Raw genomic sequence first — 115,343 nt, 5'->3', positions numbered from 1 at the left:
ACGAAAATCATTCTAATATAAAAATAGCAAAATTATAATAGACAAGAACCTGAACAACAGCCTAATAAGCCTTTGTTTTAATACACAATCAAAAATAACTTAGAGAACCTTAAATTTTATATAATCAAATGACTCTTCCGTTAATTTTCTAAATATTTGATAGGGTCGACAGGCACAGTGTCCTTACGGACTTCAAAATAAACGCGCGGCGTTGTAGCATCTCCTGAAACACCAGACTTGGCAATCTCATCACCACGCCGTACCTTTTGCCCTCTACCAACAACAAGTTTATTATTATGTCCATAAATAGTAATAATATTGTCTTCATGCCGAATCATGACAACATTGCCAAGTTCTTTTAATCCATCACTTGCATAAATAACGACACCATTTTCTGCTGCCTTTACTGATGAACCCTCAGGTACAGTAATTTCTATTCCTCGACTAACTACTGTTCCTTTCTTTTGACCAAAGTGACTTAACAAACGTCCTCGTACCGGCCAACGCATTTTAGAAATCCCTGTTGCTTGTGGAGCAACAACATCATCTGAATCAACCACTGTATCTGATAAAGCAGTTACAGGCTTTTGCAGAGAAGAATCCTGCTTAACATTTGAGGAATCAGTCTTTGTCACAGATGTAGCTGTTACAGAAGTCCCATACACAGATGATGGATCCTTTCTACTTTCAACAGAAGATATAGTTTTAGATGGAGTTTGTGATGTTACTTGAGTATTATTGGGAGCATTCGAAGATACACTTGTGCGTTCATCTGGGATAATGAGCACCTGACCAACATGAATAGAATGATTATTCATACCATTTGCTAATTTTAACGCCTCAACACTAACTCCTATTTGCCGTGCAATACTTAACAGGGTATCACCACTTTGTACAATATAAGATCCCCGCCTAGAAGTAGGAGGATTATTCACTTGTGAACGAGAAAGTGTTCCAAGATTTTGCGGTGGAGAACCCATAATTCGCCCATCAGACGAGAACTCTCTGTGCTTATCAGAATAAGATGTGGCTTCCTGTTCTAGAGAATCATACGAACTATCATTAACTCCTGAATCATAAGGTGACTCCACGGGTGGTAGCTCACTGCTTTGTATTACTCCACCTTCTGATAACATTTGTGAATCATCAGACATTGTTGTGACCGTAGTCGATTGAACAGGACCTTTATAAAAACCATCATAAAAACGCTGTGTACCAGAACTACAACCTGTTATTATCGTTACTATCAAAAGAACTATCCCCTGAAGACTATACCGCATAATGTTACTCAAAAATTCAAATATATAGTTTACTTATTGGCCAATACCCAACTTATTCTATTAAATCTTGCTAATATTACCTAAGAGTTAAAGATTGAATACTTTACCTATAAAAATTTCACCCAAAAACCAAAATGAATTTGTTATAAATAGAGCACATAGGCTACTTCACAACCTCTTAACTTTAAAAATCACAGTATTTCTGCAACGTTTTCAATAAAGGGTTGATAACGCACTTGAAACATTTCTGAACGTTCAAATTGGCTACCAATTTTCGTATAACGCATAACAGTTTGCACTCCCTCATCTGGCCCAATAGCTTGAATGAGAATTCCATTCCCGGCTAAAATTTCTAAAAATTCTTCTGGTTCATCAGAGCGTGATGGCCAAATAAGAATACGATCAAACGATCCAAAATTCGTAATACCTTTACTTGCGTCAATCTGCTGTACAACAATATTGTCAAGCCCTAAAGTCTGAAATCTTTGCCGTGCTAATTCAACAAGTGTTTTATAACGGTCAATCGTTATCACTCGATCACTAAGACATGCCATAAGAGCAGTACAAAAACCAGAACCTGTACCAATTTCTAAAACACGGTGTTTTTTTTTCAATGATAACGCAGCGAGAATTAAAAGCTGTTCTTCTAAACGCTCAATATATTCACCACACTCAATTGGAATAATTTTATTATCATATGCACCCTTAATCCAAGGAACAGCGACAAAATGATGACGTGGAATTTTCTCAAACGCAGCAAAAAAGCGTAAATCATCGACCCCCTTACCACGCATTTTCAGTACAAGACTTGCTAATTCCTCACGAAATTGTAAATTTTTCTTCTGCTCCATAATATCATTCGATTTTTAAGGTAACGATTACTCTGTTTACACGTGCATTACTTTTAAAAAGCATTAAAATTTTTCTGATAAACGCTATTATCATTTATTGATAATAAACGTGTATTGGTACTTATTTCATACAAGTTAAATAGTAAGACGACTTATTCCCTTCATATAAGGCTGCAAAACATCTGGAACAATAACTGATCCATCAGCCTGCTGATAATTTTCAAGAATAGCAATAAGACAACGACCAACAGCTGTGCCAGAACCATTCAGAGTATGCACAAAGTGTAATGTTTTTTCACCTTTTATACGATATCGAGCATTCATACGTCGCCCCTGAAAATCTCCACAAACTGAACAACTTGAAATTTCACGATAACACCCCTGACCTGGAAGCCAAACTTCAATATCATAGGTCTTACGGGCAGCAAACCCCATATCACCAGTAGAAAGAAGTACAGTACGAAAAGGCAAGCCAAGTCGCTTTAATACACTTTCTGCACACTCTGTCATACGCTCTAATTCAATTAAGGATTGTTCCTCAGTGGTAATCGATACCATTTCTACCTTCCAAAACTGGTGCTGACGCAACATCCCACGTGTATCACGCCCAGCCGCCCCTGCTTCTGAACGAAAACAAGGTGTAAGAGAAGAAAACCGCAGAGGTAAATCTGATATATCAAGAACTTCATTATTTACTAAATTAACTAATGGCACTTCCGCTGTGGAAATAAGCCATTTGCCATCTGTAGTCTGAAAAAGATCGTCAGAAAATTTTGGTAATTGTCCTGCTCCATAAACAATTTCATCGCGTACAAGAAGAGGTACTGAAACCTCTGTATAACCATGTTCATCCACATGCATATCAAGCATAAATTGACCTAATGCACGTTCAAGACGCGCCAATGCCCCTGAAAGTACTGTAAAGCGTGCACCAGACAAACGACTTGCCTGCTCAAAATCCATCTGTTGAAGATTCTGACCAAGATCAAAATGTTCCTTCGGTGTAAAATCAAATATCGTAGGTGTAGCAAAATGCCGAACAACAACGTTAGCGCTTTCATCTTTGCCTTTTGGAACATCATTTAATGGAATATTTGGTATAGCTGAAAGAGTCTTTTCAAGATTTTCAGTCAATTGCTTTTCTTCCATTGAAGCAGAAGAAAGAAAATCTTTAATTTCTTCAACCTCAGCTTTAATACGTTCAGCATTTTTCTGATCACCCACAGCTAATGCTTGCCCTATTTCTTTTGAAGCCACGTTGCGACGTTCTTGTGCGCATTGTATTTTTGCAACGTGTGATCGACGTTCAAGATCAAGCTCTATCAATCTTTGAGCTTGTGGTTCAATCCCCCTATTTTTTAGAGCTGCATCTAATTTTTCAGGATTTTCACGGATCCATTTAATATCGAGCATTAGAACTCCTTATTTGCATCGTTTCTATTTGATTGCTTATCATACAAAATATAAACTTCTATTAAGAGGATTTCTTTTTTTCTATCCAGCAAGCAATTAAAATTGATATTTCATAAAGAATTATCGTCGGTAAAGCTACTGCAAACATAGAAAAAAATCAGACAGTGTTATCTATAACCGTAATTATAAAAGAAATCAGGATGACCCACTCTCATTTGGACGGCAACATATGAGATGTCAACAATCCAACTTTTGTTAACAAGCTAGCGATAAGAGGCAATTGAAAAATCAAACCAAAAATCCAGATAAATGATGTTATAAAGCTCAGATAACTAGAGATACGCGTTATAAATTTTATTCTTCAATGAAGATTCAGAGAGAGACTAAACCGAAGTATTATAAGGCGCTAATAAACCGTAAACAAATGCACCACAATTAAAAATAAAACAGCGCACTAAAAGAAATGGTAAAAAAGCCATACGCTTATTTTATTAAAGCCCTGGAGCTATAAAACTATAAAGCTGAAACCACATAGGGAAATGATAAAATGGTTATCCCAAAAACGGAAAGTTTTATCTGCGTTAAAAAAGTTTCCTATATCTGCTCTGATTGAAGACAAATATTTTTAGGATCACCATTTGATATCTTTATCACCCATTGATAAGGCTATATCAAAAAATACAAAAAAAATCCTTAATAGAGAAAACACATTATAAAATGTGATAAAAATGCAATTAGAGATGCAATAACTCGCTGACATAATTTAACTTAAGTGCTCTAAAACGGTGCTACATTGGTGTTAATTGCACCTTTTTAAAATTCACGACGCGTTTTCACTATTTTTCCTATCTTTAGAAGTCACACCTATAACTCATGACTATGAACAATAGATACTCTCAACTCTTTATCTCAATGCTTTTTATCGCATGTGTAAAAAACGTCTTTATCTTTTTCCAATTTATGAAATATCGTATTTACATAAAGATTATCTTGGATATTCTTCACTACATCATGAATTGAATCAAAAACTTTCGTTAATTTTTTGTAAGAACTAAGGATTTTTGCTATCTGATAATGTCTTTTGCAAATCATTCAATTCAGTTTGTTTTATTGTATCATCAAACTGATATCGAGGTTTATTGGCTGTCGAACGTATATATAGCCTTTATGATTACCTTAAAATGTTAGGCCAATCTTTTAATTCAACTACAATAATGAAAACAAATGAGATAATTAAAAACTCTGCTCTATTAATCCTACATCCCACACAGTGTTTACACTCGACTTCCTCACTTAAAATGATTGATGCTAAAATTATAATTTCATATTACTTTTTAGAAACAGGCTTTTTCCTCTTTTAACGGAAGAAGAATTTCTTTTGGCACTTAACTTGCAAATTTTACTGATAGCAATTGAAATTGTTGAGACCAACATCAATTTCATAGCATGAATGTTCAATATAAGTGATATTTCAAATATAATTATATCTTATTTGTATATTTCTTTTCTGAATGAAAGGTAACAAAATATCGATTGTCTCAAACTAATATTGTTACGCCATTTTCACTCTTATTCAGCATATTTAATAAATCAAGCTAACTCAAAATTACGCATTTATTTAACAAAAGCTAAGAGACTTGAAAATTCTTCTCTTAAAGCAACCTCATCTGATATATCAGGCTTCCCAACTCTAGCATGGGCATTACAAGCACGCTCTAATGCTTTTCCTGATAAAAACGGGGTAGCATGAGCAATGATAAGCATTTCTTCCAAATTACCATTACAATGAAGAACAATATCACAACCAGCTGCAAAAATTTTACGTGTTAAATCTGAAAGATCGTTCGAACATGCACTCTCTGAAAGAGCTTTCATTGACACATCATCTGTCATTAAAAGGCCATCAAAACCAATCTTTTTACGAATAATATCCTCTACAACTTTTTTAGACAGTGTTGCAGGTACTTTATCGTCAATTGCCTCATAAACAATATGAGCAGTCATTGCAGCTGGAAAATCCGCTAAATTTCTAAAAGGCATAAAATCATACTGTTCTAAAATATCAAGGGTTGCATCTACGCGTGCCATCTTTAAGTGCGTATCGCACAATGCCCGACCATGTCCGGGGATATGTTTCATTACTGGTAAAACACCACCATCTAAAAGCCCCCTAGCAGCTGTACACCCCAAAGCAGTAACCGTTTCTGGTTTTTGAGCATAAGCGCGCGTTCCAATAACATCATGAGCCCCTATCACTGGCACATCTAACAGTGGAAGACAATTTGCATTAATGCCAAGTTTCATCAAATCAAAAGCATGAAGCCGTGACATAATCCAAGCAGCACGAAGCCCTGCTTCCTGATTTCTTTTATAAATAGCTCCTAAAGTTGCAGCCATTGGATAATTAGGTGCCAAAGGTGGGCGCAAGCGTTGCACCCTTCCCCCTTCCTGATCAATGAAAATAAAAATATCATCGCGTTCACTAACTTCACATAAAGATGCAGTAAGTGCTTTGATATCGTCTGCGGTACTAATATTACGCGCAAATAAAATAAAAGCCCAAGGCTTATGCTCAATAATAAATGCCTTTTCATCATTTGTTAGAACCGGACCTGAAATACCGGTAATCATGGCTTTCATTTCTAACATTATTATGAAGCCTTAATGTCTATTTGATAATGATTCATCAATAAATTTTGAGTGAATTGAAATGCTTTCAAACCCATGCCAATTTATAAATAGCTATCATGTACAATCATCTTATTATTTTAGCACAAGATAATCATATTAATAAAAGATAGAGATTCTTTTTCCCAATATGATTTCATAATTTTAAAAAACATTCTAACAAAATAATTCTATTTTTGTTTTACAAGCATTAATATTTTTCTATTGGAAAACCAAACTTGCTTGTAATTATTTATTTGTATTCATCATTAGATATTCTCTAACACTCTAAATTTTAAAAACAACTAAAAAACTCCGAATATTTTTTGCTATTAAAGTCTCTATTATAGAAAAGTGAATTCAAGAAATTGTAAATTACAGCTGATGAAAGAAAAAAGGAGGTAATTATTTTTAAAAACATTTCACCAATCTGACATGGTTGAAATTTAATGATAAAGTTTAAGAGAGAGTATTCCCTTGGAAAAACAATTTTAATTTAAAAATCTTATTCATTCAAATATTTATAAAATAACTCATAAATAGAACCATCTTTATCACCCATAATAATTCACTATCTTTTGCTATAACTTTAAGCTTAGTGATAATAAAATTACTTGCCCCTATAAATTAACGCCTCAATTGGAATGACTGAGCTTATACTACTTAATTTTTCATTGGGTCGGCAAATGATCTCAATATAATAATAAATCTTGTTTATATAAATAGCATTGATATAAAGAATAATATAATGGATAAATGCCAATACATAGTAGCATTGAAGTTTTCCAGATGCATTAGCCTTTTTAATCAATATATGGTTTATAATAGGGCTCTCATTGATACATAAATTTGTTATTTTACATCAAAAAAAGATTAAAAAAGAAATAAAAGGATCTTGGTCAGTCAATTACATATATGATAAAATTTGATTATGAATTATCGGCATATTTATCATGCTGGCAATTTTGCTGATGTTTTTAAACACATTATTGTCACACGCATTGTAGAGTACCTCAAACGTAAAGAAAAAGCTTTTCGTGTTATAGATACGCATGCAGGAACTGGACTTTATAATCTCTCTTCCCTAGAAGCACATAAAACAGGAGAATGGCACAATGGCGTGGGAAGGCTTTTGTCAACACCCATTCCGGAAGATGTGAAAACACTCTTATATCCATGGTGTAATGTTATCTATACAATGAATAAAGGAAACAAAGAGCTTATATTCTACCCTGGATCACCTATTTTTATCCGTCAACTATTGCGTAAGCAAGACCGGCTCACTGCAATTGAATTACACAAGGAAGATTACCAAACCTTAGCAGAAAACTTTGCCGGCGATTATCAAACAAAAGTTTTGCATTTAAATGGTTGGCTCTCTTTAAATTCTCACTTACCACCAAAAGAAAAACGTGGATTTATTCTTGTTGACCCACCTTTTGAAAGACCTGGTGAATTTTCTCGTCTCATTGATGGAGTAGTGAAAGCATATCGACGTTTTTCTGGAGGTACTTACGCTTTATGGTATCCTGTTAAATACAATAAAGAAATTGAGAATTTTCTTCACGCTTTACATAACACGGAAATTCCAAAAATTCTCCACCTTGAAATGCGTATTAGAAAAAAATTAACACCAACTACAATGAATGGGAGCGGTATGATTCTTATCAACCCTCCTTATCTTCTTGAAGAAGAAATGCAAAAACTTAGTCCTTTTCTTATCAACCGCCTTGGACAAGATAAGAGTGCACAAATTACCTACAAATGGCTCCATAAATAATAGTTATAATATGAAAACATCTTACTTTAAAATAGAGTACTCTTCACAATAAAGATAAATTTATCAAACTGATTAGATAGAGAACTCACTCCACTACAGATTCTTCAACTTCTGAAGATGACCAAAACAGAAATGGATATGACGGAATAATAGTATAAATTTGATTTTCTTTTTTACAAAACCATTCTAAAAATCTCTAGTAATTAGATCGTAATTAGACTTACTCTTTCAATCAATTTATAGGTAAGATAGGCCAGCTCATAAATTGCCTTATGGAATTAGCTTGCTGATCTTTTGTCTAAAATGATAACTAAAAATCATAGAATTTATACTATAACGCGTCTATTTATCGGGAAATAAAACTTCAAACAAATAAATAATAATACTTGACAGAAAACAACATTTCACGTGGCAAACGCAAAATCTTGTTGGAAAAATTGAATGACCCTGAAAAACGATACATCCTGTCTTCCAAATAAAGAAAAAAAACTATCTTTTCTGTCTAACATCATATGGGACAATGCTCACCAAAGAAATAATAACCATCAACTCAAAGGAGCTGCACTTATACAAGAATTTGTTAAACACCTTCCTCATAAACCAGGGGTTTATAGAATGTTTAATGAAAATGGTGACGTTCTCTATGTTGGTAAAGCACGGAATTTAAAAAAACGCGTTTCAAGCTATACCCGTGAACAAGGGCATAATAACCGTATTATCCGTATGATTAGTGCGACATGTCATATGGAATTTGTTGTTACCCATACAGAGACAGAAGCATTACTTTTAGAAGCTAACCTCATCAAAAGATTACACCCACGTTTTAATGTATTACTGCGCGATGACAAAAGCTTTCCCTATATCATTATCACTGATGATCACCGAGCACCTGCACTTTACAAACATCGTGGTGCTCGAACACGAAAAGCCCATTATTTTGGTCCTTTTGCCTCTTCCGGTGCTGTTACACAAACAATCAACGCTTTGCAACGTGCTTTTTTATTAAGAACTTGTGCTGATTCAGTTTTTAACAATCGCACACGACCTTGTTTGCTTTATCAAATCAAGCGATGTTCAGCCCCTTGTACACATGAAATCAATGATAGCGATTATATAAAACTGGTTCAAAAAGCAAAAGCTTTCCTTTCTGGAAAAAGCCAATCGGTAAAAAAAGATATGGCTCAAGCTATGCATAAAGCCTCAGAAAATCTTGATTTTGAACAAGCTATTGCTTATCGCAACCGTTTATCAGCCCTTTCTCATATACAAAGCCATCAAGGCATTAATCCTCAAACGGTAAAAGAAGCGGATGTATTTGCAATTGCACAACAAGGAGGAATGACTTGTATTCAAGTGTTTTTTTTCCGCATGGGGCAAAATTGGGGAAATCGAGCTTATTTTCCAAAAGCAGATTCATCTTTCTCTAATGCTGAGATTTTAACGAGTTTTATCACTCAATTTTATGATGATAAACCAATTCCAAAACTCATCCTTTTATCGGAAAAAATTGAAGAAGAAGCCCTTCTTACAGAAGCATTAAATCTAAAATCAAATCACAAAATATCTTTATCTTTACCGCAAAAAGGTGAACGCAAATCTCTTGTTAATCACGCTTATACCAATGCTTACGAAGCGCTGGGACGCAAACTTGCTGAAACAGCAACACATATAAAACTCCTTCAAGGTGTTGCTGAAACATTTCAACTACCCCATACTCCACGCCGCATAGAAATCTATGACAATTCACATATCATGGGTACCAATGCGGTAGGTGCGATGGTTGTTTTTGATCAAACAGGATTTATCAAAAATCAATATCGCAAATTCAACATTCGTTCGACCGATATTACGCCTGGTGATGATTTTGGCATGATGAAAGAAGTTATTGAACGAAGATTTTCACGCCTTATTAAAGAACATGGCTTGCCCAATAGGAACAAAGATACAAAAAATGATAGTGATAATTCTTTTCCAACTTGGCCTGATCTTATCTTAATTGATGGTGGTGAAGGACAAATAAATGTCGTTCGTACATTATTATCTCAATTGGGATTAGATAATCTTGTCACAGCAATCGGTATGGCAAAAGGTGCTAACCGTAACGCCGGTCGTGAACGATTTTTTATAAAAGGAAAACCACCCTTCACACTGTCCCCACACGATCCTATTCTTTATTTTTTGCAACGTTTACGTGATGAAGCACATCGTTTTGCGATCGAAACCCATAGAACAAAACGAAAAAAAGAAACATTTAAAAATCTACTTGATGAAGTCGAAAATATAGGCCCCACAAGAAAATACGCTTTGCTTAACCATTTTGGAAGCACCAAAGCCATTGCCAACGCTTCTGTCGAAGATTTAAACAAAGTGGCAGGTATTTCCACCGCAATGGCACAAAAAATTCATAATCATTTTAATGAAAAATAAGGACTTGCTTCATATTCATTGCCTTGTTACGTTTATAAAACATGCTGTACTTCACAAAGGATTGAAAACGGCTCAATGGAAAATCATACTTTTTCTTTTCCAAATATTCTGACTTATGCACGAATTGTTGCGGTTCCATTAGTTGTTGCGTGTTTTTTTTTAGAAGGACGGTTACAATCAAGTGATATTGGGCGTTGGATTGCTGTTTTTATTTTTGTGATTGCATCTATTACAGATTTTTTGGATGGTTATCTTGCCCGTATTTGGAGACAAACATCCAACATCGGTCGTATGTTAGATCCAATCGCAGATAAACTGCTTGTCTCATCATGTTTGCTCTTGCTTGCTGCAGATAGCACTATTGCTGGGTGGACACTTTGGGCAGCCATTATCATTCTTTGTAGGGAAATTCTTGTATCAGGATTACGTGAATATTTGGTTGAATTAAAAGTTAGTGTTCCTGTCTCTCGTCTTGCAAAATGGAAAACTTCTGTACAAATGGTAGCTATTGTCTTTCTCTTAGCGGGCCCAGCTGGTAATAAAATTTTCCCTTATACAATGGAATTTGGCATAATTATGCTATGGATTGCAGCTCTTCTCACATTGTGGACAGGATGGGATTATTTTCGTGCAGGCTTAAAACACGTTATTACATAAAAGATAAATGATAAAATTATGACTTAATTAGCAGTTAGAAAAATATCCAACACTATGTACTGAAATGTAATGTTTTTTATCTCAATGGTAAAATCGAAAAATATGCAAATAATAAAGCCATTGATTACAATTATGCATTTCTGAGCTTTTGTCGTGATAAAATACTCCATTGCATATATTTGAAATGGAGTATTGTCTTAAAACAATCGAAAAGTTTATATGATATTTATGAACTTTTGAATAGAGATCTATAGCTTAGCAGAAAAAAAATCTTGAACACTATTTCAGGATTTTCTGCTTTTCGCACATGCTTTCATTAACCAACGATTTCAATATAGGAAAACCAATAAGCTATTTCTATTTTTGCAGATTCAGCACTATCTGAACCATGAACAGAATTTTCACCAATCGACAAGGCATATACTTTACGAATTGTCCCTTCCTGTGCATCAGCAGGATTTGTAGCCCCCATAACTTCACGGTTTTTCGCGATTGCATCTTCACCTTCCAACACCTGAACAACAGTTGGACCAGAAGACATAAATTGTACTAACTCTCCAAAGAAAGGGCGTTCTTTATGAACCGCATAAAACCCTTCAGCTTCATGTTGACTCATCCACACACGCTTAGATGCAATAACACGTAAACCTGAATCTTCAAGCATTTTAGTAATTGCTCCTGTTAAATTACGACGCGTTGCATCGGGTTTAATCATCGAAAAAGTACGTTCTACAGCCATTTGATTACCTTTAATTTCATAAAAAATTATCTTGTTATTCTATAAGGAGCCTTTTGCCAAGTAACCGTTAGTGAATTTATATCAATTTTAAAACTGCATATTGTTACAAAGCTTATCTCTAAAATAGAAATGCTATCAGTCAATAACTTCATACCTATAAAATCATCTTCCATTTTCTATAGGTCAAATCTAATCGTGTTGATTTAAAATCCATACAAAAAGGAAAATTCTCATTTCATTTAATATCTAATGATATTGCAATACATATGGCTAGATATTTTTGATTGGCCACTGCTCCAAATCACTTTCCCATCCCATCGGTTCAAAAGCTAGATCTACCATCATAGTAATTGGAAATTAATCTTTCTCACGCTATCACAGGTGACCTCCCACCATAAAGTGGTAATATCATCATGTCTTAAAATAATGAATTGAGCAAGTTATCTAAGAAATACAAAAAACTAAACAATCTTTGCTTGAAATTGTTCTAGCTACGACAAAAAATATGCTAATCTTTTCCTTAAAGTATAAATAGAAATTAAGCTTATACGTATTATTGCTATTCATACATTGTTAATAGAAGTTCTTAACTTCTCCAAGAAACAAAGTTGCTTTTGTAAAAACAGCCAACAAAACAACATCGTTAAAAACATTTCAATCTTGTATTATCACACACATAAATAGCCAGAACTAAAGCATTAATAAGTATTTTCAATAAACGAACTGTCCATTTCAATGAAGAATGAGCTTTTACCTATTTTCATAACCCTACTTCTTAAAAAAATTATAAAATATGCACAAGCATAAAAAAAAATAAAAGAATTTCAAATGCATTAATTTACATTGTTTTATCAACACAAAATACAAATAAACGTAAGAATTAAAGCTACTACTCTACTTTCTTTTTATTCTCTTTTATAAAAGAGATACTTTTTTACATCCTCTCTTGATCAATTAATTAGGTCAAATCATTCATATATTTCAAAAGCAGGCAAAACAAAGACTCTTTTTTCATTCCATGAGATTTTATTTAACTTAAAAATACCTCGTTTGTTCTAAAATATGCCTCTAAGATCTAAGGATTAAATAAGAGGACAAAATACAAAAAACACAACACACAACAATACATTAAGGCCTAAATACCTTAAAGCTTATTATGACAAAGTACATTTTTTCAAAATAGGTTTTACATTGAAGAATTTATTTGCAATAAGCAAATACATATCTAAAGTTAATCAAAGAACAAATAATCGCATACTTAAAAACTATAGCGTATACCCAAAATTCCCTGAAGTGACTGCGTCATTTTATGACCTTTAAGATATTGAGCTTCTGTATAAAATGTTAAGTTTTTGCTGACAAAACTATTCAAACCTATTGCCAATTTACCTGCATTGTCAGACAAGTCAGTGATAAATTTATGCCGTTTATTAATTATTGTATGATTATTATCTATATACTCACGCAACCAAGCGGCCGTTACATAACCTATTAACGAAGCATTTGTATTAAAGTTAAATGTATGCCTGATAGATAATCCAATTTCACTACGTAATGAAGTAGATAGAGTTATATCACCTGTCATACCATTGGAAAGCTGTATTTCTTTACCTTTAACCTGTAACCATGTGAATTGACTATAAGGTCGCACCCAAGTGCTCTGCCCTGTTTGAAAACGATAACCTCCTTCCAAGGATGTACCTATCGCCCATTGATTATAGTCTCCTTGGATAGCTAAGCCACTTGTAGAAACTGCTTTAAGATGATTTTGGTAACGATTATATTTCACAATATTATCCAAATACCAACCATATTCATTTAAATAGGCTGCATAAGTTCCAAAGCTATAAGTATCCATACCACTGACACCACGACGAGCATGGTTAATACGTGCTTGATCATAACTGCCAAAACCACCAATATAGAGCTTTCCATATAGTAATTGTGTTACCCAATCAGTACCCAACATTATCCCTGTTTGATCCAACTTAAAGTGTGTATGACCTGTAGCAATTCGTTCTTTGTTCTTGATCGTATATGTCCAGAAAGTTGCATTCTCCCTATTTCTCTCTAAAATATCCCTTCCACCACGCAAACTTTGTAATTCATTGTTAAAAACAAGCTCAGGAGCAACTGCTAGAGACAGTACTGCATCAGTCGAGGGAGTGGTTAAAAAATCAGAAGCTTGAGTTTTCTCTAAATCAAACTCCGAAGAGTTTGGTTGATGCTGACTCAAATACCGATGAGAATGTTTTCGAGATTTAAGATCATCAGCCTGATCTTCTGCAAATGAAGCAGTTGACAAATCAATAACCTGCGGGGTTTCTGAGCTAAGCACTAAAATATCAGACTTATGCTGACTCACATGCCGAGGAGGACGCCTTCGAGATCTAGATTCAGCAGCCTGATCTTCCATAAATGGAGCAGTTAATACATCAGAAACCTGCGGACTTTCTGAACTGAGCACTGAAGTATCGAAATCATGCTGATTCGCGTACCGACGAGATCGACTCTGCGTTTTAGGAATGTTTGCACCCAAATACCAAATTTTTTCATTTTTTCCATTTTTCTTTCTGTAATACAAACCATACATGTAGGTTCCACCATCAATAGTCCCAATATTTCGCCCAGATCGATCTGTCAAAGAAAAATTAGCTCCACCACTTTCATCAGTAATTAAATTACGCTCGGTAACTCTGTTATTCTTTTGCAGAAAAGAATTTGTAATCTCAACACCAGAATCAAGGACGCTTATTCTATGATCACCTTTACCATTTTTAATAAAGAGATAATCATTATGACTCCCTGTATTACTTAAATTAAACTGGAAATGTAAACCACCTGAAAGATTTGCAACATGAAGATGTAAGTGGTGAGGGTCATACTTAACAGAAGTAAAATTAACAGTTCCATTCCCACTTAAATTTTCAATACTAACCTGAGAGCTATTTTTAACGTTCCATGTATCAACAAAAAACAACGGTATACTTTTTTGTTCACTTATAATAACGTTTTCTTTTGTAATATGGTTTTTAGGATCAGCAGCATAAAGGTGAAGATAACCACCACTATTAACTATTGTTTTTCCTTTTAATGTTGCGCCAGTATGCACCCATGAATTGCCAAAACTATTAATTGTTAAATCTTTTACAACCCCACCCCAATATACTATTTGAATAGCTTGCTCTTTTAAAGTGACACCGTCAGCCTCGCCTCCTGCTAAAACATTCTGTCTACCATTTTCAGAAACTTCAGTATTTGACGCAATGCCACCTTTTTCTGTTTGTACTTTATAAATATTTTGCTCCCCTCCTTGCATAACTTTTGTATTCCAAGTTCTACCACCATCATACACATTCTGCTGCCCTAGAATTCCATCTTTACCTGAAATTACAGCATCATACACACTACTATTTCTACTTTGGTAATCACTAGTCCCTAAAACAAATTGCTTACCACCTTTGACTTTAGTATTCATTGCAGTTGCCCCACCCATAACTACCTGTTTTCCACCTTCGGTAATGGTAGCATTTATTGAATTTCCGTGCTTAACAATCTCAATATCACCTCTTCTAATTGTAATATTCTGACTGACACCCCAAGTAGTATGTGTGTTTCTCTGTACCCTCCCATTATTAATTACTAAACTTTTCAACAACTCATCTCCATTTTCAGTAATTTTTTCACGTGCATCTGCATTTTGTATGAGAAGACTACTCATTAATAATATCGAAACATTTAGTCTGTATTTGTGCTGCACAATCTACACTCCATTATCAATAATTAAATAAACACTCCTCCTTCTTAACAGAGTGTTCCTATTTATATCATAATGTGTTTTATTTATGTCGTAATGTGTTTTATTTACAGTGATAATAAATTTTAATCAGAAATTGCTAAAGTGCTTTTCATTGGTTTTCTTGATCTTGTAAAAACAAATTTGTGTAGAAAAATGAAAACAATATTCTTCAATAAAAATACAAAATGAAATAATTGAGAGATTAAGCCGTTTATGCAGAATGATATATCTCTCTCCCCCTGCTGCTTTTAAAAAAGATTTTTTATTACATTTAACCTAACGCTAATTTAATAAATAGCATGATTAGTAGTAATAATACATATTCCCTCACTCTTATCATGCCCTATTATTATTCTTATACAATTAAATCGTAACAATACTGACTCGACACTAATATGAAATTCTTATAACTATTAAAATTTTATCTTAATATTTTAATTATCTATATTAAAAGGAATATCCTATTCATGTCTATAAGCGTAGAAAGACAGCGCGTAAATCAAACAAATTCACCTATTCGAATTTTGTTAGCAAGCCTTGTTGGCACAACAATTGAATATTTCGACTTTTACATTTTTGCAACCGCTGCAGCTCTTATATTTCCTTATTTGTTTTTTCCACCGCAAAACAATCAACTGGCTATTCTACAATCTTTCCTTGTTTTTGGTGTTGCTTTTTTTGCCCGTCCTCTCGGATCTATTATTTTTGGACATTTTGGTGATAAAATCGGACGGAAAGCAACACTTGTCGCTGCTCTTCTCACAATGGGTATTTCAACAGTTATCATTGGCATTCTTCCCACTTATGAAACAGTCGGTTGGTGGGCGCCTTTTCTTTTAACTATGTGCCGTCTTGGTCAAGGAATTGGATTAGGAGGAGAATGGGGTGGAGCTGTCCTACTTGCAACAGAAAATGCTCCACCAGAAAAACGTGGTTGGTATGCAATGTTTCCTCAATTAGGATCTCCAGCTGGTTTACTTTTATCTATTGCAGTTTATTTTGGGCTGTGGAACACACTTGACTCTGACCAACTTTTCACGTGGGGATGGCGTATTCCATTCATTGCTTCAGCTTTTCTCGTCATCTTAGGATTATGGGTGCGTACTTCAATTGGTGAAACACTTGAATTTAAAAAAACGCTTGATCATGAAGAGCGTGTCAAAGTACCTGTTATCAATGTGTTCTTCAAATATCCACGGATTGTACTTCTTGGTACATTTGCCAGCATGACAGCATTTGTCTTATTTTATTTAGTCACTGCCTATTTATTAAGTTATTCAAAAAATTATCTGCAATTACCATTTAATCAAACACTGCAAATAGAGATGATTGGAGCTATTGTTTTTGGCCTTTCTATTGCCCTTACTGGAAAATTCGCTGATCGTATTAAGCGCAGAACTTTGATGATTTGGGTAACAATAAGTACTGGCATTTACTCTTTTGCAATTCCTTACTTTCTACATTCTGGAATTGTAGGCGTTCTTGCAATGTCTATCATTGGCTTAATGCTTCTAGGGATTACATATAGCCCATTGGGTACCATTCTTGCATCACCATTCCCAACAGCCATTCGGTACACTGGTGTATCCTTAACATTCAACTTAGCTGGTATTGTTGGCGGATCTTTTGCACCTTATATTGCAGAATCTTTGGTGCAGTATTTTGATGTGACTTACGTCGGCTATTATCTCCTCTTTTCTGCTTTTATTTCACTTATTTGCTTTATTTGCTTTACAGATAAAGAGATATCTTACTAAGATACAATGAAATATAATAAAATTAACGCTGGCGGCAGAAATGCTGCCAATTTTATTTTTAAAGACATTGGTCGAGGTACACTCCACCACAATATCCCCGCAAACAATACACAAAGAAAAAAGAATAAAATATCTGCAATATAATCAATATGAATGATAGAAAATATTTGTGATAGAATATGCGTTGTACCCAACCATGAAACACAAAAAAAAGCCAGCATTACTGACCATAAAACAAGTAAAATCCGATCAACCACCGCTATTATTCCATTTGAATATTGTGATTACAGGCAATATTTTTATCGCTCCCCAAAAGAAAAATAACAATAAAACCCAATGACTTTCCTTCTAATTTTTTCCTAATAAAGAGTTCTTTATTAATTATCCTGACAATACCAATAAATTAGAATAGAATAATAAATGCTATGCATATCAAATTTGTTTTTCCCAACCGCGACTTTCAGTCTGCTTCCAGTAAGTTAAATTATGGTTTTCTGTTCCATATTCTTTCCACTGTGCACGAGCAAGATTCAATTGTTTGTCATTACGACCATCAAATATCACTACAAGCCGTTGATAAATATTAATATCCGGACAAACTGCTCCCTCCACAAGAAAGCGTATTTTTGAATCATTCGGGTTCTCATAGCCCGTAGTGAGAAATACAGGCTGAAAATTTGGATATTTATCGCATTCAGTTCCATGCCCAATAAATGATCCTTCAGCGTAAACCCATAAACGAGTATCTATGGCATCGCGCTGTTCTTCACTTATACATTGTATTGTTACTCTTTCAAAACGTGCAACTGCACGTTCTACCAAAACTGGTAAAATATCTTCTAATGTTGACTGTGTTAAATGATAGAACAGAATATCCATCTCTTAATCCTCATCACTCTTTATCGAAAAAGTGTAGCACTTTTTTTGAAACATTTCTGTATTTCTAAAAAGAGAAGGAACGGCTCGGAAACACCATATTTTTTCTTATTATGTGTGTATTGTCTTTTTATAAAATATTAAACAATAGCAAAGAGAAATAAGAAGAATTATATTTTTTTTACAATAAATGAAAAAATTTATTCTGTGTTATTTTCTCAGCTTTTCTTGATACCACACTTGAAAAAACATGGCAAAATGAATTAAGATTATTTAATTATCTCCTGTTGCTTACTAGAAAAAAGAGCACAAAAAGGTCGTTTTTAAGTTTTTGACTACCATATCTTATTAATTTGGCACATTATATAGTATCTTCTTTAAATTAAAACTAAGGATGTTACCCAATTTATGCGTATTATTGAGTTATACATCCTAAAACGTGTTTTTATTTTATTTAGCGCTGTGATGGTCGCAGCAATCGGTATTAGCTTGACAGTGCAAGTCCTTGCACGAATTGATTTTCTTACAACAAGTGGGCAAACATTCCTAACAGTTTTATACTTTTCATCCTTATTAGTTCCTCCTGTTATTTCCCTTATCATCCCATTTGCACTAGTGATTGCAATTACGACTATCCTTTCAACAATGAATCAAGACTCAGAGTTAGCTATTATCAGCGCCTCTGGCTTTTCCAAAAACACTGTTTTAAAACCAATTCTTCTTTTAGCTATTTTTACTGCATGTACATCTTTTTCAACCGCTAATTTTGTTGCTCCTCAAGCGCGCCTTAATATGCGACAAATGCTGGCAAACACTCATTCAGATCTCATTAATCTTTTTATTCGCGAAGGCAGCTTTCAAGCACTAACAAACAATCTTTATATAGAAATTGGCGAACGGTACCCAGATGGAACCATTGGACATCTTTTCATTGCCGACCAGCGCGATTCTAAGATTGATCTTCTCTATTACGCAAAAAAAGGTACAATTGTTAGTAATAAAAATGGAAATTTTCTTGTCCTCAATAACGGTGAAATTGAAAGAGTGAATTATCAAAATGATAGTGTTTCGATTGTTAAATTTAACTCCTATACTTTTAGCTTAAGTGAATTCATTCCCAACAATGGAGTACCAACTATTTATCCTAAAGACAGGCCTCTTTCTTATTTATTGCATCCTGACCCATATGATCCTTATTATCAGCGTAACCCGCTTCAATACAAAGCTGAATTTCACCGTCGACTCACAGAGTGGCTCTACCCAATTGTTTTTGCTTTAATTGCAGTAGCTGCAGTAGGAGATGCACGTTCACATCGACAAGCACGTACATCAGCAATTGTTTTCACGATTACTTTCTCCTTGCTGATTTATTGGATAGAATATTTTTTTGCTGAAAAAACAAAGAATGATCTCACTTACGTCCCTCTGCTCTATATTACGCCCTTAGGAGTAAGCATATTAATCTTTTTTATGCTACTGACAAACCGTAAAATTAGTATGCCTGCAAAACTCAATGATACTATTCAAATACTTTTTCAAAAAATGACGGATAAATCTGAATATCGAAAATCTAACTATTCTTCGGACAAAACATCATGATTGGATGGACGCTTGGACGATATTTTTTTGCACGTTATATTAAAACAACCTGTTATTTTGTATTGAGTATTTTTATACTTGCTCTTTTAATTGATTTTACAGAAAATTCTGGTCGATTAGCCTCTCTTCCTCATTATACAGCAAAAGGTGCACTTCTCATTTCAGCGTTGCGTATTCCTTTTATTATGCAGAAACTCTTTCCTTTTATTGCGCTATTTTCTGCAATGACCATGCTAATATCACTTAATAAAAAATTTGAATTTGTTGTTGCTCGCTCAATCGGTGTTTCTGCGTGGCAATTTCTCATACCTGCTTGTCTTGGAGCTTTTCTTTTTGGATTATTTTCGATTCTTTTTATAAATCCACTTGCCGCATGGGGATCTTCTCAAGCAGAAAAAATGATTGCTGAATGGCATAGTAATAATGTTCAAACATCTATCAATAAAAATCGTATCCCATGGTTAACGCAACACACAAATTTAGGGACAACAACTATTGGAGCCAGATCAATAACACAGCAAGGTCTCTCTCTTATTGATGCGATCTTTGTGCAATATAATGATAACGCAACAGTTAAGAACTGGATCCACGCAAAACAAGCAACATTAACAAATGACGCTTGGCTGCTAACGAATGGAACGATCTATAAAACAGGTTATGTTCCTGAAAAATTTACTGAATTTCGGATAAAAACAAATCTAAAACCCGAGTTTTTAACTGAATATTTAGCCGATCCTGCAACTATTCCATTTTACAAATTACCAAGAAAAATTTCAGCTGCACGATCATTCGGTTATTCTGCAAATAAGTTCGATATGTATTTGCAATCATTGATTGCATTACCAGCATTACTTGTAGCAATGACTCTTATTGCAGCAACAGTATCACTAAAATTCACACGCCTTGGACAATCTAAAGCATTAATTCTTGGTGGTGTAATCGCTGGATTCATGCTTTATGTCATTTCCGTACTCGTTCAAGCCTTCGGTAATGCTGGATACATTCCTCCAGTTATTGCTGCTTGGACACCAGTTGTTATTGCGTTGTTTTTTGGAGTTTCCTTTTTACTTCATAAAGAGGATGGCTAAGTGAAATTGCTTACAAGTAAGAGGATAATTTTGACAAAACTGAGCACATTATTTTTTAAAAGTGTTATTAGTTTTGTTTTAGGCATAACCTTATCTTATTCTGCAATAGCACAAAATTTTAATCTTTCCCCTCAAAACCACATTCAATCCCTAACATCCCCCCTTTTACTTTCTGCTGACAAACTCACTTACAACCATGACGCAGCCACTGTCTCTGCTGAAGGAAATGTTCAAATTGAATATGATAACAATAAAGTTATTGCCCAAAAAGTCACTTACAATCAAAAAACAGGACGTATTATAGCACAAGGAAATGTTGAAATTGTTCAAAAGGATGGTAATAAAGTCTATTCTGATTATATTGACATGACTCAAGACCTTGGTGAAGGATTTGTAAATTTTTTACGCGTTGAAGCTGTTAACAACACTCATTTTTTAGCTGAAAATGCTGAACGCAAGGGCAGTCAGCTTACAATCTTCAATAATGCTGTCTATACAGCGTGTGAACCTCATCATTACAAATCAGATAGTGAAGTCTTTTGGCAAATTAAAGCAAAAAAGATTATATGGAATAGCACCACTAAAACAATTCAATTTGAAGACGGTCTTTTTGAAGTTTTTGGTGTACCAATTGTCCGGCTTCCTATTTTTGAACTTCCTGATCCAAATATAAAACGTATCAGCGGTTTACTTGCTCCTCATCTTTCTTATACTGATCATCTTGGTATCGGTATTAAGAATTCTTATTTCTGGAATCTCTCACCTCATTATGATTTTACACTTTCCCCCACTTTCTATACAAAACAAGGACTTTTAACTGAAGGAGAATGGCGTCAGCGTTTAAAAACAGGAAATTATAACATCCGTTTTGCTCATATATATCAAATTAATCCTCATAAGTTCGATAATAACACAATTGATGCGCAAAAAAATAACCGTTATATGGTGGCAACAAAAGGCGATTTCCGTATTAATTCACGTTGGACTTATGGTTGGGATATTTTTGCCCAGTCAGATAGGCATTTTAGCCGTACATATAAACTTGAAAACTATAGTAATCCTGTACAACTTTCTCAGTTTTATTTGAACGGCCTTGGAGAAAAAAATTACTTTGATACGCGTTTTTACCATTTCACAGTCCAAGATTTGATACCTATAAATACCATCAACAAACGTCATTCTCAGCAAGCATGGGTTTTACCCCGTATCGATTATTTTTTCACACCAGACAAAGAAGTTTACACTGGGGAACTTACTTTTCATGGCAATATGCAATCAATTTATCGTAATCACTCTGACTTCAACTATACCGATTGGCAAGAACATCCCCCTTATGTCTCTCGGCCTTCTGATATACCTGGAAATAGTTTTCGGTTAACAGGTGAAATAGAATGGAAAAAGCGTTTTAATACACAAAACGGATTACTAATAACCCCTATTCTCGCATTACGTACTGATACAATAACAAATGCCCAGGAAAGTTATATTGACCATTTCATAAATGACTCGTCGATAAAATTTAACATTGCCTCACCAACTATTCGCGGCATGGCAACAGCAGGTTTAGAATTACGTTACCCTCTCCTTGTAACTTCTGACATTTCTACACATGTCTTAGAACCAACAGCACAACTCTTTATACGCAATAATGAACAATATGCCGGACTATTACCAAATGAAGATGCACAAAGCTTCGTATTTGATGCAACAACTCTATTTCAACGTGACAAATTCTCTGGTTATGACCGTATCGAAGGTGGAACAAGAGCAAATATAGGCCTAAGATATTCCGGAAGTTTCAACAATGATTGGTCACTTTATGGTCTTGTTGGACAATCTTTTCATCTTGCAGGAAAAAATTCTTTCGCAGAAAAAGACTTTGTCAATGTAAGTGCTAATTCTGGTCTTGAAACATCTCGTTCAGACTATGTTGCAATGTTTAATGCAAACCATGACAGTGGTTTTGCTTTAGAATCTCGTGGACGTTTTGATAAAAAAACAGGTCAAATCCGCCGTGGTGAAGTAGAAGCATCTCAAAAATGGGAAAATTTTAGAGCATCCTTACAATATGCTTATATCCAAAGCCAACCCAATTATGAATATACACAAGATCGTCAAGAAATTTCTCTTCAAATTGGTATTAAATTTTCTAAATATTGGTCTATATATAACAATATCAGCTATAACTTAGTATCTAGTACATTTGTAAAGCGGGAAATAAATTTAAATTATAAAGATGAATGTTTTGAAATAAAAATCGGCTATCAGCAAATAATTAATCCAGGAAAAAATGCACCTTTACAGAATTTTAATTTCTCTCTTTCATTACGTACAATCACAGATATTGGGCAAAAGATAAAATTAGATTTATAATGAATGTAGCAATAATGTAGAAATACTTTAACTTGTCATTGTTTTTATGTAGGAAAACATATATTTTGATTTGCCAATGAAAATTAATAAACAATACGAAATTTTACTTATATGAACAGATTTAAAAATAGTTCTTTTGTTTTATTTTACACTTCTATTTTGACCTTTTGCATTGCTGTTTTGGGTGTAAGTAGCTTTACAGGCGCATTTTTTATATCATCAGTATTTGCGCAAACAACAGTTGCTATCACAGTAAATGGTAATCCTATTACAAATTACGATATTCAAAGACGCATCGCTTTTCTCAAATTACAACAAAAACAGGGCGATCTTTCTGCACAAGCTAGAAATGAACTCATTGATGAGATGCTTAAAAATATTGAAATAAAGCGTCTTAATATTGATGTTAGTGATAATGAGATTAATAGCGCTTTTGAAAATTTTGCAGAACAAAATAATATGACCGTTGAACAGCTTAGTGAAATGTTGAATCAAACTGAGGTCACAGAAGAGCACTTTAAAGCATATATTAGCGGACAAATGGGATGGGGGCGTCTTGTTAATGCGCGTTATCAATCTGAAGATGGGTACCTTAGTGAACAAGAAGCCGCACATAGAATATTAAAAAATGGTGGTATAAAACCTTCAACAAATGAATATACATTACAGCAAATTATTTTTGTTATTCCTGCCCACCGTCGTGCAGAACTTTTCACAAAACGTATACAAGAAATAAACAATTTCCGTGCACATTTCCGAGGATGCAATAACACCAAAAAACAAACACGAGGCATTCTAGATGTTACTGTTCGTAATTTAGGTAAATTTTTGGAACCTCAACTTCCTACAGATTGGGAACAAGCTATCCGTGCAACACCTGCTGGAAAAATGACCCAACCGCATGAAACTCCATATGGTATCGAAGCGCTTGCTGTCTGCCAAATAAAAAAAATTTCTGATGATCGTGTTGCCCAACTTATGTTTTCTATTCAAGACAGTCAAAAAAGGACTCCTCAAAAACTTGAAGCTTTAAGTGAGAAATATTTGAAAGAATTGCGACAAAGAGCGCATATTCAAAATCATCATGGTTCCACTAGTCGTTAGTAGTGGTGATCCAGCCGGTATTGGCCCTGAAATAGTTTTAAAAGCGTGGAGTATGCGTAATATACGGCATATTCCACCCTTTGTTCTTTTAGCTGATCCTGAAGTTATTCGTTCACGTGCTCATTTTTTACAACTCAATGTTAATATAGAAACTGTTTTTGTAAATAATCTTGTAAAAAATTTCCAAATGGCTCTTCCTGTAATGCCATTAAAAAATCGGCAAAATGACCAATTAGGAATCCCCTCATCAAGCAATATCGTTGGAATAGTTGAAGCTATCACACGCGGCGTTCAATTGATTCAAGATGGTTATGCGTGTGCAATAATTACGTGCCCTATTGCAAAAAAAAGCCTTTATGATGCTGGATTTAAATTTCCAGGCCATACTGAATTTCTTGCTTATCTTGCCTATAAAGCTTCAAATAAACATTACCACCCAGTTATGATGTTATCCGGACCGCAATTAAAAACAGTGCCTATTACTGTTCATATTCCACTTAATGAAATTCCCTTACACCTCACGTATAACTTAATCATTCAAACTGCATTAATTGTTGAAAATGATTTAAAAAAACGATTTGCTATCAATACACCTCGTTTAGCTGTAGCCGGTCTTAACCCGCATGCGGGAGAAGATGGTACGATGGGAAAAGAAGATATCGAAATTATTGCTCCTGCAATTAAATACCTTAAGAAAAAGGGGCTTAATATCATAGGCCCTCTACCTCCTGATACAATGTTCCATCAACGTGCGAGACAAACATATGACATTGCTCTTTGCATGTATCACGATCAAGCCCTTATTCCCGTTAAAACTTTGGACTTTGATGCCACTGTTAATATTACCTTAGGATTGCCCTTTATTCGAACATCTCCAGATCATGGAACTGCTTTTGACATTGCCAACAAGGGAATAGCCTCTCCTGAAAGCTTTATTGCTGCTCTTACACTCGCAAATCAACTTGCTAAAAATAGTTTTACAACATGCCAATAGATAACCTCCCCCCTCTGCGTGAAGTAATTAATACATACGGACTGCAAGCTAATAAATCTCTTGGTCAAAATTTCCTTTTTGATCTTAATTTAACATCCAAAATCGCTCAACAAGCAGGAAATATAGCAGGAAAACCTGTCATTGAGGTTGGTCCAGGCCCTGGAGGTTTAACACGTGCCTTGCTCGCAAAAGGTGCCATTGTAACAGTAATAGAACGTGATAAACGTTGTCTACAGGCGCTATTAGATATAGAAAAACACTATCCGCAGAAATTAAAGGTTATTTGTAATGATGCACTAAAGCAAAATTTTTCAAAAATTTTTGAAGCATATCCAGAGAAACCACATATCATTGCAAATCTTCCATACAATATTGGAACACAGCTCTTATTAAACTGGATTTTAACTGAACCATGGCCTCCTTTTTATAAATCAATGACACTGATGTTTCAACGTGAAGTAGCCAAACGTATTACCGCTATTCCTCATTCCCCTCACTATGGCCGCCTTAGTGTATTAATTGGCTGGCGCGCTATTGCAAAAATTGCTTTTGACGTTTCTCCAAAAGCCTTCACACCAATACCTAAAGTTACTTCTTCCGTTGTTCACATTATTCCGCGTTCACAACCTCTCCCCTGTTCAACACAAAAATTAAGCCTTGTAACAAAAGCTGCCTTTGGACAAAAGCGGAAAATGCTTCGTCAAAGTCTTAAAACTATTGGAGGCGAAATGCTTTTAGAAAAATCTGGAATTGACGGAGCACGTCGAGCTGAAACACTCTCTATTTCTGAATTTGTATCTTTAGCAAATTTGGTTATTTAAAAGTTTAAAATTTTTACTCATGTAAAGGCTTTCTAAAATAATAAGTGCCTCAATCAATTCTTTCGGTAACAAGTGTATTAACGAAAGATTCAAGAAAACTGCAACGCTTACGTTTCACTGTTTCTCCTAGATAAATTGATTTAATAAGTAATAAGGACTGATTTAAATCTTCATTAATCACAACATAATCGTAAGAACGCCATTGTTGTATCTCTGTTCGTGCATTATTCAACCGTAGATCAATAATACTCTGACTATCTTCTGCTCGACGATGTAAACGGGAAACTAACTCTTTCATCGATGGGGGGAGGATAAAAACAGATACAGTATCTCCTGGCATTTTTTGTTGAAGCTGTTCGGTCCCTTGATAATCAATATCAAACAACATATCTTGGCCATTTATCAGCGCATTTTCAACGTTTTTACGTAAAGTCCCATAATAATTTCCATGAACTTCAGCCCATTCTATAAATTCATCTTTATCACGCTTATGTTCAAATTCTTCCTTTGAAATAAAGTGATAATGGAAACCATCTACTTCACTAGGACGTTTTTGTCGTGTTGTCACACTTATAGATAGTTTTAATTGTTCATCTTTCAGCATTAACCGAGAAAGGGTTGATTTACCAGCGCCTGAAGGTGAAGAGAGAATAAATAGAAAACCACGACGTCTATTTGTTGTTTGAGCGCTTAATTTACTATCTGGTAATGCCATCATGTCACTCTTTTTTTAGTTTTTTCTAAAACCGTATATTAAAATTTAAGTTATGAATTTTCAGATTCTAAAGAGATCTAACGTATTTTCTCTAATGCACGCCACTTACGGACATTCTTATGATGTTCATCTAAAGTTTTAGAAAAAATATGCCCGCCCGAACCATCAGCTACAAAATAGAGTGCATCACTTTTCGGTGCATGTGCTACTGCTTTTAAAGAATCACGACTTGGATTCGCAATAGCTGTTGGCGGTAACCCATTAATTTTATAAGTATTATATGGAGTTTCCTTCTCAAGATCCGAGCGATAAATTGGGCGATCTGAAGGTTTACCTTTTCCACCAAAAATACCATAAATTACTGTTGGATCGGATTGAAGGCGCATACCTTTAGAAAGGCGGTTATAAAATACTGCAGCAATTTGAGGTCTTTCTGACGCAATTCCCGTTTCCTTTTCAACAATTGATGCCAATATAACAAATTCATCAACGGTCTTGATTGGTAAATTGGATGAACGAGATTCCCATATCTCACTAATCAATTTTGTTTGTTCTTCACGCAATCTCTTTATAATCTCTGCACGTGTTGTACCACGAATGAAATGAACAGTATCAGTCATTAAACTCCCTTCTGGAGGTAAAACCTCAGGAAGATCACCAACCAAAACTTCATTAGCAGCTAATCGATCAAAAACCTGTTGAACCGTTAAACCTTCTGGTACTGTAAATGTATGCTCAATAGACTTTCCCTTTACAAGAATATCCATAATATCCTTCATCGAAGCGTGAACTGGTATCAAATACTCACCCGCTTTAAGACGTGTCGTACTCTGATGATAACCAACTCCATAAACAAAAACATCAGATGATCGAATAAGACTACGTTGTTCAAGCAATGATGCAATTTCACGAATTCCTATTCCAGGACGGATTAAAATAATTTCTTCTTTCTCAGCCGTTCCCTTTCCTTCAAATACACTTTTTCCAATATAAAGAGGAATGCTGACAGCCAAAATAATAACCACTATCAACATTAGAAAAAAATTACCGAGAATGACAAATGGATTACGAGAAATAGACGATCTCTTCCGCTTTTTATACGGTAACACATCATTATTATGTAGCAAATGATTCAATAAAGAATCATTTACATCCTTTGGCAGTACTTCATTTTTCGCATCGGACATGATTTATCAATTTTGGTAACTTTTAAATATTATACTATCACTTTTTACCCTAAATTTATTATAAAGAAAAAAGCTCAAGAAGCGATAATAATAAATAAAAATGTTTACTATTCTCCAAAGCGTCGCATCACCAAAGATGCATTTGTTCCCCCAAAACCAAATGAATTAGAAAGAATCGTATCAATTTTTCGTTCACGTGGTTTATGTGGCACAAGATCAATTTTTGTTTCAATCGATGGATTATCAAGATTAAGGGTAGCTGGCGCTATATTATCTCGTATTGCTAAAATACAAAAAATAGCCTCAGCCGCACCAGCCGCACCAAGCAAATGCCCAATAGACGATTTTGTTGATGACATTGATACCTGCGACGCATGGCTACCTAAAACACGCTCAACAGCTGTTAATTCTATAACGTCAGCCATTGTTGATGTACCGTGAGCATTAATATAATCAATATCACATACATTCACTTGTGCACGTTTAAGAGCAGCTACCATACTGCGCTGAGCGCCTTCGCCACTTTCTGAAGGAGCTGTAATATGATAAGCATCGCCAGATAAACCATAACCAATAACCTCAGCATAAATACGAGCACCTCGCTTTTTTGCATGCTCAAGCTCTTCTAAAATGACAACTGCAGCTCCCTCTCCCATAACAAAACCATCGCGATCTGCATCATAAGGGCGTGATGCACGCTCAGGATCATCATTACGGCCAGTAGAAAGAGCTTTACAAGCAGCAAAACCAGCAAGAGATATCCGATTGATTGGGGATTCAGCACCACCTGCCGCCATCACATCCGCATCACCCAGCGCAATCAAACGAGCTGCATCACCAATCGCATGCGCACCCGTTGAACAAGCTGTTACAACTGAATGATTAGGACCACGTAAACCATATTTAATAGAAACATAACCAGATGCAAGGTTAATCAAACGTCCTGGAATAAAAAAAGGAGAAACCCTCCTTGGCCCTTTATCACGAAGTGTATAACCAGCTTCAACAATGCCTTCAATACCGCCAACACCAGAACCAATCATCACACCCGTACGAATTTGGTCTTCATCATTTTTGGGACACCATTCAGCATCTGCAAATGCTTGATCGGCAGCAGCTACCGCATAAGTAATAAATGCATCCACTTTGCGCTGTTCCCTAGGCTCCATATGCAAATCAGCATTATATGTACCGTTTGTTCCATCCCCCAAGGGGATACGTGCAGCAATTTGACACGGTAAATCAACTACATCAAATTCAGTAATACGTCGAACACCACTTTTCCCTTCAAGAAGCCGCTTCCAGCTATATTCGACATTACCAGCTAATGGAGATACTAATCCCAAACCAGTAACAACAACCCGTCTCATATTTTAAACCTTGAATCAACCCTTCACCCCCTCAAAGCCATATGTTCAAATTCAAATGGCTTTAAGTAAAGAATAAAGGCAAAAGCATTCTACCACTTTTACCCTTTACATCAAATTACACAGAAGCTTTATCAATAAATTTTACAGCATCACCAACTGTGAAAATCGTTTCAGCAGCATCATCTGGGATCTCTACACCAAACTCTTCTTCAAAAGCCATAACGAGCTCAACCGTATCAAGGCTATCTGCACCTAGATCATCAATAAAGCTTGCATTTTCTACAACTTTATCTGCGTCAACTCCAAGATGCTCTACGATAATCTTCTTAACGCGCTCTTCTGTATTACTCATATTATCCTCACAATTCTATATTGTTTCCCTGTTTGGTTAGCGATATAGGTTCACCTAATCAAGCAATAGATGCATTGCTCCAAAATTTTAACGATGATTTTTAGAACATTCTGTGGATATCCTTTAAAAATGAACTAATTTTGCATCGTAGATATAAGATTGAGCAATCACCCCGTCAAAGAAATAAATGCATCGCTTTATTTCACTTGTTATTATCTAAAATAATAAAGCTTATAAATCAATGTAGAATAAAATAAATAGTCAGATCATTGCCATACCACCATTAACATGGATCGTCTGACCTGTGACATACGCTGCTTCATCACTCGCTAAATAAACAGCTGCAGAAGCTATATCTTCACCTATGCCCATACGCTTCATAGGAATAGCAGCCATAATTGCATCTTTCTGCTTTTCATTAAGTTTATCAGTCATCGCAGATTTAATAAATCCTGGAGCAATGCAATTAACAGTTATATTTCGTGATGCAATTTCCTGTGCCAATGATTTAGAAAAACCTATCACACCAGCTTTCGCAGCACAATAATTTGTTTGCCCAGGATTACCAACAACACCGACAATAGATGTTATATTAATAATACGTCCGTAGCGACGCCGCATCATAGCATGTATCAATTCACGCGTTAGAGTAAAAGTAGCTGTCAAATTGACAGCTAATACATCATCCCAATGTTGGTCTTGCATGCGCACAAAAAGGCCATCTTGAGTGATACCAGCATTATTAACAAGAATGTCGACATCACCCATCTCTTTTTCTACCGTTTCAGCCAATTGTTTAATGCTTTCACGCTCAAAAAAGTTAGCAGGAAAAACAAAAACATTCCGACCAAGATCTGCAGCAATTTCCTTGAGCTTTTCCTCACGTGTTCCATGAAGCCCAACAATTGCTCCTTGCGCATGAAAAAAACGCGCAATTGCCTCACCAATATCCCCTGACGCTCCCGTTACGAGAGCTTTACGACCTGTTAATTTAAACATCTTTCAAACTTTCTAAAATTAAATACCTAGTACCTGTAATGCACTTTCAATTTCTTTAGCAGTACCAATTGTTAACCCCTTAATATCTTTATTAATACGTCGAGCTAAACCTGTTAACACTTTTCCAGAACCAACTTCAAAAAGTGTATCAACTCCATTGGATCCAAACCACTCAACCGTTTCACGCCATCGCACTCGCCCAGTCACTTGTTCAACAAGTAGCATAAAAATGCGCTCTGGATTACTTTCTGGTGCAACAGAAATATTTGCAACAACCGGAACAATAGGTGCTACTTTGTTAACAGCGAAAAGAGCATCTTTCATTACATCAGCAGCAGGTTGCATTAAAGCCGAATGGAACGGCGCTGAAACCGGTAGAAGAAGCGCACGCTTAGCACCTTTTTCTAAAGCAGTTTTCATTGCCATTTCAACTGCTTTTGCTTCACCTGAAATAACAATTTGTCCACCACCATTGTCATTAGCAATCTGACATAAACCTTCTCCTAAAACGGTGTTGCAAATTTCTTCAACATTCTGTTCATCCAAACCGATAAGTGCTGCCATTAAACCTTCACCAACAGCGACAGCCCTCTGCATAGCATTACCACGAATTCGTAAAAGCCTTGCTGTATCAGCCAAACTCAATGTACGAACCGCACAAAGTGCTGAATATTCCCCTAAAGAATGTCCTGCAACAAATTTTACCTTTGATTCTATATCTAATCCCAACTTTTCCATCACACGAATAATTGCTAGCGATACAGCCATCAAAGCTGGTTGTGCATTTGCTGTTAATGCAAGAACATGCTCTGGCCCTTCAAAAATAATATGTGATAATTTTTCACCTAAAGCATCATCAACTTCCTCAAAGACCATACGTGCTTCAACAAATTGCTCTGCAAGCATTTTGCCCATACCAACAACTTGGCTTCCCTGGCCTGGAAAAGTAAATGCTGCTACCATTAGTTTAACTCCCCAATCGAGCATTAATATTTGTTATTGCCCCAACACATAAGCATAAATCAAAACAAAGCAACCTATTTAGAACAGATATTTGTCTTAAAATTATATTTTAAGGGTGGAATTTGATATAAAAACTCAGGAAAATAAGGTGCAATCAATCGAATAACACCCCAACTTGTTAGACTTCCCAAAACTGCACCACTTAAAACATCAAAAGGATAATGCACACCAGTAAAAATACGCCCCCAACAGATCAAAAATAACAGCACTAACGCAAACTTAGAGGCAAGTTTGTACTGATAGAAATAAAGGCAAATAGTGTAAGATGCAATAACTAGAGCATGATGGCTAGGAAAAGAAGCTGTTGCTCTATGTTCAATCAGTGACTGTGTTAAACCCGCAACAAACGGACGTGGACGAAAATAAACAAGAGAAATAAGATAACTAAAAAAAAGAGCAGCACAAATGCTAACACAAATACTTAGCGCTACACGTCGTTCCATATATCCACTGCAAAACCACAGCACACAAAGATGTACAGGAATCACATAAATTAAAAACTTTGCGCAAATAATAGCAATCCAAACCAACACCATCCCCATTTGATGATTGCCAGAAAGTATCTCAAAAAGCGCTACATCAATCTGGTCTAAAAAAACCATTTTTACCTCTTTTATTCCTACAGCCCACAGAATGTTATTTTATATATTTAAAGGCAATAGATATATAAAAATATATCAAAACTTAATTAAGTCACATTTTTTGTAATCATCAACTTGCTATTTTTTGAGATAAGCTATAAATATCAGCTACTCATTTACCAGCATTTGGCTGGAGGTTGAACGGAGGACTGGAAAATACCAGCAGGAAATACAATAATTCCGACCTCCTGTATCTCCACTCTCGGATGTCTCGAATTATAAATGCGTCCTTTCTTCTTTTTGGGTTTCCTAAAAAGACAAGTCGCAGAGGCTTTGCGCCAAAACTGGTGAAGTTTAATTGAAGAAAGGCAAAATTAATGGCTCTTTATGAACACGTGTTTCTTGCCCGACAGGGTGTCACGCCACAGCAGATTGATGAACTTTTAAAAATTTATAAAAATGTCATTGAAGCGCACGGAGGAACAATCGAGCGTATTGAAGATTGGGGTCTTTGCGCTCTTGCTTACCGTATCCGCAAAAACCGCAAAGCTCACTATATATTGCTTAATATCGATGCCCCAGCTGCAGCAATTGCTGAAATTGAGCGTCAAATGCGCATTAACGAAGACGTTTTGCGTTATATGACAATCCGCGTAGAAAAGCATGAAAAAGAACAATCTGCCATGCTTTCACGATCTAATCAGGAAGACTCCTTTAGCAAAGATGAGGAGCGGTCTCGCCCTACGCGCCATCAACATGAAGACACCACAGAAGGAATAGAATAATGATTGAAATTAATCAAACCCCTGTACGTCGTCCTTTTCATCGTCGTCGTAAAACGTGTCCGTTTTCAGGTGCAAATGCTCCGAAGATTGATTATAAAGACATTAAGCTGTTACAGCGTTACATTTCAGAACGTGGTAAAATTGTTCCTTCACGTATTACCGCCGTCAGTCAGAAAAAACAGCGTGAATTAGCTAATGCTATCAAACGTGCCCGTTTTCTTGGGTTGCTTCCATATGTTGTTAAATAGACTGTTATATATTCAAAATAGAATCAGAATATTTTTAAACTATTTTATTGGTATGTCAGAAGTACACTAATTACTCCACATACAAGTACAAGTACGCAAACGTTAAAATACCTAAAGTTGGGGCATTGCCCCTAACTGCAAAAGGCAGGACAGCGATAAATGGAACATTTTCATTTTTATAAAATAATGATTGGTATTTTAGCGGGATTATTTGCTGCTGTTATAGGAATGGCAATTATTAGTGTTGCTAGTGTTGCGCCTTATTTTTCTCTCCTTCTTGGTTTCTTTATTTCACTTCCAATTTTTATTGTAGCCTTCGGCTTTGGAACGTTATCTAGCCTTATTGCTTTAACAAGTGTCACTTTTATCTTTAGCATAGCTAACAATATTTATATCGGTTTTGGCTTTATGTTGCTGTTTTTTCTTCCAGCCGTCTATACCTCTTGGCTCTTTGGGCTTGCTCGATCAACACAAAAGGAAAATGAACTAATATGGTATCCATTATCATCAGTTATTTTCCTTTCAACCAATTTTATTGCTCTTACATTAACCTTTATTGGAATCTATGTGCAAATGCACCCAATAACTCCTATCATTGCACAAGAGGTTACCGCAAATATAGTGCAAGTTATACGTCAATCGCAGTCTATAAATGAAGATGATATTCTTGCCTTTAGCGAACTTCTAACGACACATGCAGCCACCTTAACAGCTATTGCATTTACTGGTTACAGTTTGATTTTTCTCATTGGCAATCTTTATTTTTCAATGATAACAGCACGACATATGAAGTGGTTGACAAGACCTCGTGATGATTGGAGGCAAACTTTCCGTCTTCCACTTTCTGGACTCATTATTTTTATCGTCGCTTGTATAGCATCAATGCTTGAACTCGGTTCTATTCTTAATTTAGGTACACGCGTTTTTACCGCTGCATATACTGTCGTCATATCAATCAGTGGTTTAGCGTATCTCCATCATATTACAAAAGGGGTAAGTGGACGGGTAATTATATTATTGCTCGTTTATATAGCCGCTTTGACTGTTGTTTTTACAACACCTATTGTTTTCATGACCATGCTGATGGGCATTTGGGCAACTATTCAATACAACTTTCAATCATACAACAAACTTCATTAATTTATTTATTCGAAAGGAATAAACTATGGATATTATTTTACTTGAACGCATTCCTCATCTTGGTCAAATAGGTGATATTGTTTCAGTTAAAAATGGTTATGCACGTAATTTTTTGTTGCCTCAAGGTAAAGCTTTACGAGCTAATGAAGTTAATAAAAAATATTTTGAAACACAACGTGTACAGCTTGAAGCCCGTAATCTTGAGCGAAAAAACGAAGCTCAAAAAGTGGCTGAAAAACTTGATGGTCAATCGTTTATTGTTGTCCGCTCTGCTGGTGAAACAGGTCAACTTTATGGTTCTGTGTCAACACGTGATATTTCAGAAATTATAACAGAAGAAGGCTTTTCTGTTGGGCGCAATCAGATTGAGCTTAATCACCCAATCAAAACAATCGGTCTTCATACCATCACAATTAGTCTACATCCTGAAGTTCAAATTTCTGTGACAATTAATATTGCACGTTCGACTAATGAAGCACAACGTCAAGCAGAAGGTGAAAACCTCACTTCAATCGAAGCAATATATGGTATTCAAGAACAGCCATTAGCAGAAAAAATTGATGACAATGATGAAAAAAGCGTGAACGAAAAAGCTTAATTGATATTTTTCCTATCTGCTCGACTTTTTGCTCTTATTTTTTACTATTTAACATATTGATATCTTAAAAAAATACCCTGCTTTTAACAGGGTATTTTATAATGGTATCATAATATTATATCCCAACTAGAAAAATTATACCGGGGGGAAAACGAGTATATCTCCACTTTATCTGGAGTTATCCTTATTAAGGAGATTATAGAGAAAAGTAACCTTATTATCATTGATAATAGTTTTGAGACTATACTAAAAATATTTAAAACATAGCTCCATACTTTTAAAACATTCTGGGAGAAAAAAGTTCTTTAAAAGAGTCCGTTTGTATTTTATGTAACGCCTTTTTATAATCTCTAAAAATGCTCTTTTTCTCTGATAAAAATGCATTTTTTCAAATTCAAATAATTTGTATACAAATTGCAATCTTTCTTACCCATATTATATTATATAAAAAACAGTTTCTGATATTTTGCCTGAAATAATTGCAATTATAAACCATAAAACACAAAAAATATAAGTTTCATATTATAAACAATTGATTTGTTGAAAAAAGTATCATTAAAAATTAAAAATATGGTTTTAATTGAAAGTAGAAATTTGCAATTTTGCTCTTTTAATGTACAGCATTTAATCCGTTGTCTAAGATGACTAAACTTAAAATCTTAGTGGAAAAAACTTAATGGAAGAAACAAGCATCCTTAATTTCAACCCTTTACATAAAGAAGAGACTTCTTCTTTCCGGCAACTACCACATAATATTGAAGCCGAACAAGCACTTCTTGGTGCTATTCTCATTAATAATGATGCACTTGATCGTGTTTCAGATTTTTTAAAACCAGAACATTTTTTCGAAATATTGCATCAAAAAATTTTTGATATTTTATCACAAATTATTAAAAAAGGAAAACTTGCAAATCCTGTTACCATTAAACCTTTTATTCCAGCTGAAGAGAAAATTGGGGATATCACTGTATTCAATTATGTTATTCGCTTAGCCAAAGAAGCAGTTACCATTATTAATGCTGAAGATTATGGTCGAGTAATTTATGATCTTTTTATCCGACGATCCTTAATTGATATTGGCAATCAAGTTGTAAATACAGCTTTTGATGCTCCTGTTGAACTTACGCCAACCCAACAAATTGAGATTATCGAACGTAATTTATTTCAATTGGCAGAAACGGGAAAATATGGTGGTGGATTTGAAAGTTTTAATGACGCTATCCAAAAAGCTATTGATATGGCATCCGCTGCAAAAAAACGGTCCTCGCATCTATCAGGTATAGCTACCCACTTGAAAAAACTTGATGAAAAAATGGGAGGATTACAGCCTTCCGATTTGATTATCCTGGCTGGGCGCCCCGGTATGGGAAAAACCTCCCTTGCAACCAATATAGCCTTTAATATTGCCGATGCTTATAATCATGATGCTAAAATGAATAATTCATCACAAGAAAATGAGGGAGGAATCGTTGGATTTTTCTCACTTGAAATGTCATCAGAACAACTTGCAACGCGTATTATTTCTGAACAAACAGAAATATCTTCTTCTGAAATTCGGCGTGGTAATATTTCAGAAGAACAATTTGAAAAACTAGTGAATGCAACGCGTCGCCTCCAAAAAGCGCCACTTTACATCGACCAAACTGGTGGTATATCGCTTTCTCAACTGGCTGCACGCGCACGTCGACTAAAGCGACAACACGGTTTAGACGTATTGATTATTGATTATATACAGCTAATGACAAGCAATTCAAAACGTTCATCTGAAAATCGCGTTCAAGAAATTACAGAAATTACTACAGGGCTCAAAGCTTTAGCTAAAGAGCTTAATGTTCCTATCATCGCCCTCTCACAACTTTCACGCCAAGTTGAAAACCGAACTGATAAACGCCCACAATTATCAGATTTACGTGAATCTGGCTCAATTGAACAAGATGCGGATGTTGTTCTTTTTGTATATCGTGAAGAATATTATCTCAAAAATGAAGAGCCTAAAGAAGGAACTCCTGAATATGTAAAATGGCAAACTGAGATGGAAAAAGTTTTCGGAATAGCTGATATTCTTATAGCAAAACAACGACACGGACCAACAGGAACAGCTCATCTTGCTTTTCAGTCAGAATTTACACGCTTTAGCGACTTGGCAGAAAGTGATTATCTTCCAGAACAACGTAATTAACCACTATGGCACGTAATCGCACTCAATTTATCTGTCAAAATTGTAATACCCTCTACTCACGCTGGGCTGGAAAATGTGATTCTTGTGGGGAATGGAACTCCCTTGTCGAAGAAGGTACGAACAGTGGCATTGGAAGTGGCCCAACGCAAAATATTCGTCAAGGCCGTATTATAACATTGACTTCTCTTTCTGGAAATCTTGAAAATGCTCCACGTATCCATTCTGGTATTTCTGAACTTGATCGTGTGACCGGTGGTGGCTTTGTTCGTGGATCAGCATTACTTGTTGGTGGTGATCCAGGTATTGGCAAATCAACTTTGCTTACACAAACGGCAGCTGCATTATCGCGAAAAGGGTATAATATTATTTATGTTTCAGGTGAAGAGGCTGTTGCACAAATCCGTCTACGAGCACAAAGGCTTGGTGCAGATGATACAACAGTTAAACTTGCTGCAGAAACCAATGTTGAAGATATTTTAACAACTTTAAATGCGCATAAAAAACTTGATCTAGTTATTATCGATTCAATTCAAACTCTATGGTCAGATGCAGCCGATTCAGCTCCTGGAAGTGTAACACAAGTACGCATTAGCGCCCAAGCGATCATACGTTTTGCTAAAAAAACAGGGGCAGCTGTTGTTCTTGTTGGGCATGTTACAAAAGATGGGCAAATTGCTGGTCCCCGTGTTGTTGAACACATGGTTGATGGTGTTCTCTATTTTGAAGGCGAGAATAGTCATTGTTATCGAATTCTTAGAACTGTGAAAAATCGCTTTGGACCAACTGATGAAATTGGTGTTTTTGAAATGTCCGACAAAGGCCTAAAAGAAGTTACCAATCCATCCGAACTATTTTTAGGTGAACGTAATGAAAAAGCTCCAGGAGCTGCTGTCTTTGCAGGAATGGAGGGAACACGCCCTATATTGGTGGAAATTCAAGCTCTTGTTGCACCTTCTTCGCTTGGTACACCACGGCGTGCTGTTTTAGGGTGGGATGGAAATCGTCTTTCAATGATTCTCGCCGTATTAGAAGCTCACTGTGGTATTCGCTTTGGACAACATGATGTCTACCTTAATGTTGCAGGTGGTTACAAAATATCAGAACCAGCAGCTGACTTAGCCGTTGCAGCAGCTTTGGTATCCTCCCTTGTAAACATTCCTCTTCCAACTCATTATGTATATTTTGGTGAAGTTAGCCTTTCAGGAACAATCCGCGCTGTTACTCATTCAGGACAACGTGTCAAAGAAGCTCAAAAACTTGGCTTTCAAGGTGCTGTTCAGCCCGCAACAACAACCGAAATGATAAAATCAACAGCCTTTCAACAAAAAATATTTTCCGACCTTTCTGAATTTGTTGCCACTATTGTTGCAAGTAAAAAATGACTGTCATACAAATAATAATATAGAATCATCTCTATAAAATAATAAAAGAGCCTTGCTATAAAATAGAAACTGGCATAACAGGAAATGTTCTTACGCACTTTTATACTGATTAAAATAGAACACAATTTTACATAACCTATATAAGGAGCAAACAAATGAGTGTAACAGTTCTTGATGGCATTGTCATTGCAATCATCCTGTTTTCTTCTTTTCTAGCCATGCTCCGAGGTTTTTCCCGCGAAGTTTTATCATTGCTTTCTTGGGTAATTTCAGCTGTTATCACACTGTTGTTATTTAAACCTGTATTGCCTTTTGTTGAACAATATCTCTCTAACGAAACAGTCGCATTAATAGCTACATTAGTTACGATTTTTATTATTGCTCTAATTATTATTTCTATCATTACAATGAAAATTTCTGATTTTATCATTGATAGTCGAATCGGCAGACTTGATCGCACTATTGGTTTTATCTTTGGAGCATTTCGTGGTTTATTAATCACAGTTATTGGCATTTTACTTATTAATGCGCTTATTAAACCTGAACAACAATCTCATTGGCTGAAAGATGCAAAAACAAAACCTATGTTGGATTCATTAAGCCAACAAATTTGGGAATTGTTGCCTAAAAATCCCGATTATGCCCTTGAAAAACTGGAAAAGCTCTTTAACAAAGATGACTTTTCCGCAAGATTTTGAAAATACTAACCAAAACATATCTCTACAAAATAAATTATAGTTTTTATTTGAAAACTGGTCTTAAATAGTATGGAGTAGTTGTGATATTAATCATTTAACATCATTACTGAAAGTAATATGATGACAAAAATTAATATTCCTTATCAAGAACCCTCATTTGACGATGATACCCTTCATGAAGAATGTGGAGTGTTTGGTATTCTTGGACATAAAGATGCAGCAACACTAACAGCTCTTGGACTCCACGCGCTACAACACCGTGGGCAAGAAGCTGCTGGAATTGTTTCTTATCACAACAAGATGTTTCATCAAGAAAAACACCTAGGCCTTGTTGGAGATCACTATACAAATCCTGCAACACTTGCCCGTTTGCCTGGAGATCGTGCGATTGGACATACTCGTTATTCAACAACGGGAGAAATAGCGTTACGCAATGTACAGCCTCTATTCGCTGAATTAAAAGCCGGAGGTATTGCTATCGCACATAATGGTAATTTAACAAATGGTCTTACACTACGCCATGAATTAATTGCTTCTGGTGCTATCTGTCAATCAACTTCAGACTCTGAAGTCTTTCTCCACCTTATTGCCCGCTCACGTCATGAATCATCATCCGATCGTTTTGTTGATGCTATTCGCCAAGTGGAAGGTGGATATGCCATGTTAGCGCTAACACGTACCAAGCTTATTGCTGCACGTGACCCAATAGGTATTCGTCCACTTGTTCTAGGTGAACTCGATGGTAAACCAATTTTCTGTTCAGAGACCTGTGCACTTGATATCATTGGAGCAAAATACGTTCGTGACGTCAAAAATGGTGAAATCATCATATGTGAAACACAAAACAATGGTGAAATCACTACAAAAATTATTAAACCAGAAATAGAAAAACCAGAAAAGCTTTGCCTTTTTGAATATGTCTATTTTGCTCGACCCGATTCAATCGTTGGAGGGCGTAGTGTTTATGCAGTTCGTAAAAATATGGGTATCCAATTGGCTCAAGAAGCACCGTGTGAGGGGGATGTTGTTGTCCCCGTTCCTGATGGGGGAACACCTGCTGCAATTGGTTATGCACAAAAAATTGGTATTCCCTTTGAACTTGGCATCATTCGTAATCATTATGTTGGTCGCACTTTTATCGAACCAACTCAACAAATTCGTGCTTTTGGCGTGAAATTAAAACATTCTGCCAACCGCCCTATTATTGAAGGAAAACGTGTCATTTTAGTGGATGATTCCATTGTGCGTGGAACAACATCCATTAAAATCGTACGAATGCTCCGCGATGCAGGAGCAAAAGAAGTTCACATGCGCATTTCCAGCCCAATGATTTTTTATCCCGATTTTTATGGAATCGATACACCTAAAATTGAAGATCTTTTAGCTAATAAATACCCAGACTTAAAATCTATGTGTAATTTCATTGGAACCGATTCATTAGAATTTCTCTCAACAGATGGCCTTTATCTCGCTATTATAGGGGAAAAACGAAATAACTCTTCCCCTCAATTTACTGATCATTATTTTACTGGCCACTATCCTACACACCTTACCGATCAAAAAAGTATTCCAAAAGTTCATAAATTATCTGTTCTGAAAACAAGAAATTAATAATGAGGAAATCTGATTTTAATCTTTCTGGACGTGTCGCACTGGTCACAGGTGCTTCTAGAGGAATTGGGTATCATTTAGCATTAGAGCTAGCAGAACGGAGTGCTCATATTATAGCCCTTGCACGAACAATTAGTGATTTAACCACGCTTGATACCAAAATCCAAGAGAAAGGTTCCTCCACAACGCTGGTACCACTTGACTTACATAATACACGAGCTATTGATACTCTAAGTATTTCAATTGCTGAACGCTGGAAAAAACTTGATATTATGGTTGTAAATGCAGGAATTCTGGGAATTCTTTCACCAATGGCTCATATTGAAAATACGGCATTTGAAGAAGTGTTTCAAGTGAATCTCATCAATCAATGGCGTTTAATGAAAGCAGTTGAACCTTTATTACGCAAATCAGATGCTGGACGTGCTATTTTTTTATCATCAAGCGTTGCTCACTGCGCACGCGCTTTCTGGGGGCCTTATGCAGCTTCTAAAGCCGCTTTAGAAATTATTGCTCGTTGCTGGGCAGAAGAACTTAAAGAAACGTCAATCAAAGTTAATTGCGTTAACCCAGGTGCAACACGCACTGCAATGCGAGCACAAGCTATGCCTAATGAAAATCCTCAGACCTTACCCTCTCCCCAAGAAGTTGCTGAAAAAATAGTATATTTATCTTCACCTTATTTAAAAGAAACAGGTAGGCTTTTTGATGTTCGTAAAAATCAGTTCATAAACTATCATACACCTCATTGATAACAGTCTATATATCAAACTAAACTTCTATAATTTTACTCTGCTTCTTAAAATTAGATAAAACCTTATGATTCCTGGTCAGTTTGAATACTCATCTTCTTTGCTTCTAAAGCAGCTCGTTTATTATATGCTAAAGCACTACAAGGTAGAAAAATCATATAGCTAACAGCTGTTATTAATAAAGTATACCACGTGTAAGTTGCAAGAAAACCAACATAAATAACAATAACCAGCATACACGGTACAACAATATCACGCCTTAACTTTTGACCAATTTCCTTTGCATTCCATACCGGTAAGCGGCTTACTAAAAGAAAAGCGACAATCACAGTATACAAGCTAAAAAATAAAGCCCAACCCCTATTAGGTATCAAACCAAGAGCCCCTAAATAAACAGGTAATAAAAGCAACAATGCTCCTGCTGGTGCAGGAACACCAACAAAATAATTTCTCTGCCATCTTGGTATATCTGTATTATCTAACGTAACATTAAAACGAGCTAACCGCAAACAACAAGCAACACAATATACAAGTGCTGCAACCCAGCCTACTTGATGAACCTGAGCGAGAATAAAAGAATAAACAACAAGAGCAGGAGCAACACCAAAATTAATAACATCAGCAAGTGAATCCATCTGTGCTCCAAAAGACGAACTGCCATCTATCAAACGTGCAACACGACCATCAGCTCCATCTAAAACTGCTGCCAAAAGCACCATCAAAATAGCTGACTCATAGTGATGCTCAAAAGCCAAACGAATACCGCTTATCCCCGCGCAAATCGCTAAGATAGTGATAATATTAGGAATAACAAACCGCATCGGCATAGGTGAACGTAACCGATGCGTAATATCGCCACGTTGCTCTTCAGGATCAAATGAAGAAAATAGCGAAAAAATTTTCATGACTCATCCTAATCAAGTCTAAAATCAGTTATCTCAGTAGTATCACCAAAAGAGCCTAAAACTGTTTCTCCAGCAATTGCTACCTGACCAACAGCAACACGCAATTTTACTTCAGCAGGCATATAAACATCAAGACGAGAACCAAAACGTATCAACCCAAAACGTTGCCCAGTAATAACAGCATCATCTTTTTGAGACCAACAAACAATTCGGCGCGCAATCAACCCCGCTATCTGTACGACACCAATTTTGCCGTGTTCACTGTCAATCACCACCTCATTACGTTCGTTAAATTGACTGGCTTTATCAAGCTCAGCATTTACAAACTTACCCGGATGATAAACAATAGATTTTATTGTACCGCTCATAGGAATGCGATTTATATGGCATGAAAAAAGGTCCATAAACACAGAAACACAAATCATTTCATCGCTCCCCAACCCTAATTCTGCAGGGGGAACACATGACTCAATACACGAAATACGACCATCAGCAGGAGAGATAATCCAATTTGAATTTATAGGCGTTACACGTTCTGGGTCACGGAAAAAATATATACACCACACGGTTAAAATAAGACCACACCAAAACAACGGGCCCCATATCCAACCAAGAACGAGTGAAACAACAAAAAATGCTATAATAAAAGGATAGCCTTCTTTATGAATTGGGACAAAACTATTACAGATAGATTGAACAATACGCATATAACTTCCTATTCACAAATGATTGAACAATAAATAAACTCCTGTTTTCCTCCTCTTCTCTTTTGTATATTTAATCAATTATTTTATACAAAACTAGATATGATTTCCATGTAGATCATTTCTTACGATTAACAACGCCTAGTTCATCTTCTTCACGTATTTTACGTAATTTCTCTTCAGCCTGTGAAGCTTCAAGCTGCTTATTCCACATAGAAGCATATAAACCTTTCTTGCTTAAAAGATCAGCGTGGCTTCCTTTCTCAATAATACAGCCATTTTTTAATACCAAAATTTCATCAGCATTAATAATAGTAGAAAGGCGATGAGCAATAATCAATGTTGTACGACCACGGCTTATAATATCCAATGCGCGCTGAATTTCTTGTTCTGTCGTTGTATCAAGAGCCGCAGTTGCTTCATCCAAAATAAGAAGTGGAGGTGCTTTTAAAAGTGTCCGTGCAATTGCCACGCGTTGTTTCTCACCACCAGATAATTTAAGACCTCGTTCACCTACCATAGACTGAAAGCCTTCTGGAAGCATTTCAATAAATTTTAATATCTGTGCCATTTCAGCAGCTTTGTGCATCTCTTCATCTGTTGCACTAGGGCGCCCATAACGAATATTATATGCAATCGTATCGTTAAATAAAACTGTATCTTGCGGCACCATACCGATCGCTTCACGTAAACTTTTTTGCGTTACATCACGGATATCCTGGCCGTCAATTGTTATCGACCCTGATTCAACATCATAAAATCGAAAAAGCAATCGGGAGATCGTCGACTTACCAGCGCCTGATGGCCCAACAATTGCAACTGTTTTACCTCCGGGAATTTCAAAATCAATATCTTTGAGAATTGAACGATCGGAATCATAGGAAAATTTCACCTGATTAAACCGAATAGTACCATTGCTTACCACCAACGGTTTAGCATCTGGTTTATCAACAATTTCCTGCTGAACATCTAAAAAATCAAACATAGCTTCAATATCACTTAAACTCTGCCGAACTTCACGATAAATTGAGCCAATAAAATTCAACGGAATGGAAAGCTGTATTAAAAGTGCATTAATAAAAACAAAGTCCCCTAAAGTTTGTGTCATATGCAAAACTTCATAAGCTGACATTAACATCAGGATTGTCATTCCAATACCAAAAATAAGAGCTTGACCAAAATTAAGCCAGCTTAGAGATGTCCAGATTTTTGTTGCAGCTTTTTCATATCCGGCCATAGAAGAATCAAATCGGCTTGCTTCTAGAGCTTCATTGCCAAAATATTTGACTGTTTCAAAATTCAAAAGAGAATCAACTGCCCGTGTATTTGCTTCAGTATCAGCCGTATTCATTTCTTGCCGAATACTAATGCGCCAATCGCTCGCCTTGATTGTAAACCAAGTATACAAACCAACCATCACAACAACGATAAGAAAATAACGCCACCCATAATTTATCAAAAGTACAAACGCTGTTAACACAAACTCTAAAATGGTTGGCACTGTATTAAGAATTGAAAATCGAACAAGAGCCTCAATTCCCTTCGTACCACGATCAATCACACGAGAAAGACCACCAGTTCGCCGCTCTAAATGGAAGCGCAAAGACAATCCGTGAATATGAACAAAAGTCTTATATGCCAATTGACGAATAGCGTATTGACCAACAGTTGCAAAAAGAGAATCACGTAACTGGTTTAATCCAGCTTGAACAATGCGTGCAAAATTATATGCAAAAACCAGCATAATAGGCACCACCCAAATGGATGAAGACCTTGCAAATACTTGAAAAAATTTTATATCAAGCGCATTTGTAGCATATTTAAAAAAATACGGCACAGATATGAGAATAAGTTTGGACAAAATAAGGTAAAATATTGCCCATACCACACGCATTTTCAGATCAAATCTGGCTGATGGCCACATATAAGGCCACAAATTATAAAGGGTGCGTAGAGTTTGGTCAGAATCTACCGAAACGGTTTTTACTATTTCATTCTGTTTCATAAAGCCCTTAATTTCTTTTATTATTCATAAACATGTAAAAAATAATTTCTAAACTGTTTTCCATAGATTATTTATTACCTTTCCTTCACCTCTGAATAACCTATACGCTTATGGAAATTTAAGGTTAGACCATTTTCGATAAAGGAACAAGAAACAATCCGCTATAAGATTTATCATTTTTGTCTGTATTTTCGTACCATTCTGCTACGAATAAATTTTCTACTTTCATATGCTTTTTTTTCAATTCTGCTTTAAGCCACGTTTTTGATTTATTAATTGCTTTAAGGCCTTCTTCGAGAATTTCACCATTTTGTATCACAATGGTAGATTTTTTGCCTTCTTCCTTCTTAATTACAGAAAAATCACCATTGGTTTCCAAACGAACAAAAGCTGCCTCATGTAAACTACAGCCTTTAATACGCAACATGGTAATTAGATCACTTATACTAATGCGCAAACGCTTAATTTCACCTATTTGAAATATACCATCTGAAACTAATACAATACTTCCTCCTGCAATAAGCCGGTGGAAAAAACCGAATACCGTGCAAAAAAATTAAGAGATGTGATCAAGGTTTGCCAAATAAACAGAACAAGCAATAATTGAATGCTACTAATACTAGGATTATAAATAACTCCTCCAATAATACTCCCCATTACAAAATTACTCACCAAATCGATTGGCGTCATTTGACTGAGATTACCACGACCTGTTGTTCTTAAAATCAACAAAAAAGCGGCAAGGCTTACAACTAACTTAAGCGCGATATATCCATAAAAATGTAAAAATTCCATCAAATTCTCTCCTTTTTATGAGAGCTGCTGGAATACGGGAACTATTGTCGTCTTATCTCCCACGTAGTAATACGCTCGCCAGTCTGTGGATCTTTTTCATCTTTTAATGAGATCCCTCCCACTGCAAGCTCATCACGAATTCTATCCGCAGCTTCCCATTCTTTATTATGGATAAGCCGTAGCCTTTCGGCAATGCGCTGATCAATAAATTTTGAATCAAAGCATGTCTTTCTAACAAACAGTGGACATTCTATCTCTTGAACCCATTCCTGCCGCAATAGCCCAAATAAATCCATACCGCGTGCAAGAGCCATAGCATTTCCTTCCTTATAAAATTTTCGTAAAATAGTAAATGCATTTGAAGTGTTAAGGTCATCACTTAATGTATTGATTAAAGATTCATCTATAGATTCATTATTATCCAAACAACATTTCTCACCACGAAGCATCTCATACCAACGATATAATTCGCTACTGGATTGCGTTAAACGACGAGCTGTCCAATTTAGAGGTTCACGATAATGAGTCTGCAACATTGAAAAACGGATAGATAAGCCCGCCCAGTTTTGTCTTATTTCATCTGTCAAAGAATCATTAAATTCAAGAAAATCACTTTCTAATAGAGAATGAATAGTGATAAAATTACCAAGGCTTTTAGACATTTTTTTGCCTTCAACCTGCAAAAAACCATTATGCATCCAAAAATTAGCCATTCGCTCAGTTCCAAAAGCTGAACAACTTTGTGCAATCTCATTTTCATGATGAGGAAAAAGTAAATCAATACCACCACCATGGATATCAAAAACATTTGCTGCAGGATCATTACAATTTAAACCACCACCATAAGGAGCCAACAGCTTCACCATCGACATTGCTGAGCATTCAATATGCCAACCCGGACGCCCTAAACCAGGAATTCCTGCCGGCGATGGCCAACCTGGTTCCCATTCTTGAGAGGGTTTCCATAAAACAAAATCCATTTTTTCCTTTTTATAAATAGCAATATCTATACGTGAGTCTGCTCTCATTTCATCAAGCGATCGTTTTGCAAATTCGCCATAACGGGGATATTCCCCCATACTGCTTATAGAAAATAATATATGATTTCCTGCTATATAAGCATGTCCTCTTTCAAGAAGTCTTTCAATCAAAGATCGTATTTCTTCTAAATGATCGGTTGCACGTGGCTGGCTAGTTGGTAATAAACAACCAAGCGCTTCTGTATCCTTTTGAAATTGGTCATATGTACATTCTGTTAATTGACGAATAGCATCATTTAATGCAAGCTCTGGGTATTTATGGATTGCTCGTGCATTAATTTTATCATCGACATCCGTAATATTACGAGCATATATCACGTGGTCCTCACCATAAACATGACGTAAAAAACGAAATAAAATATCAAAAACAATTACAGAACGTGCATTACCAATATGAGCATAATCATAAACTGTCGGACCACAAACATAAAGACGTACCTTAGCAGCATCAATCGGTGTAAAATTTTCTTTTTTGCGTGTAAGCGTGTTATAAAACCGCAGATTTCCCATAATTATACTCCGTTAGTGATATTGCTTGGTGTAGTTCCAGCAAAATTTACTCATATTATGAGTTAATAACACTGCTTGAAAAAAATACCGCGATATTGGTTTTTTTATTTCCAACATCGAACTATTTGATCTATATAATTCAAAAAATATTAATTAACGATAACTAATAAATACATACTAAATACATAATACATAATACGTGCATAAAGCAATCAAAACAGATCAAGCTGTTTATTATTTTGATATTGGATAAATAAACTATTCCATTTGGCAAATGCTACTGCTTCAAGAATATCTGGAATATTTGGCAACATATCAGTTATATTATTTACTTCATCTGCAACAGAATAAAACTCAAATACCATATTCTGACATTTTGATAAAATCCCATAACACCTTATCTTCCAATAATAACAATCAAATCACTGCATAACATCGTTACGACTTATAATCGCAAGTATAAAATGATAAATGGAAGATAATATTGTTTGAACAGATAAGCGCATAATGCTCATTATAGTATTTTTTGCAAATTCTTTCATATCACTTCAGATTTCCATAAACCTTACCTAAACCAATAAGACCTTTATTTTACAACAAATGAAGCTATGATTTTCTCACATCACATTTTTACTTAAAGAATTCGTTTGTCGGTACCATTATGTCGATAATTCAATACATAAACAAAGACTGTGTTCTCTTTTTTATTATTTTAAAATGAATATTAAACACTAACAATCAATATCATGCTGCTTGATCTAAGGAGGAATGAATCCTTAACAAACGGTAAATTATCGTTACAAAACAAAAAGATAACGCGTTCTGACAAGTTTTGAATTTACTTTACAAAAACAATAATTGCTCCAAAATGCATTACCTATAAGTTCATTTTACAGGTACAACCTGTTTAATAACCAAAGAACAAACCTACTTTTATTGAAACATCAAACTGAAGCATAAACTTTAATGGAATTGTAAATGGTATTAAACCAAAAATTCTTGTAACAACTGCTTTTGTACACCATGTTACAATATTAACTTTCTCCGTACACATAATCAGAAAAATAGTCTTAAAGCTGTTTTCATATATGTGTAACAAAGTTGTTATGAGTGCCCTTTTACAAAAGACAATCACTTAAACAATAAACCAAACTTTTAGTTTTATTATGCTAATGCTTCTATAAATTTAACAGGTTCACCTTGCGAAGGTGTAACAATTTCACCTTCCCACATAACCCGCATTCCACGAATAATTGTCCCAACTGGCCAACCTTTAACTTTTTTGCCATCATAAGGTGTCCACCCTGCCCGTGAACCAATATGTGCATTGGTTATAATCTCCTCCCGTTTAAGATCAATAATGGTTAAGTCAGCATCATATCCAACTGCAATGCGTCCTTTACAGCTGATACCAAAAACACGACTAGGACCATGCGAGGTGAGATCAACAAAGCGTTCAAGAGATATCCTTCCCGTATTCACATGAGTCAGCATAATTGCTGCTGTAGTTTGAACACCTGTCATACCCGAAGGTGAAAGAGGATAAGACTTATGCTTTTCTTCAAGCGTATGAGGAGCGTGATCTGAACCTAAAACATCAATGATACCTTGCTGAACACCGTACCAAAGGCCTTTACTGTGGTGGCTTTCACGAATAGGTGGATTCATCTGGATCAATGTGCCAAGCCTTTGATAATCATCAGAAGTCAAAGTCAAATGATGTTGAGTTACTTCAATTGTTGCTAAATCCTTATGATTTTTCAGAAAATCAATTTCTTCCGCTGTAGAAAGATGTAACACATGGACGCGTTTTCCCATTTCGCGCGCAATTTTAATTAAACGTTGTGTACATTTCAAAGCAGCAATTTCATCACGCCAAAGCGGGTGTGATGACACATCTCCCTTAATGCAAAGTGCTTTACGTTCATTGAGCCGCTCCTCATCTTCACAATGAAAAGCTGCGCGACGACGCGTATTTTTCAAAATTAGACGAACACCTTCATCATCATCAACTAAAAGATTACCTGTAGAAGACCCCATAAATACTTTAATTCCAGCAGCTCCAGGAAGTCTCTCTAATTCAGCCAATTCATGCGCATTTTCACGTGTTCCCCCAACCCAAAACGCAAAGTCACAATGCATCCGATGAAATCCGCGTTTAACTTTATTAGTCAACATCTCTTCTGTTATCGTCAGTGGATTTGTATTAGGCATTTCAAAAACCGTTGTAACCCCCCCTAAAACCGCAGAACGAGAACCACTTTCTAGATCTTCCTTATGTATGTGCCCTGGCTCACGAAAATGAACCTGGCTATCAATGATACCTGGTAAAATATGAAGCCCTGTACAGTCGATCACCTCATTAGCGGATGCACACGTCAAGTCACCAATTTCAGCAATACAGCCATTCATGATACCAATATCACGCTTGCCACTTCCATCATGATTAACAAGTGTTGCACCTTTAAAAATTGTATCAAATGTTTTAAACACAGCCATACTCCTTAGACATCATCTCTTTACCGATTATGTAACTCTGAGCAGAAAGGCAAGGACCATGATCGAAAAACAAAACACTATTAGCTTAAAAAATCGCAAAATTATTAAAGTTATAGGTGAAGAAGCAACACGTTTCCTACAAGCCCTAATTACAACAGATGTTGAAAAAATCAACTCACAAGAACTTTTCCCTGGTGCTCTTTTATCACCACAAGGAAAAGTTATTGCTGATTTTCTAATCGGTAAAATAGACCAAGGTTATATGATTGATATCGCTGCACATTTAGCAGACACCTTTCAACAACGCCTTATCCTTTATAAGTTACATACAAAAGTGGAAATTACACAACCATTACAATTAGTTGTTACAGTTTTTTGGAAAAATAAAATAAGTACTTGTGATTTTGATTTAAGTTTTATTGATAAACGATTTCCACAAAATGAAAAAATAGTACGTGTTTATGGAAAAATACCTTTTCTTTCTCCAGAACATAATGATAATTGGAACCGAATGCGTATCCGCTATGCAATCGCAGAAAGTGGGCAAGATTATAAAATAGGTAAAGTCTTTCCTCATGATATCAATTACGATCAAATCAGTGGATTATCATTCAATAAAGGTTGTTACATCGGACAGGAAGTTGTTTCACGAATGCACCATCGTAGAGCAGCTCGTCGCCGTTTTTTGATAGTAAAAGGCCAGCACAATTTAATGCCAAGATCCATCATTCAAGCAGGCACTAAAATACTTGGTGAATTAGGGACATGTGTAGAAAATGAAGCCTTAGCTTTAATGCGTATTGACCATGTTAAAGATATTATGGACAAACATATTCCGTTTACAATAGAAAATCTTCCTGTAACAATAAGTATTGCTGAAAATATGAACTTCAGCTTTCCTGAAAATACCGTGGAAACTAACTAATGGCTAAAGCTGAATTATCACAAGATGGAACAGCACGTGCTTGGCAAAGAATGCTTTCTGGTCGGCGGCTTGATTTACTTAATCCTTCTCCTCTTGACATCGAAATCGAAGATATTGCGCACGGCCTTTCTCGTGTTGCACGATGGAATGGTCAAACACACGGTGAACATACATATTCTGTCGCGCAACATTCACTTTTAGTAGAACAAATATTTCAGATACTCTTTCCACAATCCCACAATGACGAATGTCTTCTAGCTCTTCTCCATGATGCATCAGAATATGTTATTGGTGATATGATTTCACCTTTTAAAGCTGTTATAGGAAAACAGTATCAGCTTGTCGAAAAACGCATACAAGATACCATCTGCATACGCTTTTCTTTACCTGTTAATCCACCTCACAAACTATTAAAAAAAATCAAACAAGCTGATCGTATTGCTGCTTTCTACGAAGCTATTACTCTTGCTGGCTTTAGTACAAAAGAAGCCATGCGTTATTTTGGGTCTCCAAATAATATTTTACCCGATAAACTTAGTTTGCAGTCCTATTCAACACAACAAATTGAAAATGTCTTTTTAACCCGCTTTCGTGATATAGATAGTCAAAGATGATATTCATATCTTTTTAGTCACTTGTCTTTTGTTTTTACGGGAATAAAACACAAAGTATCTTAGCTTATAGTCTCACCAGTTGGATAAATATTAAAATATCTTACGCAACTTTTTATTACATATTATCTTTTATAGTCATACCTTGTTTGAATATGGTTTATAAATAGAACAGAATTTGTTTTCCTTCTTATTTCTATTAATTTATAGAGTACCCAATCCATAATCTCTGTTTTTTCTATTATCTGTAGTTTACCTTTAAAAAATAAATATTATTAATTTTCAATGCATTGCTAAAAATACTTTAAGATATACAAAAAGATTTCAGCATCTCATTAATCAATGAGACATAAATAGAACAGCCATATGAAAAATAGTTCAAATTCAGTGTAAGCAAAACGTACTTAAGAAAATTTCTTTTATCTTACGCTTCATATAACTAATATATTTTTATAGGGTTTTCTCTTAAACCTAATTTTATTTGGGCTTATAAATCTCTGAATCAGAAGGAAAAGCACGTGATCTAACATCATCTGCATAATTTCTAATCGCCGTATCCATTGCTTGTTCAAAAGCACCATAACGACGTACAAATTTAGGCACCCAAGCCCCGTAACCCAACATATCTTCCATTACTAAGATTTGCCCATCACACTGATTGGATGCACCAATACCAATAGTAGGAATAGAGAGCTTTTTTGTGATCTTCACTGCTAACGGTTCTACTACCCCTTCCAATACAACAGCAAAAGCGCCTGCTTCTTCAACTGCTACTGCATCAGCTTCGATCTTTAACCTATCATTTTCAGTACGCCCTTGTACCTTAAAACTACCGAAACGATTTACCGCTTGTGGTGTAAGGCCAACATGCCCCATAACTGGAATACCTCGCTGGCATAAAAAATCAATTGTTTCCGCCATATAAATGCCACCTTCAAGCTTGACTGCACCACACCCTGTTTCTGCAACAATCCGTGACGCATTTTCAAAAGCCTGCTGTGGACTTTTCTCATAAGAACCAAAAGGCATATCAATAACTACGAGCACTTTTTGAGAACTACGTATAACCGCTTGTCCGTGTAAAATCATCATATCCACACTAACAGGCAGTGTTGTATCAAAACCATGCACAACCATACCAACGCTATCACCAACCAAAAGAAAATCACAATATAGGTCAGCAATCCGCGCACTATAAGCCTGATAAGCTGTTAGAGCAACAATCGGTTTTTGTCCCTTTTTCGACCGTATTTCAGAAGCAGAGACACGCTTTATAGCTTTATGTGAATCCATTTCTTAGTTTCCGTATGTAAAACATATTAATCAACAAGTCTGACTTCACCAAAATTAAGAGTCAGCAATAAAACCGCAAAAATACATAAAAAAGCCTTTTTACACGTGATTTCAGCATAAAATACATTTCTCATAGAGCTTTTTAAAAATCCAATTTAATGCTTATAAACCTCTGTATCTGCCGGAAAAGCGCGTGATTTAACATCATTTGCATAATTCTTTACCGCTGTATCTACCAATTCCTCAAAAGAACCGTACCGACGCACAAATTTAGGCATCCAACTACCATAGCCTAACCAAGTATTATAGCCTAACATATCTTCCATTACCAAAATCTGCCCATCACACTGATTGGATGCACCAACACCAATAGTAGGAATAGAGAGTTTTTCTGTAAGCTTTATTGCTAATGGTTCTACTACCGCTTCCACCATAACAGCAAAAGCACCAGCTTCCTCAACTGCCAATGCATCAGCTTCAACCTGGAGCCAACTCTGCTCATCGCGCCCTTGCACCTTAAAGCCCTCCAAACGAACTGTATGTGGCATAAGACCAATATGACACATAACAGGAATACCACGTCCGTGCAAAAACCTAACTGTTTCAGCCATATGAACACCACCCTCAAGTTTGACTGCACCACATCCTGTTTCTGCAATAATTCGTGATGCATTTCTAAAAGCCTGTTGCGGACTTTCTTCATAAGAACCAAAAGGCATATCAACAACTACAAGCGCCCGTTCAGATCCACGCATAACGGCCTTTCCGTATAAAATCATCATATCTACATCAACAGGTAATGTTGTATCAAACCCATGCACAATCATAGCAACGCTGTCGCTCACTAAAAGAAAGTCGCAATATGGGTCAGCAATTCGAGCACTATAAGCCTGGTAAACCATTAAAGAAACGATTGGCTCTTGACCCTTTTTGGAGCGTATTTCAGAAGCAGTAATACGATTTATAGTTTTATATGAAGTCATTGTTGTATTTCCTATTGTAAAATATATTGATCAATAAGCCTGACCTCACCAAAGCGGATGCATAGTAATAAAACCGCAGGTTTATTCAGTTTTCCTCTAAACATGCATAAAGTTTCTATGTCTCTTAAATCTATTGACTCAATAATAGCACGCGGTTCTTGCCGCAAAATATCACGGGCAATTTTGCACAGTTTATTAACTGATCGTTCGCCTTGGTTATAAAGCCTTACAACAGCCTCACCGCTTTCAGGAATAATTTTTGCAGCTTTGCGATCTTCTAATGTTAAAAGCTGATTGCGTGAAGAGCTGGCTACACCATCTGCATCACGTAAAATAGGTACACCAACAATTTCAACAGGAAAAGCTAAGTCCTTAACCATACGACGAATAATAAGAAGCTGTTGAAAATCTTTTTCCCCAAAAAACGCCTTATTTGGCTGCACAATATTAAAAAGCTTAGCAACAACACTGGTTACACCATAAAAATGCCCTGGGCGTAATTTTCCTATTAAAACATGTGACAATTTTTCTACCCTTACAACAGTCTCATTTCCCAGCGGCCACATTTCTTCTGTAGAAGGTGCAAAAACATATTCAACACCCGCTTTTTTCAACAAAGCACAATCGCCCTCAAGATCTCTTGGATACATATCAAAATCTTCATGAGGTCCAAATTGCTTTGGATTAATAAAAATAGAAACTAATACTCGATCACACATTACTTTTGCCTGTTGTACCAAAGCAATATGACCACTATGCAATGCTCCCATAGTTGGAACAAAACCAATCGATAATCCTAAACGTTGCTCCTTTGCGATACATTGCCGTACTTCAGCAATTGTTTTTAAAATTTGCATATTTAAATTATACCTATTTTATAAAATCAGTAAATTGACTCTTTCATACAAAATCTCCGTTCAAATAAGTTTATTAAACTAACGCGAACCGACGGGTGTTGTATCTTTCTTGGCTCCCAAACATGGCGTGTTAAAAAAAAATTTGTTAAAGTAAATCCATTTCTCATATCATTAAAATCAATAGGACAACTGGCTCTTTGTATAAGAAACTGCGGTAGAGGTAAAAGTTTATCTCTCCAAAGGTACCCTGCTTCTTCACACACAGCACGTCCTGATTTTGGTGATACATAATGAAGGTTTTCCTGACAACCTGTTACAACACAACAAGACAAATCAAGGCCAAATCCAAGTTCTTTAAGAAGCTGCATTTCAAAACGTATAAGTAATTCAGCGATAACAAACCATTCATCAAAATTCTGCATAAAAATATGCAACATATCATATAAAATAGGATGAGGATCACGCTCGGGAAGAAGTCGCAAATGAGAAGCCATCAACTGCAAAGTATAAAGTGCTTCTGGTATGAGCATTAATCGTGAAGCATGTAAATCAAGCGCTTCAAGCTTAAATAACCCCAAATGCTCATCCAAACGTGCCCACCATTCAGCCTCAACAAAATTTCCAGGTTGAAGAAAAGCCGCCATACTACGAGAACGCCCTCCCTTTACCATTCCCATATAGCGACCATGCTGACGTGTCATAACTTCAAGAATAACGCTCGTTTCACCATGCTGACGTGTGCCAAGGATGATAGCATGCTCTTTCCATCTCATTTTATTTTAAAAAATCTAATCCCATTTCCTGGTAGCGCTCTGGATTAGTGCTCCAATTATCACGCACTTTCACAAAAAGAAAAAGGTGAACCTTTTGTTCTATGATTTCCGTTAATTCCTTACGCGCTGCTTGACCAATCGCTTTAATTGTATCACCTCCCGCTCCTAAAACAATTTTTTTCTGACTATCACGCTCTACATAGATAACCTGATTAATTTTAACTGATCCATCTGGACGTTCCTCCCAATTTTCTGTTTCAACTGTAGAGGAATAAGGAATTTCTTCATGGAGACGAAGAAAAAGTTTTTCACGCGTAATTTCAGCAGCAAGTTGACGCATAGGCATATCCGAAACTTGATCTTCTGAATAGTACCATGGCCCCTCTTGCATCATTGTACTTAGATAATGAAGTAAATCCTTACAACCCGAACCATTTAAAGCTGAAATCATAAATGTCTGCAAAAACTTCATTCGTTCATTAATTTTAGCGGTTAATGCTAAAAGAGATGTTCTTGCAACTGTATCAATCTTATTAAGGACAAGAATTTTATCCTGTTTAATATTTTCTAGAACATTCAACATTGCATCAACTTCGTCCGAAAGACCCTTTTGAACATCAATTAAAATTAACAGGATATCAGCACCTCTAGCACCGCTCCAAGCAGTAGAAACCATAGCGTGCTCTAATCGCTTATGAGGACGAAAAACACCTGGAGTATCAATGAGAATAATTTGAGTATTCTCATAAATGACAATACCACGTACCAAAGTTCGTGTTGTTTGCACCTTATGGGTTACAATTGAAACTTTTGTTCCAACCAACTGATTAACTAATGTCGATTTACCAGCATTGGGCATCCCAATGAGCGCAACAAAACCACAGCGTGTTTTAATAACATCATTCATGATCACTTTTCTCTATTGATTGCCATACACCTTCACGTCGTAAAATTTTTTCAGCAGCTACTCTTTCAGCATGTCGTTTAGAACTGCCTTGCCCAATCTCAGGTGCAAAACCAAAAACTTTTACTTCAACCATAAAAATGGGATCATGATCTGGTCCATAGCGCTTCACAACCCGATATTGCGGCTGCGCACCATCTTGTGTATGAGCCCATTCTTGTAACTCTGTTTTGGCATCACGCCTACCAGCATCCATCTTCCTTGCACGATCTTGCCAATATTTTCGGATGAAAGGCCGTACACACACCAACTCCCCATCAAGGTACATTACAGCAATTAACGCTTCAATGACATCAGCATACATATTAGCTACCCGGCGATTCTCTAAGTTTTTCATTTCAAAACCAACATGAATCATATCAGGCAAACCCATTTCTAGTGCAATATCAGCACATGTTTGCGTATTCACTAAGCCATTTAAACGTACCGATAATTCACCTTCACTAGCGTGTGGAAAAAATTGATACAACATTTCTGCAACCAAAAGCCCAAGAACGCGATCACCTAGAAATTCCAACCGTTCATAATTGCCTTCCACTAACCCTTGAACACTAGAATGTGTCAATGCTCTTTTTAATCTATCTTCATTCTTAAAGCGATGCCCCGTCAGCTTTTCAAGCTGATCAATGATGTGACGCTTCATCATTAGACCCTACTTAGTCAGTGAAAAATAGTGAATAGTGTTAACAAAAGAAAACAAACGTGCCCAGCGCACATCAAATGGCCAGCGCCAAATCTGCCATGCACTTGAACCATTACTTATAGAGAAAAAGATTAAATTTGCTCGACCAATAAGATTTTCTTCTGGAACATAACCTACACCCAAACGGCTATCATCTGAATTATGACGGTTATCACCCATCATAAAATAATGCCCTGGAGGAACCTCAAAAACTTTTGTATTATCGACCTGCGGGGAAAAACCTAAATCAAGTGTATTGTAACTTACACCATTAGACATTGTCTCACGATAAACATCCACAGGGCGGTTGAGCTCTGTTACGTCAGGATCATCAATCTGCCCCATTAATTGGCGTGAAACAGCTTTATCATTAATATAAAGAACGCCTTGACGAACCTGAACATAATCACCCGGTAACCCAACGACGCGTTTAATATAATCAACACTTGGATTGCTAGGTAAACGAAATACTACAACATCCCCTCGTTTAGGTTGAGATGCCCAAATACGTCCTGAAAAAATAGGAGGAGAAAAAGGAATGGAAAAACGAGAATATCCATATGCATATTTGGAAACAAAAAGATAATCCCCTACAAGTAAAGTAGGACGCATAGAACCAGAAGGAATTGTAAAGGGTTGAAAAAAAAGCGTGCGAATAAGAACAGCCAAAAATAGAGCCTGAATGAGAACAGAAATCAATTCAAAGACTCCACCTTTCTCTTTCTTTTTTTGTACTTTTTCTTTTTGACTCATCATACACTGCCTTCTTATTACAAATAAAATTCATTTTTCATCATAATGCTCAAATAACAAAAGCACAATCTCTTCCACTGCCTATCCACTTGGAAGTGCTTCTATAATAACAACCGCCTGCGCCCAAGGAAAATCATCTGTTATACTGAGATGAATGAAAGCGTTATGGTGAGGAGGTAATAACTTTTGTAATTGCAGCTGCGCGCAATTTGTTAATTGCATAGTCGGTTTTCCCGACGGTAAATTAACTACCTCCATGTCTTTCCAGCTAACATCACAGGCGATACCTGTCCCTAAAGCTTTAGCACATGCCTCTTTAGCGGCAAATCTTTTAGCATAAGAAAAAGAACTTTTTTGGACATTTTCAGATTTGGCCTGTTCAACATCTGTAAAAATGCGTTGGATAAAATAGTCACCATAACGAACCAGCATTTTCTCAATTCGCCTTATATCAACTATATCACTGCCAAGACCTATAATCATAAAACATTACCTGAATTTTCTTGCCGCAAATGCACTCTTTGCATCATCTTCTGATACCTTTTTTGCTGGACACGACCTATTGCCTTGTAAACACCTACATAAGACAAACCTCCAAAGATAAAACCTAAAAGAATACCGCCCAAAATCATTGGTAGCATAATAGAATCCCATGTATTCCCAAAAATTATCCATACCTTTGAAAACGTCAAGTTACTAAATATAGTGCGAATTTGGGAAAGAGAAATTTTACCCACATTTCCAAAAAGTGATAAAAGTAGATAGCCTATCTTATAATCAATCATAACAATAGGCAAAAATGTTAGCGGATTTGAAAAAACAGTCCCAATAATTGCTGCAGTAAAATTACCGCGCAAAATCCAAGAAAAAAATAGTGCCAAAATAATATGTAATCCAAAAAAGGGTGAGCAAGCTGAAAAAATGCCAATAGCTAACCCCAACGCTACTTTATGTGGCGTTTCCGATATGCGCAAAATACGCTTGCGCATATAACAAAATGAGCGACGCGACCAAAACAAAAGCCGAATACGCTCTCCAAAATCTATTAATTTTCGATAATGAAAAAGCATAAGATACTCATACATATACTATTTGTACAAAACAATCTTTGTTATTCAAATTAATTTCAATGAAGTTTTTGCACAAAACAGAGCATATTTTAAAATGGTTAGATATTGCGACTTCCTGGCTTAATTGCAGGAAGGGAAGCAAACTCAGGAGGTAGTGCATCAGCAGCATAAGATGCCACTTCATATTCTGCAAGCGCAATTAACGGAACTCCAACATCAACTTTACCACCAGAACGATCAAGGATACATGCACTTGCCACAACATTAGCTTCTGCTTTAATTAAAGCTTCTATTGTCTCACGAATAGAAAGACCAGTTGTCACAATATCTTCGATAATTACAACTCTTGCTCCTTTTTCTATTTCAAAACGACGCAGTTGAAATATGCCATTTTCACGCTCTACCCAAATAGAAGGTACACCAAGGTGACGTGAAGTTTCATAAGAAGGAATAAGACCACCAATCGCAGGACCAACTACATAATCAATTTTTCCTTCAACACAGTCCCTAATTTTTTTGGCCAAACCACAGCATAGTTTTTCGGTTAGATCAGCATGCATGAATACTTTCGCCTTCTGCATATAAATAGCACTATGGCGACCTGATGTTAAAATAAAATGCCCTTCTAGAATCGCATCTGCCTGTTTAAAAATATCAATTACATCTTGTGTATTCATTGCAAAATCTCGTGTTTTTATCCGTGCACCCGACTCACTGCACTAACTGAGCCTGTTTCTTTTAACTGAGAAAGAATACGATTCAAGTGTTTTAGATCCCAAACCTCTAAATCAAGCACAATTTCCGTGAAATCTGAAGCCATACGGATCAAAGATAAATTTTGAATATTGGCATCATTTGCAAAAATAACCTGAGTTACTTTAGCCAAAGAGCCAGGACTATTAACAGCCCAAATATTTATCCGAGCAGGAAAACGTTCACTTATTTTGGTATCAATATCCCAGCATACATCAATCCACCGTTCTGGCTGATCATCATAAGCCATTAAAGCTGAAGACTGTATTGGATAAATAACAATACCCGCCCCCGGCTGCATAATACCAACAATTCGATCCCCTGGTACAGCTCCTTCAGGAGAAAATCGTACTGGAATGTCTCCACTAATTCCTCGAATAGGTAATGCTTTGTATTGATCTTTCTTTTCTGAAGTTCCTTCCTTTCCATTTTCAAGCATTTTAAAAACCATGCTTTGAGAGGTTTCAATATTAAACCGGCCCCTTTCCTCAGATTTAAAAAACGACTGATGCACTACATTGTGATTTTGATAATCTGGATAAATTGCTTTAACCACATCAACATAAGATAATTCACCACGCCCAACAGCTGTTAATACATCTTCCACATCCTTGCGTGCCAAACGCGGTAGAACTTGTTTAAGCATATCCTTTGAAAAAGGTTTTCCCACGCATTCAAACGAACGTTCAAGAATATTATAACCTAAACCTGAATATTGCTTACGCACTGCTGCACGTGTTGCTCGGCGAATTGCGGAACGTGCTTTCCCCGTTACAACAAAAGATTCCCACGCTACCGGCGGAACTTGAGCTTGTGAACGTATAATATCAACCTCATCACCATTTTTTAATTTGGTCATTAAAGGCATAATACGACCATTGATTTTTACCCCCACACAAGAATCACCAATATCGGTATGAACTGCATAAGCAAAATCAATAGGTGTAGCACCTTTTGGAAAGGCAATTAGCCGCCCTTTTGGTGTAAAGCAGAAAACCTGATCTTGAAAAAGTTCAAGCTTTGTATGCTCTAAAAACTCTTCCGGATTATCTCCATCTGATAAAGATTGAATTGTTTGACGCAACAACGCATAAGCATTGGTCTCTCTCGACAATTTCGAGACTGAATAATTAGAACCATAATCTTTATAAATGGAATGTGCTGCAACACCATATTCAGCAATTGTATTCATTGCATTGGTCCTAATTTGCAATTCAACACGCTGCCTTGAAGGCCCCACAATTGTCGTATGAATTGAACGATACTCATTTTGTTTAGGTATAGAAATGTAATCTTTAAAACGACCAGGTACCATTGGCCATGTAGTATGGATAATACCAAGAGCACGATAACAATCATCCACTGTTTCAACAATCACACGAAATCCAAAAATATCAGACAATTGCTCAAAAGATAATGCCTTGCTTTCCATTTTGCGAAAAATTGAATAAGATTTTTTCCGACGGCTTTTAACATCAACTTTAATACCATGCTGAGAAAAAAGTCTTGTCAATTCGTTTTCGATTGTGGAAAGTAAATCCTGATTACACTTCGATAATTCAGAAATTCTGTCAGTAATAATACGGTAACCTTCTGGATTTAAATAAAAGAAAGAAAGATCTTCTAATTCTTCGCGCATATCCTGCATACCCATACGGCCAGCAAGCGGTGCATAAATATCCATCGTTTCCTCAGCAATCCACCGACGTTTATCATCACGCATAACACCAAGAGTGCGCATATTATGAAGACGATCTGCAAGTTTAACTAAAAGAATACGGACATCATCAGAAATAGCAATAAGAAGCTTACGAAGATTTTCTGCCTGTACGGCCTTTTTCGAGACAAAATCAAGCTTATTGAGCTTTGTTAGCCCTTCAACTAACTTACCAATTTCAGATCCAAAAAGCTGATCAATTTCTGTTCGTGTAGCGCTTGTATCTTCAATTGTATCATGCAAAAGAGCAACAGCAATTGTTGCTTCATCTAAACGCATATCCGTTAAAATAGTAGCAACTTCCAAAGGATGAGAAAAATAAAGATCACCCGAAGCACGCTTTTGATGTCCATGTTTCTCCATTGCATAAACGTAGGCTTTATTCAACAAAGCTTCATTTACATCAGGCTTATAACGTCGCACCCGCTCAATAAGCTCATGCTGACGCATCATGTAGGCATATCCTCAGAAATTTCATAATTTAAATATTATTGAATATTCTATCAATGAAAGGTCTCAAAATAAAATATACACTCTTAAATAAAGTATATATAATACTCTCTCAATAAACTACAAAATTAATAATCGTCGTTTTTCTCGGGTACAACTAAACCTTCAATACCTGCTAAAAGCCCCTCTTCCGATATACAGTCAAATGAACATTTTTCCTCTTCCTGTGACGTACTAAAAGCATTTTCAGATTCACTTGAGTGAGAAATAAATTCATTAACCGTTTCCGGCTCATCCACTTCTACATGCTTTTGCAATGAATGAATAAGATCTTCTTTTAAATCTGCAGGTGATAAGGTTTCATCTGCTATTTCACGTAGAGCTACAACTGGATTTTTATCATTATCACGATCAACTGTAATCTGTGCACCTTGTGAAATCTGGCGCGCTCGATGCCCGGCTAAAAGCACCAATTCAAAACGATTATCAACTTTATCAATACAATCTTCGACCGTTACGCGGGCCATTTACGCCCCTTTCTTAAAGTTCAAAATCCAATATTTAATTTAGAATATATACAATAATCAAAACAAAAAACAAGAAAAACAATGCAAGCTTTAGCATTTTTTTTGCAGAAATTTCCTGATAACATAATTGTATAAAAAGAACACAATCAGCTAAGTTTAAATGACTAATAGCATTCTTTAAAAAATAAATGGAATGATATTAGTTTCAAATGCAACAATAACCCTCCCCATTAATAGAGTGAGTTTCTTTCAGATTCCAAAGCTTTAAAACTATATAATCATTCAAATTTCTTAAAAATCTTTTGAATTACAATGCTGTAATGTATTATTTATAATTGTATTAATCTAAAATAAAAGCTTTGAATTTATTTAACATTGTGCCAATCAATACTTTAGTCATCAAACAAATCATTAAGTTATTTACAAAAATAATATCTGCCGTATACCCAATAAAATAATTCAAAAATTTTTTATCAAGATGACGAATGCCTACAACCATGAATAGTCAATTAACAACATTTTGCCCAGAACCACCGCAAAATTGCAACTTATGCCCCCGTTTACATGACTTTATCTCCGGCTGGCGTATGAAAGAACCCCATTGGCACAATGCACCTGTGAGCCCATTCTTCCCCTCTAAAGGCGCTGCAACAACACGTCTTCTTATTGTCGGGCTTGCACCTGGGTTGCGTGGAGCAAACCGAACTGGACGCCCTTTCACTGGTGATTACGCTGGTCTACTGCTCTACTCTACTTTAAAAAAATTTGGTTTTGCTCAAGGAATTTTTGAAGAAAGACCTGATGATAGTCTTGAACTGATTGATGCAGCAATTGTTAACTCAGTTCGTTGTGTACCCCCAGAAAATAAACCTACCAGCACAGAAATTAATACTTGCCGATATTTTTTCGCACCTCTTTTAACAAATCTTCCTCAACTCAAAGCCGTTATTACCCTTGGCGCCATTGCTCATCATTCAACTATACGTGCTTTAAATGCAAAAGTCCCAGAATACCCTTTCGGTCACGGAGTAATAAACAATATTGGTAGATTACGCATCTTCTCAAGCTATCACTGTTCCCGCTATAATACTAATACCAACCGTTTGACAGATGCTATGTTTCATCAAATCTTTCAAACAGCGAAAACATATTTAGATCAATGCTGAAATTCCTTTAGTATTATTATAAAAAAGAAAATACAAACCAACAAAACTATCCGTACTTCTTCAACAATCTTGCTTTTTCACGTCCCCAATCACGTTTTTTTTCTGTTTCACGTTTATCATGAAGTTTTTTACCCCGCGCTATGGCAATTTCTAACTTCACACACCCTTTTTCATTAAAATAAAGTTGAAGTGGAACAATGGTCATCCCTTCACGAGAAACTGCATTAAAAAAACGTGCCATTTCGCGCTTTGAAAGTAATAACTTACGTAAACGACGTGGTTCATGATTAAAACGATTAGCTTGTGTATATTCAGGAATATAGGCATTAATCAACCATAACTCTTCATTTTCAAAGCTAGCATAACTTTCAGAAATATTAGCATTATTGGAACGTAAAGATTTAACTTCAGTTCCATGAAGCACAAGCCCAGCTTCAAGATTATCCAAAATTTCAAAATTAAAACGAGCTTTACGATTATGAGCAATTACTGTACGCGCTAGTGCATTTTTTTTTCTGTTCATGGTTATTTCAATACCACCTTATTCTTGAATGAGGCCTGCATGTTGTAAAGCTGCATCGATAATTTTTTTTGTAGTATCTTCTAATGGAACAATCGGTAAACGAACAGTATCACGACAAAGCCCTAATTTTGCAGCAGCATATTTAATACCTGCTGGATTTGGTTCAATAAACACTCCATAATTTAGAGGCATTAAACGATCATTTAATTCTAATGCCATTTTATAATCACCACGACGACAAGCAGCTTGAAGTTGTGCACAAAGTTTTGGAGCAACATTGGATGAAACTGAAATACATCCCACGCCACCATGTGCATTAAAACCTAATGCTGTACTATCATCACCGGAAAGCTGCACAAAATCCTTACCACACTCTTTGCGTTGTTGACTTACCCGTTCAATGTCTCCTGTCGCATCCTTGACACCAATAATATTGTTAAAATCCTGATATAGATTTTTCATGGTTTCTACAGTCATATCAACAATAGAACGCCCAGGAATATTATAAATTACAATCGGAATAGAAACAACTTTCGCAATAGCTGCAAAGTGAGCGTATAACCCTCTTTGATTAGGTTTATTATAATAAGGGGTTACAACCAAAACTGCATCAGCACCTGCTTTTTCTGCGTGTTGGGCAAGTTCCACCGCCTCATCTGTACTATTTGACCCTGCCCCTGCAACAACAGGAATACGCTTAGCAACCTGCTCAATACATAACTCTATAACTCGCTTATGTTCTTCATGGCTTAAAGTTGGTGACTCACCCGTTGTTCCAACAGGGATTAAACCATTAATACCCTGTATAACTTGCCATTCAACAAAATTGCAAAACGCTTTTTCATCAACATCACCATTTTCATCAAATGGTGTGATAAGTGCAGTCAACGCTCCCTCGAGCATGATGAACTCCTCGCAATTTAAGTTTTACTTAAAAACAATTGTCTTTTAAACTACTCATTATAGAACATAATCTTGCTCTATTCTTGAAACAAGAAGAATTCCATAAATGCTTTCACAACGTTAATATATTATTTTTTCAATTTAGAATATTTCTTTAAAATACTATAATCCGTTAACGTGTCTTTCACGCCTTTTGGTTTAAAGTGTATAAAATGCTTAAAAAAGTAAAATCTTAAGATTTTTCGATGCGTGTATTTTCTGTCCATTTTTTCATGCCAATTCTTATTACACTAATATTGGTAATTTTGTGCTCAAATGCGTTTTCTCAAACAGTTTTGCCACCGAAAAAATTACCAATCCCTTTAGCTCGACCTTACCCATTTGCAATAACAGAAAAACCTAAGAACCAATTTAAATCAACCGACAATACAGTTAACAACAACCTTACGACTAACGATATCATTTCAGTCAATCAACTTAAATTAGGTTTAGATGCCCTTTCAAACAAAAATATTGTAAAAACGATAGCTCTTCGTAACACAATGGCGAAAAATAGCCTTGACCGCCATATTTTAACATGGGCAATCAACACATCAAATCATACTGACATACCCAGTTCTGAACTATTTAATGCAATTAATGAATTAAAAGGGTGGCCTGGCATATCCATTATGAAACGTAATGCTGAACGTGCTTTTATCAATGAAACTAATTCTTCACAAATAATCATTCAAAAATTTGCACACACACATCCCCTTACCGTACAAGGTATGGCTGCACTTGCTAAAGCGCTTATAGCAACTGGGAAAACCACCCGTGCACGACAAATTATTGCACCATGGTGGTATAAAGCACAACTTAGTGCAAAAGAAGAAGAGCTCATCCTTAAAAACGCAAGCGCTGCACTAAAACCTGTTGACCATCTAAAACGCATGCAGATTATGCTGTATAAAAACCGTATTGATTCAGCTGAGCGAATCGCAACGCTAGCCCGTGCCCAATCTCTTTTTAACGCCTTTGCTGCAGTTACAAACAATGACCCTAGAGCTGCACAAAAATTACAAGCTGTTGATCGATCTTGGAGACAAGATCCTCTCTTACAATTTACTCATATTCGCTATCTTAGACGAACTGGACAATACAGTGCTGCTGCAACACTTATGATGAAAGCACCCCGAGATGCAGCAAGTCTTATTAACCCTGATGCATGGTGGACAGAACGGCGCACTATTTCCCGCGAAATGCTCGACTTAAATAAACCTAAAATTGCCTATCAACTGGTTGCAACTTACACCGGTTTAACACCTTTATCTGCAGCTGATGCTGAATTTCATGCAGGATGGTATGCACTGAGATTTCTTCATGATCCTAAATTGGCAATGCGCCATTTTACACGTATTCCTCAGTTATCTCCTCATCATTCTTTAAAATCCCGCGGTTATTATTGGATGGGACGAACAGCAGAAATCTTAGGTGATCATGAAAATGCTCGGCATTATTTTCATCGTGCTGCCCGTTTTAATATAACTTATTATGGTCAATTAGCAGCTTCACGACTTAATCAAAAAAAGCTTAGCATTACCTTCCCTAAACCAACAACTGCCGAACGGCAACATTTTAGCACACGAAAAGCTGTAAAAATTATTCAACGACTTGAAGCTGCCGAGTATGCTAATCTTGCTAACATTTTTTATACAGAACTTAGTAAAGAAATAGAGAGCCCTGGAGAATTAGCCCTTCTGGCCGTTATGGCAGAAAAAAAGGGCAACTATCATACCAGTCTTAAAATAGGTAAAACTGCTGTTTTTCAAGGTAAAAATGTTGGTGCACTATCCCACCCTATCGGTGCCATTCCACCCTCTGCTAACATTTCTGCAACAGAAAAAGCTCTCGTCTATGCTATTGCACGCCAAGAAAGCGAATTTAACCCAACAGCTACATCAAAAGCAGGAGCCCAAGGTATGCTTCAATTATTACCAACAACAGCAAAAGAACTTGCAGATAAATATTCGATTGCATGGTCACCGCAAAAGTTTAAAAACGATCCTAGTTATAATATTACATTAGGTGCTCATTTTCTAGGTGAACAGTTGGAACGTTTTAATGGATCTTATATATTAACTTTCATTGGGTATAATGCAGGGCCTCGTCGTGCAAATGAATGGATAGAACGTTATGGCGACCCTAGAGGACAATCTCTTGACAAAATTGTCGATTGGATCGAACGGATCCCTTATCCAGAAACACGTAACTATGTAATGCGCGTTATGGAAAATTATGTAGTTTATAAAACACGTTTTCATGGAACAACAGATATTAAAACGCACCTTGTTACTGGACACTAAAGATCATAAATTTAATTCATTTAAAAAAAATTTTTTGGCTATTATTTATTTCATAAATTACAGTGTCATACTAATTTTTAAAATATACACCATAAAAGCTGATTCAAAAGCCTAATATAACAAAATCTATCCGTTTTGAATGAATATCAATGCACTTTAATCTAATCTTTTTTGTAAAAGATATGTTCTGTTCACGGATAAAACTGTGTAAAATCAGTTAAATATTAAAGATATTCTAATAATTTTATTCTCTTTTGAAAGTGGTGGTGGAGGAAGAATACCAGCACGCTGAAGTGCTGCCATAGCTAATCGATCAAGTTCCTGATCGTTAGAAGAAAGTACAATACGGCTGGAAAAAATATTCCCCTGCTTGTGCACCTTAAATTCTAATTGCACCATCCCTTTTGCATGAGTAGTACGGTGCCTCATAACATAATTTTTTTGCCTTTCTAATTGTGCTTGTACCTTTGCCAACCACTGCATAGATAATGCATCATCAAGCTTCGTATAATTATCCTCACTAACCGCAAACGAGTGTACTGATTTTGCATCACTTTGTTTTGCTGCAATTTTTGACACTGATAATGCTTTTTTGACAAGCGCTTTATGTTCCATTTTAGAAGTCTGAGATTTTTTCAAAGCTTTTTCTATTATAAAATCATTTTTTTCTATAACAGGTTGGAGTTCTTGCGAGGATTGCATCTTTTCTGAAAATTGAGATTCCATCGATTGAACCTCATTGAGTGCTAGCTCTGATATCTTCTGTTCTTGCTCTAAAACACTAGACTGCAATATTTCCAAATCCGTATTAGTATTAATATTAGGGTGTGAAATTTCTTGTGCAAAAGTCAGCATAATCGCCGGTGGAAATACACTATCGCTCACATTAACATTTTGAAAATAAAACTGTACCCCTAATGCAGCATGTAAAGAAAGAGCGCTCATAAACGCCCCTATCCAAAGGATTGATAACCGCCTAGTATTTGCAAAATTCATAATCTCCATCCGTTATAGTATTCTACATTAATTAGCACTAAATTGTATTAAAACTGATCTTTTTCAAATTACAACTTTTTTTCTTGACTCTTTTTGTCATGTTTAATATATTGTTTTTATTTCGTATTGGGGTCATTATTACTTGGTTAACTAATTTTTGTGGTTGGGGAACGTGGTTTTGTGATGTGAAATATTTTAAAATTACGGGGCATTTTAAGAGAAATTAAAAAAAATTAATGGTGTCTCATGCAAATAAAACCAAAAAGTATTTATAAAAGTTGTATAGCTTTAAGCATATTATCAATCTGGGTACCTTCTCTCGTTTTTGCACAAAACAGCGATCCGAGTTTCATAATTGAGCTCAATCCAATTGTGATTGAAAAAAGAAAAACAGTAAATCTTCTGGATGCAGTAACAGTTTTAACCAACCGTGAAACTGCTCGAGATATTGAACAAAAACAAATAAATGATGTTCACGATATTGAGCGTCTTAATCCAGCTATAACCTACAATTCAAATAATGATAGTTTTGTAGTTCGTGGTTTAAGTGCCAATCGTGTTCTCGTGACAATGGATGGCATTCCTCTTCCGTGGCTTAATGATGAAGTACGTGGTGTTAAGGGTGGGAGTTCAATGTTTGATCTTAATGCCCTTTCTGCACTTGATATCATTCGAGGATCAGATTCTAGCCGTTATGGCTCTGGAGCGCTAAGTGGAGTTGTTGCTTTACGTACTCTTGATCCTGAAGATCTTCTCACAGAAGAAAAAAATTGGGGTAGCCTTACGAAAGGCAGTTATAATTCTGCTGATAGTAGCTGGCATATAGATGAAGCTTTTGCTCTACGAGCGCACCGAACATTTTTACTTTTTCAAGGATCTCGTGTAGGAGGTCATGAACGTAAAAATATGGGAACTGTAGATACTTACGGAAGTAAGCGTACACGTGCAAATCCTGCTGATTTTGATCAAAATAATCTGCTTTTTAAAATACATCAATATTTTAATAGCGATCATAAAGTTGGTTTTACAGCGGAGCGTTTTTCTTATAATAAAGACATTCATTCATTGAATGCTTCCTCTACAACATATTTTCCAGGCTCAGTTTATGAAGAGAATAATAAATATCGTGAGCGTTTTTCGACTTTCTACGATTATAGTGGTAATGGAGATGCTGTTTTTGATGCATTTCATGGGCAACTTTATTGGCAGAAACTATTGACTAACCAGATTTTAAAAGGATATCGTATCACAGCACCAAAAGGGGAGTATTTAAGAGATAACCTTATACGTAATGTTAATTATGGCTTTAATGCCAATAGTCTCAAAAAGATTGATGTAGGTGCCGTCAGTCATACACTGAAATTTTCTACTGGCATCTTTGAGTCTAAATTTCATCAATATGCGTCTGGTCAAGATAATTGTCCCTTGACAGGGAATGCGCCTGGATGTGCTTTTCTACATACCAATCAATCTGATTCACCGGATACTCATAGCCGTGGCTTTAGTTTAGCTTTTGAAAATGAAATTGGTTTTTCTGATAATCAAGTTCGCATTATACCTGGAATCCGCTATGACTGGTATAAACACGTCCCGCAAAAAACGCCTTCTTATAAAGGAACAGTCATTTCTAAAGAACTGCCTAAAACAAATAGCAGTTCACGTCTTTCTCCCAAATTACGTGTAGAATTGGATGTTAATAATCAAATGACGTTTTATAGCCAATGGGCGCAAGCTTTCCGTGCACCAAGTGTTACAGAACTCTATCTCACCTATATCAATCCTTCTTTTTATTATACGGCTGGCAATCCCAATCTTAAGCCAGAAATCAGTAATGGGTATGATATCGGTATAAAATACGGAGATGTAAATTTTGATGGTTCTATCAGCGTCTTCACTAATCAATATAAAAACTTTATTGATCTTATAGATAAAGGGCCATCACAAGATTTTTTGTTGGCGCGTAAACATTATATAAATCGTGCTCATGTCCGTATCTCTGGTGTTGAAGCAAAAACATATTTAGCTCTTAATGAAAATTTTCATAGTAACTTTTCCTTTACATACGCACAAGGAAAAGATCTTGATAAAAATGAATATCTCAATTCAATCCCAGCTTTAAAAGCTGTTATAGGGTTTGGATATGCACAAGAAACTTGGGGAGCTGATATTATGCTCACTTTAGCTGCTAAACGTGATAAAGTAGAAAAGAATTCTGATTATGCAAAAACTCCAAGCTATAATTTAGTTGATGTGTTGGGTTGGTGGGAACCTTTTGGTGAAAAAGGTCCTATTATAAGAGTTGGTGTTTATAATCTTTTCAATAAAAAATATTGGAATGCAACTGATCTTCCTTCTTCTTCACCTAGGGGTGTAGCACCACTATCTAAAGATTATTTCAGTCAACCAGGTCGTAACTTTAAGATATCGCTTGTGCAAAAATTTTAACTATTTTTATTAGTAATTTTAAAAACCATATTAAAAAGGAGAAGTATTGCGTTTTAGTTTCTATTTTCCTTTAATGTTTTTAGTTTACCAAGTTTTGGTTGTTCTATTATCGATAATGAAGATTTGTTTGATGGTAAGCTGAACTATTGTAAAGCTATAGTTCAGCTTATCGTTTTAAGATTATAAAATTAAATAACTCAAGGAAAATTTATGTCCTATACAGCTGAAGAAATTATTAGACTACGAGAAAAAAAAGAAATGCGTAATCGTGATTTTGCTATTTCGATTGGCATATCTGAAGCAGAGCTTATTGCTGCTTATTGTACTACCGAAAAAGCAAAAAAATTAAATGCTGATGTGACTACTCTCCTTAAAAATGCTCCCAAAATTGGAACAGTTATGGCACTAACACGTAATGAATATGCTGTTCATGAAAAAACAGGATGTTTTGAAAAAATTGTACAAAACCAACATGTTCCTATAACACTTGGTGAAATTGATTTGCGTATCTTTCCAAAACAATGGAAATTCGGCTTTGAATATGAAATGCTTGTTTCTGGAAAACCCACTAAAAGTCTGCAATTTTTTGATCAATACGGTGTTGCTATCTTAAAAATCTATTCTAAAGATACAACAAATATGGAAGAGTGGAATATACTTATTGAAAAACTGCTTAGTAAAGACCAGTTATCTAATCTTGAAATTCAACCTTCTCCTACCCCCGCACAACGTGATACAGCAGATATAAATGTTGAAAAATTCCGCGATCATTGGCTACAAATTACTGATGTACATCAGCTCCATGAAATTATTTCAGAATTTAAAATCAATCGACATGATGCTGTAAAACATGCTGGTAATGAATTTACTGATGAATTAAGCGCAGAATCTCTTGAAATGATGCTAAACAAAATCGCACAACAAAAAATACCAATTATGTGTTTTGTTGGCAATAAAGGATGCATTCAAATTTTCAGTGGACAAATCAAAAATATTAAACAAATAGGCCCTTGGCTTAATATTCTTGATGAAAAATTTAACCTTCATATGCTCGTTTCTGGTATTGATAAAATATGGCGTGTTCGTAAACCTACTCGTGATGGTTATATCAGTTCACTAGAAGTTTTTGATAAAAATGATGAGATGATTGTTCAATTTTTTAGTCTAAGAAAAGAGGGTCAAAAAGAACGTGAGGATTGGCGTTCTTTATTGAATGGTTTGCCTCCTATACTAGAAAATAACAATTACTTAAAAAAGGTCAGGTAAGAAATGTCCACACTTCTTTTGCACAGATTGTCAAACCTTATTTTTATTTCCATTTTGTTTTATTTTACCTCTTTTTCTCACCAAGCAATCGCTGAACTTACAACCAGTTTTCCTAAAAATGCACGAATTGTTTCTATTGGTGGATCTCTCACAGAAATTGTCTATGCATTAGGAGCCAAAGATCAGCTCGTTGCTCGCGACAGTACGAGTATATACCCCCAAGAAGCACTCAAACTTCCTGAGCTTGGATATATGCGAGCCCTTTCGCCCGAAGGAGTTTTATCGCTCACCCCAGAAGGTATATTGCTGATTGAAGGAAGTGGCCCTCCCTTAACAATTGACATTCTCAAAAAAACGTCAATACCGTTAGTGATTGTGCCAGAAAATTTTTCTCGTAAAAACGTAATAGAAAAAATTCACCTTGTTGGCAAAGCACTTCACCGAGAAACACAGGCAGCTGCATTAATTAAAAGGATAAATCGTAGCTTCATGGATAATGATATGCTTTTAGCAAAAGTAACTAAACCAAAACGCGTTCTTGTTATTTTTTCAATGCAAAATGGGCGTATCATGGTATCTGGAACAAATACAGCTGCCGATGGTATGATAAAGCTCTCAGGTGGTATTAACGCCATTTCTAGTTATAAAGGATATAAACCTTTAAATAATGAAGCCTTATTAAAATCAAATCCCGATGTTATCTTGTTGATGACGCATCCTAAAAATTCATCTCAAATTGATCAGATTTTAGCTATACCAGCAATTCAAGCTACACCCGCAGCACAAAATCACACTATTAAACAAATAGATGCTATGTATTTTTTAAGTTTTGGTCCGCGTACTGCAGAAGCATCAAAAGAACTGATTAATATGCTTTATAGTGAGAATTAAAATGGTAAGAGCTAATAAAAATGATCAAGAGCATCTCCACAGCACAAGCATCTGAAACAAAAGAAGAAAGCTGTGCAATTCGAGGAAAAATTGCATTATTAAGTTTAATAATATTTCTTATTTTTAGCATTCTAATAGGGCTATTAAACGGTGCGTCAAACGTTTCTTTTATTAATCTTATTCATGCGATTCTTACGCAAGATTTTTCAGTAAGCAGTAAAACCAGTGATTATCTTGTACTTATTGACATAAGACTTCCTCGTATTATCTTGGGTTTATTAGTTGGTTCAGCTTTAGCTGTTTCTGGTGTTCTCATGCAGGGAATTTTCCGCAATCCCCTCGCTGATCCTGGAATTGTAGGTGTGTCAGCAGGTGCAAGTCTTGGCGCTGTTTTAGCAATTGTTGTCGGTGTTACTTTCCCTCCCTTATTTTCACCTTTTCTGGAATCTTATAAAGTTATTATAAGTGCTTTCTTGGGCGGACTTTTATCAACAATTATTCTCTATGTAATAGCAACACGTCATAATTGTACTTCTATTGCAACAATGCTTCTTGCTGGAATCGCTCTCAGCGCTTTAAATAGTGCTATTGTTGGAGCTTTAATCTTTACCGCAAACGACCAACAATTGCGTGATATTACTTTTTGGAACCTTGGATCTCTTGCGGGTGCAACATGGTTAAAAGTTGGGTTTATTTTACCTTTTGTTGGAATTGGTCTCTTTTTTTCTCCATTTTTGTCACGCGCACTGAATGCTTTGTCTCTTGGAGAAGCTGTTGCCAGTCATATTGGTTTTCATATTCAAAAAGTTAAAAATATTTCTATTCTACTTGTTGCTCTTATGTGCGGTGGTGCAGTTGCTGTCAGCGGTGGCATTAGTTTTATTGGCATTGTAGTCCCACATATTTTACGCCTGCTTATTGGGCCTGATCATCGCTATCTTATTCCCTGTTCTACTTTTTTAGGAGCAGCTCTGCTTATTTCTGCTGATACATTTGCGCGCTTTATTATTGCCCCCGCAGAATTACCAATCGGAATTGTTACAGCACTCTTCGGAGCACCCTTTTTTCTTTGGATTCTCATATATCAACGGGGGATAAATGTTTTATGATTGAGGCAATTAATCTTTGCATTCAACGCAGAAAAATATACATTATCGATCACATTAATCTTCAAATTAAAAGTGGTACTTTCACTGTCATTATTGGTCCAAATGGATCTGGAAAAAGTACTTTCATTAAAGCATTGAGTGGAGAGATTTCCTACAGAGGAAAAATGACATTGAATGGTCATGACATTACCAAGACAAAAACTTGTAAAATGGCAATGATGCGTGCAGTTCTACCGCAATCAACAACACTAGCTTTTCCATTCTTAGTTCATGAAGTGGTAAAACTCGGCCTTTCTATTCACCAACGTAATATAACAAAAACAGAATTGAAAATTTTGCCTAAAAAAGCTCTAGAGCGTGTTGGTTTAGCTAACCATAGTGACCGATATTATCATGAATTATCAGGTGGAGAACAAGCTAGAGTACAACTTGCCCGTGTACTTTGCCAAGTATGGACACCTGTTTATAACAAAATCCCTCGTTGGCTAATATTAGATGAGCCTATTGCCAACCTTGATATCCAACATCAGCTCATTGTTATGAATATTGCTCAAAATTTTGCTCGTTGTGGTGGTGGTGTTCTCGCTGTCCTGCATGATCTTAATTTGGCTGCCTGCTATGCAGATAAAATGATATTGTTCAGTCAGGGAAAAATTTATTGTGAAGGAAACATTTCCTCCGTTTTAACAACGCAAAATTTGCGCGATGTTTATCACTGTCCTTTAAGCGTTTCTACATTACCTAAAGCAGATACCCCTTTTATATTACCACAGACAGCAACTTGCTTATAAACACGAAATAGTGTATTTTTCTGATATATTTTATTAAATGGAAAAATTAAAGCACAAATCCCATAATATATTGTTTTTTTTATATTTTAATGGCTTAAGCTTTATAATAAACTTAGAAATATAAAGCTTTCAACTTATCTTTAAAAAAAACACCACACTTGCTTTAAAAGAGTAATATTTTACAATAAAAATTGATAAAAATAAAAAAGAGCTAATCTCAAACAGCTATTTCGTCAATTTGGCATGGATAAGTTATAATATTTAAAGTCATCCCAATTAACACAAGGCCTTTATTATTGGAAAAGGCACAAAAGTGATTATGCAAAACTTTTGTAAATTATTTTATAAAGCCTACCTTAAGCAAATATCAAAAATCAGCATATGAGATGACGAAAATGAATAATACTGCGTAAACTAATGCAAAAGCTACCATTTCACAAATGAAAGCACTTTTTGGCTAAATTGAGAATATTATGGCAATCACTTCATCTAAACCTAAGGTAACTGGTGGAAAACAATTTACAATAGAAGTAATCAAAAAATCTCAAAAAGACTAGGATAGCAACAAATAAGTTAACAGAATCAAAAATCCCTAGCTTCTATATAACTCTTTGATTTTATTAGAATCTGGCGGAGAGGAAGAGATTCGAACTCTCGAGAGCCTTTTGAGCCCTACTCCCTTAGCAGGGGAGCGCCTTCGACCACTCGGCCACCTCTCCAAGAGCGGTGCATAAACGGTATCGACAAAAAGTTCAAGATATTTTCGATTTTTTTAAAAAAATCTAAAATTTTGTTTTTTTCTGCATCTTATTTAAAACGAAAAATTAACAAATAAACACTCAGGAGACATATTGTAACATTTTTGTCACAATAACCTAAATAATACATGGATAACTTTTAATAAAACCATTTCGTATTATGTATATCGAGCAAAGACTAATATGTGTAGTTGATGAGGGGGTCGAATCTCTTTTGATATCGTTATCTTAATCAATTCAAAAACTGCATGATTTTACCCTTAAAACTAAACTTCAATCGGAGATTAATTATGAATACTAAAGCTCTTCTTTTAGGCTCTGCGGTAGTTCTTGCAGAAATTTCTAGTGTACAAGCTAATTCAACAGTTACTGCACAATCAAAGCCTATAGAATATGTTCGTGTTTGTGATGCGTATGGTCCAGGATATTTCTATATTCCTGGAACAGAGACATGCATTCGTTTATCAGGTTATGTCCGTGCTGACTTCAAAAGTGGTGATAAGATCGGCGCAAAAACTAATGCTGATTTAAACAATGATCAAAAAACCTATCGCGTAGCCTCACGCTTGACTCTTATCTTTCAAACTGCTTCTGAAACCGAATTAGGAACACTTCGTTCACATGCAGAAATCCGTTCAGAATGGAACAGTGGAAAAGATAAAAGTGGTGGAGAGCTTCGTTCTGCTTATATTGAGCTTGGTGGTTTTCGTGTAGGTCTTGATGACACAATTTTCAATCACTGGACTGGTTCTTATGGTAATGTCATCAATGATGACCTTGTAGCACCAGCAGGAAATACGCGTACCAATGTTATTTCTTATACTTTCAATAGCAACACTGGCTTTTCTGCTATTATCGGAGCTGAGTCAGGTAATGTTTCAGGCCCTTCTGGAAATGATTACTACTACATTGATAAAGATGGTGCAATTACCAATGTTGTTGACCTTCCAAGTAAAAGCATAAAAGGTTACACTCCAAATATTCTTTTGGGTATGAAATTTTTCCAAGAATGGGGAGGTGTGTCAACAGTTGCCGCTTATGACGCTTACTATAAAAAATGGGCGGGTAAAATGCGTGTTAACTTCAATGTTAATGACTACTTAAGCCTCTGGGCTATGGGTGGTTATAAAAACAACCTTGATTATTACACCAAAAGTGATGACTATATGTTATCACGAGAAAACACCACAATTTATGCAAACTGGGGTGGTAAATGGGCTGCTTGGACTGGTGCAACCTATAAGATTACACCAAAAGCAAATCTAAATGCTCAGATTTCTTACAGTGCTGCAAAAACTTTCTCAACCTCTGTTAATATTGCATACACATTGGTTCCAGGTTTCACTATTACACCTGAATTAACTTATGTTTCTTGGAATGACAATCGCAGTTTCTCTGATAAAAATTCTGAAAGAAATTATACAGCTGCTTTAAATGGAAAAAATGCTTTGCAAGGTATGATTCGCTTCCAGCGCTCATTCTAGCATTTTAAGAATTACGCTCTTAAAAACTGGCAGTTTAAACTGCCAGTTTTTTTACTTCTTAAAAATATCCATAAAGTCATAAAGCATTAAATTTACTCATCATCCCATGACATAAATTGGTTGCTTTATGAAAATATTTATACGAATTAATTCGATAGCGTATTGATAAATACACATCCCAACTTCTATATAAGTCATAAGAAATTAAGTGCAAATTTTGATCACCAATGTAATTTCTTATTAAGATTGTGTGAATACCTTTAAATGCTAATTTAAAATCTTGATCTACCGTCAAGAGTTTTATCTGCACACTTTCATAGTTTGAGACTATCCATCAATAACAGTCATTTAAAACCAACAATCAATTTATGAGTTTTAATAGTCTTTCTGATATTGAGATATGTACTTATAGAGTAGCAACTATATTCCTCAAAATAACAAGTCACTATATCTAATATTGCCTAGCAAATGTATCGTGCCCTACTGGCTCTTGACCTCAATCATTGTTGAACTTTAAGGAATATGTCACGAGTACGTAGTAATAACCATATTCTATCTTGTACGTTGGATATCATAGTGTGTGAATTAATGATAATACATTCTTTATGCTGCTCTCTTGAAAGAATACTTAATGTCATTAGCTAATTACTTGCAATGGTTTTTGCCTTCATCCTTCCCAAATATTCTAAAATCGTTGAGAACACATCTTTGCGATTGACAACATAAACATTTAAGCTGATCATGATTAGAAAATAAAATGCTCTGATTATGGTTGGGATATTATAAGCAAATATAAAAAGTTTCTATTGGCTTTCTCACAATGAAATCTTCAGAGCTTAATTAGATAATACGTGTTGGGAGTAAAGTGATATTGTATACAACCTCACTAAAGTGCACCTTATTAGTTGAATACATTTTTGTTAATCCTGCAATGCGTTTTTTAATTATGAATTTATAAGGAAAAAGTTTGTGCAGAAAAACACTCCATCAGTTAGTTGCAGTCCCTTTCCCTCCTCACGCAAAATTTATCAACAAAGTTCTCTCTTTGCTAATGTGCGTGTACCATTACGCGAGATTTCACTGACAGATGGTTGTGATGAAAAATCTTTAAACGTTTACGATACTTCAGGGCCCTATACCGATAAAGATGCTGTCATTGATATCACTAAAGGACTTCCTGCAATCAGTGAACCTTGGTTGTCTGAACGTGCTGACACTGAATCTTATCCTGCTCGATCAGTCAAACCTGAAGATAATGGCTATACTCACGATAACAACCTTACACCAGCTTTTGAACAAAAACGGCCTATTTTGCGTGCAAAAAATGGAAAAACAATTACACAGATGGCTTATGCACGTGCCGGTATTATTACTGCAGAAATGGAATATGTTGCTATCCGTGAAAATGAAAGTCTAACAGAACAAGAACAACAAAAAACAGCATTAAATGAAGCATTTAGTACATCAATACCAAAAATCTATACTGCAGAATTTGTGCGCAATGAAGTTGCTTGCGGACGAGCTATTATTCCTAAAAATATCAATCATCCAGAATGCGAACCAATGATTATTGGGCGCAACTTTCGTGTTAAAATTAATGCTAATATTGGCAATTCAGCAGTTACTTCATCTATGGCAGAAGAAGTTGAAAAAATGGTTTGGGCCATTCGCTGGGGAGCAGATACAGTTATGGATCTTTCAACAGGGCGTAATATCCATAATATTCGTGAGTGGATTATTCGAAATTCCCCAGTTCCCATTGGAACCGTTCCAATTTATCAAGCACTCGAAAAAGTGCACGGTATTGCTGAAAATTTAACATGGGATATTTTTCGCGATACCCTCATTGAACAAGCAGAACAAGGTGTTGATTATTTTACTATTCATGCAGGAGTAAGATTACCTTTCATTCCACTTACTATTGATCGCGTAACAGGTATTGTTTCACGTGGTGGATCTGTTATGGCTAAGTGGTGTTTGTATCATCACAAAGAAAATTTTTTATATGAACATTTTGATGAAATTTGTGACATTGCACGCACATATGATGTTTCTCTTTCATTAGGTGATGGATTGCGTCCTGGTTCTATTGCTGATGCTAATGATGAAGCTCAATTTGCTGAGCTTAAGATTTTAGGAGAGTTAACAAAAATTGCATGGGAAAAAAACGTACAAGTTATGATTGAAGGACCCGGTCATGTGCCAATGCATAAAATTAAAGAAAATATGGAACAACAACTAGCTCTTTGTCATGAAGCACCCTTTTATACCTTAGGCCCACTTACAACTGACATTGCCCCTGGATATGACCATATTACATCAGCAATTGGAGCTGCTATGATCGGTTGGTTTGGAACTGCCATGCTTTGCTATGTAACACCTAAAGAACACCTAGGACTACCTGACAAAAATGATGTAAAAACTGGTGTTATTACTTATAAAATTGCTGCCCATGCTGCTGATCTTGCCAAAGGTCTTCCTAGAGCTCAAGTGCGTGATGACGCTCTTTCACGTGCACGGTTTGATTTCCGGTGGTATGATCAATTTAATCTCTCATTTGATCCAGACACAGCACGTGCTTTTCATGATGAAACTCTGCCCAAAGAAGCACATAAATTAACTCATTTTTGCTCTATGTGTGGACCAAAGTTCTGCTCAATGCGCATTTCTCATGATATCCGTGACGCAGTAGAAATAAAAAAAGTGAAAGATGAAGGCATGGTCGCCATGGCCGAACAATATCGAAAGAACGGTGATCTCTATATAGAAGCTGTTCCTACAAAAAAAGAAATAGTAAACGGTTGAAAAATATTCTTGTAAAAGGTGCAGGTGTAGGCGGTTTAACAGTTGCCTTTATGTTACAACAAAAAGGCGCAACTGTTACTGTATCTGCTCCCCCCCATTCCCCAATAGGGACTGCAAGCTGGTATGCAGGAGGTATGCTAGCACCTTATTGTGAAAGAGAAAACTCCGAACCAGTTGTTGAAAATCTTGGCATACAAGGCCTACAATGGTGGAAGGAAATACTTCCCGAAATTGTGATACAAAAAGGTACCTTAGTTGTTGCACCTACACGAGATATAGCAGAACTTAAACGATTTTCAGCACGCACTAATAATCACAAAACCATAGAAGGTCCAGAAATAGCTCTCCTTGAACCTGATCTTGCAGAACGTTTTAATTATGCACTTTTTTATGAAAATGAAGCACATATTGATCCCCGTAAAGCACTAATTACTTTAAAAAAAATCCTCATAAAAAACGGAGCATGTTTTGCTGATATAGGAGTACCTGAAAAGAATTTTGATATTATTATTGATGCAACAGGAATAGCGCGCTTAGGAAAAGACAAAAATATACGGGGAGTACGCGGGGAAATGCTTTTAATACGTAGTACAGATATTCAAATTTCTCGTCCCATTCGTCTTCTTCATCCACGTATTCCACTCTATATCGTTCCCCGAGAAAATAATATTTTTATGGTTGGAGCAACAATGATTGAAAGTGACTTTAATGGTGCAATTTCGGCAAGATCAATGATGGAATTTCTTAATGCTGCCTATACTTTGCATCCTGCTTTTGCAGAAGCAGAAATTATAGAATCTGGCGTTGGTGTACGCCCATGCTATCTTAATAATTTACCTTGCGTTAACAGACATGGTAACCATATTTCTATTAATGGTTTTTATAGACATGGTTTTCTTTTGTCTCCAGAAATGGCAAAACAAGCAGTAAAACTAGCATTGGAATAAAGCATGCAAATATTTGTCAATGGTCAAATGCTCCAAACAGAAGTAACTTATCTCAATTTACTTCTTGAAGAATTAGGTTATGAAGGAAATTGGCTAGCAACTGCTGTAAATTCTGAAGTTGTTCCTGCAGATGCACGAAATCAATTTGTTTTGCATGAAGGAGATAGAATTGAAATTCTAAGTCCAATGCAAGGAGGTTGAAACTATGTTGAATTTTTATGGCTCTCAGTTTTCTTCCCGCCTTTTATTGGGAACAGCTCAATATCCTTCACCAACAATTCTTCGTGAAGCCATTCGTAAATCTAACACAGAAATTGTGACAGTTTCATTACGTCGAGAAACTGCAGGCGGAAAACAAGGCGGACAATTTTGGCAATTTCTAAAAGAACTTAACGTAACAATACTTCCTAATACTGCTGGCTGTTACACTGTTAAAGAAGCTGTTACCACAGCCCAATTAGCACGAGATCTCTTCAAAACACCTTGGATTAAACTCGAAGTTATAGGCAATTCAGATACATTACAGCCAAACGTTTTTGCCTTAGTTGAAGCAGCAAAAATTCTAAACAATGAAGGGTTTCAAATTTTTGCCTATACAACAGATGATCTCATTGTAGCTGAAAAACTCTTAGAAGTTGGCTGCCGTGTCATTATGCCTTGGTGTGCTCCTATTGGATCTGCAAAAGGCCCCTGTAACACTGATGGATTGCGTTCTATCCGTGCTTACTTGCCTGATCTTACTCTTGTTATTGATGCTGGCATTGGACGACCATCGCACGCCGCTATTGCCATGGAACTTGGCTATGATGCAGTATTGCTCAACACCGCTGTTGCCAAAGCAGGTGACCCTGTATTAATGGCTGAAGCATTTTCTCAAGCTATTAAAGCAGGACGTATGGGTTACAAAGCAGGAATCCTTGAAGCACGCAATGCAGCTGTGCCTTCAACACCAGTTATTGGACAAGCAGTATTTTCATGAAACTTGATCCGTTTTATCTCATCGTTGACAATGCCGATTGGGTTGAACGCTTTGTTCCTCTCGGGATCAAATTGATACAATTACGTATGAAAAACAAAAATGTAGAAATAATAAATCACCATATAAAACGAGCAAAAAATATATGCGATAAATTTGGAGCACAATTAGTCATTAATGATTATTGGAAAATAGCAATCGATGAAAAATGCGATTTTATTCATCTTGGACAAGAAGATTTATGCAACGCTGACATTCCTGCAATCCGTAAAAATGGTATCAAATTTGGTCTCAGCACTCATGATGAACATGAATTAGATATTAGTATGTCTGTTTCTCCTGAATATATTGCACTTGGTCCAATTTATCCTACAATCTTAAAAAAAATGAAATGGGCTCCACAAGGATTAGAAAAAATCAAACAATGGAAAAAACGGATTGGAGCTTTGCCTTTAGTTGGCATTGGTGGTTTAACACCAGAACGCGCAATTGACATTTTGGAAGCAGGGGCTAATAGCGCTGCTGTTGTAACCGATATTATTTTACATAAAAAACCAGAAGAGCGCGCCCAACAGTGGATGAAGGTAACTCAAAAATGGCGTTAATTCCTTCTATTCTTATTGTTGCTGGTACTGATCCAACAGGTGGTGCTGGCATTGTTCGCGATATAGAGACAGCTGCATATTTTCAAACAAAAGCAAATTTAGCAATCACCTGTGTTAATGTGCAAGATGACAACCACGTTGCCAAAATTGTACCCATGAGTGGAGAATTTGTTGGCGCACAAATGCGAGTAGCCCTAAAAGCTAATCCTATAAGTGCAATCAAAATTGGGATGACAGGCACTCAAGAAATTATAGTGGAAATCTGCAATGTATTAGAAGACTACTCCCATATTCCAGTTGTTTTTGATCCTGTTCTTATTGCCTCATCAGGAGGAAAACTTACAACAGAAAAAACTACAGAAATTATGCTTAATAAACTGCTTCCTTACATTGAACTTTTAACACCTAATATGGAAGAACTAGCTCTTCTTAGCCAAAGTCCATTAGCTTCTAATTGTGAAGAGGCAATACAACAAGCCAAAAAACTTCTTTCATTTGGTCCACGCTATATATTGATAAAAGGTGGACACGCGGATGGCGCTTTTGCTACCGACATTTTAATTGATAAAACCCAAGCAATAAATATTTCTGCCCCACGTTTAAAAGGAGAAATGCGTGGAACAGGTTGCATCCTTTCAAGCGCCATTACTGCACATTTGGTATTCAACAAATCTATAACGACAGCCGTAAAAAAATCAAAAGAATACCTTTATACATTGCTTTTAAAGCACTCTCAAACAGAGCATTAAAATTTTAACACCATTCCATTTTCTTTTAAAAATTGTTATCCTTTTATATCACGTGAGACTTACCTATAATGGAATAAAATAACTGGTTTTAGAGTAATCGCATGATATTAAAACGCATAAATACATTGAAATGATCCATCACGCACTTTTAGCAAATACAAAATATAAAATACCCTTATTGCACATCGCATAAATCATACAGAAAACCTGTGTATCAATAGGATCACAGATAAAAGTTTCAGTCATTTACATACCGAAGAAAAACTATGAACTTCAATTATTGAATCTTATAATTTTATTAAGGCCAGTTTCTAAGAAATCATCAAACAATATTACTATACCTTCATTCGTAATAAAATACATTATAAAGCTTGAAGAATAATTCTGCTTGGTTTATCCATTAATGGATTGGTTACAAGTAAAAAAGCGAAATGTCAGAACAAACTCAATGTTTAATCTCATATGAAGAACTATTAAGCTTTTATAAAGAAAGTGGAGTAGATGCTGCGCTTAATGATACGTCAATTGACCGTTTTAGCCAATCTGCTATTTTAGAGCAAAAATCAAAACAAGCAGTTGACATTATCCATCATGAACAAACTTCACAACCCATAACACTGCATAACAAACTACCGCATAACCTTGACAATAAAATACATGACACGCTCTCAGCCATAGAGATGGCAAAAAATGCCCATACACTTGACGAATTAAAATCTGCCCTCCTCGCTTTTAATGGTTGCTCATTAAAATTGACAGCTAAAAACACCTGTTTTTCAGCTGGAACAGCAGGAAGTCCACTTATGCTTATAGGAGAAGCGCCAGGGCGAGACGAAGATATACAAGGAATTCCCTTTGTTGGAAAAGCAGGAATGCTACTTAACAAAATATTGGCATCTATTGGTCTAACAAGAAAAAATGTTTATATAGCAAACACTATTCCATGGCGTCCACCCGGAAATCGCACACCAACACCAAGAGAAGTTGTATTATGTCGCCCCTTTATTGAGCGGCAAATTGAGCTAGCTAATCCTCGTGTTCTTATTGCATTAGGAGGAACTGCTGCACAATTTCTTACAGGGACTCAAGGTGGAATTATCCGCATAAGGGGAAAATGGCATATCTATGAAAGCACAAATAACGTTAAAATACCTGTCATGCCAACTTTTCATCCTGCTTATCTTCTACGAACCCCTAGTCAAAAAAAGCTTACATGGATGGATTTTCTAGAAGTAAAAGACCGTCTCAATAATCTTTTATAACTCATTGATCTTCCTTCTTTTAAAATATAAACGCTTAATTACTCATACTCCCAAATACAATAAGGAAAAAATTATGAAACAACCAACTATTCCCACTTATCGTTTGGAAGATTATCAGCCCACACCTTACGCTATACCCAAAACACAGCTTGATTTTTGCTTGGAACCAACAAAAACTCGTGTTATAGCAACATTACTGATTGAGCCTCGTGAAAATATAAAAAAATTAACACCTTTAGTACTTTCTGGTGATGAACTTACATTAATTTCTGTTGCTATAAATGGTGAAAAATTAGCCGATAATGCTTACAAAAGCACCACTTCATATCTGGAAATTACATCTCCACCTACTTCTCCTTTTACATTGCAATTGGTTACAGAATTAAACCCTGAAAATAACCGCAAACTCATGGGGCTTTACCTTTCAAACGGTGTTTATTGCACACAGTGTGAAGCGGAAGGTTTTCGTCGTATTACTTATTTTTATGACCGCCCAGATGTTCTTTCCACTTATACAGTAAGAATTGAAGCAGACTCTCACACAATTCCTATCTTGCTTTCTAATGGTAACCTTGTTGAAACAGGAACCCTTGATAACAATCGTCACTTTGCTATTTGGGAAGACCCTTATCCGAAACCATCCTACCTCTTTGCTCTAGTTGGTGGAGATCTTGATAAGTTAGAAGATCATTTTACCACTGAATCTGGACGGCGTGTCAAACTTGGCATCTATGTAGAAAAAGGAAAAACAAAACGAGCAATCTATGCGATGGATGCACTCAAGCGCTCCATGCGTTGGGATGAACAGTGCTTTGGACGCGAATATGATCTTGATGTTTTCAATATTGTTGCTGTATCAGATTTCAATATGGGTGCAATGGAAAATAAAGGATTAAACATTTTTAATGATAAATATGTCCTTGCAGACCATGAAACAGCAACCGACCATGATTACCGAAATGTTGAACGTGTTATTGCACATGAATATTTCCACAATTGGACGGGAAATCGTATTACGTGCCGTGATTGGTTCCAGCTCTGTTTAAAAGAAGGATTAACTGTTTATCGCGATCAGGAATTTTCTGCAGATCAAAATGTACGCAGTCTACAGCGAATTGAAAATATGAAAACTTTGAAAGCTACACAATTTTCTGAAGATGCTAGTCCACTGGCTCATCCTGTACGACCTCGTCAATATAGTCAAATCAACAATTTTTATACTACGACTATCTATGAAAAAGGAGCAGAAGTGGTCCGCATGGTGCACACTATTTTAGGCTCTACTCTGTTTCGTAAAGGTATGGATCTCTATTTTCAACGCCATGATGGACAAGCATCTACCATTGAGGATTTTATCGCTTGTTTTGCTGAAGTCTCTGGTAGAGATTTTTCACAATTTATGTTGTGGTATGAGCAAGCGGGTACGCCTAATGTAAAAATCGATAGTCATTATAACGATGGCGTTTTAACGATTCATGCAAAACAACATATTCCAGCAACACCACAACAAAATGAAAAAAAACCTATGTTCATTCCTATCGCCTTTGGCTTACTGGGCCATAAGGGAGAAGCGTTAACTTATGAATCTGATGCAAATATTCAAGCAGATGTTATGATGCTATCTCAAGAAACTCAGACCTTTACATTAAAAGGATTGCGTGAAAAACCTGTTTTATCACTTCTCAGAAATTTTTCTGCCCCTATTACTTTACAAACCCCATTCAATGAAAATGAACTGATCTTTCTTGCTAAAAACGATAGTAATCAAATTAATCGCTGGCAGTCACTCAACCATCTGATAACGCAAGCCCTTATTCAAGTAATTAAAGATAAAACACTAGAAAAGAGTGGCATGCCCTCTAATTTTCTAGAACTCATCGAAATTATCGTTAAAGATGAAAATCTTGAACCTGAATTTCGTGCATTTTGTTTAAGCTTACCTAGCGAAGTTGAACTTGCTCGCACACTTGCTGAAAATGTCGATCCAGATCGTATTCATCACGTGCGTAATCAATTTTTAGCTTCTATCGCACATACTCATCAAGAACTCTTAACAAAAATCTACATGCAGATGGAGATAAAAGAGCCCTATTCACCAAACACTGCACAAATTGGAAAACGAGCATTACGCAATATTATATTAGACTATCTTTCTATTGTAGAAAACAAACCAGACCGTGCTGCCACACAATATGCAATGGCTGATAACATGACTGACCGCATGGCCAGCATAACGATTTTAGTGCAACGCTTTAATGAAAGTAAACAAGCACAAGACACCTTAAATGATTTTGAAAACCGATATCGTCACGATCCTTTGGTTATGGATAAATGGTTTTCTATTCAAGCAATGGTTTCTGGAGAGGCAACACTTAGTCAAGTTCAAAAACTCATGAAACATCCGCTCTTTTCACAGGATAATCCTAATCGAGTTCGTGCCCTGATTGGTGCCTTTGCAGCGGGAAACCAAACAGGTTTCAATAGAGTTGATGGAGAAGCTTATCATTTCCTTTGCCAAATCATTTTAGAAATCGATAAAAAGAATCCACAGCTTTCTTCGAGATTATTAACAATTATGCGCTCCTGGCGACAATGGGAACCCATTCGGCAGCAAAAACTTGAAGCTGCATTAAAAACAATTGCAGCAGCACCTAAATTATCAAGTGATGTAGCAGATATCATTAATCGTATGCTCAATTAAAATATATTTATAATCAATATATTATAAGATATTTTGAAGATAAATTAGAAATATCTATTCAATAACGGTAAGCTCATAAACAAGTTGTACAAGCTTGTTTATGAGCAATATTAAAGCGTTTTCAATATTCAATAATTTACGTTCATAGCAGTAAAATTACTTTCTCCTAAAAAAAAGACTAGACAGAAGACTCCTGTTTTGATTCACTGTACCTACTGGTTTGTTATGAGTACAGAAATAGTTTTCCAGTCATATTATTCATGATTAGAGGAACCAGAAATGGAGAAATTGGACGTATATAATGCGCCCACAGGAATATATTCCGATTCAAAACCGAGCGTTCAAAATCGCAAGGCACAGGAAGCGTATATTGATTTACTTTCTGGTTCAATTCACAAAAAACTTTTATCGATTGAACCTTGGCTACGTCGGTCTATTCCATTTATCATCATTCTTTTTCTCATTGTGTTAGCAGCTGTCCGCTTTGTGTCAATTTATGATTTACGCCATACGATTGATAAAGATACGCGCTCTACAATGAATTTATTAGCTGCTCATATCATAAATACGATTGATCGTGACTTATCTACCGTTACCAAGCAAGGAAAAGCTACAGGTCTTTCTCATAGTCATTTAGAAGATATCCTTGTTGATCTGCGTAACCAAAACCTTGTCAATACTAATATTATAATCGCTATAGTCGATCAAAATGAAAATGTTTTAGCTTCGTCTAGTTCAGAGGTAATCTTAGGAAAACCTTTAAAAAATTTCATTTCTGAAAATACCGCTTTAGAGTCTCTCAGACAGCACACTGGCGCTACACAAATCAAAATAAGAACAGAACCTGCTTTAGCTTTACTCAGCCAAACAAAAAATAATCAATATAGTGTATTTATGAGTGAGAAAACACATGACATCTATATGGAATGGCGTAAAATCTTCTCATTAAATATGACCTTATTCATAGGAACCACCGGTATTATACTGGCTCTTCTTTATGCATATTATAACCAAGTTTCACGCGCACATAATATGGATCTGGTTTCAGAAAAAAATCAAAACCGTATTGATATGGCAATGATGCGTGGACGTTGTGGATTGTGGGATTGGAATATGGCAAGCGGTCGAGTATATTGGTCACGAGCCATGTATGAAATGCTTGGTTATGTGCCTCAAGATGCATTGCTGTCAATTTCTCAAATTACTAGCATCATCAACCCAACTGATACTAATTTCTTTGATCTCGCTCAGGAATTAATGAGCGGTGAAAAAAAACACATTGATATTAATATTCCCATGCGTCATGCTGATGGTCATTATATATGGATGCGTTTTCGTGCCGAAGTTACTGAAGGAGAAGAGCCTCATTTAGTTGGTATTTCTTTCGATATTAGCGAACAACGTCAACTTGCCGAACAAACAGCACAAGCTGATCTTCGTATTCGCGATGCTATTGAAAATATTTCAGAATCTTTTGTATTGTGGGATTCTGAAGGGCGTTTAGTTATGTCCAATAGCAAATTTTGCGAATATGCAGCTATCCCCAAACAAATGCTGCAATCAGGCATTCAACGTGCGACTGTTGAAGCTATGGCTCGTCCTGCTATTAGTGAATATCTCCTCAAAGAAGATGGAACTGGTAACCTAACCAGTATTCGCCAAACTGCAGATGGATGCTGGCTCAAAATTAATGAACGACGTACACAAGACGGAGGGCTTGTTTGCACTGGTACTGACATTTCCGAACTTAAACAACAGCAAGAAAAATTTAAAAACAGCGAAAAAAGCCTTTTTTCTTTTATTCAAGAACTCAAACGTGCACGAGGAAATGCTCAGCAACGTGCAACAGAGGTTGAAAAATTGAACAAAAGTCTGCAAGCAGAAAAAGAGCGAGCTGAAAGTGCTAATAAAGCTAAATCAGAATTTTTAGCCAATATATCCCATGAATTACGTACCCCTCTTAACGCTATTCTTGGTTTTTCAGATATCATGTTGCAATCCACCTTTGGTCCTCTTGGTTCACAACGCTATAAAGAATATATGCGTGATATTCATAATTCAGGAACCCATCTTCTAACTCTCATCAATGATATCCTTGATATGTCAAAAATCGAAGCTGGAAGATTTACTCTTGATTGTAAAAATATCGATCTTGAGCCAATTATCAGTGAAGCAGTACGAACACTTACCCCACAAGCACAAGAAAAAAAGGTTTCCGTTACAACGAATATTGCACCAAAACTTCATGCTGAAGTTGATTGCCGTGCCATAAGGCAGATTTTCCTTAATCTCATTTCCAATGCTGTTAAGTTTACACCTTCTGGTGGTAATATTGATGTTTGTGCCTTCCAGAAAGAAAATGACCTTATCTTTAAAATAAAAGATACAGGAGTTGGTATTCCCCAAGAAGCAATTAAAAAACTTGGGCAACCCTTTGAGCAAGTTGAAAATCAATTTACTAAAACTCATACCGGGTCAGGCCTTGGGTTAGCTATTTCCCGTTCTCTCATCAAACTGCACAAAGGAAAGCTTGAAATTACTTCTGAGGAAGAAAAAGGTACAATTGTAACTATTACAATGCCAATCCAACAAAATTAAAATTTTTAAATAAAATATTCTTGTTGTTCTCGACGGAGCAAAATTTCTTTTCGTTGAATACCCCAACGATAACCTGCAATAGCACCATTTTTATATATCACACGATGGCAAGGAATGGCTAATGCTAGTTTATTATGTGCACATGCATTCGCAACCGCACGAACAGCCTTTGGCATACCGATATGTTGCGCTAACTCTTTATAAGAAATTGTTTCCCCGCATTGCACTTCATACAATGCACCCCATACTTTTTGCTGAAAAGCTGTGCCTTTAATATCTAATTGTAAATCATGATGTTCTACCAATCTAGGAGTTTCCACCATTGCTACAATATGCGCAACTTCTCTATTTAATACATTGTCATCAATATTGTATTGCGCATTGGTAAAGCCTATTTTCAATTCCTGTAATAACTGTCTGGCAGTATCGCCTAAAGCTATATTACAAATACCTTTACGAGATTTTGCAATTAAGAGAATCCCTATTGATGTCTCTTTCAAGATAACAACAATCGCATCCTGTGAATTCTTGTTTTTAAACTCTATCATAAATATCTTTTGAGAACTTAGCTGATATTTTGTATAATTTATTTTCCTGATAAAATGGAAATTTTATGATAAAGTGTATTCAATCTTTTAACACTTGTGTAAAAATTGAACGTACTGACTGCCCTGTTTCTTCAATCAGTTTCTCGACACGTAGCAAATCAGGTTCACCGACGCTATGTAACAAGAGATCACCTAATCCAGGCGGCATATCATCAGGATTAAGATAATCATTTAAGCAAAGGCGTATAATTTGACTTAAATTTGTATAAAGACAATAAGCATAATGTAATTCAGAAATAAATGATTGATCAAGAAAACTTTTTGGTAAATGAGAAAGAATATCAGCAGTCGTCGTTCCAATCTGGAATTCAATCATATGAGTTATAACAGCAAATTGAGCAATAAATTCAAGATCCATAATTCCCCCAGGTATAGTTTTTAAATCCCATCGATTTTTCGGTGTTTTTTTTTGCTCAATTAAGACACGCATTTCACGTATTTCTTTTGCGATCATTTTCCTTTCGCGAGGAAATGCAATAATGGCACGAACCTCATTTTCTAACTTTTGCAAAAAATCAGCATCTCCAGCTATACCCCGCGCTCGTGTTAAAGCAAGATGTTCCCATATCCACGCTTCTTTACGCTGATATTTTGCAAAAACTTCAAAAAAAACAGCAACCGGCCCCTTATTGCCCAATGGTCGCAATCGTAGATCAACCGCATAAAGAACACCTTGACTTGTAGAAGAAGATAAAGCGGAAACAAAACGTTGTGTTAGACGCGTATAATATTGAGAAACATAAAGAGGCTTTTCCCCATCAGATATCTCTGCATCCTCGTCATGATCATAAAGTACAATAAGATCAACATCTGAGCCCGCAGTTAATTCACAGCTTCCAAGCTTACCCATACCTAATATGCCAATACGTCCTCCTTTAACATGACCATGGCAACGAGAAAATTCTTCTTGAACAACAGCAATTGTTTTCTCAATCATAAGATCTGCAAGTGCAGTAAAAGCAAAACCTGCCTTATCTCCTGTAATTGTACCGTTCAAAAGTCGGATACCAATCAGAAAACGTTGCTCATCTGCAAAAATTCTTAAACGATCCAGAATATCTTCATAAGCAGTTACACCTTCAAGGAAATAATTAATTCGATTTTCTAGATAAGCTTTTGTTGGCAATTCTGAAAAAATTGTTGGATCCAGCATTCCATCAAAAACATGCGGTTTACGTGTAATAATTTCCGCAAGGCGTGGAGCTGCTCCCATAATACGTACTAACATATTTAAAAGAGATGGATTAGACTGCAATAAACTAAACAGTTGAATCCCTGAAGGCAAACCTTGCAAAAAACTATCAAAACGCAACATTGCTTGATCTGCCCTTTTAGTAGCACCGAAAGCTTTCAAAAGCGCTGGTGTAAGTTCTGTTAATCTTTCACGTGCTTCAGCAGATTGAGTGGCTTTATAACGCCCACAATGCAGCGTGCGCATAATACGACAAATATCACTAGCCCTTTCGAAACCTAAACGGCTTAATGTGATAAGTGTTTCGGGATCATCTTCCTCACCTGTAAAAACTAAATTGCCAATTTCCAGGCCAAGTTCTTGTTCATGCTCAAATAGCGCTGCATAATGTTTTTCAACAACTTTAAGTGTTTCTAATAAGTCGCTAATAAAAAATCTTTTCTTTTTATACCCCATCAAATATGCAACACTAGTGAATTGAGAAACATCCTCTGGTAAAATATGCGTTTGCTCATCTGCAAGCATTTGAATACGGTGCTCAACATTACGTAAAAAAGCATAACTTTTTATAAGGCTATCTCTAGTTTTCTTACCAATCCAACCAAGATTATAAAGTTCTTTCAACATTGCAACTGTCTCACGTCCACGCAATTGAGGAAAGCGCCCACCTGCAATTAACTGTTGCGTTTGAACAAAAAATTCAATCTCACGAATACCACCTCTTCCCAATTTTATATTATGGCCAAAAGCAGCAATTTGACCATAATTTTTATACGCATGGATTTGACGTTTAATAGAATGAATATCAGCAATAGCAGCATAGTCTAAATATTTTCGCCATACATAAGGTGAAAGATCTTTAAGTACATTAAAACCTGCAATAATATCACCTGCCACCGGACGTGCTTTAATCATAGCTGCACGTTCCCAATTTTGACCACGCCCTTCATAATAACGTAAAGCTGCACTTATTGGTAATGCTAAAGGCGTTGAACCTGGATCAGGGCGAAGCCGCAAATCAAGCCGAAAAACATATCCATCAGCAGTGCGCGTTTGAATGACATGGATCAATCGACGTATTATTTTAGAGAATACATCGACACTTTCATAAAAATTACCAATATGAGGCAATGTGTCATCAATAAAAATAATAAGATCTATATCAGAAGAATAATTAAGCTCTCCTGCACCAAACTTTCCCATACCTAAAATAATCAAGCCACAATTTTGTTCTGGATTATCACGATTAAACAAACTAATCTTTCCATGATCATGTGCTTCCCTCAAAAGAAAACGTAAAGCTGCACCCAAAGCCGCTTCACCCAAGCGAGTTAACCATGCACATGATACTGCGCAAGTAAAAATGCCACTCAAATCAGCTAAAGCGATAAGAACATGTGCTTCTTTTTTCTTGCGTCTTAAAGCAACCATTAATGAAGCTTCATGAATACCTTCAATTCTATCGATAGCTGCAATATCTTCTATAATTTTGCTAAGCCTTGTTTCTATATCAACGTCCAATAAGGAGTTAAGATAAGATGGATTGGCAATCAAAACTCCACGCAAAAAAGGAGATAAAGTCATAACTGCACTAATGAAGTCAACCTGCTCCCCCTCAACTGTAATATAGGAAATCAATGATTCTAAATTTTCTTTTCTTGCTTGTTCTGTAATATCCTTCAACCATTGAGAACCACTTTCATCAAGTGGACGTAAAGAGAGAAGCTGTGTTTTTAAAAAAGCTTTTTTCATCTACATTTCCTTGAAAAAGCATTTTAAGTTTCGTTTTATTGTATTTACATTATAGACTGAGAAAAACAGTCTTACACACATCAAATAATGTGATGAAGTAAACAAATATTAAGGAAACATCAAAACAGCTCTAAGCCCTGGATTTGCATCTTCAAGTAACAGCTCTCCCCCATGAAATTTCATAACAGCTTTTGCTATACTTAAACCAATACCACAGCCAGGCTGTGTGCGGCTTTTCTCAAGACGAACAAACCGCTCTGTTACTTTTTCACGCTTATCTTCTGCAATTCCCGGACCATTATCACTAACCACAACTAGCAAACATTCGCCACGGTATTCCATTGACAAAGAAATTTCTGTATTTTTTTCGCCACTAGGTGCATATTTGATTGCATTATCAATGAGATTAAAAATCGATTGTGCTATAAGCTCACGATTGAGCCTAAGCTCTTTATCAAATACATGCCCTAATCGAAGCAAAATACCTGCTTCTTCAGCAAAAGGTTCATAAAGTTCAACCGCATCTTCAAGAATTAACTTCACATTCATGGGTTCAAGATGCGCAATAGAACTGCTTGCTTCAATGCGTGAAATCATCAAAATGGCATTAAAAGTACGAATAAGTTGATCTGATTCAGCAATAACATCATCTAGCGCTTGTCGATATTCAAGCTCTGTCTTTTGTCCTGACAGTGCTTCTTCAGCGCGATTTCTAAGATGTGTTAGCGGCGTCTTAAGATCATGAGCAATATTATCTGATACCTGACGTAAACCAATATTTAATTCTTCAATACGATCTAACATAACATTAAGATTAGCTGATAGTCGATCAAACTCATCACCTGCCTCAGAAACAGGTAAGCGCTCACTAAAATTACCATCCATTAAATGTTGCGATGCAGCTGTGACACGATCAATCCTCTGCAACGCTCGTCTACCAACAAAAAACCATATTAGTAAAGCCCCTCCAACCATAGCTATAAGAGCAATTATCACAGCTTTACGAATAACCTTTGCAAAACGCTCTGGTTCATCTAAATCTCGTCCAACAAGAAGCTTCATAGCATTTGGCAAATCAACAACAACCGCTAAAGCACGATGCTCACTTGTTTTGCCATGTTCTCCAAAACGTGAATATAAAAAAGAATCTGAAAGAAAGCCATTATATTTAAGCAAACCAGGTTCAATACGTGCAACATTTCCTGTTAAAATACGCCCCATAGGATCAGTGACAAGATAAAGAAAAGCCCCAGGTTGTCGCGAACGATAATCAATAGTACGCATTAATAAAGACAACCCACCATAATTATAAGCGCTTTCAATGTTCCTTAATTCTTCACGTAAAGCTTGTTCAGTTTGATCTGTTAACAATGAGACAGCAAATGCTGTCATATAAATAGAAAGACCAGCTGCAACCAAACTAAACAATAAAATATAAAGTGCAGAAAGCCTTAGAGCAGTTGTGCGCATTATATTGATTAAACGGTTCATATTTTTTTGTCTGGAACCTTTAGCATATATCCAGCTCCACGTACCGTATGTAAAAGTGGAATATCAAAGTCTTTTTCAATTTTTGCCCTCAAGCGAGATATATGAACATCAATTACATTCGTTTGCGGATCAAAATGATAATCCCAAACATTTTCCAAAAGCATAGTGCGTGTAACAACCTGGCCAGCATACCGCATTAAATATTCAAGCAAACGAAATTCGCGCGGTTGTAATATGATATTTATTCCACCACGTTTTACTGTATGCGCTAACCGATCAAGCTCAAGATTGCCTACGCAATAAACAGTTTCTGCCTCTTTAGGACTTTTCCGTCGTTGCAATACTTCAACACGTGCAAGAAGCTCTGAAAATGCATAAGGTTTTGTCAGATAGTCATCACCCCCTGCACGTAAACCCATCACACGGTCATCAACTTGCCCTAAAGCAGAAAGAATAAGAACTGGCGTTTCATTGCCTTTGGCACGTAATTCAGAAACAATGGACAGACCATCACGATATGGGAGCATCCGGTCAACAACCATAACATCATAATTTCCTGTTTCAGCTAAAGAATAACCAGTATCCCCATCACAAGCAATATCAGCCGTATATCCTGCTTCCAAAAACGCTTTTTCAAGATAACGTCCTGTCTCACGATCATCTTCAATGACAAGTATCTTCATAAAACGCTTCTCCAATTATTGTATTAAACAATTATAGGACAGTGGTTCATAAAAATTCTGCCCCATTGTTAATAGAGATTATTTTTTAATAATTTGAAGAGCAACAAAACGATTTTGATCATTTGTGCGCACTTGCAATAATATTGCATTTCGTCCTAGCTTTTGTGCATTTTTAATTGCATCAGTAATATCAGACACCTTTTTAATCGGCTTATTATTAACTGTTACAATCACATCACCAGGGCGAATTCCCTTTTCTGCTGCTTCTGAATCCGAATCCACATCAGTTACAACCATTCCTAAACCATCATCAGAAGGAGCTACAGTCAAACCGTAATCTTCTAGTGTTTCATTGGAACTTTGTTGCTTACTTGAAGATCTTGAAGTCTCTTTCTTATTTTCACTTTCTGGCATCGCATCAAGTTTAACTTTAATCTTTTCTTCTTTACCAGATCTCCAAACATTCAAGACTGCTGTTTCTCCAGGTCTAATATGTGCAATACGCTTTGCTAGATCACGCGCATCAGTAACCTTTTCACCATTTACTGCAATAATTACATCACCTGTTTTAATACCAGCTTTTTCTGCAGGCCCTTTAAGTGGATCAGTAACTAAAGCACCTTTGGTTTCTTTTAAACCTACTGAATCAGAAATTTCCTTGGTCACTGGCTGAATCTGAACACCAAGCCAACCACGTTGAACTGAACCTTTTTCAATAAGCTGCTTTACAACCTGTTTTGCTGTTGTCGCAGGAATAGCAAATGCAATTCCAACATTTCCTCCAGAGGGAGAAAAAATTGCTGTATTAATCCCAACAACTTGCCCATTAAGATTAAAAGTTGGCCCACCAGAATTCCCCCTATTAACAGCAGCATCAATCTGAATAAAATCATCATAAATACCAGCACCGATATCACGTCCACGTGCTGAAACAATCCCTGCTGTTACAGTTCCACCAAGACCAAATGGATTACCAACAGCAACAACCCAATCACCAACATAAAGCTTTGAATCATCAGCAAAATCAACATATGGGAATGTTCGTTTGTCATCTACTTTTAACACTGCCAAATCAGTTCGAGAATCTGTGCCAATAAGTTTAGCATTAAGTTCTGTACCATCATCAAGAACAACAGAATAGCTCGTTCCATCAGAAATTACATGATCATTGGTTACAATATAACCATCAGATGAAATAAAAAAACCAGATCCAAAAGCTATAGGACGGGGTTTTTGAGAACGATGGGAAGGTTTATTATTAGGCCAACCACGATCATAAAAGTCTTTAAAAAATCTTTTAAAAGGGTGTTGATCTGGTAATTGATCAATACCTGGAGCGCTAAAAAAACCATCAAAGAACCACTCTTCTTTTTTTGCATTGCTCTTCACCTGCACTGAAACAACAGCAGGTTTTACTTGAGACACGACATTTGCAAACCCCTGTTGCTGCACTGACGGAACAAACACAGGATCTGCATGAGCTGCTGCCATCCAAAAGCTTGATCCACTCAAAAACATTGTACTTGCTAAAACCGTAGAAAGACCTATTGCCGGTGATATCATACGGAAGATTGGTTTAACCATTTTGTGTGCTCCTATTCAGTAATATTGAGGTCTTTATTGAAATTAGTAATAAAACAACAGACCTTACCGTTTTCTGTCTAAATCGTTAAAGTTTTGTAAGGTTAGACAAACAACAATTCATAATAATAGATAGAGCCAAAACATTAATCTAAACAGACCAAACTCCTTTTCTGTATATAATTTACTTCACTTTGATAATATTTTAGTCATCTCTATTTATTAGTTTTGAAAGCGATTAATTTTGAGCACTTGCGGCATTTTATCTGAAAAAATATAATACTTATACCAATGATAAGAAATATCAGAGGAAACAACCATAAAAACCACGTTACTTTATTGAATGGTAATTCTAATAAAATAAATTCACCATATTTTTCAACAAGGAAATCAATAATCTGTCGATCACTATCGCCTGCTTTTAAGCGTTCACGTATTAAAAGGCGTAAATCATGTGCCAATGGAGCATTTGAATCATTAATCGATTGATTGTAGCAAACTGGGCAACGCAACCGTGATGAAATATTACGAGCCCGTGATTCAAGTATTGGGTCTTCTAAAATCTCATGTGGCTCTACTGCTATCACAAATTGTATAGGAGAAAGGATAACACAAAAAATAAAAGCCCAAAAGAAAAACCTTTTCACCGCAATACTCTTTCAAAAATATTTAAAATTGGAAATTACTCATTGATGCATCCTTATACGTAACCAATAACCTAAAAAGGAAAAACAACCACCAATTGCCATCATCAATGCACCAAACCAAATACAGATCACGTAAGGTTTCCACCGTATATATACATCAAGACCTTGATCACTTATCCGACCTGGTTCAACATAAAATTGAGAAAAACCATAACTTTTAATACCAACTTTTGTCGTTGATATATTTTTACTTGAGTAAAATCTTTTTGATGCCGTTATGTTGCGCACAGATTTCTGATTTTTATATATTTTAAAATCAAATTGCATTTCAGAATAATTTGAGAAAGCAACATTACGTAATGCATCAAAACGAATAGTTTTACCAGCTATTGTAACCGTATCCCCTATTTGCATGGTTAACATCTGTTCTTGCTCAAAAGTTGCAACACAAACAATACCAAATAATGTAACCCCTAATCCCATATGTGCCAATGCAGCTCCAAAAACAGACCACGGTAACCCACAAAATCTCCTAGCTCGTATCAGCACGGGTGTTTTTCGATGACCGCTCTTCACCCAAAGACCAGCTAAACTACCCAAGAAAACAAAAATTGAAAGCCCAACTCCCAAAGCTGCAAAAATATCACGCCAAGACGTTGTATAAAATGTGATAAAACAAGCCATGCAAACTAATACAAAAACAAACCACAACCGCTCAAAAACTGCAAGAAAATCGCCGCGCTTCCATGCTATTACTGGCCCAAATGGAACCAACAATAATAGCACCACCATTAAAGGCCCAAATGTAAGTTTAAAAAAATGAGCACCTACAGAAATTTTTTGTCCAGTTAATGCTTCAATAAAGTAAGGATAAACTGTACCAACTAACACTGTTGCTGTCGCTGTGGTGAGAAATAAATTATTTAAAACAATAAAACCTTCGCGCGAAATTGGTTGAAAAAAACTACCTATTTTCAAAACAGGTACACGCAAAGCAAAGAGCAAAAAAGCCCCACTTATGAAAAAAAGCAAAATAGCAAGAATTGCCTGCCCACGTGCTGGGTCAACAGCAAAACTATGAACAGACATTAAAATACCCGAACGAACAAGAAAAGTCCCCATAAGAGAAAGAGAAAAAGTAAGAATGGCTAAAAACAAAGTCCAACTTTTTAAGGCATTTCGCTTTTCAAGAACAATAGCAGAATGCAAGAAAGCCGTTCCTGAAAGCCAAGGCATAAGTGAAACATTCTCAACGGGATCCCAAAACCAATAACCACCCCAGCCAAGTTCATAATAAGCCCAATATGAACCAACCATAATCCCAAGCGTTAAAAAAAACCATGAGAGAAGAATCCATGGCCGTACCCAACGTGCCCAAACTCTATCAACATATCCTGTAATTAATGCAGCTATTGAAAAAGAAAAACAAACTGAAAAACCAACATAGCCTAAATAAAGAAGTGGTGGATGAATTGCTAAAGCATTATCCTGTAAAAGAGGATTAAGGTCATTTCCTTGTAATGCTGGTGGACTAATACGTACAAATGGGTTGGACAAAAAAAGAATAAATAAAAGAAAAGCACTTGTAATCCAACTTTGGCAACTTAAAACTAATGCCTTAAATTTTTCTGGCAGTTGATGACTAAACAATGCCACTAATGCACTAAAAAAAGCTAGAATTAAAACCCATAATAACATTGATCCTTCGTGATTACTCCAAACACCAATGACCTTATAAAACATTGGTTTTTCTGAATGAGAGTTCTCAACAACATTCAGAACAGAAAAATCAGATACCATATAGGCATGTACAATAATTGAAAAAGACAAGAACAATAATATAAAGATGATATACGCCAGCGGTCCCACTATCCGCATCAATGAGCGCTCTGCCCACAAAATACCCCAAATAGGTAAAAAAGCCTGCAATAAACTAACCGCAAATGCCGAAGCTAAAAAAATATGACCCAATTCAACGAGCACGATCAAATGCCCTCTCCATACTATGACGCTTTTTTAAGTGACTAGCCGTTTCCTTAGACATATAAGTCTCATTATGTTTTGCTAAAACACGCGTGCCTATAAAAAGCCTCTGTTTATTAAAATATCCTTCTACGATAACACCCTGCCCTTCACGAAATAGATCTGGTAATATACCATTGAAAACTACTTTTTGGCGCTTTGAATGATCAGTCACGAAAAAAGTTACTTTCATTTTGTCACTGTATTCAACGGTCCTTTTTTCAACAAAACCACCTAGACGCAAAGAGTGACCTGTTAAAATATCCTCCCTAGTGATCTCAGACGGCGTTCGGAAAAAACTTGCAGCATTACGCATTGCATACAATAAAAAACCTGCTGCAATTGCCAGTATAAAAAGACATAATAAAACGAGTAGCAAGCGTTTTTTTTTCCGCTTTTTCAAAATAAGTTTAAGTGAAGGGAGACTCTTTAAAGATTGACTGTTCATAGCCTATTTACAAAAAATATTTTCATAAATTACGTGATATACATAAGTACAATTTAATCATTCATATACTTCACCTTTTTAGATAGCTTTTTCCGTATCCTGTACACTAATCAATTTGCTTATCTAATTTTACTACTCAATAAGCCCATTTGTTTCAATAGTTTTAAGCTGTTCCAATTCACTTCTTTGACATTCTAATTACATGTATTACGTAACTGAACTATCATTGCTTCAATACGGGATCGTCCTGGAACATCCTTAGACATTGTATCGAGAAAATTTTGTAAAAGCTGGACTGCCTGTTCAGGCTTACCAGCCTGACAAAGTGCATCAGCTAAAAATAAACGAGGATAAAAATCATCTGGAGCTAAATCTGCAGCCTTTTGAAAAGCATTCTGCGCCTCTTGTGTAATTATTCCGCCTTCATAACCAACCAACGCTAGACCATATCCCATCAACCTTGGAGCTGTTTCTCCATTCAAACGAAGTGCATCTAAATAAATATTCACCGCATCCTGAAAAAGACCTTCCTCAAAATAACTGATTGCTAAAACATCTGCTATCTTGCCATCATTCGGCATGCGAAAAAAAAGCGTTTGTAAACGTACAAGTTTCTCATGCCTATTTAACGTTTGTGGATCCTTATCCATTAATTCATTAAAAAAATAACTTTTGGCTCCTGGACTGCCTGTTAAACTGTAAATACCGCACGTTACAAATGGAACAAATAAAATAACAAATGCCTTTAAAACATAAAGGCCTTTACGATGCTTATAAGGTTTTTGTACAAGACCCCTCTGTGTTTCAACAGAAATAGCTGTACTGGGTAATTCAAGATGTACTTCTTGTATGCGCTCTTTATCAATGAAGTTATGTTCAAAACCAGATTCAATTCTATGAATCTGATTTTTGCCCTTATTCATAATCAGAACTTGCCTATCTTTTTTAGATCCATAGTCAAAATGCAGCAAAAAAAAGATAGCAATTGTTAAAAGAATGAGAAAAAACGCAGCTAAAATTAATAGTAGCATATTACTGTAATATCATTATAATAATTAAAAAGCTATAATCTGCTCTTCTTTACTTTGTAATTCATGTAAGAAATCCCCTAGTTTCCATTAGAATTGCGGCATATACTTTTATAAACTGTTTGTAACGTATCATTGAAGATAAAAAACTGTATTGATAACAATTTTCAAACCAACTTGGATAAAATAATCCTAATATCACCATTTTTAGGAATACTTACCTCGTATAAATATTCAAGTGATTTTTCCAGTATCCAACATCCTCTAATAATACATTATATCCTTTACAAATTTTGTAATGACTTGCCAAAAATAAAAGCATTAAAAAACCCATGAAAACAAAGCCACTTTTGCATTATGATCGAGCAAAATTCATTATTAATTTTACTCACATATACAAAGTATAATAAAAACTCCCCTTATAGATCTTTAGTGTATACAAACACCGTCCTAACATACAAAAAATGACTTTTTTACCTCAATGCGTTGTATGAAAATACTACTCCATTTATTAATTCTAATATACGTGCCTCTTAGAAAAAATATATTTACCGCCTTGGCAATAAAATTTTTGTATATAATCCACCCAATTTAGAACACGATAAAGAAAGACTTCCCCCATATTCACTGACTATATCCGAAACGATCGCTAATCCTAATCCTGTTCCCGGTTTACTTTCATCAAGTCGCTGTCCTCTTTTTAAAGCTTTATCCATTTGCTCTTCTGTTAAACCAGGACCATCATCTTCGATAATGATATTAAAGAATGTTTCCTCTTCAACACCCTCTTCTAAACTACAGCAAATTAAAATTTGGGTGCGAGACCATTGAGCAGCATTCTCAACCAAATTACCGACAATTTCCTCTAAATCTTCCTTTTCACCAGAAAAAACAATATCATCAATATCCATGATAAATTGAATATGTTTATCAGGATTGAGCTTTTCCATGACCCGCACCAAACGATCGAGCACTTTGCGAACAGATGTGTGATTAATAATACTGTTGCACTGCGCCGCAATCCGAGAACGTTGTAGATAATGATTGATTTGAGCCTGCATTATTTTAGCTTGTTCACATAATAAAACAGCCTGTTTTCCGCTCATTTTATCAGTTTCATTCATGATAACTGATAAAGGTGTCTTCAATGAATGAGCAAGATTACCAACCTGCATCCGAAATCGTTCAATAATACGCTGATTATTATTAATAAGAGCATTCATTTCTTGTGCCAATGGCATAACTTCACTCAATAAATCCGTATTGACATAATCAGCTTTACCTTCACGAATATCATTCAATGTTTGTCGAATCCGTTTTAATGGTTGAAAACTAAAAAAAATAACAGCAATATTGATAAGAACACTGCCTATACCAAAACTCCAAAGAAAAATTTGTAAAGTTTGCTTGAACTCTTTTACTTGCGCATGCGCTTCATCAATATTCCCAACGAGGCGAAAACGTGCAACCCTATTCTGATTATCTAAAACAATATCGCTTTCAATAACCTGTAGGTTCTTACCATCATCCCCTTTTATTCGATAAGAACGAAAGAATTGATTGTCAAAAGGTACATCAACATCGCTTGGTGAAAAAATTTTTTTAGTTCCTAATGACGGTGATACCAATCTTCCATGTAAATCAGGTGATACAGAAACTACTTCCCAATACCACCCTGATGTGGAATCTGAATAACGAATATCATCAAATCCAAGACCTCCTTTTAAATACCCCTCAGGTGTTACAGTTACAGTTGCAATAAGACTATAAAGCTGAGCAGAAAGAATACGACATAGACTTTGTTCACTTGAGCGCTGATAAAATAAAATACTGATTGCTGAAATAGACGAAACCGAGATAGTAACCCATAATGTAGATAAAATCATAACACGTAAGCTGAGAGAGTTACTAACAAAATAAAAGAACTTCTTAAATTGGCTATTGTTCTTCAAGGCTGTCATTTGTCACCTAATGTTTTTACCCGATAACCCATTCCACGAATAGTCTCTATCAAATCTACTCCAAGCTTTTTTCGTAATCGCCCTACAAAAACTTCAATCGTATTCGAATCTTTATCAAAATCCTGATCATAAAGATGTTCGATAAGCTTTGTTCTTGAAATGATTTGATCACAATGGTGCATAAGGTAAGAAAGAAGTCTAAACTCATGTGACGTCAATTTAATCAATTGACCATCAACAAAAACACGAGAAGTCTTAGTATCCAACAAAACACTCCCACAAGATAATGAATTTGTTGCATGGCCTGCAGCTCGACGAATTAACGCCCGCAATCGTGCTATTACCTCTTCTATATGGAACGGTTTAACAACATAATCATCAGCACCCGCATCAATGCCACGTACTTTATCAGACCAACGATCACGTGCTGTTAGCATTAAAACAGGCATGGAATACCCCTCTTGGCGCCATTTCTCAACAACACGAATCCCATCCATATGTGGTAAACCAATATCAAGAACCACAGCATCGTAAGGCTCTGTACTTCCTAAAAAATAAGCTTCTTCACCATCAAAAGCACAATCAAAAACATATCCTGCATTTTTAAAAGCTTCTGCTAATTGATCATTAAGATCTCGGTCATCTTCAACAATTAGAATGCGCATCACTATACCTGCACAAAAAATTAATCAGCAGGAACAACAACTTCAACACGACGTGGTTTCTTACCATTATGAGCAGGCATTACAATTACAACCACACACATATTTTCGCCATCTCGCACAATTGGCGTTGAGCGTGTCAACGTTCCTCCTTGACGGCTAGAAACTTTTTTACCCACCTCAGCACAATCGGCAGCTAAAACAGAATCTACACTGATGACACTTAAGAACATTATAAATAAGAAAATTTTTTCTATCATAAATAGCTTATAATCTACTTTACCTGAATAGAAAATGAACAATAGAATTTTTATTTACGCAAAATCATAAAGTAGTACCTGACTTGAATGACAAATTCAAAAAAATCTAACTTATATGATACCCTAATTATCTCTACAACAACATAACACACTTCCCACACACCATGCATAAAACAAACTCTTAATCCAAGAAAATAAAAGCCGTGACTAAATTTATTTACGCTTCTCTTTCTAAAAAGATATCGATACTTCCTATTCGTTCATATTTGTATTTTATTGTCGGCATCTTATTACGCGCAAAACACTATACCGACAAAGTGGAAAAGCCCCATCAACTTGTTGATCTAGATCCAAATGATCGCTTCTCACCAACATATTGTCCCTTTTCTTCTTAAAGACTATAAATGTAATCTTGAAAAGGGTGTAGCCCACTTAACCAATCTAGATAATAATACAATTTTAACCACTGTCAGTTTACACGCATAAAGGTATTATTTTCTGCAGCTTTAATGCCTGAATAGTGTTATACATTATACCCAACTTTATCATTGAGAATTGAGTACAAATAATAAAACTCAAACAATCAAAAAGTAAAAGTGATATCATTTCAATTTTTATGACTTAAAAAGCATTACTTTTATGTATTTTCCCCTGCCCTACTTGTAAAAAATCTTTCTCCAACTGCAACTTTTTACACATTTAATGAACAAAAATTATATCATCCTTCAACTACACAATCATTCTATTTCTATTAAGAGTAAATAAAAGCATATCAGAATGATAATTTTTAATCTTAATCAACTTCAAATAGAAATCACATATAGCTTCTTATTCTCAATTTTAAACAACCTAAGATCCTTTTTTAAAATCAAAAAACTTCAATAAGATATTTATAAACACTCTTTTAAAGAAATGAAAATTGTCCTGTGTAAACACAAATCAATAAACATTTATAACTAACTAACAAAGTTGAAAACTGCTTCTTACTTTACTTAAAACATACTATGTTCAATAGTATCCTCAGCTTTATTTCTAATAGAACAAACAAGAGCAGATATCCAAAAATTTTAGATAAACAATATTTATATTTACTTTTAAAAATTCTAGTCTCAATTTACTTCTATGGAATCTAAATTATAAGTTATAAAACCCAAATCAAAAAATAAGGAATCTATAGAAAGAATTATTTTCAACTCAGCAAACCAACTTCATGCATTTTGAGCAAAACTTTACGATCAATCTTACCTGTTATGGGAAGATTAAATATTTTTTGAAACTGTTTTAAAGCACGCATAGTTTTTTCATCTTCTATACCAGTGATTGTCACCTCTTGGCTACCAAACATACGTAAAGCTTCCTGTACCCGTATAATATCTGTAACAAGAGGCTTTAAAATAACTTCCTCTGAGTGAGTTAAATCACTTGTTGTTATCGGATTATTTGCTATCTCTACTTCGCTACGCTCAATGAGTTTAGCAACTTCATCTCTCGGATGCTTTGATACAATATCTTTTTGCACTGGCAAAGTTTTATTAACAGTTTGTTGTTTCCAAAGCTCTATAGCGCGACGCATCTTAAGATTATCCACACCATCTAAAGGACCATCATACAATCCAAGTTCTGCTAATTTTTTTTGTATTTCCAACAAATCCTCCGGTAAAGCACTCTGCAAAGAATTGAAAGATAAATTTTGATGCAAACTCTTTGTAGCAGGTATAGGAATAACAAAAGTATTTTCTTGAGATGTAGCGCGTTCTTTAAGTAAAATAAAATTCTGTATAACAGTCGGAACCGCCGCTAAGCTCATTTCAATGAAGCTATCCTGACGCATTTTTATTTGTGAAAATAAAGCATTGAAAGCAAAAAAAACAAAACTGATAATAAAAAAGAAAAAGCCTATAACCAATAAAGCATTTATGCGCGTACGACGATAAAGCCATTTTACTAACCAAAGCAGAAAACGGCAATTTATTAAGAAAAATGTTATAATAATACTACGCTTTTTTATGACTTTCGTTTTGCGCGTTTTTCGTTTTTTTGCCATTATTTTAATTTTTTATTTTTAATCGTAATTGCTTTCCATATAAAATCAAATTTATTATCATTTTCATCTAGAAAAGCCTACCTATTGCTATCATTTGTGCTTTTTAAGTTAGACTCAATATGTTCATTATACCGATATACAAACTTACACACCCAATAATACAAGTCTTAATCTATTTTTCTCAATTTTACATGCCACAATACTTTTAGCAATGTGTAAAGAGATATCTAGTTTATATAACATTTTTTCATCTCAATCTTACTGTTGCATATAAACACCCTCTAACAATTATCTTAACAATGTTGTATCTTAAATTACATTTTTCTTGTGCTTATTATGCTATAGTGAAATCACATTGAGATATATTTCATAATATTAAAAGCCAACTTTGCACCATATTTTTTCCTAGATAACTTATTTATGAACTTACACCTCAACATAATGATTTGATCAATACAAATTCAAATATAGTATCACACGTTGATAGCAATTTTATCCACTAATATCCTGCTCAATCTTATAAGATTTATTTCGAATTCTATTTACAATATCTGAAAGGTAAAAAAACTATTTAACCTTCTCACTGAAAACGCGCGTTTATTTTTTCGGCTTTCATTCTTCTTCAATATAAGCCACAAAATTAGCACCACCTAAAATAACAACAAACAATCGAAAAAATAATCAAAAATACTGAAATGAAAGATCGTTATCTAAACTTTTACATCACGCATTAAATAGCATAAAAACAAAATGTATAAGGTCTACCTTATGAACACAAATTACAATTGGTCCTTTTTATATTCACCCAAATCATCTAAAAAACGTAAAATATAATTTAGTTTAAGGTATTAAGGCACATAGAATCCATTAAAACACTTAAGATTTGAAATTTCTTTCATAATAAAACGTTAAAACAAATAGCTATATAATACCTTGAATATCAATTCATTACCCTAATTGTGATTATTGATCATGCTTCCTTTCATAACTGCGTTTATTCCTATGTATTTACAAAATGAGAGAATTTTTACAAAACAAATTGGAAATCTAGTTTTTTATGAAAAGAAAATAAATAACGCCTGTACACGATACTATATCATATATTTTGGTAACAAAAGCTAATAATGCAATTTTAGAAATGAATGCAAAATTTTACAAAGTCAATGTTATATAAATCTTTCATCAAGGAAAATAACATAAATTATTTTTTTATTCAGTTGTAACTACAGTATGTTGGTGCTCTATGATACGTTTTTTAATCAAATCAGCATTTTTTCTATTTATTATTTTTGTAGTTATTTCATTTTTTTCCGCAAAACCAAAGGACAATCACTCCTCCACCCTAGAAGCTAATATAACAGCAAGCGATGCTATTATCGCTTTAAAAAATACAATCACTGATTTAGGAAAATTCTGTGAGCGTAATGTAGAAGTCTGCAAAACTGGAAAATCCTTTTTCAACCCACTTGGTGAACGCGCACGTGATGGTGCAAAAATAGCCTATGAATACCTTGATAGTATATTTAGTAATAAAAATACCATTCAACCTGAAAATACTACCTCAGAAGACAATACTCTACCCCCCGCAGAAAAGCAAATCAAACAAGATTATATAGAATTACCTTGAAACAAAAATTCTTAACTTTTACTGTTTTTTATATTTTACAAGAAAGAGATACGTATCTGTCAACTAAATATACTATACAATCACAAAAACAAAACAAGGATTGAAGTTATGGCAGAAACGATTGATGATATCATGGAAAATTTTTCCTTTCTTGATAACTGGGAAGATCGTTATCGTTACATTATTGAACTTGGCAACGAGTTACCGCCCTTTCCAGAAAATGCACGAAATGATGCTCACAAAGTTCCTGGTTGCGTCAGTCAAGTATGGCTTTTATTTTCACGTGATAATTCAGAAGATCCTACATTAACATTTCAGGGCTATTCCGATTCCCATATTGTGCGTGGGCTAATTTATATTCTTCTCGCCTTCTATTCAGGTAAAAAAGCCTCTGAAATTCGTATAGCTGATGCTGAGGGATTGCTTAAAACACTCGGTTTAAATGAACAATTAACACCACAACGATCGAATGGTTTTAAATCTATGATTGAACGAATTCGTACTGAAAGCTATTCATAACTTTTAAACTTTCATATTAACAACTATATAAACCGCCTTATAAAAATGTACTTTCTAAAAAAGTATTTTAAGATGTTAAATTTGAAGAATGTTTTTTGAAAATAGTTTACTTAGTTTTCTTCTTTTGGCGTTTGCGCCCAAGTCCCATTTCCTTAGCTAAATTTGAACGGGCCTTTGCATAATTAGGCGCAACCATAGGATAAGAGCTATCCAATTGCCATTTTTCACGATATTCCTCAGGAGACATTTTATAATGTGTCATCAAATGACGCTTTAAAGATTTAAACTTTTTTCCATCTTCAAGACAAATAAGATAATCGGGAAAAATCGAACGTTTTGGATTAACAGCAGGCCTTTGCTTTTCAACTCCAGCTTCTGCCGATGTAGCATTCCCTACTTTCAAAAAAGCAGCGTGAACATCAGCAATTAGACCTGGCACTTCAGTCGGCCGAATTGAATTATTACTTACATAAGCAGCAACAATATCAGCAACTAACGTAATAACTAAATTGCTTTCAGTCTCTAGGACTGGGTGATGTTCCATCCTTGTTTCCTTTAATTTTAAAATTGAGGCAATATTCGCATTTACACTCATGACATTGAAATTTTAATGCATATAAGTTTCATATTGTACAAAAATCTTTTTTGTCAATTCAATTATTTTATAAAATCATCTCAACACAGAAAAAACAAATAAACTTCTCCTTTTTGACATATTATATTATAAAAACTCAACTTGTTCCTTTTATAAGCTAATTTTGTGTTATAAAATATCGTCTATAAATACAAAATATAGCGCAAAATTAGTTATTTTTCATTGAATTTATAAAGATATTTAATACAAAATCATAATATATAGAACGAGTTTTGTATTAAACAATGATAACTTTATAGTTTTGTATCCACCATGCAAATCCCAATCCTGATATAAATAACCAACTTTTTTAAAACACAAAAAATGACTTAAACAATTTTCTAAGTTCAGCAAAAAGAGAACACGGTGAACAAAATAAAAATCAAAAACGTACAAAAAAACTAAGAATGGTATGGTCATTAATACCAGAAAGATATAACATAACGTATTAATACAATATTTAAAGAACTCTTTCTATTCAGATTTTGGTATCCTTATTTTCAGTATAATCTTATTGTGTATATGATAGAAATTTACTTCACCATGGAGAAGTCAAATTCAATTCTAACACTAGCTAAGTTTTTAACTTAATTAATAAAGATATCATTATATTGATAGAAGGTAATATCTATAACATACGACGAATAAACATACATTGCATAAACTGTAAAAATTAACTTAACCATGTTTTACAAGTAAATTAGAATTTACAAGTTTATGCTATTTGCATGAATGGTGTTGCTCTAACATATGAACAAAACCATTAGATCTTATAGGACCATGGTATGATGCATCTATCTAAACTTCCCCCAAAAGCATCTAAAATCATTCATAAAAAGATGTATCACGGGATTTACCGCGATGATCTTTACCATTGGCTGCGTGCATCTAATTGGCAAGATGTTTTAAAAAACCCTAGTTGTCTTGATGAAAATATTCGACGCCACCTTGAAGAAGAAAATGCTTATCAAGCTTCTCAAATGGCCGATACAAAAACATTACAAAATCTGCTTTTTGCAGAAATGAAAAACCGCATTCAAGAAAATGACAGTTCCGTTCCTATAAAACGTGGCCCTTTTGCCTATGGGCTATGCTATAAAACTGGGGGAGAACAGCCACACTATTTTCGTACACCAAGAAATGGAGGTAAAAAAAATATTTACCTTAATGGTGACGTTTTAGCTGAAGGTAAAGATTATTTTAATCTTGGCTCAGTCCATGTATCTCCCGATCATACACACGTTGCTTGGACCTATGATGATAAGGGTTCTGAATTCTATACAGCTAAAATTCGTAGCTTTAAAACATTATCTGACTACACAGATACAATCATAAATACATCCGGACAACTCGTCTGGGACGCTAAATCTGAAGGCTTTTTCTACACTAAAATGGATAAAAACCACCGCCCCTCAGAACTCTATTACCATCAATTAAACACTGACCCATCTCAAGATAAGCTTATTTTTCATGAAGATAACCCCGGATTTTTCTTACATGTAAGTAGCTCTAAACTTAATGACGTTATTTATATTAACATCCACGACCATGAAACATCAGAAACCTGGCTTATCCCTGCTAAAGCGCCCCTTACAGCACCCCAATGTGTACAAAAACGACAAAAAGGCATTGAATATTCGCTTACAGAAGGAAGCGATGTTTTTTATATTCTCACCAATCAGGATAATGCAAAAGACTTTAAAATCATGGTCGCCCCATATTTATTTCCACAATCAGAAAATTGGTCTGAGCTTGTACCCCATCAACCCGGACGACTGATCCTATCTCACGATGCCTATCAAGATTTTCTTATTTGGTTTGAACAATTTGAAGGACTTCCTTCTATACAACTTATGGAGCGCTCAACAAAACAAATTCATTCCATTGCCTTTACAGAAGAAGCTTATTCCTTAGATCTACAAGGGGCTGCAGAATATAATAGCCAAACCATTCGTTTTGCCTACTCATCTATGACAACACCTGACCAAATTTTTGATTATGAAGTAAAAAGTCGTAAACGAGTACTTTTAAAAACACAAAAAATCCCTTCTGGACATAATAAAGATGACTATGTAACACAGCGTATTACAGCAATTGCAGATGATGGTGAAAAAATTCCTATTTCTCTTGTTTATCATAAAACTACTGTGCTTAATGGTAGTGCACCTTGTCTACTTTACGGTTATGGCGCTTATGGATTCTCTATTCCTGCAAGTTTCAATAGTAATGTACTTTCATTAGTCAATAGAGGCTTTATCTATGCCATTGCTCATATTCGTGGTGGAAAAGAAAAGGGCACTGAATGGTATGAAAAAGGAAAACATTTTTTAAAACACAATACATTTAATGATTTTATTGCCTGTGCACGCCATCTGGTAAATCATAAATTTACGGCTCATGACCGGCTAATCGCCCAAGGTGGTTCAGCAGGAGGAATGCTGATGGGGGCTATAGCAAATCTAGCTCCTCAGGATTTTTCTGGTATCGTTGCTAATGTCCCTTTTGTTGATGTTTTAACAACAATGCTAGATGCTTCATTGCCCCTAACACCTCCAGAATGGCCTGAATGGGGTAACCCTCTTGAATCAAAAGAAGACTATAACCTTATCGCTTCTTATTCACCCTATGATAATATCAAACACCAGGAATACCCTCCTATTCTCGCCATTGCAGGATTAACAGACCCTCGTGTAACTTATTGGGAACCTGCAAAATGGGTAGCAAAACTGCGTGATTTTAAAACAGACGATAATACAATTTTATTGCGTATAAATATGGATTCAGGTCATGCAGGTGCGGCTGGACGTTTCTCAAAATTAGAAGAAACCGCATATATATACGCATATATCCTAAAAATAGTTGGAAAAATTATTGATAACTAAACATCTTACTAATAAAGGCCCCACAATCTAATAAATTATGAAGCCTTTTTCTTTAAGATAAATAACCCTATAGACTACTTAAAACCCGCAATTTTCATACAGTTCTAAAACATAATCCCAATTAATTAAATGATCCACGAAAGCCTCAAGATATTTCGGACGTGCATTACGATAATCAATGTAATAAGAATGCTCCCACACATCAACACCTAAAATAGGTTGAGCATCATGAATCAGAGGGTTTTCACCATTGGGTGTTTTCATAATCTCAAGCTTACCATTTTTAACAGCTACCCACGCCCAACCAGAACCAAATTGAGTACTACCAGCTGCAATAAAATCTGTACGGAATTTCTCATAACCACCAAGATCAGACTCAATAGTTTTTGCTAATTTTCCAGGTAATTTCTGACCACCACCACCTTTTTTCATCCAATTCCAAAAATGATGATGATTATAAGATTGAGCTGCATTATTAAACAAACTAGGATTTTTGCCAAAACTTTCCTTAATAATATTTTCAAGGCTCTTATTTTCTAAACCTAAATCTTTTACCAAATTATTTGTATTAGTAAGGTAAGCGAAATGATGCTTATCACGATGATATTCAAGCGTCTCACGTGACATATAAGGTAAAAGGGCGTCATAATCATAAGACAATTCAGCTAATTCAAAAGCCATTTTAAAAATCTCCTCGATTCTAATTATTAAGCTCTCTCCCAAAATCTACTTTGGCACTTACAGCACTTAAAAGCAAATGTTATTGAATATTTGTTTACAATCAATTTAGCTTTAAAAGCCATTTTGATAAATCAACTAAAAGCTAATGAGAAACTAAACACTATAATGGCACTAATAAGAAAAATATGCCAAATTAATTTATAGAAAATTGTTCTCCTACTAAATCATTAAAAAAAATAAAAATTATAAACTAAAAAAGTTCTTATCCCCTTTATTTAGTAAAAATAATCTAAGTTTGAATATATTTAAAATATATAGGACTCAATGAAAATCTTACCAATGCATACATAAAATTAAATTTGTATTTATGCTGTCAATAAAATGAGTAAGCATATAAACACATCAATTATAATCATTCTCTTCACAAATCGGTTAGAATATTAACACAAGCTGCTTAATTCCTCTGACTTACTATGCCTTCTCACTACACTCTATATTTGTAAAATCTAATCATAAACATGAGTATGTATTCTGATGATACCGTCATTAACTGAAAAGTATACCCAATGAATAAACCGGATTAATGTACACTTGCATGTTATCGATAGCAAAATTGTGATAGAGTGCAAAAACCGTTTTATCGACTTTACCAAAACCAATAAGCAGTGTCTCACCCTCACTATTGATCTGGTAAACCATCATCAGATATAAAGGAAGTATACTCCCCACGACCTGCAAATAACTGTACTGCTTTTTGCTCCTATTTTACTTGAATTAGCAAAAACATTTGAAACGGGTCCTATCGGCGATGAAACATTTATATTTAATGGGAAAGGGGTAAAAAACTAACCAAAGAAAGCTTTGATAATCTGTTGAGAGATGCTTGTAATACAGCTGGCGTTAAGAAATCAGTTCACGGATTGAGAAAATTAGCGACAACAAGAGTTGCATGTAGGTGCTACGATTTTACAGTTTAAAACACTTTGGATGGACTGGAAATGATATGGCATCACTCTATACAAAAACTAAAGACGGCAAATAGAAAGTGACTCGCCATAAAAGCAATTAAAAAACTTCAAAAAAGTGTAGGGTAGCAAAAAAATAAGGGCAATAGAACCAATAAGTACAAATTCCCTCATTTGTACAGGAGCCCATTGATTTTATTGATATTTGGCTGGGGTACCTGGATTCGAATCGTTAATTTATAATGCATAACCCATTGATTTTATTGATATTTTTTAAAGGTTAGGGATGAGAAAATCAGGTTAGGGAATAGGAATCATAATATTTCTGTTAATTTTTGGTCACCCACTTTTTCAAATGAGAAAAAATATTCTCTATGGCATCGATGAAACGGGCACAATCCATGATGATTAAAAAGATCATAAATGCTATCCACTTCATAAACCGAGACATCATTTTCATGTTTTGATAGGTAATGATCATTTCTTGAAGCATTTCTTTTTCTTCGTTTGTAAGCTCAGAGTGTTTTTCAGTTTTTCTTCTAACCATGTCTCCACCCACACAAGATTTCCCCCTGTTTATTGTGTTTTAAGAGCTCTCTAGCTAAGTTTGAACTGATTGCATTGAGATCTTGCCTCTCCAGATAAATTGGCATCCATCCCAGGCAAGAAGTGTATTCATTTCTTGCGCACCCAGTTAGAAAGAGCAGCACGCACATCATCATCGTGTTTTTTGTTAATCTCATCTTCTATTTCCAATCGCGTTTTGGCTGTTTTTAAAATTTTCTCCGTTTGTTTGTGCTGTTCCACTTTTTTTCCAAGACGAAAAACCTGAGCTAAAGTTATAAAAAAAGCGGCAAAAGCCGTCGTTATGATCAGTAAATATTTCTTTGCCCACCAAATCATAACCGTTGCTCCCAAAAACGTTGAGCAACAAAAGCAATACCAACACAAGCAGCTAACAGCATAATTACAGCAAAAGCCCACTGAACTGGCCCATTACCCGCAAGCAACCCTCCAAGTCCAGAGAAAGATCCAATGATGGGAGCTAACACTTCTGCTTTAAAAGCACTTGTTGGCTCTTTTTCTTCTACAGCTTGATAATTAGAAGAAACATAAGCGCTTGTTGCCCATAAGCCGGCTTCAGCAGCACGCCTGTGAACTAAGCCTTTCAAAGGCTTGCCTCCAGCCCTTATCCATTTTTGTAACTCAGCCGGTACAGCTTCATAATCGCCTTTATTGAGCCTTTTAAGTAAAGTAGAACGCTCAAAAGCATTGACCCCCACATTATAACAAAAAGAAACAAGAGCGCCAAACTGTTCATCACTTAAATCGACATGCACGGCTTTTTCTACAGCTGCTTCATATTTGTGCAAATCATTTAAAAGGATGTTTTCAGCTTTTTGCTTTGTAATCGTCATCCCTTCAATAACATCTGGTTTACCAGCTTTTCCTGTATGACCATAACCAATAGTCCAAACGCCAGAGGTATCCTGATAAGCGTTTAATCGCAAACCTTCCCATTTTTTTAAACAGTTTAAACAGTCTTTACTGATCCTTCGTGCCATTGTCTTATTCCATTTCTTATAAATACACTTTAATTAATACAGCCCCATCTCCCCCAGCACCGCTTGATGAAGCTGTTGCATCTCCTCCGGGGAAATATCCACCACCACCA

The 115,343-nt window shown here is 35.7% G+C and carries 94 protein-coding genes, 1 tRNA gene and 3 pseudogenes; 42 read left to right on the top strand and 56 right to left on the bottom strand.

The features are described 5' to 3' along the window. Positions 1-140 precede the first annotated feature (140 nt). The 5 genes and pseudogenes from ME3_RS04540 to ME3_RS04520 form a co-directional block, all read right to left on the bottom strand. A complete protein-coding gene (locus ME3_RS04540; protein WP_007477526.1) occupies positions 141-1,280 on the bottom strand; it encodes a M23 family metallopeptidase in 1,140 nt (379 codons plus the stop codon). 191 nt (positions 1,281-1,471) lie between these two features. Next, the gene (locus ME3_RS04535; RefSeq protein ID WP_007477524.1) at positions 1,472-2,131 is read right to left on the bottom strand and encodes a protein-L-isoaspartate(D-aspartate) O-methyltransferase; all 660 of its coding nucleotides are present in this window, start codon (positions 2,129-2,131) and stop codon (positions 1,472-1,474) included. 135 nt (positions 2,132-2,266) lie between these two features. Next, positions 2,267-3,544 (bottom strand): serine--tRNA ligase, encoded by a 1,278-nt coding sequence (gene serS / locus ME3_RS04530; RefSeq protein ID WP_007477522.1) that lies wholly within the window; start codon positions 3,542-3,544, stop codon positions 2,267-2,269. Between the two features lie 61 nt (positions 3,545-3,605). Then, positions 3,606-4,312, bottom strand: a pseudogene (gene tatC, locus ME3_RS06865) (twin-arginine translocase subunit TatC); the annotation flags it as partial. Between the two features lie 846 nt (positions 4,313-5,158). Further along, positions 5,159-6,193, bottom strand: coding sequence for a glycoside hydrolase family 3 N-terminal domain-containing protein (locus tag ME3_RS04520; RefSeq protein WP_007477519.1), 1,035 nt, complete (start codon positions 6,191-6,193; stop codon positions 5,159-5,161). Between the two features lie 949 nt (positions 6,194-7,142). Between ME3_RS04520 and ME3_RS04515 the strand changes: the two genes are divergently transcribed. The 3 genes from ME3_RS04515 (at position 7,143) to pgsA (ending at position 11,075) form a co-directional block, all read left to right on the top strand. Then, positions 7,143-7,991 (top strand): 23S rRNA (adenine(2030)-N(6))-methyltransferase RlmJ, encoded by an 849-nt coding sequence (locus tag ME3_RS04515; protein WP_007477518.1) that lies wholly within the window; start codon positions 7,143-7,145, stop codon positions 7,989-7,991. A gap of 441 nt (positions 7,992-8,432) precedes the next feature. Beyond that, on the top strand, positions 8,433-10,418 hold the full coding sequence (gene uvrC / locus ME3_RS04510) for an excinuclease ABC subunit UvrC (RefSeq protein WP_007477517.1): 1,986 nt from the start codon (positions 8,433-8,435) through the stop codon (positions 10,416-10,418). A gap of 75 nt (positions 10,419-10,493) precedes the next feature. Continuing rightward, the gene (gene pgsA / locus ME3_RS04505) at positions 10,494-11,075 is read left to right on the top strand and encodes a CDP-diacylglycerol--glycerol-3-phosphate 3-phosphatidyltransferase (protein ID WP_007477516.1); all 582 of its coding nucleotides are present in this window, start codon (positions 10,494-10,496) and stop codon (positions 11,073-11,075) included. Between the two features lie 316 nt (positions 11,076-11,391). Here the strand turns inward: pgsA and ndk are convergent, their stop codons facing one another. Continuing rightward, positions 11,392-11,814, bottom strand: a complete 423-nt coding sequence (ndk, locus tag ME3_RS04500) for a nucleoside-diphosphate kinase (protein WP_007477515.1) — start codon at positions 11,812-11,814, stop codon at positions 11,392-11,394. A 1,258-nt stretch (positions 11,815-13,072) separates the two neighbouring features. Then, a complete protein-coding gene (gene bafA / locus ME3_RS04495) occupies positions 13,073-15,574 on the bottom strand; it encodes a BafA family autotransporter (RefSeq protein ID WP_007477514.1) in 2,502 nt (833 codons plus the stop codon). A 506-nt stretch (positions 15,575-16,080) separates the two neighbouring features. On the opposite strand from bafA, the gene ME3_RS04490 reads away from it, so the two are divergent. Further along, positions 16,081-17,370, top strand: a complete 1,290-nt coding sequence (locus ME3_RS04490) for an MFS transporter (RefSeq protein ID WP_007477513.1) — start codon at positions 16,081-16,083, stop codon at positions 17,368-17,370. Here ME3_RS04490 and ME3_RS04485 read toward each other — a convergent pair. Beyond that, complete coding sequence (locus ME3_RS04485) at positions 17,367-17,591, bottom strand: hypothetical protein (protein WP_051011131.1); 225 nt, start codon at positions 17,589-17,591, stop codon at positions 17,367-17,369. The two genes, ME3_RS04490 and ME3_RS04485, sit on opposite strands and share 4 nt — an antisense overlap. Before the next feature lie 211 nt (positions 17,592-17,802). Then, on the bottom strand, positions 17,803-18,249 hold the full coding sequence (locus tag ME3_RS04480; protein WP_007477511.1) for a DNA polymerase III subunit chi: 447 nt from the start codon (positions 18,247-18,249) through the stop codon (positions 17,803-17,805). A 405-nt stretch (positions 18,250-18,654) separates the two neighbouring features. On the opposite strand from ME3_RS04480, the gene lptF reads away from it, so the two are divergent. The 6 genes from lptF to rsmA all read left to right on the top strand — a co-directional run bounded on the left by lptF (position 18,655) and on the right by rsmA (position 26,225). Then, the gene (gene lptF / locus ME3_RS04475; protein ID WP_007477510.1) at positions 18,655-19,845 is read left to right on the top strand and encodes an LPS export ABC transporter permease LptF; all 1,191 of its coding nucleotides are present in this window, start codon (positions 18,655-18,657) and stop codon (positions 19,843-19,845) included. Continuing rightward, complete coding sequence (gene lptG, locus ME3_RS04470) at positions 19,842-20,933, top strand: LPS export ABC transporter permease LptG (RefSeq protein ID WP_007477509.1); 1,092 nt, start codon at positions 19,842-19,844, stop codon at positions 20,931-20,933. The genes lptF and lptG overlap by 4 nt, the downstream gene beginning before the upstream one ends. Then, positions 20,934-23,306: an LPS-assembly protein LptD gene (locus tag ME3_RS04465; protein WP_007477508.1), complete on the top strand. Its 2,373-nt coding sequence runs from the start codon at positions 20,934-20,936 to the stop codon at positions 23,304-23,306. A gap of 111 nt (positions 23,307-23,417) precedes the next feature. Then, positions 23,418-24,410: a peptidylprolyl isomerase gene (locus tag ME3_RS04460; protein WP_007477507.1), complete on the top strand. Its 993-nt coding sequence runs from the start codon at positions 23,418-23,420 to the stop codon at positions 24,408-24,410. Next, entirely contained in the window at positions 24,391-25,404 is a 1,014-nt protein-coding gene (gene pdxA / locus ME3_RS04455; RefSeq protein WP_007477506.1) for a 4-hydroxythreonine-4-phosphate dehydrogenase PdxA, read from the top strand. The genes ME3_RS04460 and pdxA overlap by 20 nt, the downstream gene beginning before the upstream one ends. After that, positions 25,395-26,225, top strand: a complete 831-nt coding sequence (gene rsmA / locus ME3_RS04450) for a 16S rRNA (adenine(1518)-N(6)/adenine(1519)-N(6))-dimethyltransferase RsmA (protein ID WP_007477505.1) — start codon at positions 25,395-25,397, stop codon at positions 26,223-26,225. Before pdxA ends, rsmA begins: the two co-directional genes overlap by 10 nt. Before the next feature lie 49 nt (positions 26,226-26,274). Here rsmA and gmk read toward each other — a convergent pair whose 3' ends face one another. The 7 genes from gmk to ME3_RS04415 form a co-directional block, all read right to left on the bottom strand. Beyond that, positions 26,275-26,940: a guanylate kinase gene (gmk, locus tag ME3_RS04445; protein WP_007477502.1), complete on the bottom strand. Its 666-nt coding sequence runs from the start codon at positions 26,938-26,940 to the stop codon at positions 26,275-26,277. Positions 26,941-27,017: 77 nt separating this feature from the next. Continuing rightward, on the bottom strand, positions 27,018-28,127 hold the full coding sequence (gene mltG, locus ME3_RS04440; RefSeq protein ID WP_007477500.1) for an endolytic transglycosylase MltG: 1,110 nt from the start codon (positions 28,125-28,127) through the stop codon (positions 27,018-27,020). Positions 28,128-28,234: 107 nt separating this feature from the next. Next, positions 28,235-29,497 (bottom strand): beta-ketoacyl-ACP synthase II, encoded by a 1,263-nt coding sequence (fabF, locus tag ME3_RS04435; RefSeq protein ID WP_007477498.1) that lies wholly within the window; start codon positions 29,495-29,497, stop codon positions 28,235-28,237. 115 nt (positions 29,498-29,612) lie between these two features. Beyond that, positions 29,613-29,849 (bottom strand): acyl carrier protein, encoded by a 237-nt coding sequence (locus tag ME3_RS04430; protein ID WP_007477496.1) that lies wholly within the window; start codon positions 29,847-29,849, stop codon positions 29,613-29,615. A gap of 261 nt (positions 29,850-30,110) precedes the next feature. After that, positions 30,111-30,848 (bottom strand): 3-oxoacyl-[acyl-carrier-protein] reductase, encoded by a 738-nt coding sequence (gene fabG, locus ME3_RS04425; protein ID WP_007477495.1) that lies wholly within the window; start codon positions 30,846-30,848, stop codon positions 30,111-30,113. 18 nt (positions 30,849-30,866) lie between these two features. Beyond that, positions 30,867-31,811, bottom strand: a complete 945-nt coding sequence (gene fabD / locus ME3_RS04420; protein ID WP_007477493.1) for an ACP S-malonyltransferase — start codon at positions 31,809-31,811, stop codon at positions 30,867-30,869. A 74-nt stretch (positions 31,812-31,885) separates the two neighbouring features. Beyond that, entirely contained in the window at positions 31,886-32,473 is a 588-nt protein-coding gene (locus ME3_RS04415; RefSeq protein ID WP_007477491.1) for an undecaprenyl-diphosphatase, read from the bottom strand. Positions 32,474-32,829: 356 nt separating this feature from the next. Here ME3_RS04415 and rpsF point away from each other — a divergent pair, with 356 nt between their 5' ends. From rpsF to ME3_RS04370, 9 genes are all read left to right on the top strand, one after another. Then, positions 32,830-33,237: a 30S ribosomal protein S6 gene (gene rpsF / locus ME3_RS04410; RefSeq protein ID WP_007477489.1), complete on the top strand. Its 408-nt coding sequence runs from the start codon at positions 32,830-32,832 to the stop codon at positions 33,235-33,237. Continuing rightward, on the top strand, positions 33,237-33,485 hold the full coding sequence (gene rpsR, locus ME3_RS04405; protein ID WP_007477487.1) for a 30S ribosomal protein S18: 249 nt from the start codon (positions 33,237-33,239) through the stop codon (positions 33,483-33,485). The genes rpsF and rpsR overlap by 1 nt, the downstream gene beginning before the upstream one ends. Before the next feature lie 159 nt (positions 33,486-33,644). Then, positions 33,645-34,625, top strand: a complete 981-nt coding sequence (locus ME3_RS04400; RefSeq protein ID WP_007477486.1) for a hypothetical protein — start codon at positions 33,645-33,647, stop codon at positions 34,623-34,625. 25 nt (positions 34,626-34,650) lie between these two features. Further along, positions 34,651-35,223 carry a 50S ribosomal protein L9 gene (rplI, locus tag ME3_RS04395; RefSeq protein ID WP_007477484.1) on the top strand — a complete coding sequence of 191 codons (573 nt, stop codon included), beginning with the start codon at positions 34,651-34,653 and terminating at the stop codon, positions 35,221-35,223. A gap of 676 nt (positions 35,224-35,899) precedes the next feature. Further along, positions 35,900-37,402, top strand: coding sequence for a replicative DNA helicase (locus ME3_RS04390; RefSeq protein WP_007477483.1), 1,503 nt, complete (start codon positions 35,900-35,902; stop codon positions 37,400-37,402). Positions 37,403-37,407: 5 nt separating this feature from the next. Continuing rightward, on the top strand, positions 37,408-38,784 hold the full coding sequence (gene radA, locus ME3_RS04385) for a DNA repair protein RadA (protein WP_007477480.1): 1,377 nt from the start codon (positions 37,408-37,410) through the stop codon (positions 38,782-38,784). Positions 38,785-38,939: 155 nt separating this feature from the next. Next, a complete protein-coding gene (locus ME3_RS04380) occupies positions 38,940-39,482 on the top strand; it encodes a CvpA family protein (protein ID WP_007477478.1) in 543 nt (180 codons plus the stop codon). Positions 39,483-39,602: 120 nt separating this feature from the next. Continuing rightward, on the top strand, positions 39,603-41,093 hold the full coding sequence (gene purF / locus ME3_RS04375) for an amidophosphoribosyltransferase (protein ID WP_039952592.1): 1,491 nt from the start codon (positions 39,603-39,605) through the stop codon (positions 41,091-41,093). A gap of 2 nt (positions 41,094-41,095) precedes the next feature. Beyond that, a complete protein-coding gene (locus tag ME3_RS04370; protein WP_007477475.1) occupies positions 41,096-41,845 on the top strand; it encodes an SDR family NAD(P)-dependent oxidoreductase in 750 nt (249 codons plus the stop codon). 65 nt (positions 41,846-41,910) lie between these two features. On the opposite strand, the gene pssA is transcribed toward ME3_RS04370, so the two are convergent. The 6 genes and pseudogenes from pssA to ME3_RS04340 all read right to left on the bottom strand — a co-directional run bounded on the left by pssA (position 41,911) and on the right by ME3_RS04340 (position 50,297). Further along, positions 41,911-42,750: a CDP-diacylglycerol--serine O-phosphatidyltransferase gene (gene pssA / locus ME3_RS04365; protein ID WP_007477473.1), complete on the bottom strand. Its 840-nt coding sequence runs from the start codon at positions 42,748-42,750 to the stop codon at positions 41,911-41,913. Positions 42,751-42,758: 8 nt separating this feature from the next. Then, positions 42,759-43,457, bottom strand: coding sequence for a phosphatidylserine decarboxylase (locus tag ME3_RS04360; protein WP_007477471.1), 699 nt, complete (start codon positions 43,455-43,457; stop codon positions 42,759-42,761). Between the two features lie 115 nt (positions 43,458-43,572). Then, positions 43,573-45,459, bottom strand: coding sequence for an ABCB family ABC transporter ATP-binding protein/permease (locus ME3_RS04355; protein WP_007477469.1), 1,887 nt, complete (start codon positions 45,457-45,459; stop codon positions 43,573-43,575). 124 nt (positions 45,460-45,583) lie between these two features. Beyond that, positions 45,584-46,254 (bottom strand): annotated as a pseudogene (locus ME3_RS04350) (DUF421 domain-containing protein). A 41-nt stretch (positions 46,255-46,295) separates the two neighbouring features. After that, complete coding sequence (cysS, locus tag ME3_RS04345) at positions 46,296-47,804, bottom strand: cysteine--tRNA ligase (protein WP_007477465.1); 1,509 nt, start codon at positions 47,802-47,804, stop codon at positions 46,296-46,298. Between the two features lie 1,164 nt (positions 47,805-48,968). Continuing rightward, a complete protein-coding gene (locus ME3_RS04340; RefSeq protein WP_007477463.1) occupies positions 48,969-50,297 on the bottom strand; it encodes a dihydroorotase in 1,329 nt (442 codons plus the stop codon). A gap of 64 nt (positions 50,298-50,361) precedes the next feature. On the opposite strand from ME3_RS04340, the gene ygfZ reads away from it, so the two are divergent. Further along, on the top strand, positions 50,362-51,228 hold the full coding sequence (gene ygfZ, locus ME3_RS04335) for a CAF17-like 4Fe-4S cluster assembly/insertion protein YgfZ (RefSeq protein ID WP_007477462.1): 867 nt from the start codon (positions 50,362-50,364) through the stop codon (positions 51,226-51,228). After that, positions 51,228-51,842 (top strand): YfbR-like 5'-deoxynucleotidase, encoded by a 615-nt coding sequence (locus ME3_RS04330; RefSeq protein ID WP_007477461.1) that lies wholly within the window; start codon positions 51,228-51,230, stop codon positions 51,840-51,842. Before ygfZ ends, ME3_RS04330 begins: the two co-directional genes overlap by 1 nt. Before the next feature lie 474 nt (positions 51,843-52,316). Here ME3_RS04330 and panB (ME3_RS04325) read toward each other — a convergent pair whose 3' ends face one another. From panB (ME3_RS04325) to rpoZ, 12 genes are all read right to left on the bottom strand, one after another. After that, positions 52,317-53,132: a 3-methyl-2-oxobutanoate hydroxymethyltransferase gene (panB, locus tag ME3_RS04325; RefSeq protein WP_007477459.1), complete on the bottom strand. Its 816-nt coding sequence runs from the start codon at positions 53,130-53,132 to the stop codon at positions 52,317-52,319. Positions 53,133-53,287: 155 nt separating this feature from the next. After that, complete coding sequence (panB, locus tag ME3_RS04320; protein ID WP_007477457.1) at positions 53,288-54,115, bottom strand: 3-methyl-2-oxobutanoate hydroxymethyltransferase; 828 nt, start codon at positions 54,113-54,115, stop codon at positions 53,288-53,290. A gap of 11 nt (positions 54,116-54,126) precedes the next feature. Beyond that, a complete protein-coding gene (gene panC, locus ME3_RS04315; RefSeq protein WP_007477455.1) occupies positions 54,127-54,972 on the bottom strand; it encodes a pantoate--beta-alanine ligase in 846 nt (281 codons plus the stop codon). 26 nt (positions 54,973-54,998) lie between these two features. Further along, on the bottom strand, positions 54,999-55,745 hold the full coding sequence (gene recO, locus ME3_RS04310; protein WP_007477453.1) for a DNA repair protein RecO: 747 nt from the start codon (positions 55,743-55,745) through the stop codon (positions 54,999-55,001). A gap of 1 nt (position 55,746) precedes the next feature. Continuing rightward, positions 55,747-56,652, bottom strand: a complete 906-nt coding sequence (gene era / locus ME3_RS04305; protein WP_007477451.1) for a GTPase Era — start codon at positions 56,650-56,652, stop codon at positions 55,747-55,749. Next, entirely contained in the window at positions 56,645-57,352 is a 708-nt protein-coding gene (gene rnc / locus ME3_RS04300) for a ribonuclease III (RefSeq protein WP_039952587.1), read from the bottom strand. Before rnc ends, era begins: the two co-directional genes overlap by 8 nt. Positions 57,353-57,361: 9 nt before the next feature. Next, complete coding sequence (lepB, locus tag ME3_RS04295) at positions 57,362-58,144, bottom strand: signal peptidase I (RefSeq protein WP_039952627.1); 783 nt, start codon at positions 58,142-58,144, stop codon at positions 57,362-57,364. 81 nt (positions 58,145-58,225) lie between these two features. Then, the gene (acpS, locus tag ME3_RS04290) at positions 58,226-58,627 is read right to left on the bottom strand and encodes a holo-ACP synthase (RefSeq protein ID WP_007477446.1); all 402 of its coding nucleotides are present in this window, start codon (positions 58,625-58,627) and stop codon (positions 58,226-58,228) included. Further along, positions 58,624-59,214 carry a DUF2062 domain-containing protein gene (locus ME3_RS04285; protein WP_007477444.1) on the bottom strand — a complete coding sequence of 197 codons (591 nt, stop codon included), beginning with the start codon at positions 59,212-59,214 and terminating at the stop codon, positions 58,624-58,626. Before ME3_RS04285 ends, acpS begins: the two co-directional genes overlap by 4 nt. 98 nt (positions 59,215-59,312) lie before the next feature. Beyond that, positions 59,313-59,891: an orotate phosphoribosyltransferase gene (gene pyrE / locus ME3_RS04280; RefSeq protein WP_007477442.1), complete on the bottom strand. Its 579-nt coding sequence runs from the start codon at positions 59,889-59,891 to the stop codon at positions 59,313-59,315. A gap of 17 nt (positions 59,892-59,908) precedes the next feature. Further along, on the bottom strand, positions 59,909-62,137 hold the full coding sequence (locus ME3_RS04275) for a RelA/SpoT family protein (RefSeq protein WP_007477440.1): 2,229 nt from the start codon (positions 62,135-62,137) through the stop codon (positions 59,909-59,911). Positions 62,138-62,262: 125 nt separating this feature from the next. Then, a complete protein-coding gene (gene rpoZ, locus ME3_RS04270; RefSeq protein WP_007477438.1) occupies positions 62,263-62,661 on the bottom strand; it encodes a DNA-directed RNA polymerase subunit omega in 399 nt (132 codons plus the stop codon). 497 nt (positions 62,662-63,158) lie between these two features. Between rpoZ and ME3_RS04265 the strand changes: the two genes are divergently transcribed. Continuing rightward, on the top strand, positions 63,159-63,827 hold the full coding sequence (locus ME3_RS04265; protein ID WP_039952586.1) for a uracil-DNA glycosylase: 669 nt from the start codon (positions 63,159-63,161) through the stop codon (positions 63,825-63,827). A gap of 46 nt (positions 63,828-63,873) precedes the next feature. On the opposite strand, the gene smpB is transcribed toward ME3_RS04265, so the two are convergent. Next, the gene (gene smpB, locus ME3_RS04260; protein ID WP_007477435.1) at positions 63,874-64,350 is read right to left on the bottom strand and encodes an SsrA-binding protein SmpB; all 477 of its coding nucleotides are present in this window, start codon (positions 64,348-64,350) and stop codon (positions 63,874-63,876) included. 18 nt (positions 64,351-64,368) lie between these two features. Continuing rightward, positions 64,369-65,253, bottom strand: coding sequence for a 4-hydroxy-tetrahydrodipicolinate synthase (dapA, locus tag ME3_RS04255; protein ID WP_007477433.1), 885 nt, complete (start codon positions 65,251-65,253; stop codon positions 64,369-64,371). A 245-nt stretch (positions 65,254-65,498) separates the two neighbouring features. Between dapA and ME3_RS04250 the strand changes: the two genes are divergently transcribed. Further along, positions 65,499-67,598, top strand: coding sequence for a lytic transglycosylase domain-containing protein (locus ME3_RS04250; RefSeq protein ID WP_007477432.1), 2,100 nt, complete (start codon positions 65,499-65,501; stop codon positions 67,596-67,598). A 213-nt stretch (positions 67,599-67,811) separates the two neighbouring features. Here ME3_RS04250 and ME3_RS04245 read toward each other — a convergent pair whose 3' ends face one another. Then, on the bottom strand, positions 67,812-68,594 hold the full coding sequence (locus tag ME3_RS04245) for an energy transducer TonB family protein (RefSeq protein ID WP_007477431.1): 783 nt from the start codon (positions 68,592-68,594) through the stop codon (positions 67,812-67,814). 246 nt (positions 68,595-68,840) lie between these two features. Between ME3_RS04245 and ME3_RS04240 the strand changes: the two genes are divergently transcribed. From ME3_RS04240 to ME3_RS04220, 5 genes are all read left to right on the top strand, one after another. Beyond that, a complete protein-coding gene (locus tag ME3_RS04240; RefSeq protein ID WP_007477430.1) occupies positions 68,841-71,039 on the top strand; it encodes a TonB-dependent hemoglobin/transferrin/lactoferrin family receptor in 2,199 nt (732 codons plus the stop codon). 210 nt (positions 71,040-71,249) lie between these two features. Continuing rightward, complete coding sequence (locus tag ME3_RS04235) at positions 71,250-72,305, top strand: hemin-degrading factor (protein WP_007477428.1); 1,056 nt, start codon at positions 71,250-71,252, stop codon at positions 72,303-72,305. 3 nt (positions 72,306-72,308) lie between these two features. Further along, entirely contained in the window at positions 72,309-73,196 is an 888-nt protein-coding gene (locus ME3_RS04230; protein ID WP_007477426.1) for a heme/hemin ABC transporter substrate-binding protein, read from the top strand. Positions 73,197-73,216: 20 nt separating this feature from the next. Further along, positions 73,217-74,305: a FecCD family ABC transporter permease gene (locus tag ME3_RS04225; protein ID WP_007477425.1), complete on the top strand. Its 1,089-nt coding sequence runs from the start codon at positions 73,217-73,219 to the stop codon at positions 74,303-74,305. Beyond that, positions 74,302-75,096 (top strand): heme ABC transporter ATP-binding protein, encoded by a 795-nt coding sequence (locus ME3_RS04220; protein WP_007477424.1) that lies wholly within the window; start codon positions 74,302-74,304, stop codon positions 75,094-75,096. Before ME3_RS04225 ends, ME3_RS04220 begins: the two co-directional genes overlap by 4 nt. A 628-nt stretch (positions 75,097-75,724) precedes the next feature. On the opposite strand, the gene ME3_RS04215 is transcribed toward ME3_RS04220, so the two are convergent. Then, a tRNA-Ser gene (locus tag ME3_RS04215) sits at positions 75,725-75,815 on the bottom strand. A gap of 329 nt (positions 75,816-76,144) precedes the next feature. Here ME3_RS04215 and ME3_RS04210 point away from each other — a divergent pair. The 10 genes from ME3_RS04210 (at position 76,145) to ME3_RS04165 (ending at position 89,981) form a co-directional block, all read left to right on the top strand. After that, the gene (locus ME3_RS04210; RefSeq protein WP_007477423.1) at positions 76,145-77,338 is read left to right on the top strand and encodes a porin; all 1,194 of its coding nucleotides are present in this window, start codon (positions 76,145-76,147) and stop codon (positions 77,336-77,338) included. 969 nt (positions 77,339-78,307) lie between these two features. After that, positions 78,308-80,143, top strand: coding sequence for a phosphomethylpyrimidine synthase ThiC (gene thiC / locus ME3_RS04205; protein ID WP_007477422.1), 1,836 nt, complete (start codon positions 78,308-78,310; stop codon positions 80,141-80,143). Further along, positions 80,140-81,090: an FAD-dependent oxidoreductase gene (locus ME3_RS04200; protein ID WP_007477421.1), complete on the top strand. Its 951-nt coding sequence runs from the start codon at positions 80,140-80,142 to the stop codon at positions 81,088-81,090. The genes thiC and ME3_RS04200 overlap by 4 nt, the downstream gene beginning before the upstream one ends. 3 nt (positions 81,091-81,093) lie before the next feature. Next, complete coding sequence (gene thiS / locus ME3_RS04195; protein ID WP_007477420.1) at positions 81,094-81,291, top strand: sulfur carrier protein ThiS; 198 nt, start codon at positions 81,094-81,096, stop codon at positions 81,289-81,291. Between the two features lie 4 nt (positions 81,292-81,295). Continuing rightward, on the top strand, positions 81,296-82,069 hold the full coding sequence (locus tag ME3_RS04190; RefSeq protein WP_007477419.1) for a thiazole synthase: 774 nt from the start codon (positions 81,296-81,298) through the stop codon (positions 82,067-82,069). Next, on the top strand, positions 82,066-82,671 hold the full coding sequence (locus tag ME3_RS04185; protein ID WP_007477418.1) for a thiamine phosphate synthase: 606 nt from the start codon (positions 82,066-82,068) through the stop codon (positions 82,669-82,671). The genes ME3_RS04190 and ME3_RS04185 overlap by 4 nt, the downstream gene beginning before the upstream one ends. Continuing rightward, the gene (locus tag ME3_RS04180) at positions 82,662-83,420 is read left to right on the top strand and encodes a hydroxymethylpyrimidine/phosphomethylpyrimidine kinase (RefSeq protein ID WP_039952582.1); all 759 of its coding nucleotides are present in this window, start codon (positions 82,662-82,664) and stop codon (positions 83,418-83,420) included. Before ME3_RS04185 ends, ME3_RS04180 begins: the two co-directional genes overlap by 10 nt. A gap of 431 nt (positions 83,421-83,851) precedes the next feature. Continuing rightward, positions 83,852-84,682, top strand: coding sequence for a uracil-DNA glycosylase (locus ME3_RS04175; protein WP_007477412.1), 831 nt, complete (start codon positions 83,852-83,854; stop codon positions 84,680-84,682). Positions 84,683-84,755: 73 nt separating this feature from the next. Continuing rightward, complete coding sequence (pepN, locus tag ME3_RS04170; RefSeq protein ID WP_007477410.1) at positions 84,756-87,383, top strand: aminopeptidase N; 2,628 nt, start codon at positions 84,756-84,758, stop codon at positions 87,381-87,383. A gap of 279 nt (positions 87,384-87,662) precedes the next feature. After that, on the top strand, positions 87,663-89,981 hold the full coding sequence (locus tag ME3_RS04165) for a PAS domain-containing sensor histidine kinase (protein WP_007477408.1): 2,319 nt from the start codon (positions 87,663-87,665) through the stop codon (positions 89,979-89,981). Positions 89,982-89,986: 5 nt separating this feature from the next. Here ME3_RS04165 and ME3_RS04160 read toward each other — a convergent pair whose 3' ends face one another. The 13 genes from ME3_RS04160 to ME3_RS04100 all read right to left on the bottom strand — a co-directional run bounded on the left by ME3_RS04160 (position 89,987) and on the right by ME3_RS04100 (position 106,360). Further along, positions 89,987-90,529: a methylated-DNA--[protein]-cysteine S-methyltransferase gene (locus ME3_RS04160; protein ID WP_007477406.1), complete on the bottom strand. Its 543-nt coding sequence runs from the start codon at positions 90,527-90,529 to the stop codon at positions 89,987-89,989. 79 nt (positions 90,530-90,608) lie between these two features. Then, a complete protein-coding gene (locus ME3_RS04155) occupies positions 90,609-93,533 on the bottom strand; it encodes a bifunctional [glutamine synthetase] adenylyltransferase/[glutamine synthetase]-adenylyl-L-tyrosine phosphorylase (protein WP_007477405.1) in 2,925 nt (974 codons plus the stop codon). 108 nt (positions 93,534-93,641) lie between these two features. Continuing rightward, the gene (locus tag ME3_RS04150) at positions 93,642-95,024 is read right to left on the bottom strand and encodes a sensor histidine kinase (RefSeq protein ID WP_007477404.1); all 1,383 of its coding nucleotides are present in this window, start codon (positions 95,022-95,024) and stop codon (positions 93,642-93,644) included. Next, positions 95,021-95,707: a response regulator transcription factor gene (locus tag ME3_RS04145; RefSeq protein ID WP_007477402.1), complete on the bottom strand. Its 687-nt coding sequence runs from the start codon at positions 95,705-95,707 to the stop codon at positions 95,021-95,023. Before ME3_RS04145 ends, ME3_RS04150 begins: the two co-directional genes overlap by 4 nt. Positions 95,708-95,785: 78 nt before the next feature. Continuing rightward, positions 95,786-97,291 (bottom strand): Do family serine endopeptidase, encoded by a 1,506-nt coding sequence (locus ME3_RS04140; RefSeq protein WP_007477400.1) that lies wholly within the window; start codon positions 97,289-97,291, stop codon positions 95,786-95,788. 212 nt (positions 97,292-97,503) lie between these two features. Continuing rightward, entirely contained in the window at positions 97,504-97,935 is a 432-nt protein-coding gene (locus tag ME3_RS04135) for a cytochrome c-type biogenesis protein (RefSeq protein WP_007477398.1), read from the bottom strand. Between the two features lie 39 nt (positions 97,936-97,974). Beyond that, a complete protein-coding gene (locus tag ME3_RS04130) occupies positions 97,975-99,918 on the bottom strand; it encodes a heme lyase CcmF/NrfE family subunit (protein WP_007477396.1) in 1,944 nt (647 codons plus the stop codon). Beyond that, positions 99,908-100,405 carry a cytochrome c maturation protein CcmE gene (ccmE, locus tag ME3_RS04125; RefSeq protein ID WP_007477395.1) on the bottom strand — a complete coding sequence of 166 codons (498 nt, stop codon included), beginning with the start codon at positions 100,403-100,405 and terminating at the stop codon, positions 99,908-99,910. The genes ME3_RS04130 and ccmE overlap by 11 nt, the downstream gene beginning before the upstream one ends. A 194-nt stretch (positions 100,406-100,599) precedes the next feature. Continuing rightward, on the bottom strand, positions 100,600-101,436 hold the full coding sequence (locus ME3_RS04120; protein WP_007477393.1) for a tetratricopeptide repeat protein: 837 nt from the start codon (positions 101,434-101,436) through the stop codon (positions 100,600-100,602). A 545-nt stretch (positions 101,437-101,981) separates the two neighbouring features. Then, positions 101,982-103,394: a sensor histidine kinase gene (locus ME3_RS04115; RefSeq protein ID WP_007477391.1), complete on the bottom strand. Its 1,413-nt coding sequence runs from the start codon at positions 103,392-103,394 to the stop codon at positions 101,982-101,984. Further along, entirely contained in the window at positions 103,391-104,059 is a 669-nt protein-coding gene (locus ME3_RS04110) for a response regulator transcription factor (RefSeq protein ID WP_007477389.1), read from the bottom strand. Before ME3_RS04110 ends, ME3_RS04115 begins: the two co-directional genes overlap by 4 nt. 20 nt (positions 104,060-104,079) lie before the next feature. Further along, entirely contained in the window at positions 104,080-104,316 is a 237-nt protein-coding gene (locus ME3_RS04105) for a hypothetical protein (protein ID WP_007477387.1), read from the bottom strand. A 1,189-nt stretch (positions 104,317-105,505) separates the two neighbouring features. Further along, the gene (locus ME3_RS04100) at positions 105,506-106,360 is read right to left on the bottom strand and encodes a peptidoglycan-binding domain-containing protein (RefSeq protein WP_007477383.1); all 855 of its coding nucleotides are present in this window, start codon (positions 106,358-106,360) and stop codon (positions 105,506-105,508) included. A gap of 1,243 nt (positions 106,361-107,603) precedes the next feature. Between ME3_RS04100 and ME3_RS04095 the strand changes: the two genes are divergently transcribed. Next, positions 107,604-107,987 (top strand): DUF5330 domain-containing protein, encoded by a 384-nt coding sequence (locus ME3_RS04095; protein WP_007477382.1) that lies wholly within the window; start codon positions 107,604-107,606, stop codon positions 107,985-107,987. Between the two features lie 108 nt (positions 107,988-108,095). Continuing rightward, entirely contained in the window at positions 108,096-108,506 is a 411-nt protein-coding gene (locus ME3_RS04090) for a SufE family protein (protein WP_007477381.1), read from the top strand. 106 nt (positions 108,507-108,612) lie between these two features. Here ME3_RS04090 and ME3_RS04085 read toward each other — a convergent pair whose 3' ends face one another. Then, the gene (locus tag ME3_RS04085; protein WP_007477380.1) at positions 108,613-109,050 is read right to left on the bottom strand and encodes a Ros/MucR family transcriptional regulator; all 438 of its coding nucleotides are present in this window, start codon (positions 109,048-109,050) and stop codon (positions 108,613-108,615) included. Positions 109,051-109,925: 875 nt separating this feature from the next. Between ME3_RS04085 and ME3_RS04080 the strand changes: the two genes are divergently transcribed. Further along, positions 109,926-112,022, top strand: coding sequence for a S9 family peptidase (locus tag ME3_RS04080; protein WP_039952577.1), 2,097 nt, complete (start codon positions 109,926-109,928; stop codon positions 112,020-112,022). 78 nt (positions 112,023-112,100) lie between these two features. Here ME3_RS04080 and ME3_RS04075 read toward each other — a convergent pair whose 3' ends face one another. Then, entirely contained in the window at positions 112,101-112,703 is a 603-nt protein-coding gene (locus ME3_RS04075; protein ID WP_007477378.1) for a superoxide dismutase, read from the bottom strand. 750 nt (positions 112,704-113,453) lie between these two features. On the opposite strand from ME3_RS04075, the pseudogene ME3_RS07190 reads away from it, so the two are divergent. Further along, positions 113,454-113,752 (top strand): annotated as a pseudogene (locus ME3_RS07190) (tyrosine-type recombinase/integrase); the annotation flags it as partial. 244 nt (positions 113,753-113,996) lie between these two features. Here ME3_RS07190 and ME3_RS04065 read toward each other — a convergent pair. From ME3_RS04065 to ME3_RS04055, 3 genes are all read right to left on the bottom strand, one after another. Continuing rightward, positions 113,997-114,215 carry a hypothetical protein gene (locus ME3_RS04065; protein ID WP_007477377.1) on the bottom strand — a complete coding sequence of 73 codons (219 nt, stop codon included), beginning with the start codon at positions 114,213-114,215 and terminating at the stop codon, positions 113,997-113,999. Positions 114,216-114,343: 128 nt separating this feature from the next. Then, positions 114,344-114,571, bottom strand: coding sequence for a hypothetical protein (locus ME3_RS04060; RefSeq protein ID WP_007477376.1), 228 nt, complete (start codon positions 114,569-114,571; stop codon positions 114,344-114,346). After that, complete coding sequence (locus ME3_RS04055; RefSeq protein ID WP_007477374.1) at positions 114,568-115,233, bottom strand: lysozyme; 666 nt, start codon at positions 115,231-115,233, stop codon at positions 114,568-114,570. The genes ME3_RS04060 and ME3_RS04055 overlap by 4 nt, the downstream gene beginning before the upstream one ends. Between the last annotated feature and the right edge of the window lie 110 nt (positions 115,234-115,343).

It is taken from the genome of Bartonella melophagi K-2C, from assembly GCF_000278255.1.
Lineage (GTDB): Bacteria > Pseudomonadota > Alphaproteobacteria > Rhizobiales > Rhizobiaceae > Bartonella > Bartonella melophagi.
Note: the sequence above shows the minus strand (reverse complement) of the source record. Positions and strands in the feature narration are given on the sequence as shown.

What these genes read in the sequence shown, in the direction of transcription:
- ME3_RS04515 (WP_007477518.1), top strand. Translation starts at nt 7,143, where the DNA reads ATGAATTATCGGCATATTTATCATGCTGGCAATTTTGCTGATGTTTTT.
- ME3_RS04275 (WP_007477440.1), bottom strand. Translation starts at nt 62,137, where the DNA reads ATGATGCGTCAGCATGAGCTTATTGAGCGGGTGCGACGTTATAAGCCT.
- ME3_RS04075 (WP_007477378.1), bottom strand. Translation starts at nt 112,703, where the DNA reads ATGGCTTTTGAATTAGCTGAATTGTCTTATGATTATGACGCCCTTTTA.
- purF (WP_039952592.1), top strand. Translation starts at nt 39,603, where the DNA reads ATGACAAAAATTAATATTCCTTATCAAGAACCCTCATTTGACGATGAT.
- acpS (WP_007477446.1), bottom strand. Translation starts at nt 58,627, where the DNA reads ATGATTATAGGTCTTGGCAGTGATATAGTTGATATAAGGCGAATTGAG.
- ME3_RS04210 (WP_007477423.1), top strand. Translation starts at nt 76,145, where the DNA reads ATGAATACTAAAGCTCTTCTTTTAGGCTCTGCGGTAGTTCTTGCAGAA.
- ME3_RS04520 (WP_007477519.1), bottom strand. Translation starts at nt 6,193, where the DNA reads ATGTTAGAAATGAAAGCCATGATTACCGGTATTTCAGGTCCGGTTCTA.
- ME3_RS04235 (WP_007477428.1), top strand. Translation starts at nt 71,250, where the DNA reads ATGTCCTATACAGCTGAAGAAATTATTAGACTACGAGAAAAAAAAGAA.
- radA (WP_007477480.1), top strand. Translation starts at nt 37,408, where the DNA reads ATGGCACGTAATCGCACTCAATTTATCTGTCAAAATTGTAATACCCTC.
- ME3_RS04150 (WP_007477404.1), bottom strand. Translation starts at nt 95,024, where the DNA reads ATGAACCGTTTAATCAATATAATGCGCACAACTGCTCTAAGGCTTTCT.
- ME3_RS04540 (WP_007477526.1), bottom strand. Translation starts at nt 1,280, where the DNA reads ATGCGGTATAGTCTTCAGGGGATAGTTCTTTTGATAGTAACGATAATA.
- ME3_RS04145 (WP_007477402.1), bottom strand. Translation starts at nt 95,707, where the DNA reads ATGAAGATACTTGTCATTGAAGATGATCGTGAGACAGGACGTTATCTT.
- ndk (WP_007477515.1), bottom strand. Translation starts at nt 11,814, where the DNA reads ATGGCTGTAGAACGTACTTTTTCGATGATTAAACCCGATGCAACGCGT.
- uvrC (WP_007477517.1), top strand. Translation starts at nt 8,433, where the DNA reads ATGACCCTGAAAAACGATACATCCTGTCTTCCAAATAAAGAAAAAAAA.
- rpsR (WP_007477487.1), top strand. Translation starts at nt 33,237, where the DNA reads ATGATTGAAATTAATCAAACCCCTGTACGTCGTCCTTTTCATCGTCGT.
- ME3_RS04230 (WP_007477426.1), top strand. Translation starts at nt 72,309, where the DNA reads ATGTCCACACTTCTTTTGCACAGATTGTCAAACCTTATTTTTATTTCC.
- ME3_RS04160 (WP_007477406.1), bottom strand. Translation starts at nt 90,529, where the DNA reads ATGATAGAGTTTAAAAACAAGAATTCACAGGATGCGATTGTTGTTATC.
- panB (WP_007477457.1), bottom strand. Translation starts at nt 54,115, where the DNA reads ATGACTTCATATAAAACTATAAATCGTATTACTGCTTCTGAAATACGC.
- ME3_RS04110 (WP_007477389.1), bottom strand. Translation starts at nt 104,059, where the DNA reads ATGCGCATTCTAATTGTTGAAGATGACCGAGATCTTAATGATCAATTA.
- ME3_RS04250 (WP_007477432.1), top strand. Translation starts at nt 65,499, where the DNA reads ATGCGTGTATTTTCTGTCCATTTTTTCATGCCAATTCTTATTACACTA.
- pepN (WP_007477410.1), top strand. Translation starts at nt 84,756, where the DNA reads ATGAAACAACCAACTATTCCCACTTATCGTTTGGAAGATTATCAGCCC.
- ccmE (WP_007477395.1), bottom strand. Translation starts at nt 100,405, where the DNA reads ATGAACAGTCAATCTTTAAAGAGTCTCCCTTCACTTAAACTTATTTTG.
- lptG (WP_007477509.1), top strand. Translation starts at nt 19,842, where the DNA reads ATGATTGGATGGACGCTTGGACGATATTTTTTTGCACGTTATATTAAA.
- ME3_RS04430 (WP_007477496.1), bottom strand. Translation starts at nt 29,849, where the DNA reads ATGAGTAATACAGAAGAGCGCGTTAAGAAGATTATCGTAGAGCATCTT.
- ME3_RS04240 (WP_007477430.1), top strand. Translation starts at nt 68,841, where the DNA reads ATGCAAATAAAACCAAAAAGTATTTATAAAAGTTGTATAGCTTTAAGC.
- ME3_RS04055 (WP_007477374.1), bottom strand. Translation starts at nt 115,233, where the DNA reads ATGGCACGAAGGATCAGTAAAGACTGTTTAAACTGTTTAAAAAAATGG.
- ME3_RS04095 (WP_007477382.1), top strand. Translation starts at nt 107,604, where the DNA reads ATGATACGTTTTTTAATCAAATCAGCATTTTTTCTATTTATTATTTTT.
- ME3_RS04400 (WP_007477486.1), top strand. Translation starts at nt 33,645, where the DNA reads ATGGAACATTTTCATTTTTATAAAATAATGATTGGTATTTTAGCGGGA.
- ME3_RS04370 (WP_007477475.1), top strand. Translation starts at nt 41,096, where the DNA reads ATGAGGAAATCTGATTTTAATCTTTCTGGACGTGTCGCACTGGTCACA.
- ME3_RS04225 (WP_007477425.1), top strand. Translation starts at nt 73,217, where the DNA reads ATGATCAAGAGCATCTCCACAGCACAAGCATCTGAAACAAAAGAAGAA.
- pssA (WP_007477473.1), bottom strand. Translation starts at nt 42,750, where the DNA reads ATGAAAATTTTTTCGCTATTTTCTTCATTTGATCCTGAAGAGCAACGT.
- rpsF (WP_007477489.1), top strand. Translation starts at nt 32,830, where the DNA reads ATGGCTCTTTATGAACACGTGTTTCTTGCCCGACAGGGTGTCACGCCA.
- recO (WP_007477453.1), bottom strand. Translation starts at nt 55,745, where the DNA reads ATGAGATGGAAAGAGCATGCTATCATCCTTGGCACACGTCAGCATGGT.
- ME3_RS04105 (WP_007477387.1), bottom strand. Translation starts at nt 104,316, where the DNA reads ATGATAGAAAAAATTTTCTTATTTATAATGTTCTTAAGTGTCATCAGT.
- ygfZ (WP_007477462.1), top strand. Translation starts at nt 50,362, where the DNA reads ATGATCGAAAAACAAAACACTATTAGCTTAAAAAATCGCAAAATTATT.
- mltG (WP_007477500.1), bottom strand. Translation starts at nt 28,127, where the DNA reads ATGTCCGATGCGAAAAATGAAGTACTGCCAAAGGATGTAAATGATTCT.
- panC (WP_007477455.1), bottom strand. Translation starts at nt 54,972, where the DNA reads ATGCAAATTTTAAAAACAATTGCTGAAGTACGGCAATGTATCGCAAAG.
- ME3_RS04480 (WP_007477511.1), bottom strand. Translation starts at nt 18,249, where the DNA reads ATGGATATTCTGTTCTATCATTTAACACAGTCAACATTAGAAGATATT.
- pdxA (WP_007477506.1), top strand. Translation starts at nt 24,391, where the DNA reads ATGGTTCCACTAGTCGTTAGTAGTGGTGATCCAGCCGGTATTGGCCCT.
- ME3_RS04100 (WP_007477383.1), bottom strand. Translation starts at nt 106,360, where the DNA reads ATGGCAAAAAAACGAAAAACGCGCAAAACGAAAGTCATAAAAAAGCGT.
- ME3_RS04115 (WP_007477391.1), bottom strand. Translation starts at nt 103,394, where the DNA reads ATGACAGCCTTGAAGAACAATAGCCAATTTAAGAAGTTCTTTTATTTT.
- ME3_RS04245 (WP_007477431.1), bottom strand. Translation starts at nt 68,594, where the DNA reads ATGAATTTTGCAAATACTAGGCGGTTATCAATCCTTTGGATAGGGGCG.
- ME3_RS04535 (WP_007477524.1), bottom strand. Translation starts at nt 2,131, where the DNA reads ATGGAGCAGAAGAAAAATTTACAATTTCGTGAGGAATTAGCAAGTCTT.
- ME3_RS04190 (WP_007477419.1), top strand. Translation starts at nt 81,296, where the DNA reads ATGTTGAATTTTTATGGCTCTCAGTTTTCTTCCCGCCTTTTATTGGGA.
- ME3_RS04120 (WP_007477393.1), bottom strand. Translation starts at nt 101,436, where the DNA reads ATGCTACTATTAATTTTAGCTGCGTTTTTTCTCATTCTTTTAACAATT.
- ME3_RS04155 (WP_007477405.1), bottom strand. Translation starts at nt 93,533, where the DNA reads ATGAAAAAAGCTTTTTTAAAAACACAGCTTCTCTCTTTACGTCCACTT.
- rplI (WP_007477484.1), top strand. Translation starts at nt 34,651, where the DNA reads ATGGATATTATTTTACTTGAACGCATTCCTCATCTTGGTCAAATAGGT.
- fabD (WP_007477493.1), bottom strand. Translation starts at nt 31,811, where the DNA reads ATGGTAGCAGCATTTACTTTTCCAGGCCAGGGAAGCCAAGTTGTTGGT.
- ME3_RS04165 (WP_007477408.1), top strand. Translation starts at nt 87,663, where the DNA reads ATGGAGAAATTGGACGTATATAATGCGCCCACAGGAATATATTCCGAT.
- ME3_RS04140 (WP_007477400.1), bottom strand. Translation starts at nt 97,291, where the DNA reads ATGGTTAAACCAATCTTCCGTATGATATCACCGGCAATAGGTCTTTCT.
- cysS (WP_007477465.1), bottom strand. Translation starts at nt 47,804, where the DNA reads ATGGGAAATCTGCGGTTTTATAACACGCTTACACGCAAAAAAGAAAAT.
- ME3_RS04380 (WP_007477478.1), top strand. Translation starts at nt 38,940, where the DNA reads ATGAGTGTAACAGTTCTTGATGGCATTGTCATTGCAATCATCCTGTTT.
- rpoZ (WP_007477438.1), bottom strand. Translation starts at nt 62,661, where the DNA reads ATGGCCCGCGTAACGGTCGAAGATTGTATTGATAAAGTTGATAATCGT.
- ME3_RS04390 (WP_007477483.1), top strand. Translation starts at nt 35,900, where the DNA reads ATGGAAGAAACAAGCATCCTTAATTTCAACCCTTTACATAAAGAAGAG.
- ME3_RS04060 (WP_007477376.1), bottom strand. Translation starts at nt 114,571, where the DNA reads ATGATTTGGTGGGCAAAGAAATATTTACTGATCATAACGACGGCTTTT.
- ME3_RS04185 (WP_007477418.1), top strand. Translation starts at nt 82,066, where the DNA reads ATGAAACTTGATCCGTTTTATCTCATCGTTGACAATGCCGATTGGGTT.
- ME3_RS04085 (WP_007477380.1), bottom strand. Translation starts at nt 109,050, where the DNA reads ATGGAACATCACCCAGTCCTAGAGACTGAAAGCAATTTAGTTATTACG.
- panB (WP_007477459.1), bottom strand. Translation starts at nt 53,132, where the DNA reads ATGGATTCACATAAAGCTATAAAGCGTGTCTCTGCTTCTGAAATACGG.
- fabF (WP_007477498.1), bottom strand. Translation starts at nt 29,497, where the DNA reads ATGAGACGGGTTGTTGTTACTGGTTTGGGATTAGTATCTCCATTAGCT.
- ME3_RS04460 (WP_007477507.1), top strand. Translation starts at nt 23,418, where the DNA reads ATGAACAGATTTAAAAATAGTTCTTTTGTTTTATTTTACACTTCTATT.
- lepB (WP_039952627.1), bottom strand. Translation starts at nt 58,144, where the DNA reads ATGAGTCAAAAAGAAAAAGTACAAAAAAAGAAAGAGAAAGGTGGAGTC.
- ME3_RS04490 (WP_007477513.1), top strand. Translation starts at nt 16,081, where the DNA reads ATGTCTATAAGCGTAGAAAGACAGCGCGTAAATCAAACAAATTCACCT.
- ME3_RS04180 (WP_039952582.1), top strand. Translation starts at nt 82,662, where the DNA reads ATGGCGTTAATTCCTTCTATTCTTATTGTTGCTGGTACTGATCCAACA.
- ME3_RS04285 (WP_007477444.1), bottom strand. Translation starts at nt 59,214, where the DNA reads ATGCTTTTTCATTATCGAAAATTAATAGATTTTGGAGAGCGTATTCGG.
- ME3_RS04065 (WP_007477377.1), bottom strand. Translation starts at nt 114,215, where the DNA reads ATGGTTAGAAGAAAAACTGAAAAACACTCTGAGCTTACAAACGAAGAA.
- rnc (WP_039952587.1), bottom strand. Translation starts at nt 57,352, where the DNA reads ATGAAGCGTCACATCATTGATCAGCTTGAAAAGCTGACGGGGCATCGC.
- ME3_RS04090 (WP_007477381.1), top strand. Translation starts at nt 108,096, where the DNA reads ATGGCAGAAACGATTGATGATATCATGGAAAATTTTTCCTTTCTTGAT.
- ME3_RS04330 (WP_007477461.1), top strand. Translation starts at nt 51,228, where the DNA reads ATGGCTAAAGCTGAATTATCACAAGATGGAACAGCACGTGCTTGGCAA.
- rsmA (WP_007477505.1), top strand. Translation starts at nt 25,395, where the DNA reads ATGCCAATAGATAACCTCCCCCCTCTGCGTGAAGTAATTAATACATAC.
- era (WP_007477451.1), bottom strand. Translation starts at nt 56,652, where the DNA reads ATGAATGATGTTATTAAAACACGCTGTGGTTTTGTTGCGCTCATTGGG.
- ME3_RS04220 (WP_007477424.1), top strand. Translation starts at nt 74,302, where the DNA reads ATGATTGAGGCAATTAATCTTTGCATTCAACGCAGAAAAATATACATT.
- pgsA (WP_007477516.1), top strand. Translation starts at nt 10,494, where the DNA reads ATGGAAAATCATACTTTTTCTTTTCCAAATATTCTGACTTATGCACGA.
- ME3_RS04360 (WP_007477471.1), bottom strand. Translation starts at nt 43,457, where the DNA reads ATGCGTATTGTTCAATCTATCTGTAATAGTTTTGTCCCAATTCATAAA.
- fabG (WP_007477495.1), bottom strand. Translation starts at nt 30,848, where the DNA reads ATGTTTAAATTAACAGGTCGTAAAGCTCTCGTAACGGGAGCGTCAGGG.
- ME3_RS04485 (WP_051011131.1), bottom strand. Translation starts at nt 17,591, where the DNA reads ATGCTGGCTTTTTTTTGTGTTTCATGGTTGGGTACAACGCATATTCTA.
- ME3_RS04175 (WP_007477412.1), top strand. Translation starts at nt 83,852, where the DNA reads ATGTCAGAACAAACTCAATGTTTAATCTCATATGAAGAACTATTAAGC.
- ME3_RS04080 (WP_039952577.1), top strand. Translation starts at nt 109,926, where the DNA reads ATGATGCATCTATCTAAACTTCCCCCAAAAGCATCTAAAATCATTCAT.
- ME3_RS04265 (WP_039952586.1), top strand. Translation starts at nt 63,159, where the DNA reads ATGAATAGTCAATTAACAACATTTTGCCCAGAACCACCGCAAAATTGC.
- ME3_RS04355 (WP_007477469.1), bottom strand. Translation starts at nt 45,459, where the DNA reads ATGAAACAGAATGAAATAGTAAAAACCGTTTCGGTAGATTCTGACCAA.
- gmk (WP_007477502.1), bottom strand. Translation starts at nt 26,940, where the DNA reads ATGGCATTACCAGATAGTAAATTAAGCGCTCAAACAACAAATAGACGT.
- thiS (WP_007477420.1), top strand. Translation starts at nt 81,094, where the DNA reads ATGCAAATATTTGTCAATGGTCAAATGCTCCAAACAGAAGTAACTTAT.
- ME3_RS04415 (WP_007477491.1), bottom strand. Translation starts at nt 32,473, where the DNA reads ATGGTTTTTTTAGACCAGATTGATGTAGCGCTTTTTGAGATACTTTCT.
- pyrE (WP_007477442.1), bottom strand. Translation starts at nt 59,891, where the DNA reads ATGAATACACAAGATGTAATTGATATTTTTAAACAGGCAGATGCGATT.
- smpB (WP_007477435.1), bottom strand. Translation starts at nt 64,350, where the DNA reads ATGAACAGAAAAAAAAATGCACTAGCGCGTACAGTAATTGCTCATAAT.
- lptF (WP_007477510.1), top strand. Translation starts at nt 18,655, where the DNA reads ATGCGTATTATTGAGTTATACATCCTAAAACGTGTTTTTATTTTATTT.
- dapA (WP_007477433.1), bottom strand. Translation starts at nt 65,253, where the DNA reads ATGCTCGAGGGAGCGTTGACTGCACTTATCACACCATTTGATGAAAAT.
- serS (WP_007477522.1), bottom strand. Translation starts at nt 3,544, where the DNA reads ATGCTCGATATTAAATGGATCCGTGAAAATCCTGAAAAATTAGATGCA.